Annotated in this window: 97 protein-coding genes, 7 tRNA genes and 3 pseudogenes; 37 read left to right on the top strand and 70 right to left on the bottom strand. The window is 62.8% G+C overall.

The features are described 5' to 3' along the window. Positions 1-2,909: condensation domain-containing protein (locus tag O3301_RS11230; RefSeq protein ID WP_305056380.1), on the bottom strand; the 2,909-nt coding region annotated here is incomplete at its 3' end. A 102-nt stretch (positions 2,910-3,011) separates the two neighbouring features. Here O3301_RS11230 and O3301_RS11225 point away from each other — a divergent pair. Both O3301_RS11225 and O3301_RS11220 read left to right on the top strand, forming a co-directional pair. Continuing rightward, positions 3,012-4,271, top strand: coding sequence for a cytochrome P450 (locus O3301_RS11225; RefSeq protein ID WP_289916195.1), 1,260 nt, complete (start codon positions 3,012-3,014; stop codon positions 4,269-4,271). Positions 4,272-4,285: 14 nt separating this feature from the next. Next, positions 4,286-5,203 (top strand): cupin-like domain-containing protein, encoded by a 918-nt coding sequence (locus O3301_RS11220; RefSeq protein WP_289916197.1) that lies wholly within the window; start codon positions 4,286-4,288, stop codon positions 5,201-5,203. A gap of 104 nt (positions 5,204-5,307) precedes the next feature. Here the strand turns inward: O3301_RS11220 and O3301_RS11215 are convergent. The 5 genes and pseudogenes from O3301_RS11215 to O3301_RS11195 form a co-directional block, all read right to left on the bottom strand. Next, a pseudogene (locus O3301_RS11215) lies at positions 5,308-5,634 on the bottom strand (group II intron maturase-specific domain-containing protein); the annotation flags it as partial. A gap of 71 nt (positions 5,635-5,705) precedes the next feature. Then, positions 5,706-7,613, bottom strand: a complete 1,908-nt coding sequence (locus tag O3301_RS11210) for a serine hydrolase (protein WP_289916200.1) — start codon at positions 7,611-7,613, stop codon at positions 5,706-5,708. Beyond that, entirely contained in the window at positions 7,613-10,075 is a 2,463-nt protein-coding gene (locus tag O3301_RS11205; RefSeq protein ID WP_305056379.1) for an FtsX-like permease family protein, read from the bottom strand. Before O3301_RS11205 ends, O3301_RS11210 begins: the two co-directional genes overlap by 1 nt. 13 nt (positions 10,076-10,088) lie before the next feature. Continuing rightward, entirely contained in the window at positions 10,089-10,775 is a 687-nt protein-coding gene (locus O3301_RS11200; protein WP_289916206.1) for an ABC transporter ATP-binding protein, read from the bottom strand. Positions 10,776-10,834: 59 nt separating this feature from the next. Continuing rightward, on the bottom strand, positions 10,835-12,127 hold the full coding sequence (locus O3301_RS11195; RefSeq protein WP_305056378.1) for an efflux RND transporter periplasmic adaptor subunit: 1,293 nt from the start codon (positions 12,125-12,127) through the stop codon (positions 10,835-10,837). 204 nt (positions 12,128-12,331) lie between these two features. On the opposite strand from O3301_RS11195, the gene O3301_RS11190 reads away from it, so the two are divergent. Both O3301_RS11190 and O3301_RS11185 read left to right on the top strand, forming a co-directional pair. After that, a complete protein-coding gene (locus O3301_RS11190) occupies positions 12,332-13,126 on the top strand; it encodes a thioesterase II family protein (RefSeq protein ID WP_305056377.1) in 795 nt (264 codons plus the stop codon). Positions 13,127-13,498: 372 nt separating this feature from the next. After that, a complete protein-coding gene (locus tag O3301_RS11185) occupies positions 13,499-14,200 on the top strand; it encodes a 4'-phosphopantetheinyl transferase (RefSeq protein WP_305056376.1) in 702 nt (233 codons plus the stop codon). A gap of 522 nt (positions 14,201-14,722) precedes the next feature. Here O3301_RS11185 and O3301_RS11180 read toward each other — a convergent pair. Continuing rightward, the gene (locus O3301_RS11180; RefSeq protein WP_289916213.1) at positions 14,723-15,277 is read right to left on the bottom strand and encodes a hydrolase; all 555 of its coding nucleotides are present in this window, start codon (positions 15,275-15,277) and stop codon (positions 14,723-14,725) included. Between the two features lie 74 nt (positions 15,278-15,351). Beyond that, positions 15,352-15,750: pseudogene (locus O3301_RS11175) on the bottom strand (IS3 family transposase); the annotation flags it as partial. A gap of 513 nt (positions 15,751-16,263) precedes the next feature. Here O3301_RS11175 and O3301_RS11170 point away from each other — a divergent pair. From O3301_RS11170 to O3301_RS11160, 3 genes and pseudogenes are all read left to right on the top strand, one after another. Continuing rightward, positions 16,264-16,455 (top strand): annotated as a pseudogene (locus O3301_RS11170) (IS5/IS1182 family transposase); the annotation flags it as partial. Between the two features lie 781 nt (positions 16,456-17,236). Next, on the top strand, positions 17,237-17,380 hold the full coding sequence (locus tag O3301_RS11165; protein WP_305056375.1) for a hypothetical protein: 144 nt from the start codon (positions 17,237-17,239) through the stop codon (positions 17,378-17,380). Positions 17,381-17,742: 362 nt separating this feature from the next. Further along, positions 17,743-18,342, top strand: a complete 600-nt coding sequence (locus O3301_RS11160; protein WP_251348103.1) for a response regulator — start codon at positions 17,743-17,745, stop codon at positions 18,340-18,342. A gap of 417 nt (positions 18,343-18,759) precedes the next feature. Here O3301_RS11160 and O3301_RS11155 read toward each other — a convergent pair whose 3' ends face one another. Beyond that, positions 18,760-18,981 (bottom strand): hypothetical protein, encoded by a 222-nt coding sequence (locus tag O3301_RS11155; RefSeq protein ID WP_099667305.1) that lies wholly within the window; start codon positions 18,979-18,981, stop codon positions 18,760-18,762. 218 nt (positions 18,982-19,199) lie between these two features. Between O3301_RS11155 and O3301_RS11150 the strand changes: the two genes are divergently transcribed. Together O3301_RS11150 and O3301_RS11145 are read left to right on the top strand one after the other, a co-directional pair. Further along, positions 19,200-19,787 carry a chromate transporter gene (locus O3301_RS11150; protein ID WP_305056374.1) on the top strand — a complete coding sequence of 196 codons (588 nt, stop codon included), beginning with the start codon at positions 19,200-19,202 and terminating at the stop codon, positions 19,785-19,787. After that, positions 19,784-20,368, top strand: a complete 585-nt coding sequence (locus O3301_RS11145) for a chromate transporter (protein ID WP_251348101.1) — start codon at positions 19,784-19,786, stop codon at positions 20,366-20,368. The genes O3301_RS11150 and O3301_RS11145 overlap by 4 nt, the downstream gene beginning before the upstream one ends. Positions 20,369-20,370: 2 nt before the next feature. Here O3301_RS11145 and urtE read toward each other — a convergent pair whose 3' ends face one another. From urtE to urtA, 5 genes are all read right to left on the bottom strand, one after another. Beyond that, positions 20,371-21,069, bottom strand: coding sequence for an urea ABC transporter ATP-binding subunit UrtE (gene urtE, locus O3301_RS11140; protein WP_305056373.1), 699 nt, complete (start codon positions 21,067-21,069; stop codon positions 20,371-20,373). Between the two features lie 18 nt (positions 21,070-21,087). Then, the gene (urtD, locus tag O3301_RS11135; protein WP_251348099.1) at positions 21,088-21,918 is read right to left on the bottom strand and encodes an urea ABC transporter ATP-binding protein UrtD; all 831 of its coding nucleotides are present in this window, start codon (positions 21,916-21,918) and stop codon (positions 21,088-21,090) included. Further along, positions 21,915-23,036 (bottom strand): urea ABC transporter permease subunit UrtC, encoded by a 1,122-nt coding sequence (urtC, locus tag O3301_RS11130; RefSeq protein ID WP_305056372.1) that lies wholly within the window; start codon positions 23,034-23,036, stop codon positions 21,915-21,917. The genes urtD and urtC overlap by 4 nt, the downstream gene beginning before the upstream one ends. Continuing rightward, positions 23,033-24,634, bottom strand: a complete 1,602-nt coding sequence (gene urtB / locus O3301_RS11125) for an urea ABC transporter permease subunit UrtB (protein ID WP_305056371.1) — start codon at positions 24,632-24,634, stop codon at positions 23,033-23,035. Before urtB ends, urtC begins: the two co-directional genes overlap by 4 nt. A gap of 68 nt (positions 24,635-24,702) precedes the next feature. Continuing rightward, positions 24,703-25,956: an urea ABC transporter substrate-binding protein gene (urtA, locus tag O3301_RS11120; protein ID WP_305056370.1), complete on the bottom strand. Its 1,254-nt coding sequence runs from the start codon at positions 25,954-25,956 to the stop codon at positions 24,703-24,705. A gap of 357 nt (positions 25,957-26,313) precedes the next feature. Here urtA and O3301_RS11115 point away from each other — a divergent pair, with 357 nt between their 5' ends. After that, positions 26,314-26,508 (top strand): hypothetical protein, encoded by a 195-nt coding sequence (locus O3301_RS11115; protein ID WP_289916226.1) that lies wholly within the window; start codon positions 26,314-26,316, stop codon positions 26,506-26,508. 77 nt (positions 26,509-26,585) lie between these two features. On the opposite strand, the gene O3301_RS11110 is transcribed toward O3301_RS11115, so the two are convergent. Next, positions 26,586-27,368 carry a DUF4349 domain-containing protein gene (locus O3301_RS11110; protein WP_289916228.1) on the bottom strand — a complete coding sequence of 261 codons (783 nt, stop codon included), beginning with the start codon at positions 27,366-27,368 and terminating at the stop codon, positions 26,586-26,588. A 16-nt stretch (positions 27,369-27,384) separates the two neighbouring features. Then, a complete protein-coding gene (locus tag O3301_RS11105) occupies positions 27,385-27,984 on the bottom strand; it encodes a transglutaminase family protein (RefSeq protein WP_305056369.1) in 600 nt (199 codons plus the stop codon). A gap of 255 nt (positions 27,985-28,239) precedes the next feature. Here O3301_RS11105 and O3301_RS11100 point away from each other — a divergent pair, with 255 nt between their 5' ends. The 3 genes from O3301_RS11100 to O3301_RS11090 are packed head-to-tail and all read left to right on the top strand — an operon-like array spanning position 28,240 to position 33,484. Beyond that, positions 28,240-28,827, top strand: coding sequence for a DUF2760 domain-containing protein (locus O3301_RS11100; RefSeq protein ID WP_305056368.1), 588 nt, complete (start codon positions 28,240-28,242; stop codon positions 28,825-28,827). Beyond that, entirely contained in the window at positions 28,824-30,695 is a 1,872-nt protein-coding gene (locus O3301_RS11095) for an Hsp70 family protein (protein ID WP_305056367.1), read from the top strand. The genes O3301_RS11100 and O3301_RS11095 overlap by 4 nt, the downstream gene beginning before the upstream one ends. A gap of 2 nt (positions 30,696-30,697) precedes the next feature. Continuing rightward, the gene (locus O3301_RS11090; protein WP_305056366.1) at positions 30,698-33,484 is read left to right on the top strand and encodes an Hsp70 family protein; all 2,787 of its coding nucleotides are present in this window, start codon (positions 30,698-30,700) and stop codon (positions 33,482-33,484) included. Between the two features lie 15 nt (positions 33,485-33,499). Here the strand turns inward: O3301_RS11090 and O3301_RS11085 are convergent, their stop codons facing one another. The 3 genes from O3301_RS11085 to O3301_RS11075 all read right to left on the bottom strand — a co-directional run bounded on the left by O3301_RS11085 (position 33,500) and on the right by O3301_RS11075 (position 38,016). Further along, positions 33,500-35,041, bottom strand: a complete 1,542-nt coding sequence (locus tag O3301_RS11085) for a CHASE2 domain-containing protein (RefSeq protein ID WP_305056365.1) — start codon at positions 35,039-35,041, stop codon at positions 33,500-33,502. Between the two features lie 121 nt (positions 35,042-35,162). Further along, positions 35,163-36,491, bottom strand: coding sequence for a serine hydrolase domain-containing protein (locus tag O3301_RS11080; RefSeq protein ID WP_369812188.1), 1,329 nt, complete (start codon positions 36,489-36,491; stop codon positions 35,163-35,165). A gap of 28 nt (positions 36,492-36,519) precedes the next feature. After that, positions 36,520-38,016, bottom strand: coding sequence for an alginate export family protein (locus O3301_RS11075; RefSeq protein WP_305056364.1), 1,497 nt, complete (start codon positions 38,014-38,016; stop codon positions 36,520-36,522). A gap of 210 nt (positions 38,017-38,226) precedes the next feature. On the opposite strand from O3301_RS11075, the gene O3301_RS11070 reads away from it, so the two are divergent. After that, a complete protein-coding gene (locus O3301_RS11070; RefSeq protein ID WP_305056363.1) occupies positions 38,227-39,363 on the top strand; it encodes a sigma-54-dependent Fis family transcriptional regulator in 1,137 nt (378 codons plus the stop codon). Positions 39,364-39,505: 142 nt separating this feature from the next. Beyond that, positions 39,506-41,314, top strand: coding sequence for an NAD(P)/FAD-dependent oxidoreductase (locus tag O3301_RS11065; RefSeq protein ID WP_305056362.1), 1,809 nt, complete (start codon positions 39,506-39,508; stop codon positions 41,312-41,314). Between the two features lie 73 nt (positions 41,315-41,387). On the opposite strand, the gene O3301_RS11060 is transcribed toward O3301_RS11065, so the two are convergent. Further along, a complete protein-coding gene (locus tag O3301_RS11060; RefSeq protein ID WP_099667289.1) occupies positions 41,388-41,954 on the bottom strand; it encodes a YceI family protein in 567 nt (188 codons plus the stop codon). Between the two features lie 26 nt (positions 41,955-41,980). Here O3301_RS11060 and O3301_RS11055 point away from each other — a divergent pair, with 26 nt between their 5' ends. The 9 genes from O3301_RS11055 to O3301_RS11010 all read left to right on the top strand — a co-directional run bounded on the left by O3301_RS11055 (position 41,981) and on the right by O3301_RS11010 (position 51,160). Further along, positions 41,981-42,217 (top strand): hypothetical protein, encoded by a 237-nt coding sequence (locus O3301_RS11055; RefSeq protein WP_251348087.1) that lies wholly within the window; start codon positions 41,981-41,983, stop codon positions 42,215-42,217. Positions 42,218-42,288: 71 nt separating this feature from the next. Continuing rightward, on the top strand, positions 42,289-42,804 hold the full coding sequence (locus O3301_RS11050) for an RNA polymerase sigma factor (RefSeq protein ID WP_305056361.1): 516 nt from the start codon (positions 42,289-42,291) through the stop codon (positions 42,802-42,804). An 8-nt stretch (positions 42,805-42,812) separates the two neighbouring features. Continuing rightward, positions 42,813-43,808, top strand: coding sequence for a FecR domain-containing protein (locus O3301_RS11045; RefSeq protein WP_305056360.1), 996 nt, complete (start codon positions 42,813-42,815; stop codon positions 43,806-43,808). 101 nt (positions 43,809-43,909) lie between these two features. Further along, positions 43,910-46,831 carry a TonB-dependent receptor gene (locus O3301_RS11040; RefSeq protein ID WP_305056359.1) on the top strand — a complete coding sequence of 974 codons (2,922 nt, stop codon included), beginning with the start codon at positions 43,910-43,912 and terminating at the stop codon, positions 46,829-46,831. 35 nt (positions 46,832-46,866) lie between these two features. Further along, complete coding sequence (locus tag O3301_RS11035; protein ID WP_305056358.1) at positions 46,867-47,487, top strand: biliverdin-producing heme oxygenase; 621 nt, start codon at positions 46,867-46,869, stop codon at positions 47,485-47,487. Next, the gene (locus O3301_RS28590) at positions 47,487-48,638 is read left to right on the top strand and encodes a TonB family protein (protein WP_369812187.1); all 1,152 of its coding nucleotides are present in this window, start codon (positions 47,487-47,489) and stop codon (positions 48,636-48,638) included. Before O3301_RS11035 ends, O3301_RS28590 begins: the two co-directional genes overlap by 1 nt. A 185-nt stretch (positions 48,639-48,823) precedes the next feature. Next, on the top strand, positions 48,824-49,633 hold the full coding sequence (locus O3301_RS11020; protein ID WP_289910706.1) for a methionine ABC transporter ATP-binding protein: 810 nt from the start codon (positions 48,824-48,826) through the stop codon (positions 49,631-49,633). Then, on the top strand, positions 49,626-50,300 hold the full coding sequence (locus tag O3301_RS11015) for a methionine ABC transporter permease (RefSeq protein ID WP_046683994.1): 675 nt from the start codon (positions 49,626-49,628) through the stop codon (positions 50,298-50,300). Before O3301_RS11020 ends, O3301_RS11015 begins: the two co-directional genes overlap by 8 nt. Positions 50,301-50,332: 32 nt before the next feature. Beyond that, on the top strand, positions 50,333-51,160 hold the full coding sequence (locus O3301_RS11010; RefSeq protein ID WP_099667284.1) for a MetQ/NlpA family ABC transporter substrate-binding protein: 828 nt from the start codon (positions 50,333-50,335) through the stop codon (positions 51,158-51,160). 92 nt (positions 51,161-51,252) lie between these two features. On the opposite strand, the gene O3301_RS11005 is transcribed toward O3301_RS11010, so the two are convergent. Next, positions 51,253-51,867 carry an OmpW family protein gene (locus tag O3301_RS11005; protein WP_289916259.1) on the bottom strand — a complete coding sequence of 205 codons (615 nt, stop codon included), beginning with the start codon at positions 51,865-51,867 and terminating at the stop codon, positions 51,253-51,255. A 146-nt stretch (positions 51,868-52,013) separates the two neighbouring features. Further along, entirely contained in the window at positions 52,014-52,910 is an 897-nt protein-coding gene (locus O3301_RS11000) for a LysR family transcriptional regulator (protein WP_305056357.1), read from the bottom strand. A 240-nt stretch (positions 52,911-53,150) separates the two neighbouring features. Between O3301_RS11000 and fur the strand changes: the two genes are divergently transcribed. The 7 genes from fur to O3301_RS10965 all read left to right on the top strand — a co-directional run bounded on the left by fur (position 53,151) and on the right by O3301_RS10965 (position 57,858). Then, positions 53,151-53,588 (top strand): ferric iron uptake transcriptional regulator, encoded by a 438-nt coding sequence (gene fur, locus O3301_RS10995; RefSeq protein WP_099667281.1) that lies wholly within the window; start codon positions 53,151-53,153, stop codon positions 53,586-53,588. Positions 53,589-53,657: 69 nt separating this feature from the next. Continuing rightward, the gene (locus O3301_RS10990; RefSeq protein ID WP_099667280.1) at positions 53,658-54,023 is read left to right on the top strand and encodes a MerR family transcriptional regulator; all 366 of its coding nucleotides are present in this window, start codon (positions 53,658-53,660) and stop codon (positions 54,021-54,023) included. Positions 54,024-54,082: 59 nt separating this feature from the next. Then, positions 54,083-54,673 carry an NAD(P)H-dependent oxidoreductase gene (locus O3301_RS10985; protein WP_305056356.1) on the top strand — a complete coding sequence of 197 codons (591 nt, stop codon included), beginning with the start codon at positions 54,083-54,085 and terminating at the stop codon, positions 54,671-54,673. Positions 54,674-54,913: 240 nt separating this feature from the next. Beyond that, a complete protein-coding gene (locus O3301_RS10980) occupies positions 54,914-56,071 on the top strand; it encodes a SpoIIE family protein phosphatase (protein WP_305056397.1) in 1,158 nt (385 codons plus the stop codon). Between the two features lie 64 nt (positions 56,072-56,135). After that, positions 56,136-56,693, top strand: coding sequence for a SiaB family protein kinase (locus O3301_RS10975; RefSeq protein ID WP_071076508.1), 558 nt, complete (start codon positions 56,136-56,138; stop codon positions 56,691-56,693). A 22-nt stretch (positions 56,694-56,715) separates the two neighbouring features. Next, on the top strand, positions 56,716-57,114 hold the full coding sequence (locus O3301_RS10970) for a DUF1987 domain-containing protein (RefSeq protein WP_077406607.1): 399 nt from the start codon (positions 56,716-56,718) through the stop codon (positions 57,112-57,114). A gap of 3 nt (positions 57,115-57,117) precedes the next feature. Then, positions 57,118-57,858, top strand: a complete 741-nt coding sequence (locus tag O3301_RS10965; RefSeq protein ID WP_251348081.1) for a GGDEF domain-containing protein — start codon at positions 57,118-57,120, stop codon at positions 57,856-57,858. Positions 57,859-57,866: 8 nt separating this feature from the next. Here the strand turns inward: O3301_RS10965 and O3301_RS10960 are convergent, their stop codons facing one another. From O3301_RS10960 to O3301_RS10920, 9 genes are all read right to left on the bottom strand, one after another. Then, a complete protein-coding gene (locus O3301_RS10960; protein ID WP_253192659.1) occupies positions 57,867-58,580 on the bottom strand; it encodes an ABC transporter substrate-binding protein in 714 nt (237 codons plus the stop codon). Between the two features lie 153 nt (positions 58,581-58,733). Then, a tRNA-Sec gene (locus tag O3301_RS10955) sits at positions 58,734-58,829 on the bottom strand. A 19-nt stretch (positions 58,830-58,848) separates the two neighbouring features. Then, positions 58,849-60,804: a selenocysteine-specific translation elongation factor gene (gene selB, locus O3301_RS10950; RefSeq protein ID WP_305056355.1), complete on the bottom strand. Its 1,956-nt coding sequence runs from the start codon at positions 60,802-60,804 to the stop codon at positions 58,849-58,851. Then, the gene (gene selA / locus O3301_RS10945; protein WP_305056354.1) at positions 60,801-62,210 is read right to left on the bottom strand and encodes an L-seryl-tRNA(Sec) selenium transferase; all 1,410 of its coding nucleotides are present in this window, start codon (positions 62,208-62,210) and stop codon (positions 60,801-60,803) included. Before selA ends, selB begins: the two co-directional genes overlap by 4 nt. Further along, positions 62,207-63,262 carry a formate dehydrogenase accessory protein FdhE gene (gene fdhE / locus O3301_RS10940; RefSeq protein ID WP_305056353.1) on the bottom strand — a complete coding sequence of 352 codons (1,056 nt, stop codon included), beginning with the start codon at positions 63,260-63,262 and terminating at the stop codon, positions 62,207-62,209. The genes selA and fdhE overlap by 4 nt, the downstream gene beginning before the upstream one ends. Positions 63,263-63,412: 150 nt before the next feature. Next, positions 63,413-64,084 (bottom strand): formate dehydrogenase subunit gamma, encoded by a 672-nt coding sequence (locus tag O3301_RS10935; RefSeq protein ID WP_289904359.1) that lies wholly within the window; start codon positions 64,082-64,084, stop codon positions 63,413-63,415. Continuing rightward, the gene (fdxH, locus tag O3301_RS10930; protein WP_034779207.1) at positions 64,071-64,994 is read right to left on the bottom strand and encodes a formate dehydrogenase subunit beta; all 924 of its coding nucleotides are present in this window, start codon (positions 64,992-64,994) and stop codon (positions 64,071-64,073) included. The genes O3301_RS10935 and fdxH overlap by 14 nt, the downstream gene beginning before the upstream one ends. A gap of 13 nt (positions 64,995-65,007) precedes the next feature. Beyond that, on the bottom strand, positions 65,008-68,079 hold the full coding sequence (gene fdnG / locus O3301_RS10925) for a formate dehydrogenase-N subunit alpha (RefSeq protein WP_143451508.1): 3,072 nt from the start codon (positions 68,077-68,079) through the stop codon (positions 65,008-65,010). Between the two features lie 295 nt (positions 68,080-68,374). Beyond that, positions 68,375-70,534 (bottom strand): TonB-dependent siderophore receptor, encoded by a 2,160-nt coding sequence (locus O3301_RS10920; protein WP_305056352.1) that lies wholly within the window; start codon positions 70,532-70,534, stop codon positions 68,375-68,377. Positions 70,535-70,916: 382 nt separating this feature from the next. On the opposite strand from O3301_RS10920, the gene O3301_RS10915 reads away from it, so the two are divergent. Next, positions 70,917-72,626, top strand: coding sequence for a methyl-accepting chemotaxis protein (locus O3301_RS10915; RefSeq protein ID WP_305056351.1), 1,710 nt, complete (start codon positions 70,917-70,919; stop codon positions 72,624-72,626). 70 nt (positions 72,627-72,696) lie between these two features. Here O3301_RS10915 and O3301_RS10910 read toward each other — a convergent pair whose 3' ends face one another. From O3301_RS10910 to O3301_RS10900, 3 genes are read right to left on the bottom strand one after another with little or no spacing between them, the layout of a single operon-like run. Beyond that, positions 72,697-72,996, bottom strand: coding sequence for a toxin-antitoxin system YwqK family antitoxin (locus O3301_RS10910; protein ID WP_305056350.1), 300 nt, complete (start codon positions 72,994-72,996; stop codon positions 72,697-72,699). Positions 72,997-73,016: 20 nt separating this feature from the next. Further along, complete coding sequence (locus O3301_RS10905) at positions 73,017-73,469, bottom strand: hypothetical protein (RefSeq protein WP_305056349.1); 453 nt, start codon at positions 73,467-73,469, stop codon at positions 73,017-73,019. Between the two features lie 33 nt (positions 73,470-73,502). Next, complete coding sequence (locus O3301_RS10900; protein ID WP_305056348.1) at positions 73,503-74,990, bottom strand: SulP family inorganic anion transporter; 1,488 nt, start codon at positions 74,988-74,990, stop codon at positions 73,503-73,505. Between O3301_RS10900 and O3301_RS10895 the strand changes: the two genes are divergently transcribed. Further along, positions 74,920-75,339 carry a hypothetical protein gene (locus O3301_RS10895; RefSeq protein WP_289917907.1) on the top strand — a complete coding sequence of 140 codons (420 nt, stop codon included), beginning with the start codon at positions 74,920-74,922 and terminating at the stop codon, positions 75,337-75,339. The genes O3301_RS10900 and O3301_RS10895 overlap by 71 nt on opposite strands. A gap of 25 nt (positions 75,340-75,364) precedes the next feature. Here O3301_RS10895 and O3301_RS10890 read toward each other — a convergent pair whose 3' ends face one another. From O3301_RS10890 to O3301_RS10730, 33 genes are all read right to left on the bottom strand, one after another. Beyond that, positions 75,365-76,009 (bottom strand): OmpA family protein, encoded by a 645-nt coding sequence (locus O3301_RS10890; RefSeq protein WP_289916286.1) that lies wholly within the window; start codon positions 76,007-76,009, stop codon positions 75,365-75,367. 9 nt (positions 76,010-76,018) lie between these two features. Continuing rightward, the gene (locus tag O3301_RS10885; protein WP_305056347.1) at positions 76,019-77,818 is read right to left on the bottom strand and encodes a hypothetical protein; all 1,800 of its coding nucleotides are present in this window, start codon (positions 77,816-77,818) and stop codon (positions 76,019-76,021) included. Then, on the bottom strand, positions 77,811-79,049 hold the full coding sequence (locus O3301_RS10880; RefSeq protein ID WP_305056346.1) for a hypothetical protein: 1,239 nt from the start codon (positions 79,047-79,049) through the stop codon (positions 77,811-77,813). The genes O3301_RS10885 and O3301_RS10880 overlap by 8 nt, the downstream gene beginning before the upstream one ends. A 12-nt stretch (positions 79,050-79,061) precedes the next feature. Further along, positions 79,062-79,943 (bottom strand): ATP-binding protein, encoded by an 882-nt coding sequence (locus tag O3301_RS10875; protein ID WP_289916292.1) that lies wholly within the window; start codon positions 79,941-79,943, stop codon positions 79,062-79,064. A 128-nt stretch (positions 79,944-80,071) separates the two neighbouring features. Continuing rightward, complete coding sequence (locus tag O3301_RS10870) at positions 80,072-80,356, bottom strand: hypothetical protein (RefSeq protein WP_305056345.1); 285 nt, start codon at positions 80,354-80,356, stop codon at positions 80,072-80,074. Between the two features lies 1 nt (position 80,357). Further along, positions 80,358-80,431, bottom strand: a tRNA-Cys gene (locus O3301_RS10865). Positions 80,432-80,473: 42 nt separating this feature from the next. Then, a tRNA-Gly gene (locus tag O3301_RS10860) sits at positions 80,474-80,549 on the bottom strand. A gap of 83 nt (positions 80,550-80,632) precedes the next feature. Then, a tRNA-Gly gene (locus tag O3301_RS10855) sits at positions 80,633-80,708 on the bottom strand. A gap of 56 nt (positions 80,709-80,764) precedes the next feature. Next, a tRNA-Gly gene (locus O3301_RS10850) sits at positions 80,765-80,840 on the bottom strand. Positions 80,841-80,911: 71 nt separating this feature from the next. Beyond that, a tRNA-Gly gene (locus O3301_RS10845) sits at positions 80,912-80,987 on the bottom strand. A gap of 92 nt (positions 80,988-81,079) precedes the next feature. Continuing rightward, positions 81,080-81,155: transfer RNA gene (locus O3301_RS10840), tRNA-Gly, on the bottom strand. 105 nt (positions 81,156-81,260) lie between these two features. Next, a complete protein-coding gene (pgsA, locus tag O3301_RS10835) occupies positions 81,261-81,845 on the bottom strand; it encodes a CDP-diacylglycerol--glycerol-3-phosphate 3-phosphatidyltransferase (protein ID WP_034749601.1) in 585 nt (194 codons plus the stop codon). Between the two features lie 127 nt (positions 81,846-81,972). After that, a complete protein-coding gene (gene uvrC, locus O3301_RS10830; protein WP_077406680.1) occupies positions 81,973-83,853 on the bottom strand; it encodes an excinuclease ABC subunit UvrC in 1,881 nt (626 codons plus the stop codon). A gap of 35 nt (positions 83,854-83,888) precedes the next feature. Further along, positions 83,889-84,284, bottom strand: coding sequence for a holo-ACP synthase (gene acpS, locus O3301_RS10825; RefSeq protein WP_305056344.1), 396 nt, complete (start codon positions 84,282-84,284; stop codon positions 83,889-83,891). A gap of 20 nt (positions 84,285-84,304) precedes the next feature. Then, positions 84,305-85,066: a pyridoxine 5'-phosphate synthase gene (gene pdxJ, locus O3301_RS10820; RefSeq protein WP_305056343.1), complete on the bottom strand. Its 762-nt coding sequence runs from the start codon at positions 85,064-85,066 to the stop codon at positions 84,305-84,307. 42 nt (positions 85,067-85,108) lie between these two features. Next, positions 85,109-85,966 (bottom strand): DNA repair protein RecO, encoded by an 858-nt coding sequence (gene recO / locus O3301_RS10815; protein ID WP_289910719.1) that lies wholly within the window; start codon positions 85,964-85,966, stop codon positions 85,109-85,111. 28 nt (positions 85,967-85,994) lie between these two features. Further along, positions 85,995-86,897 (bottom strand): GTPase Era, encoded by a 903-nt coding sequence (era, locus tag O3301_RS10810; protein WP_099667265.1) that lies wholly within the window; start codon positions 86,895-86,897, stop codon positions 85,995-85,997. 1 nt (position 86,898) lies between these two features. Then, the gene (gene rnc / locus O3301_RS10805) at positions 86,899-87,714 is read right to left on the bottom strand and encodes a ribonuclease III (RefSeq protein WP_077406693.1); all 816 of its coding nucleotides are present in this window, start codon (positions 87,712-87,714) and stop codon (positions 86,899-86,901) included. Positions 87,715-87,788: 74 nt separating this feature from the next. Next, a complete protein-coding gene (gene lepB, locus O3301_RS10800; protein ID WP_099667264.1) occupies positions 87,789-88,706 on the bottom strand; it encodes a signal peptidase I in 918 nt (305 codons plus the stop codon). 3 nt (positions 88,707-88,709) lie between these two features. Further along, positions 88,710-90,500: a translation elongation factor 4 gene (gene lepA / locus O3301_RS10795; RefSeq protein WP_034749621.1), complete on the bottom strand. Its 1,791-nt coding sequence runs from the start codon at positions 90,498-90,500 to the stop codon at positions 88,710-88,712. Between the two features lie 317 nt (positions 90,501-90,817). Then, complete coding sequence (locus tag O3301_RS10790) at positions 90,818-91,063, bottom strand: glutaredoxin family protein (protein WP_289904347.1); 246 nt, start codon at positions 91,061-91,063, stop codon at positions 90,818-90,820. A gap of 55 nt (positions 91,064-91,118) precedes the next feature. After that, positions 91,119-92,621, bottom strand: a complete 1,503-nt coding sequence (locus tag O3301_RS10785; protein WP_305056342.1) for a DegQ family serine endoprotease — start codon at positions 92,619-92,621, stop codon at positions 91,119-91,121. A 243-nt stretch (positions 92,622-92,864) separates the two neighbouring features. Next, positions 92,865-93,200, bottom strand: coding sequence for a sigma-E factor negative regulatory protein (locus O3301_RS10780; RefSeq protein WP_289910722.1), 336 nt, complete (start codon positions 93,198-93,200; stop codon positions 92,865-92,867). Positions 93,201-93,272: 72 nt separating this feature from the next. Beyond that, positions 93,273-93,896 carry an RNA polymerase sigma factor RpoE gene (gene rpoE, locus O3301_RS10775; RefSeq protein ID WP_171985072.1) on the bottom strand — a complete coding sequence of 208 codons (624 nt, stop codon included), beginning with the start codon at positions 93,894-93,896 and terminating at the stop codon, positions 93,273-93,275. 66 nt (positions 93,897-93,962) lie between these two features. Beyond that, on the bottom strand, positions 93,963-94,493 hold the full coding sequence (locus O3301_RS10770; protein ID WP_305056341.1) for a hypothetical protein: 531 nt from the start codon (positions 94,491-94,493) through the stop codon (positions 93,963-93,965). A 121-nt stretch (positions 94,494-94,614) separates the two neighbouring features. Further along, on the bottom strand, positions 94,615-95,865 hold the full coding sequence (gene fabF / locus O3301_RS10765; RefSeq protein ID WP_099667260.1) for a beta-ketoacyl-ACP synthase II: 1,251 nt from the start codon (positions 95,863-95,865) through the stop codon (positions 94,615-94,617). 29 nt (positions 95,866-95,894) lie between these two features. Continuing rightward, on the bottom strand, positions 95,895-96,134 hold the full coding sequence (gene acpP / locus O3301_RS10760) for an acyl carrier protein (RefSeq protein ID WP_008449912.1): 240 nt from the start codon (positions 96,132-96,134) through the stop codon (positions 95,895-95,897). A 178-nt stretch (positions 96,135-96,312) separates the two neighbouring features. Further along, complete coding sequence (fabG, locus tag O3301_RS10755) at positions 96,313-97,056, bottom strand: 3-oxoacyl-ACP reductase FabG (RefSeq protein WP_035820245.1); 744 nt, start codon at positions 97,054-97,056, stop codon at positions 96,313-96,315. 49 nt (positions 97,057-97,105) lie between these two features. Next, positions 97,106-98,047, bottom strand: coding sequence for an ACP S-malonyltransferase (gene fabD, locus O3301_RS10750; RefSeq protein ID WP_077406717.1), 942 nt, complete (start codon positions 98,045-98,047; stop codon positions 97,106-97,108). Positions 98,048-98,079: 32 nt separating this feature from the next. Continuing rightward, the gene (locus tag O3301_RS10745) at positions 98,080-99,078 is read right to left on the bottom strand and encodes a beta-ketoacyl-ACP synthase III (RefSeq protein ID WP_099667259.1); all 999 of its coding nucleotides are present in this window, start codon (positions 99,076-99,078) and stop codon (positions 98,080-98,082) included. Positions 99,079-99,093: 15 nt separating this feature from the next. Further along, positions 99,094-100,161 (bottom strand): phosphate acyltransferase PlsX, encoded by a 1,068-nt coding sequence (plsX, locus tag O3301_RS10740; protein ID WP_034779241.1) that lies wholly within the window; start codon positions 100,159-100,161, stop codon positions 99,094-99,096. A gap of 210 nt (positions 100,162-100,371) precedes the next feature. Beyond that, a complete protein-coding gene (rpmF, locus tag O3301_RS10735; RefSeq protein ID WP_034749653.1) occupies positions 100,372-100,554 on the bottom strand; it encodes a 50S ribosomal protein L32 in 183 nt (60 codons plus the stop codon). Between the two features lie 339 nt (positions 100,555-100,893). Continuing rightward, complete coding sequence (locus O3301_RS10730; RefSeq protein WP_099667258.1) at positions 100,894-101,391, bottom strand: DUF177 domain-containing protein; 498 nt, start codon at positions 101,389-101,391, stop codon at positions 100,894-100,896. Positions 101,392-101,614: 223 nt separating this feature from the next. Here O3301_RS10730 and O3301_RS10725 point away from each other — a divergent pair, with 223 nt between their 5' ends. Together O3301_RS10725 and O3301_RS10720 are read left to right on the top strand one after the other, a co-directional pair. Beyond that, entirely contained in the window at positions 101,615-102,223 is a 609-nt protein-coding gene (locus O3301_RS10725; RefSeq protein ID WP_251351581.1) for a Maf-like protein, read from the top strand. 18 nt (positions 102,224-102,241) lie between these two features. Further along, the gene (locus tag O3301_RS10720) at positions 102,242-102,991 is read left to right on the top strand and encodes an SAM-dependent methyltransferase (RefSeq protein ID WP_305056340.1); all 750 of its coding nucleotides are present in this window, start codon (positions 102,242-102,244) and stop codon (positions 102,989-102,991) included. Positions 102,992-103,172: 181 nt separating this feature from the next. On the opposite strand, the gene O3301_RS10715 is transcribed toward O3301_RS10720, so the two are convergent. Next, positions 103,173-104,090 (bottom strand): 23S rRNA (adenine(2030)-N(6))-methyltransferase RlmJ, encoded by a 918-nt coding sequence (locus O3301_RS10715; protein ID WP_070255356.1) that lies wholly within the window; start codon positions 104,088-104,090, stop codon positions 103,173-103,175. Here O3301_RS10715 and O3301_RS10710 point away from each other — a divergent pair. Together O3301_RS10710 and O3301_RS10705 are read left to right on the top strand one after the other, a co-directional pair. After that, positions 104,034-104,315 carry a hypothetical protein gene (locus O3301_RS10710; protein ID WP_171984907.1) on the top strand — a complete coding sequence of 94 codons (282 nt, stop codon included), beginning with the start codon at positions 104,034-104,036 and terminating at the stop codon, positions 104,313-104,315. The two genes, O3301_RS10715 and O3301_RS10710, sit on opposite strands and share 57 nt — an antisense overlap. A 52-nt stretch (positions 104,316-104,367) precedes the next feature. Then, positions 104,368-104,799, top strand: coding sequence for a thioredoxin family protein (locus O3301_RS10705; protein ID WP_305056339.1), 432 nt, complete (start codon positions 104,368-104,370; stop codon positions 104,797-104,799). A 2-nt stretch (positions 104,800-104,801) separates the two neighbouring features. Here O3301_RS10705 and O3301_RS10700 read toward each other — a convergent pair whose 3' ends face one another. After that, complete coding sequence (locus tag O3301_RS10700) at positions 104,802-107,084, bottom strand: xanthine dehydrogenase family protein molybdopterin-binding subunit (RefSeq protein ID WP_305056338.1); 2,283 nt, start codon at positions 107,082-107,084, stop codon at positions 104,802-104,804. 10 nt (positions 107,085-107,094) lie between these two features. Next, entirely contained in the window at positions 107,095-110,232 is a 3,138-nt protein-coding gene (locus O3301_RS10695; protein WP_305056337.1) for an EAL domain-containing protein, read from the bottom strand.

The raw sequence follows: 110,232 nt of genomic DNA, 5'->3' as shown, positions 1-110,232 counted from the left end.
AGCTCCTTCTGCAGCCGGTTGGCCACCGGCGTGCCGATCACGATGTCGCTGCTGTTGCCGTGCCGCGCCAGCAGCACGCTCAGCGCGGCGTGCAGCACCATGAACAGCGTGGCCTGCTGGTCCTGGGCCAGCTGTTTCAGACACTCATGAACGGCCTTGCCCACGGCGAAGCGGTGGCGCGCGCCACGGAAGCTTTGGTGCCCCGGGCGGGCGCGGTCCAGCGGCAGATTGTGCACCGGCGGCAGGCCGGCCAGCTGACTGTCCCAATAACCAAGCTGCTCTTCCAGCACCGGCCCGGCCAACCAGTCGCGCTGCCATTGCGCATAGTCGGCGTAGCCGATCGCCAGCGGAGCATAGGGATTGTCCAAGCCGCTGCGCAGCGCCTGGTACTGGCTCAGGAATTCCTTGACCAGCAGGTCCATCGACCAGCCGTCCGAAGCGATATGGTGCATATTAAATAGCAGCATGCCCTCCTCCTCGCCCAGCAGGATGAAGCTGGCGCGCAGCATCACGTCGCGCGCCAGGTCGAACGGCGCCTGGGCATCGGCCAGCGCCAGCTGCTGCGCGGCCTGTTCCCGCGCGCCGGCGTCGAGCTGCGTCAGGTCGCTCACCCGGATAGCGAATTCCACCTGCTCGCGGATCACCTGCCGCAATTGCTCATCTTCGCCTGCGAACACCGTGCGCAGCGGCTCGTGCCGCGCGATGATGCGCCGGAACGCCTGCTCGGCGGCGGCAACGTCGAAGCGGCCCATCACGCGCAGGGCGGACGGCATGTTGTAGTGCGCGCTGCCGCCGTTGAGCCGGTCCAGCAGCCACAGGCGCTGCTGCGCGAACGACAGGGGCAGCGCTGCGCCACGCGCCTGCGCCGTGACCTGCGGGCGGATGCGCGTGCCCGCACTGCGGTCGATGGCACCGGCCAGCGCCGCCAACGAACCGTTGGCGAACAAGTCCTTGATGCTCAACTCGACACCGAGCGTCTGGCGTACCTGCGCCACCAGACGCACCGCCAGCAGCGACTGGCCGCCCAGCGCGAAGAAGTTCGCCTGCACGCCGATCTGGCCGGCGTCGAGATTCAGCAGATCCGCCCAGATCGCAGCGAGCGCCTGCTCGGTCGCTGTCCCGCGCACCGCGGGCTGGTCCGGCATGGCATGGGCGCCGGCAAGATCGAGCTTGCTGACCTGCAACGGGGTCAACTCGCCACAGGCATGCCGCTGCTTCATGGTCGATCGCATCACCTTGCCGCTGGTCGTCTTCATGATGGCACCTGACGCCAGGAACACGATTTCGCTGAGCAGCACGCCAAAAGATTCAAAGGTACTGGCGCGGATGTCGACCGCGATGTCGTCATACTGCCGGTCCAGGAAACGCGGGCGCACCTCCAGCAGCAGGACGATGTGCTCGGTCCCCTCGGCTTCCATGCCGAAGACGGCCGCATCGCCGACGGCATCGGCCGCCAGCAACGCGCGTGCGCAGGCTTCCAGGTCATGCGGGTAGAGATTTCGGCCCTGGACGATCAGCACATCCTTGCTGCGCCCCAGGACGAACAGCTCGCCGTCGCGCACAAAGCCCAGATCGCCGGTGCGCAGATAGGGGCCGGCGCCGTCTTTCGTGTAGGCCTTGAACACCTGTTCCGACAGCTCCGGTTTGCCCCAGTATCCAGACGAAATGCTTTCGCCCTTAACCCAGATCTCGCCGACGCTGTCTTCTTCGGCCACGGCCGCATCCTGCACGACGATCATGTCGTGCGCCGCCGGCGACGGGCCGCAGCTGACCATTGCCTGCGACTTTTCCGATGCCGTCTCGGGAGGAAACGCCCTGCCCTGCTGCAGCCGGTCCAGGCTGACCTGGACCACCCGCGGCGGCTCCAGCAATGTGCCGGCACACAGGAACACGGTCGCTTCCGCCATGCCATAGGCTGGCGTCATGGTGGCCTCATGGAAGCCCAACGCCGAATAGGTGCGCTGAAAATCGGCAATGGTGTCGGCCCGGACCGGTTCCGCGCCATTTAGGGCCATGCGCCAGCTCGACAGATCGACATCCTTCAGCGCATCGGGCGCGAACTTGCGGGCACAGATATCGTAGGCAAAATTGGGCGCGCCGGAAATAGTGCCCCGGTAATGCGAGATGGCCTGCAACCAGAACAGCGGGCTCTTGGCAAACTTCAACGGCGAGAACAGCACCGACCTGGCGCCGGCATAGACCGGCATCAGGACCATCATCACCATGCCCATGTCGTGGAACAGCGGCAGCCAGCCGACAAAGATGTCAGCGGCGCAAGTGCGGGTGGTCGTTTCCAGCACGACCAGGTTAGCTATCATGCCGCGATGGGAGATCATCACGCCCTTGGGGTTGCCGGTGGAGCCGGAACTGTATTGCAGGAAGGCGATGGCATCGGGCTCCGGTTCAGGCAGTGCAACGGCATGCGGCGGCGCGCCCGTCTGCCCGGCCACGGTATCGGTATCGGTATCGGTATCGGTATCGGTATCGGTATCGGCCACCATATCGGCAAAGCACAGACAGCAAAGCGCCTGCGCGTGAAGGGCTGCGATCTGCTCCGGCGGCAGCGGATCGGACACGATCGCTAGCCGAGGGCCGCAGTCTTCGATGATGTTAAGGACCTTTCCGCTGCGGTCGTTCGGCTTGGGCGGATACAGCGGCACCGCGATCATTCCCGCGTACAAGCAGCCCCAGAAGGCAAGCAGAAACGCGGTGCCCGACGGCATCAGCAGCAGCACCCGGTCCCCGGCAGCGCCGTGCAGCAGCAGCTTGCGGGCAATCGTCTGCGCGGCAGCATCAAGCTCACGGTAGGTCAGGTCGGCCGCCACATGCAGGCTGTCAAGGTAGGTATAGCAAACTTCATCAGGCGACACCGACGCGCGGGACCGCAGTCTATCCAATATCGTTTTCACCTTGCTGGTCGTACTTTCTCATGAGGAAAAAAATAGGTAAATCAGCAACCAAAACAGCGTTACGTAGTATACTCGTATTGTCTTTTATGAATCAATGAAATAATGCAAAATTTCAATTTTTTCAACCTTGATCAGTTTGCCCAGAGCACCCCGCACGAGGCCTTCGCGCGCTTCCGCCGGGAGCAGCCGATCTCATGGCATTCCATCCCGCACGCGCCGGCCGGCGAAGGCTTCTGGCTGGTCGCCCGACACAAAGATATTTGCGAGGTGGCGCGCCAGCCGAGGATCTTCTTTTCCCACGGCAGTTCCGTGCTGAGCGATTCGGTCGACATTCCCCACCCGGCCTGGAAGATGATCCGCGACGGCTTGTGCCACCTCGACGCGCCCCAGCACGGCGAACTGCGCCGGATGGTGATGCCGCAGTTCGGCGCCGAGGCCATGTCGGCGCTGCAAACCGTCATCCGAAAACGAGCGGTCGAAGTCCTCGACCGCGCCCAGGAAAAAGGCGAGATCGACCTGGTGAGCGACATCGCGGCACGATTTCCCGTGCGCGTGGTATACGGCGACGTGCTCGGCTTCGCCGACGAGGATCTGCCGTCCGCCGCCTTCTGGGGAGACCTGTTCAACCGGGTTCACGCCATCCCAACCGGCGACCGTGAGTTCGCCGACGTCATGCACGCTTCGGGCGTGGCGCTAGACAAGCTGTATCGCTACGGCGTTGCCGCGTATCAGTCCCGGCGCGCGTCGCCGCGCAACGATGTGCTGTCGGTCCTGGCCAATATCGGCTACGACGACGGCAGCGTGATTTCACAGGAAGACTTCCTCAGCTACTTCTGGTCGCTGGCGATCGGCGCCTACGACACGACCGCCAGCACTATCGCCAGCGGCTTTGCCACCCTCGCCGCGCATCCAGAGCAGCAGGAGGCGTTGTACGCCGATCCCTCGCTGATCGAATCGGCGGTGGAAGAGATGCTGCGCTGGGAAACGCCGGTGATCTATTTCCGCCGGACCGCCTCGGAAGACTATGTGCTAAACGGCCAGGCGATCCGCAAGGGCCAGCGCGTCGTCATGTGCTTCGCCTCGGGCAACCGCGACGGCGACGTGTTCGAGTCGCCCGAGGTGTTCGACATCCGGCGCCGGCACAATCCCCATCTGTCGTTCGGGCACGGCGCCCACTTCTGCCTGGGCGCCCGCCTGGCCCGCATCGAGCTGCGCATGCTGTTCGAGGAAGTCGTCGCACGGCAGTTGCGCTTCCGGCCGGCCGGCCCGGCGGCGCGCGCGCGCTCCAACTTCATCAATCGGATTGTCAGCATGCCGGGAATGCTGGAATCGGCGGACCTCGTTACCATGTCGTTCAACTAGCAGGGAAAATAACCATGTCTGAAACCGTCACCAAAGTCATTGACCTGGTCCCCGGCGACGTCCATCCATTGGCCACCGTTGAAGCCGCATCGCTGACCGAACAGGCGTTCTGGGAACAGTATGTCGGCCAGCACGTTCCCGTGCTGATCAAGGGCGCCGCCGCGGCATGGCCGGCGCTGCAGCACTGGCACCGCCCCGGCTACCTGGAAAGCCGCTGCGGCGACGCCGAGGTGTTCGTCGCCCGCACCTTCAATCCCAATCCGTCGCTCGAACACGCGGCGGAACGGCGCCAGAGCCTTGCCGAGTGCATCGCCGACATGCGCGGCGCGGCCGATCACGAGACCTTTTCGATCCCGGCCATGGATGTGCCCCAGCAGTGGATGGACGACATCGGCGACTACCACTTCCTGCAGCAGCATGAGCGCAAACCGCTGGGCTATCCTGGCAAACGCATCTTCTTCTACAAGAACGCTTCCACCGAATGGCATTATCACCAGCTCGACGAGACCTTGACCTGCCAGCTGGCAGGTACCAAGCGCATCTCGTTGTTCAGGCTGACGCCGGCCAACTGGTGGAGCTTCGCCCCGCTGATCAAGGCCAATTACCACCACATGTCCTGCGCCGACCGCTTTTTCCCCACCGACAGCGGCCTAACCAAGTACGAAGGCGTCCTTGAAGCGGGCGACGCCGTCTATATCCCGCCGTTCTGGTGGCACGGTATCGACGCGGCCACGAGCGAACCCGGCATCACCCTGGCGCAGTGCTTTCGCTCGCCGGTGAAGCGCTTCGGCGACTGGAAGGAACCGATTACGCGCGAGCTGGTGGGCGACGCGCTCAGGATGAACAAGCTGCGCCTGCTCCCCTTGCTGGCGCTCATTTGGATCAGCTCGATTTCCCGCGCACTGAAGAAGGAAGCCTGGACCAGCGCCTGAGCCCCGGCTCACGGCAATCGGCAGGGGGCGGCCAGTATAACTGGCCGCCCCCTGCCACACCTCCCGGCATGCGGGTCCGCACCGGTCGGTTCGAGTAGTTGAGGTTATGAGAGTCGCGGCACGCCGAGACGGTCAAAGTAGGCAATCGTCAGCACACTGTTCAGTGCCATGCGACTATTCCGCCACCAGCAATGGCTATTCGCCACCACCAGTCGCGCCACTTTCGCCGACACTCCTAAGGCCAGCAGTTCCCGATATATTATCGGGCCACGTTGCCACTGGTTGAGTTGAATCTCCCGCAGTCGATGGCGCAGCCATTCGTTCAACCCACGCCAGACTCTTGGTGTTTGTGCCAAGCCAAAGTAAGCTTTCCAACCCAGCAAGTAGCGCCGCAGCGGGTCGACCAGTTCGGTCATGCTGCGTCCACAGGAGTGCGCCTATGCTGGGCGCACATAAAAAAGCCAACCGCGCGGTTGGCCTTTTTTGGTGCCGTGTGTGGTCCTTACATTTTCCAGACGGGAATGCCGATCGCCTGCCAGTAAAGCAGGTAGAGCGCCACGGTCAGGCAGGCCACCGACACCAGCGCCGAGTGCCAATAGACGAAGCGGCCCGTCGCCGGGCGGCGCTGGCGCACCAGGTTGACGACACCCATCACCGACAGCACCAGGAAGGCGATGCCGACGACCAGTGCGGCGATCGACTCGGCCGTTGGCGCGCCCCAACCGCCCCACAGGCCCTGCAGGTTCATGGCGCCGACCAGGGTAAAGCCGATCATGAAAAATAGCATGCTGGCCACCATCGGCAGCAGGCGGATTGAGGTCGCGACGGCGGCCGGGTCCCGCCAGAACAGTTTTTTCACGGCCCAGACCGCACCGGCGATCAGAGAACTGAGCATCAGGAATATGCTGAGCGCACCGACTGCCAGCGGCGCAAGCGCCCGGAAGGTCGACACCTTGCGTAGCGTGCCCCATTTCGACTGCATGACGATCTCGCCATCCTGGGCGCGAAACATCGCCACCATCGGCTCTGCCTGGCCCTGCTGCCGGAAGGTCCGGCCAGTCTGGGCGATCCATTCCTCGGCATAGCCGGAAAAGACATTGCGTGCAATCATGCCGTTGTCGGTAAACACCACCTGCATGACGTCGGTGAAATCGTGCACAAAGCGCATGCGCTCCGATGTGGGGCTGTCTTCCAAATAGTAGCCCTGATAGTGCTCTCGCAGTTCGGCATCGACGCTGGCCACCGGCGCGGCCGCCGGCCGCGGCACGCCCTGCACCAGATAGGCCTGCAACAGTTCGAGCACGCGGGCGCGGGCTAACTCGTTGAGGCTGTTCATCATCAGCACCACGCCCGAGCGCGTCTCCGGCAAATAGAGCACCTCGCTGAGGCCGCCGTTGACGATGCCGAAATGGCCGCGGAAGTGGACGCCGTTTTCGATGGTATTCAACATGCCCGCCCCCGGGGCCACCTTGATCCCCAGTGCCACCATTGCCAGCGTTTCCGGGCGCTCCAGCCGCTCGACCGAGGCCGGCGACACGATCTGGGTGCCGCCGACACTGCCTCGATTGACCAGCAGCAGCAGGTACTGCGCCATGTCCTCGGCCGACGCATTGAGCGCGCCGGACGGACGGTACAGATGATGCCAGTAAGGCAACGCGGTCACGCCGTCGGCCGCGTACTGTCCGGCAAAGCCGCTGTGCGGCTCGACATAGCTGGCCGACTTCATCCCCATCGGCAGGAAAAAGTTTTGCGTGACGTAGTCCTCGAAGCGCTGGCCACTGACTTTCTCGATCACGTAGGCCACCAGCGCCGGCCCCACGCTGCTGTGGGCCGCGCGCGAGCCCGGACGCCAGCGCGCCTTGCGCCCACCGCCGTTGAGCTGGAGCGCCTGTTTCAGCGACACCGGCGGCTCGGCGCTGTGCGCGTACTCCATCAAACTCATGTCGGACAGGCCGGAGGTATGTTCGAGCAAATGCGCCAGGCGTACCGGATCGCTCGCCTCCCAGGGATTGTCTAGGGCCAGCTCGGGCGCCCATTGTTTGAGCGTATCGGTGAGCTTGAGCTTGCCCTGTTCCTGCAGCTTCAGGGCCGCCAGGCCGACGAATCCCTTCGCGATGTCGCCGACGCGGAACAGCGTCTGCGCGCTGGCTGGCGTCTTGCCGGCCGGGTCGGCCAGGCCTAGGCCGGCCTGCCAGACCAACTGCCCGTTGGCCACCACAGCCAAGCCCATGCCGGGCACCCGTTCCTCGCGCATGATGGTTTCGAGCTGCGCCTTCAGCTCGGCCGGCGTACGGGGCGCCGATCCTCCGGCAGCGGCCGGGCCGGAGACCACCCAAGCCGCTGCCGCCAGCAGCAGTGCGCACAGCGGCCGGGCTTGCTTGCTGAGGATCGCGTCGATGCTCGTCGCCATCACGTGCGCAGCGCAACGGCCGGCTTGAGCCGCATCGCGATCCAGGCGTGCCGCGCGACGGCGACGGCCGCCGTGACCAGGGTCACAGCCAGAGCAAACACCAGGGTCCAATAAGCGAGTGGCGCCTGTACCGCGTAGGTTCTCAGGTAGTTGGCGATCAGCAGCGCGGCGAGCGGCAGAGCCACCACCGCGGACAGCGCGATGATGGTGCCGACCTCCTTCGCCACGAGCTTGCCGATGTCGCTGCGGCGCGCGCCGTACAGCTTGCGCAGCGCGATTTCCTGAGTGCGGCGCTGCACCGCATCGGCGGCCAATACGTAGGCGCCGAAGGCGGCGATGGTCATGGCAATGACCGTCGCCACCGCCAGCAACCTGGCCAGCCTGGCGTCTTCCGCATAATTTTCCGCGTAGATGTCTTTGGCCGAGCGCGCTTCGAGGATGGAGTTGGGGAAGTATTTCGCCCAGGTGGTACGCACCGCGCGCTCGGCGTCGGCGACCGATCCGCTGGCGCGGACCGTGAGCGTGGCATTGGCCGCCCACAATTCATACGCCGTCGCGCCCGGGGCTTCGCGCAGCGAATAGAACAGGATTTCCGGCGCGATGCCGACCACCCGCTTGGCGATCAGCGACGATACGCCGTGGTCCAGCCCCCGCAGCAGCAAGGTCTGTCCGAGCGCCTGCTCCGGCGACGCGAAACCGAGCTTGCGCGCGGCGATCGCATTGATCACGATCGGAACGGCGTCGTCTTCCTGGTCGATTTTGGAGTCGAACAGCCGGCCCGCAGCGGCCTTGACGCCATATTGCTCGAAGAAGTTGGCGCTGACCGACTTGATGTCGATGGTGGCCGCCTCGCCGCCTTCTCGCTTGATTTCGGTGCTCCACTGGTTCTTCGCGCGGCCTACCGGATCGGTGGAAAACGCGATACCCGCCACGCCGGGCTGTTGCGACAGCTCGGCCATCAGGCCGCGCGCCTTGTCGCTTGTGCGCACCATATGCCCCTCGGGCAGATCGAACACCAGCAGGGGCGCAGGGTCGAAGCCCGGCGAGGCGTCGATGGCGAAGCGGGTTTGCCATGCGATGGCCATGGCCACGCTAGCCAGTCCCATCGCGACAGCCAGTTGCAGCACGGACAGGGCCTGGCGCAGGCGCTTGCTGCGCCGCGATTCCGTATCGGGACGGCCGGCCAGGGCCTGCGCCGGCCGCACGCCAAAGGCGATCCAGGCCGGATAGATCACGGTCAGCAGACCGACCACCAGGCCGATGGCCAGCGCTGCGAGCAGGTTCTCCAGCGACAGGACACTGCCTAGGTCGCGGTTGACCAGCTGCGCAAAGACCGGCAGAGCCAGGCAGGCCAGCAGCAGGCCGATGGCCGTCGCCAGCATGGTCACCAGCAGCGATTCGGCAACGAACTGCAGCGCAAGGCGGCCGGCGCTGGCGCCCAGCACCTTGCGCATGCAGATCTCGCGCTGACGGCGGATCACGCGGATGGTCGCCAAGTTGACGTAATTGATGGCGGCCAGGACCAGGATCAGGATGGCGATGACCACCAGGCCGGTGACCACGGTGGCGCTGCCGCGCTCGACCTGCAGCGAGAAGGCGTTGGTGGCCACCTCGCGGTCGAAATACGCCTCGCGCAGCGGCGCCAGCCGGATGTCCATGATCTTGCGTCCGGCCAGGCGCTCCTTGGCCTCGGGCGGTACATTCTGCACGCTCGGCGCGCTGTCGGCGGCCTGCTGCACGGCCGCGGTGACGGCCGCCAGCGGAGCGCCCGCCCGGACCCGCACCAGCAGATTACCCAGCCAGCCCTGCTCGCCGGTGAGCGCCTCGGTACGCATCATCTGCGGTACCAGGCTCAGGTTCAGGCCGTTGAGGGCCTGGAAGGGAATCGTCGTATTGGCCGGCGGATTGCGCAGGATCGCGGCAATGCGCGCGCTGCCACCCTGCTCGTGCACGGTGCTCAGCGTCACCGTCCGCCCCAGCACATCGGTGCTGCCGAACAGCCGGATCGCAGTCTCCTCGGTGATGGCGAAGCTGTCCGGGCGCGACAGCGCCTCGTTCAGGTCGCCCTTCAGCACCTGCAGTCCCATCATCTCGGCAAAGCCGGGCAGCACGGTCAGGCTGCGTAGCTTGCGCAGCTGGCCGTCGACCTGCACGGTGAAGGGGAACCAGTTGACGTAGCCGCTGACGCTGCTCACGCCGGGGGCGGTCCTGGCCGCCTCGCGCAGCAACAGCGGGGCCTGGTCGACCCAGGGTTCCCCCAGGTCGAGGTTGTTGCGCTGCTTGACGATATATACGTTGTCGGCATCCGGCACGTGCGCATTGTACTGCCAGCAATAGCGCGCAAAACCGAGCAGCAGCAGGCAGGCCGCCAACCCTATCCCCAGCCCCAGTATCGCCACCAGCGAATAGGCGGGGTCCTTGACCAGGATGCGCAGTCCGACGCGGAAGTCTTGAAATGTCATCGTCGCTCCGGGATCAGGCAGCGACGGCAGGGACCGGCTCGGCGACCAGCGCACCGTCGAGCAGACGCACGATGCGCGCGGCGCGCGCAGCGTGCGACGGCGAGTGAGTGACCATCACGATGGTGGTACCCTCACCGTTGATCTGTTCGAGGATGCGCATGACCTCTTCGCCGTGGACGGAATCGAGGTTACCGGTCGGTTCGTCGGCCAGCAGCACGGCAGGCTTGGTGACCAGGGCACGCGCAATGGCAACGCGTTGCTGCTGGCCGCCCGACAGCTGCGAAGGGCGGTGCTTGGCGCGGTGCGCCACCCCCAGCTTGTCGAGCAATTGCGCGACGCGCTCGCGGCGCTGCCTGGCCGGCACATTGCTGTACTCAAGCGCCAGTCCGACGTTCTCTTCGACCGTCAGTTCTTCGATCAGGTTGAAGCTCTGGAAGATGAAGCCGATCCGGCCGCGCCGCAATTCGTTCAGTTTCACCTCGCTCCAGCCGGCCACATTCTGGCCGTCGAACCAGTACTCGCCGTCGTCTGGGCTGTCGAGCATGCCGAGGATGGACAGCAGGGTCGATTTGCCGCAGCCGGACGGCCCCGTGATGGCAATGTATTCGCCAGACTTGATCTCCAGGCTGATCCTGCTCAATGCCGTCGTGACGACTTCTCCACCTACAAATTTCTTATTGGTATTTACGAACTTGAGCATGATGCCTCTCTCTATTGATCGGGTTGAGCTTGGGTTGGTGAAAAAAGCGCAGGGAAAGTCTACTTGGCCAGTTGCAGTGTTTCGGCCTTGCCGTACGGGGCGTAGGATGAGACGATGACGCGCTCGCCGGGCGCCAGGCCGGCCGCCACCTCCACCTGGCTGTTGTTGCGACGGCCGATGCGGATCGCGCGCCGTTCGGCACTCCTGCCATCAGCGGCCAGCACGAACACCCAGCTGCCGCCACTGTCGTTCAGGTAGGCATCGTTGGGCAGGATCAGTCCGGGGCTGGTCTGGCCCAGAGTGATCCGCGTTTCGACGCTCTGACCGGGGTTCATCACGTCGGGCACCTCGCCGGTGAACACCAGCTCGACCGAGAACCTGCCATCCTTGATCTGCGGGAAGACGCCGCGGATGCGCACCGCGTAGTCGCGGCCGCTGACTTGGACACGGCCCGGTTTGCCGACCGACACGCTGCCCAGGTAATACTCGTCGATCTGGGCCGTGAGCTTGAACTGGCTGGGATCGTCGATGCGTCCGATGTGCTGGTCGGGCTTGACGATTTCGCCGAGTTGCAGGCGGAAGTCGGTGAGCCGGCCGGTGACCGGCGCGCGCACGGCCAGCGCCTCGATCGACTCGTTCACCACCCGGAGGCCGGCGTCGAGCCGGCCGATGGCCTGCTCCATTTGCTGGACGCCGTCGCGCTTGATGCGCATCTCGATGGCGACGCGCTGCTTTTCGTCGTCGAGGGAATGCTGCTGCAGCGCCAGCTGGTCCCGCGATTCCTCCAGCGTCGAGGCGGAGATGAAGTTTTTTTCGGCAAGCGACTGGTTGCGCGTGTGCAGCCGCTGGGCCTGCGCTAGGGCGAAGTTGATGTCGAGCAGGCGCCGCTGGTGCTCCGTCTGGCTCGCCTCAAGCGCCACGCGCAAATTGGACAGGTTGGAAATTTGCTGGGCGCGGTCCGCCTCGCGCGCGACCAGCTCAAGGCGCCGCTGCGAATTGGACAGGCGGAACAGAAGCTCCCCTTTTTTGACCACGGTGCCGTCGCCGGCCAACACTTCCTCGACGCGGCCCGACTCGGTGGCGTCAAGCATGGTGGTGTGCAGCGGCGCCGCCGTCGCGCGCACTACGATGTCGTTGCGCAACATACCCTGCTGGGCTGTGGCGGTGCGGACGCTGCCTTCGGCCACCTGCAGACCGCTCGGCGCCAGCTGCCAGATGGCGGCGGCCACACCGCTGGCCAGCGCCAGCGCGCCAAGCGACAGGACCAGGTATTTTCCACGCCGCTTGGGCAGCGGCTGGTCCATCGCAGCGCCGGTGACGCGCTCCTCGGGAGGCGCGATCTTAAGCGCCATCGGCAGCGGCCGTCAGGGACCGGCCGGCCGCACAAGCAAGGCGCACGGCGCGATGCCAAAACGGCTGGGATGTGCCGACGGAAAAACGCATTCGTTTCATCAGACTGGACATAAACATTTGCCAATTGTTGTAAAAAGGATAGATTAACTTATAATTCAAGGCGTAGTCAACTTCGTCAACCTCATCCACTTCGTTCAGGCCACATGACCTCAATGACCTTGTCTTCCGCCGGCGCCCAGCGCTGGATACTGCGGCGCGCCGGGCCGCCGGCTGCGCTGCGCCTGTTCTGCTTTTGCTACGCGGGCGGCAACGCTGCCGTCTACCTACCCTGGCAGGGCGCACTGGGGCCGGACATCGAGGTGTGCGCCATCCAGCTGCCCGGCCGGGGCGCGCGGTTTGCCGAGCCGCTACTGCAGCACATTGATGAGGCGGTGCCGGCCATTGCCCAGGCCATCGCCGCATTGCCGGACCTGCCGTTCGCCTTCTTTGGCCACAGCCTGGGCGCCTTGCTCGCCTATGAAGTGAGTCACTACCTGCGGGAGCGCGGCGGTGCGCTTCCGCGCCAGCTGATCGTGTCCGGCGCCCACGGGCCGCGCGCGCGCAATCCCAAGCGCCAGTTGCACCTGCTCGACGACGCCGCGCTGGTGAGCGAGCTCGAACGCTATGACGGCACCCCGCCCCAGGTGCTGGCCAACCCTGGCCTGCTGGAGTTGTTGCTACCGATCGTGCGCGCCGACTTCCGTATGGCCAGCGACTACGCCGACACGCCACGCGCGCCGCTGCCCGTGCCCATTACGGTGTTTGCCGGCCGCGACGACGAGTTCGACGACGTGACCCAGTATGAAGACTGGTTCAGCGACTCCAGCGTCGGCGGCGAACTGGCGTGGTTCGACGGCGGGCACTTTTTCATTAACTCGGCGACCGACCAGTTACTGGCACAGTTGCAGATGATCATCGCACCCAGCTTGCGCAGCGAGCCGCGCTACCGCCATGGCTGAGACCCGCCCGAGCCCTCTTTTTGCCGCAGCACAACCATGAGCATGCTCTTTTCCAACAATCCGATTGTCTACCACCTGATCGCCGACCGTTTCGCACCGCCCTGGAGGTCTGTCGCGTTGTTCAGCCCAGTACGGATTTTCGTACTGAGCATGACGCCGGTTCATACGGGACGGACTTGTCCTGCCAACGTATAAAACTGGTCAGCGAATGACATGGGCGCCGGACCATCGAGCTGATGCACATGAGCCCCCCCCGCCCCAACATCTGGCGTACGGTAAGCTGATGCGCTATTATCTAGTGCCTCACTAGGTAAGCAAAGGACAGGAATGACGGCATGTGAGACTAGTGACATCGCTTGGCAAATGGAAAGCATGGCTCTCCCCCTCCGCACGAACATGCCTTGGTCATCATTTACGGCACGGATGATACGTCTGGACGTCGCGCCTTTCCACACCGACTGGTTTCAGCAGGCTGGTATAGATCGCCCGGACAGCATCGCCCGCAGCGTACCAAAGCGCCAGAGGGAATATTTTTTTGGCAGGCTGTGTGCACAACAGGCCCTCAGGATGGCAGCGTTGCCGGCAACGCCCATATATAACGGGAAAGGGCGGGCGCCGATCTGGCCAAATGGGATTGTCGGGAGTATCACCCACGACGCCAAGTTTGCCGCCGCCATCATCGCTCCGGCCACTGAGTATGTGGGCATCGGTATCGACATTGAAACCGTTCCATCGAGGGATGCGCTTGAGGCACTGGTCAGTACCGTGTTATCCGGCGCCGAGTTGGACTTATTGCAAAATTTGTCTACCCACGTGACACTGCCGTTACTGATCACAGCCGCATTTTCTGCCAAAGAAAGTTTTTTCAAGGCTAGTTATTCTGACGTAGGCCGCTACTTCGATTTCGACGCCGTCAGTGTGCGAACGCTCGACATGGCACGGGGAGTGATCGAGCTGGAACAGCGGCAGGATTTGTGCGAGGGCTTACGCGCAGGCGCCCGCCATCCAATCCATTTGCAGTGGCTCGAACCGGACACCATTTGTACACTGTACGCCCGCCTATCGCCGCGCTGACCCACACGCAATGGTGCCTCAGGTCAACGATTCTCAAGTCATCTAGCTCAATATTGCTTCCAGCGTCGGGGAAACGGTGGACGATAACTTGCGTTTAACACATGCAATCACTGGGCAACGTTCGAGCACCGATGAAAATGTGCTGGACAACGATTTGCCCCAAAAGGCACTTGAACAAACGTTTCTTCCGGAGGCGTCTTCGGTTTCTCACAACTTCAGAGCGCCCTCATTGTGTTGGCGCTGGGGGCGATTTGAATCAACCTGCAGATTTTAACTGATCCATATACAGAGCTTCAGATCCTGCACTGGGTCTACGTTTGCTGATTGTACGGGTAGAGCAACAAATCGGCACCAGCGCAACACTCTGAAACTACTGCGGAAAATCATCGATCTATAACGTGGCATTCGCGCGCAGGCCAACTAACGGAAGATGAAAAAGTCAATGACGGTACTAACGTCACGTTTACGCCGCCTCTTGAAATGAACAAGGATCAACCTTCACCTCCCTGTCTGCCCTGGTAACTAGAATGCCAAATGCTTCAATTCATCAAAACGCTCCAGGAATAAAGTATAAGCACGCTCAGGGCCGACAGGAACTATCTTGGCGCAATGCGGCGCTGGAAGATGTCCCCATTCCATCCAAGCAGGTGGCAACAGATCCCGCAGTTCAGTCGCCATGCATACCAGATCAGCGTGCTTTATCTCAGGGTGATCATCCTGGAAACCAAATCTGCGCCGCAATGCATCCTTTACCGGATGCAAGCGCTCCCTTACATAATCTCGACCTAGCATAACTTTAACAGGCGATGGCCAGTCACCGAGAAACTCCTCGCAGTCGTGCAAAAGGGCCGCATACGCCAAACTCGACGGCACGAGGCGCGAGACCATGACCGAATGCTCGGCGACCGAATACCACGGTCTTGCTGCACCGCCCCAGCGAGGTTGTGATGCTAAACAAAGAGCTATATCATTGATTGGCAGGCCAGTCGCATCCGGAGCGAGTAGATCTAGCACGAATCCGGAAGGAAACAAAATCGATGTACGGCCGTCTGGCTTATTTAAAAGGTCGAATTCCATCGTACAATTATAGTCCTAGGTTTGACTTCTAGAAGTGAATCGCCCCGGAATTTTAGGAGGCCGTTTAGTGTGAGTCAGGTCAAGACGGCCTGCTTGGAAAGGTGTCGGTAGTAGTTTGCCTCTGCTTCGGCCGGTGGCATAAAGCCAAGTGGTTCGAGTAGCCGGTGATGGCTGAACCAGGATACCCATTCTAGCGTTACCAGTTCGACGGCCTCGTGCGTCTTCCAAGGAGCTCGGCGAGGTATCAGCTCCTCTTTGTACAAACTATTGATGGTCTCAGCCAGTGCATTGTCGAAGCTGTCGCCTTTGCTGCCCACTGAGGGCATCGCAGGCTTCGGACAGGCGCTCGCGGTAACGGATAGAAACGTATTGCGAACCCAGGTCGCTGTGATGAATCAGGGCATCGTCACATTAGGCTGGCGAGCGTACAGTGCCGGCTCCATGGCATCAAGAACAAAGTCGATGCGCATCGCTAGAATACGCAGCGAGCCTTAGATTGTTGAGAATACTCAGTAATAGCAGCAAGGAATCGAACTGGCTATTCAATTGGGCAGTTTTCAAGTCTCCCAGTCTGCTAGCGGAACGTCAACTACCAATTGATTTTAGCGACCACGAGAAAGCCCAGGATGCCGGCAGAGCAGAGGTCTAACTACCCCGGACTGGTAACTAAGCAATTCTTTTACAAACCTCAATTGACAAAATATCTTTTACAACTAGAATGCCCGCCCAACAGGTTCAGATGCGCACGACCCTGAATTCTATCATTGGTCACACGCATATTGAAGCTCCCTCGATATTTCACCGTCCATCAAGTATATTTTATGCAGCGTTCTTTTTCTGATGATGTTCACGTTCCCAATTTTCGAGATTCCAGATTAATGACTGATAGCCAAGTTTAGGGAAACACTGATTAATTTATCGCGGACCGTTCTCCACTGCGGTCCGACCTGAGACAATCTCTGTATCGCTACTGTCCGCCATCGATCATGCAAAAGAGCTTCTCCGACCTTGAATACGCCGCCAAGAAGAAGCTGACGCGGCGCGACCGTTTCCTGGCCGAGATCGACAGCGTGACGCCGTGGGGCATGCTGCACAAACTGATCGGGCCGTTCTATCCGAAGGTCGAAGGGGCCGGTCGGCCACCGATTGGGCTGGCGCGCATGCTGCGCATGTACGTGAACGAACACGACCAACATATGTGAGCTTTCGATAAACGTCGTCATCATTGTACAAGTCAAATGTGCTGACAGGCTTGAACCATAACGGTACGCGGTAGGGATGGCCTCTGTGAGTTGGGCCATCGTGGACAGGACACCGCCGGCGGATAGGAAGGGTCCGACTCGCTCTGAAATTCAGGCGGAACAGGGTAAGCCCGTAGTGCTGCCGGCAACGGCAAGTGAACCGCGAGGGACGCTGTTGGTGCTGCGGGTATAGGAATGCGGAAAAATCGAAAGCCACTCTGTAATAGTGTAGATACCGGCTGAAACATCGCTGGACGCAAAAGCGAGCAGACTTCCGTGCGGTCATTTTTGGCGAGAGAATTTGGCAAATCGTTATATGAAGGAAAGCAGATGACGGCATGTGATGCTGGTGCGTCTTAACAACTAAAGTTCCCTAACGATATATCGCTTCAGGCAGCGATGCGCTTCCTTGCTGAACATGCCTTCAACCGTTCGCCGTTCAACATACGCACGGGTTTTTCGCGGCTCGCTTCTCACCCTGACCATGCCGATGGTCATAACGCGTTATTGGACTATCTGCCCCCCAGCTCAAACGATGACGGATCGTTTTACCAGAAGATACGGGCAGCGGGCTCGCACTACACATAGCACTGATAATGCAATTAGCGTACCTTTATGAACCTAAATCATCGCCGCCACCTATGGCCTGGACTTTTCCGATTACGCGCCCATCAAGCGGGCCGACCTGATCGCGCTGGCCACGGAAAAGCGCGACCTGATGCCGCACTCGGCCGAGCGCTGGGCTTACCTTGACGGCATCGCCCCCTTGCCCGGTATAATCGAGGCCATGGGTCCGGCCGAAGCCAAGCAGCGCTTCCTGCAGGCGTTTGCCCGGTTGGGCGGCCTCGGGCTCGCCGCATGAATGCTTGCACCCAGCCGCACGAACGGGCGCTAAGCCCCGGTTTTTGCACGGCTTTTTTAGATATCCACAGCAACTGTGGATAAAGTTGTTGATAAGCCCCTCTTGACAAGCCGCAACACCAGTATTGATGCGGGTTTCAACAATTTGCTGATTTCACAGGCAATTTTTTACCCCAATGAAATCAATGACTTGCAATCAGGAGTTTGCGCTAGAACAAACTTACTCTGCCACCAGGAAAATATATTTTGCGGTGCATTGGCAATCCCTGTCCCAGGCCGTCTTGCTTGAACAGCATTGTTTTGACAAACCCCGCAGACTGGCATAGTGTGGAGTAGCGACGACGATCAACGGTGGATAAACGCATGAATATGGATAGCGATAATTCCGCCAAGGGGGCGGACGAACCCGACTGGCTGGTCGACGAACCGCTGGAACGGGCAGAAGCGGCGGCGGAACCCGCCAACGCGGCGCCTTGGCGCGTGCTGATCGTCGATGACGATGTCGACGTGCATGTGGTGACCAAGTTTGCCCTCAGCCAGGCCAGCTTCCAGGGCCGCCGGCTGAGCTTTTTGCACGCGTATTCGGGCGCCGAGGCGCTGGCCTTGCTGCGCGGCACACAAGATATCGCCGTGGTGCTGCTCGATGTCATCATGGAAACCCAGGATGCCGGCCTGCAAGTGGCGCGCCAGGTGCGCGAAGACTTGCACAACAGCGCCGTGCGCATCATCCTGCGCACGGGCCAGCCCGGCCAGGCGCTGGAACACCGCATCATCATCGACTACGACATCAACGATTTCTGGTGCAAGACCGACCTCACCACGCGCAAGTTGTTTACCACCGTGATCGCCTCGCTGCGCACCTACGCCACCTTGCGCGAAGCGCAGCAACAGGTCGCCGAACTGGCCGCCGCCCTGGCCCAGTGCGGCGACACGCCAGCGGCGCCGGCCGGCGGCACGCCCTGACCCTGCGACGCTACTTTCAGTCATAAAAACAAGAGCACTGGATAGGCATACAGGCTTGCGGCATGCCCCATTCCGGCCCATCTTGCCCGCCGATTGCATGGGCTGAGCGGCGTCAATTTCCTAAGTGGCGGATTGTTAAGCGCTTTTTCAGATATCCACACGGACTGTGGATATCTTTGTGGATAAGCGCCTATTGACAGCCCTCAAAGCCACAGCCCGTGCGGCTTTCAATAAACTGCTCAATCAAACAGCAAAAATAAAAGCCATTAAAATCAAGCACTTAGAAACTCACACATAATCACAAGAAAATTATTTCGCCAATTTCGTTAACTCATCATTTGTGCATAACTGAGCCGTAATGATCAATCCGACAACAGCGGATCGCGGCCGCCGGCAACACAGTTGCCGTGCGGATACTCAATGCACGGTCTGCCGGCGCTGCTCCGGGTGCAGCAGCACGCGCTCGATCAGTTCCGGGGCGACATTGTATGACTTCAGGTATTCCAGTGCGCACAAGGTACTGAAGGCCGCCTGCACGGCGATGCCCAGATTGACGATATCGCACATCTTCTGGTCGACCCGGGCATGCGGCACCACGGTTTTGACGGGCATATGCAGCGTTTCTGTGGATTGAGGCATGATGGACAACTCCTGCGAAGGGTACGGAGGGGGAGACGGCGTAGCGGTGCGAACCGCGACAGCGCGGACAGGGACAGCGATCATGGTGCCGATAAAAGTATTGCCGATAAACTCTCGATGTCAATGGCAGGGAAACATGAGCCACGGTTTTTTTCTTCCAGGCACAACCGCAGCCGAAAGCGATGGACAAGCGCGAGCAGCCACGGCGATAATCAGCCATGCCTGCCCCCGCCACCACCCAGCCCGACCTCCCCCGCCCCCAGCCCGCCTCGCTTGCCGACCTGTTCTTCTCGTTCACCTGGCTGGCCCTGCAAGGCTTCGGCGGCGTGCTGGCCGTGATCCAGCGCGAGATGGTCGAGCGCAAGCGCTGGCTGACGCAGGAGGAATTCTTGGAAGACTGGGCCGTGGCGCAAATCATGCCGGGGCCGAATGTCGTCAACCTGTCCCTGATGGTGGGCGGACGCTATTTCGGCTTGAAAGGCGCGCTGACGGCGCTGGCCGGCATGCTGGCCGTGCCCCTCGTCATCGTGCTCGTGCTGGGCGTGCTGTACACGCGCTTCGGCGACAATCCGCAGATGGCGGGCGCCCTGCGCGGCATGGCGGCCGTCTCGGCCGGCATGATCGCCGCCACGGGCGTGAAACTGGCGACCGCGCTGGTCAGGCATCCGCTGCCCCTGTGGCTGACCTTGTCCATCACCGTGCTGGGCGTGCTGATGGTGGCGATCTTCCGCTGGCCCCTGCTGTACATCCTGCTGGGCCTGGGCGGCATCGGCTGCCTGCTCACGTATCGAAAGCTGTCCGCATGACGCCGCCCCTGCAACTGGTATTGAGCGCGGGCGACTGGCTGAACCTGTTCGGCCATTACCTGATGCTGTCGCTGATGTCGATCGGCGGCGCCATTTCCACCACGTCCGAAATGCACCGTTTCCTCGTCGAGCAGCATGGCTGGCTGACGCAGGCGCAATTCAATGAATCGATCGCCATCGCCCAGGCCGCACCCGGCCCGAACGTGCTGTTCGTCGCCTTGATGGGCTGGAACGTGGGCATGAACGCGGGCAGCTACACGGCCGCCTGGCTTGGCGTGTTCATCACGATGGTGGGCATCATGCTGCCCAGCACCACCCTCACCTACGTGGCAGCCCAGTGGGGCTACCGCAACCGCGACCTGCGCCCCGTGCGCGCCTTCAAGCAAGGCATGGCGCCCATCGTCGTCGCCCTCTTGATTTCCACGGGCATGATTTTGGGCGGCGCCAACCACCAATGGCGCACCGACTGGCCCCTGTGGACCCTGTCCATCGTGGCTGGCCTGATCATCTGGCGCACGAAGATCCATTTACTGTGGCTGCTGGCGGCGGGCGCCGTGCTGGGCTGGTTCCAGCTCATCTGACCTCACACGGCCAGGTGCCGCTTCACCTCCTCGCCATCCATCTGTTCTGCATTGCCGCTGGCCACGACACTGCCGCGCGACAGCACGATGAAGTCGTCGGCCAGTTCTCGGGCGAAATCAAAATACTGTTCGCACAGCACGATGGCCATGTCGCCGCGCTGTTTCAGCAAGGAAATGACCCTGCCGATATCCTTGATGACGGACGGCTGGATGCCCTCCGTAGGCTCGTCGAAGATGATCAGCTGCGGCTCGGCCAGCAGGGCGCGGGCGATGGCCAGTTGCTGCTGTTGCCCGCCAGACAAATCTCCGCCGCGCCGCTGCAGCATCTCTTTCAATACCGGAAACAGTTCATATACGTGGGGATCGATGCGCGCAGCTTGCCTGCCCCGCTTCACCGCCATGCCCATCAGCAAGTTTTCCTCGACCGTCAAGCGCGCAAAGATGTCGCGCCCCTGCGGCACGTAGGCGATGCCCAGCTTGGCCCGCGCATGCGGGGCCAGCTTCGTGATATCGCGCCCTTGGAACAGCACCTGGCCCTGCGCCACGGGCAGCACGCCCATCAGGCATTTCAGCAAGGTCGTCTTGCCCACGCCATTCCTGCCCAGCAAGGCCAGGCACTCGCCCTTGCGCGCCGACAAGTTGATGCCGCGCAAGGTGTGCGAGGAACCGTAGTATTGATTTAACTGTTGCACTTCCAACATAGTCTGCGATCTCCCCTATTACCTTCCCAGATAGACTTCGATGACCCGCTCGTCGGCTTGCACCTCGTCCATGCGGCCCTGCGCCAGCACGGATCCCTCGTGCAGCACGGTGACGATGCCTTGCCGGGCGATTTCCGTCACAAAGCCCATGTCGTGCTCGACCACCATGATCGAATGTTTGCCCCGTAATTCATTGAGCAATTCCGCCGTGCGCGCCGTTTCCGCATCCGACATGCCGGCCACCGGTTCATCCAATAAAATCAACTGCGGCTCCTGCATCAGCAGCATGCCGATTTCCAGCCACTGTTTTTGCCCGTGCGACAGCAAACCGGCCGGCCGCGCTTCGTGGCCATTGAGGCGGATCAAACGCAATACCGCTTCGATCTTGCCGGCCTGCTCCGACGTGAGGCGCGCAAACAGGGTGGGCGCCACGCGCTTGTCCATCTTCATCGCCAGTTCCAGGTTGTCGAACACCGTGTGCTGCTCGAACACGGTGGGACGCTGGAACTTGCGGCCGATGCCCGCGTGGGCGATCTGCGCTTCCGTCATGGTCGCCAGATTCATCGTTTGCCCGAACCAGGCCGTGCCGGACGTGGGCCGCGTCTTGCCGGTAATCACGTCCATCATCGTCGTCTTGCCCGCGCCGTTAGGCCCGATGATGCAGCGCAATTCGCCCACGGAAATATCGAGACTGAGCTTGTTGATGGCCTTGAAGCCGTCGAAGGACACGCTGATATCTTCCAGATACAAAATGGCGCCATGCGTCGTGTCGACGCCCTCGCCCTTCACGCGCGCATACGTGGGGCCCGCTTCGGCGCTGGCCATGCCGGGCAGCATGCGGATGCTCATGCGGCCTCCTCTGCCACGACGGCGGCTTTTTTACGTTTGAGCTTGCTCAACACGCCCAGCATGCCTTGCTGCATGAACAGGGTGACGCCGATGAACAGCAGGCCCAGCGCGAACAGCCACAGTTCGGGCATGGCGGCCGTGAACCAGCTTTTCAAGCCGTTGACGGTGAAAGCGCCCAGAATCGGGCCGATCAAGGTGCCGCGCCCGCCCACGGCCACCCACACGACCATCTCGATGGAGTTGGCCGGCGACATCTCGGACGGGTTGATGATGCCCACTTGTGGCACGTACAGGGCGCCGGCGATGCCGCACAGCACGGCCGACAAGGTCCACACGAACAGCTTGAACCACAGCGGGTTGTAGCCGAGGAACATCAAGCGCGCCTCGCTGTCGCGCACGCCCTGCAGCACCCGTCCCAGCTTCGAGCGGACGATGGCGCGCGCGCCCACCAGGCCCGCCAGCAGGAAGGCCAGGGTCAGCAGGAACAGCACGGCCCGCGTGGCGGGCGCCGTGATGCTGTGGCCCAATATCGTCTTGAAATCCGTGAAACCGTTGTTGCCGCCAAAGCCGGTGTCATTGCGGAAGAACAAGAGCATGAAGGCATACGTCATCGCTTGCGTGATGATGGAAAAATACACGCCCTTGATGCGCGAGCGAAACGCGAAGTGACCGAACACGAAGGCCAGCACGCCCGGCACCAGCACGACGAGGGCCATGCAATACCAGAAATGTTCCGTGAAGGCCCAGTACCAGGGGTAGGTTTTCCAGTCGAGAAAGACCATGAAGTCGGGCAAGCTGCTGTGATACTGGCCCTGGTTGCCGATGGCGCGCATCAGATACATGCCGTGCGCATACGCGCCCAGGGCAAAGAATACGCCGTGGCCCAGGGACAATATGCCCGTGTAGCCCCAGACGAGGTCCAGCGCCAGCGCGGCCAGCGCGTAGCACATGAACTTGCCCACCAGCGCCACCGTGTAAGCGGACACGTGCAAGGCATGCCCTTCGGCAAACGCCAGGTTAAAAATCGGCAACAACGCCGCCAGTAATGTGCAGGCGGCAATCGCCAGCCACACGGGCCGTGTGAACAGGCCAGGCTTGATTTGATGGGAGGTAATCATTCGACGCTGCGTCCCTTCATGGCAAACAGGCCCTGCGGCCGGCGCTGGATGAAAATGATGATGAATATCAAAATGGCGATCTTCGCCAGCACGGCGCCCGCCACCGGTTCGAGGAATTTGTTCACTTCGCCCAGGCCCAGCGCGGCGATCACGGTGCCGGCCAGCTGGCCCACGCCGCCGAGCACCACCACCATGAAGGAATCGACGATGTAGCTTTGGCCCAGGTCCGGCCCCACATTGCCCAGCTGCGACAGGGCCACGCCGCCCAGCCCGGCGATGCCGGAGCCGAGGCCAAAGGTCAGCATGTCGACCTTGCCCGTGGCCACGCCCACGCAATCGGCCATGCGCCGGTTTTGCGTGACGGCCCGTACGAACAGTCCCAGCCGCGTCTTGTTCAAGATCAACCACACGGCCACCACGACGACGATGGCAAAGGCGATGATGGCCAGGCGGTTGTACGGCAGCACGAGTCCGCCCAGTACGGTGACGCCGCCCGACATCCAGGCGGGATTGGCCACTTCCACGTTTTGCGCGCCAAAGATCGTGCGCACCGCCTGCATGAGGATCAGGCTGATGCCCCAGGTGGCCAGCAGGGTTTCCAGCGGCCGGCCATACAGCCAGCGGATCACCGTGCGTTCCAGCACTACGCCCACCAGGCCGGAGACGAAAAAAGCGGCAGGCAAGGCGGTCAGCAAATACCAGTCTTGCGCGCCGGGCAGGAAGTGGCGGAAAAACAGCTGGCACAGATACGTCGTGTAAGCGCCTATCATCAGCAGTTCGCCATGCGCCATGTTGATGATGCCCATCAAGCCGAACGTGATGGCCAGGCCCAGGGCCGCCAGCAGCAGCACGCTGCCCAGCGAAATGCCGTAAAACACATTGCCGGCGAACTCCATGCGCGCCACTCGTCCCTTGATCTGGCGCATGGTCTCGATGGCGGCCAGTTGCACGGCCTCGTCCGGCTCGCCGGCCTTGCCATCTGGCCCTTTCTCCAGCATGGCTTGCAGCACGGGCAGCAGGCGCGCATCGCTGCTGCCGGCCAGCGCCTGCACGGCGGCCTTGCGCGTGGCGGCGTCGGGCGCATGCAGGTTGGCGCTGGCGATCAGCACCTGCAATATCTGTGTAATTTCCGCATCGTTTTCCTGCGCCAGCGCCGCGCGGATCAAGGGAAGCTGCGCGGGATCAACCGCCTTTTGCAACGCTTGCGCGGCCGCCAGCCGTTCGGCCCGTTCCGGCGCCAGCAGTTTCAGCCCCGACAAGGCGCCTGCCACGGCCGAGCGCAAGCGGTTGTTGACCATCACGCCATCGATGCCGTCCGGCAGCGGCACGCTCTTGCCGAGCGCCGGGTCAAGCGCCTGCTCGCCGTCGACGATGTACACCTTGCCGTCGGGCGTGGCGTACAACGCGTCGTCCTGCAAGGCTTGCAGCACACGGGCGGCCTCGGGCGTGGCAAGGGCGGCGATCTGCGCGACAGCGGCGACACGGGCGTCAGGGTCATCGCCGGCCAGCGGCTTGAGCAGGTCGGGAGGGATGGCAGCCTGCGCCATGGACGACAGGCACAGGCAGGCGAAGACCAGCAGCGATGTGAATAGCCTCATTGATATCCCGGGAAAGCGTTGATGGTCGGCGCCACCGGACGCATGGCCCGATGGCGCCGGCGTAGCTTTTACAGCTTTTGCTTGCCCTCATTGCCCTTGATAAACGGGCTCCACGGCTGGGCGCGTATTGCTTCCTTGGTTTTCCACACGACATTGAATTGCCCATCGGCCTTGATTTCGCCGATCATCACGGGCTTGTGCAAGTGGTGATTCGTGGCATCCATGGTCAGGGTAAAGCCCGATGGCGCCTTGACGCTCTGGCCCGCCATGGCGGCGATCACCTTGTCCGTCTCCGTCGATTTCGCCTTTTCCACGGCTTGCGCCCACATGTGGATGCCGACATAGGTCGCTTCCATTGGGTCGTTCGCCACCACCGACCCCGCGTTCGGCAGCTTTTGCGCCACCGCATACGCCTTCCACTGCTTGATGAAGGCTGTATTCACGGGATTCTTGACGGATTCGAAATAATTCCAGGCCGCCAGATGACCGAGCAGCGGCTTGGTATCGATGCCGCGCAACTCTTCCTCGCCCACGGAAAACGCGACGACGGGCACGTCCGTGGCTTTCAAGCCTGCATTGCCCAGTTCCTTGTAGAACGGCACGTTGGAATCGCCATTGATGGTGGAAATGACGGCCGTCTTGCCGCCCGTGGAAAACTTCTTGATGTTGGCGACGATGGTTTGATAGTCGGCATGGCCGAACGGCGTGTAGACCTCGCTGATGTCGCTATCCTTGACACCTTTGCTTTTCAGGAAGGCGCGCAGGATCTTGTTGGTGGTGCGCGGATACACGTAATCCGTGCCCAGCAGCACAAAGCGCTTGGCGCCGCCGCCATCCTTGCTCATCAGGTATTCCACGGCGGGTATCGCCTGCTGGTTCGGCGCGGCGCCCGTATAGAACACATTCTTTTCCAGCTCCTCGCCCTCGTATTGCACCGGGTAAAACAGCAGGCTGTTGAGTTCCTTGAATACGGGCAACACCGACTTGCGCGACACGGACGTCCAGCAACCGAACACGACAGCCACTTTATCCTGCGCTACCAGCTGGCGCGCTTTTTCCGCAAACAAGGGCCAGTTCGACGCGGGATCGACGACGATGGCTTCCAGCTTCTTGCCCAGCACGCCGCCTTTGGCATTGATCTCGGCAATCGTCATCAGCGCCACATCCTTGAGCGACGTTTCGGAAATGGCCATGGTGCCCGACAGGGAGTGCAAAATGCCCACCTTGATCGTGTCGGCGGCCAGGGCTGCCTGCATATAAGTGGACGTGGCCAGGGCCAGTGCGCCGGCGGCGGCGGCTTTCAGGATGATGCGTCGTGACATGGGGACTCCTGTGATGGGTTCGTGGGGGTCGAGCTGGGCCTGCGATGTTGTTAAAGCAGAATGCATGCCAGGCACATTGCCCTGGAGTTGCGGGGACTGGGCGGCAAGGGTGGCGCGCGGCCCACCGTTTTGGTGCGGCAGCGCCACTTCCTGGGGAATCCGGGGGGGGGGGCCCTCTCCAGGAAAAACGGCGAGGAAATGCCAATAATGCAATTACCTAAAAAATAATTGAGCTTTCTTGATAAGCGCACTAAGATGTGACTCTCTTATGTCGCATTGCTTGGCGGCGTAAGTAAACTGAAATCAGCGTGGCACTTGCTTCTTTCCCTTTACTTAACTCACTTAGGTAGTTCACTCATGAAAAATATGATCGCGGGCGTGTGCGCCCTGTTGCTGTTGAGCGCATGTGCCGCACCTACGGCCCCGGCGGGCGGCGTAAGCACGAGCCAGGTCAAGGTCGACGATGAAGGCAGTACGGGCAGCAATATCAAGAAACGTCCGAAAAAAGCGGCCGAAGTCGTGTCTGCCAACCCGGCGAACCGCAGCGCCTGATCAAGCCGCGCGGCAAGCATGTGACGCCGTTCCAGGGCCTGCCGCGCGCAGGCCCTGTTCACGTCTGCGGCGCGCGCCTAGCGCTTGATGCCGCGCAAACGGCGCCAGCCCTTGCGGCCCAGCGGGAACAGCAGCACGAAAGCGATCAGCCACGGCAGGATGTAGGCCATGGCCGTGATGGCGTTGGCCACGCCTTCCGACAGGTTTTCCGTGAAATTGCCCAGCGCGCGCTTGACGGGCCGCCAGAACGATTGCTTGCCTTCGGCGCTGATGGCCACGTTCAACAAGTCCGTATCGATGCGCTGCATCAACAGCGCGTTGGCGGCCGTCGCCTGCTCCAGCTCCACTTGCACGGTGGCCAGCTCCTTGGTCACCTTGATGAGGGCATCGACGTTGGTGCCCGAGCGCTTTTCCAGGTCTTGCAGCTGCGCCTGGTATTGCTTGAGCATTTCCAGGCGTTTCTTGCTGTCGAGCACCGGACGGCCCAGGTCTTCCACCTTGGTGCCCTGGCTGGTGACGTCGCCTTCGGCCGCGACCAGCGCGACCAGCTTCTTGATGCCGGCCGGCTTGGCGCGCATGCTGATGCGCGCATGCACGTAGCGGCCGCTGTCGACGCTGGAATCGAGCAGCAGGCAGCCGTTTTCCGTATCGGCCTTGCAGGCGGCGACCACTTTTTCATACAGGGGACGCACTTGCGCTTCGTGCGTATCGACGCTGACATTATGCTCATAGGCAAGAAACTCGCTGCCCTTTTCCTTGCCATCGAGACGCGCGGCGCTCGATTGCCCGCCGCTCTCGCCCTTGCTGCCGCAGCCGGCCAGCAGCAACAGTCCAAACAGGCATATGGATATTTTTTTCATGATTTCTTTCTTTGGATTATTTTTGCAGCGGCAACAATTCGATATCGGGCAAGTGCGCCGCCACATCCTGCACGGTCGCATGGCAAGTCAAGGACGCCACCACCTGCGGCAACGGTTCCGGCCAGATTTCCGGCAAGTCGCGCTCTTCGGGCGCCAGCACGGGAAAGGCCAGCTGTTCCCGTGGCGGCACAAACGCCGCGTCGACGCCGGGTTTGTTTCCGCGCGCATCGATGCGGTACCAGCCAAACTCTTGCAGATACACGGCATTCAAGCCATGCAGGCAGAACGGCGGCCCCACCTCGCCCACGGCCAGGCGCTGGTAGCACAGGCCGGCAGGAATACCGTTGGCGCGCAGCAGCGCGGCCAGCAGATGGCTCTTCGCATAGCAGTAGCCCGTGCCATGCTGCAAGACGTCGGACGCGCGGCAGGTGACGGGATTGCACCGGTAGTCCCAGCTGTGGGCGACCTCGTCGCGCACGAAGGCAAAGCAGCGGGCCGCGATCGCGGCGTCGCCCACCGCGCCCTCCGCCAGTGCGGTCGCCCTGGCGCGCACGGCCGGATGGTCGCTGTCGATGTAAGTGCTGCTGGCTAAGTACAGGGAAAAGTCGGTAGACATGGCATCGAGGTCATGCAAAAAGATAATGCGCGATTCTAGTCGAAGCGGCACGAAATCGAACGTTTCCTTGCGCAGGAACAAAGAAAATCCACGCTTCGGCCTGCCTGCCTGGGGGGCGGCGACTTTGGCGGCGGCCCGGTAGCTGGTATCATGCGGGCAAACGCAGCCGGCCCTGTTGGCCCCGCACATGGCACTACCTTGCGAAGCGGCCCCCGCCGCCGACGCCTCCCTACAGATCAGAGAAACGAGTTCCCTATGAGCACTTCATCGTCCCACCCATCGTTCTGGCGCCGAGTCCCGCTGGCTTTCGGCGCCTTCTTCAGCACCCTGTCGGACGCCGCCTATGCGGCCCGCGTGGAAAAGCTGTCCTTGCCCGAAGCCTCCCCGGTGGCGCCAGTGGCCCCGGCTCCGGCGCCCGCCCCCGTGCCGACGCCGGCCGCCGCGCCCGTCATTTTGAAGGAAGCCACGCCCGATGCGGCCCTGCAATTGCTGGCCCTGCTGCAACGCGAAGCGCGATTGATCGACTTTACCCAGGAAAACCTGGGCAGCCATGCCGATGCCGACATCGGCGCGGCCGCCCGCGTCGTACATGAAGGCTGCGCCAAGGTCATGCGCGAGTATTTCACCATCGAGGCCGTGCGCCAGGAAGCCGAAGGCAGCCGCATCGTGCTGCAGGAAGGCTTTGATTCCGCGCAAGTACGCCTGACGGGCAACGTGGTCGGTTCCGCGCCGTACACGGGCACCCTCAGCCACCGCGGCTGGCGCGCGTCCAGCGTGCGCCTGCCGAAACTGAGCGAGCAGCACGACGCGGCCATCCTGGCGCCAGCCGAGGTGGAACTGTGAACGTTCAAGCCAACCCAAGCCCGCGCTACGCCATCGGCATCGACCTGGGCACCACCCACAGCGCCCTGTCGTATGTTAACCTGGTCGAGAGCGACGGCGAAAAGTCCAGCCATGGCGTGCTGAAAGTGCCGCAGCTGTCGGCGCCGGGCACCATCGAAGAATTGTCGCTGCTGCCGTCGTTCGTCTACCTGCCGCACGCCGATGAAGTGGCGGCGGGCGACCTGGCCCTGCCCTGGGTTACCGAGGAAGCGGAAGCGCCGTTCGTCGTCGGCGAAATGGCCCGCAGCCGCGGCGCCACCACGCCGATCCGTCTCGTGTCGAGCGCGAAAAGCTGGCTGTGCCACCCGGGCGTGGACCGCCGCGCGGCCATCCTGCCGAACGACGCGCCGGCCGAGGTGGCGCGCATTTCGCCCATCACGGCCGCCACGCGCTATCTGACGCATTTGCGCCAGGCCTGGGACCACGCCCACCCGCAAGCGCCGTTCGCACAGCAGGAAATCACCGTCACGATTCCCGCCTCGTTCGACCCGGCCGCGCGCGAGCTGACGATGGAAGCGGCGCAGGCGGCCGGCTACGCTTCGCTGACCCTGCTGGAAGAACCGCAGGCGGCCCTGTACAGCTGGATACAGACCAGCGAAGGACGCTGGCGCAAGGAAGTCAAGCCGGGCGACATCATCCTGGTCGTCGACGTGGGCGGCGGCACCAGCGACTTTTCGCTGATCGCCGTGCTGGAACGCGACGGCGTGCTGGAACCGCACCGCGTGGCCGTCGGCGAACACATCCTGCTGGGCGGCGACAATATGGACCTGGCCCTGGCCCACCTGGTGGCCCGCAAGCTGGCCGCCAACGGCACCCAGCTGGACGCCTGGCAGATGCGCGCGCTCACTTATGGCTGCCGCAGCGCCAAGGAAAGCCTGCTGGCCGACAGCGGCCTGGAAACGGCGCCCATCGTCGTGCCGAGCCGCGGCTCGAAACTGATCGGCGGCTCCATCCGCACGGAACTGACGCGCGCGGAAGTGTCCACCTTCATCCTCGACGGCTTCTTCCCGCAAGTGGAAGCATCGAGCCGCCCCGCCGTGCGCACGCGCGCCGGCCTGACGCAACTGGGCTTGCCGTATGCGCAGGACGCGGCCATCACGCGCCACCTGGCCGCGTTCCTGGGCCGGCAAGTGGCGGCCACCGCCGAACTGGAAGGCTTTGCGGGCCGCCAGTCGGCCGACGCCAGCTTCTTGCACCCGACGGCCGTGCTGTTCAACGGCGGCGTCTTCAAGTCCGACCTGCTGGTGCAGCGCATCATGGCCACCGTCAACGACTGGCTGTACATGGAAGGCGCGGAACCGGCCCGCATGCTGGCCGGGGCCGATCTGGACCTGGCCGTGGCGCGCGGCGCCGCCTACTACAGCTATGTGCGGCGCGGCCATGGCGTGCGCATCCGCGGCGGCACGGCCAGTTCCTTCTATGTCGCCATCGAATCGGCCATGCCCGCCATCCCCGGCATGGAACCGCCGATCCAGGCCCTGTGCGTGGCGCCGTTCGGCATGGAAGAAGGCAGCGAACTGGAACTGCCGGGCCAGCAATTCGGCCTGGTGGTGGGCGAACCCGTGCACTTCCGCTTCTTCGCCTCGTCCACGCGCCGCAACGACCAGATCGGCGACTTGCTCGATTTCTGGGGTCCCGACGAATTGCAGGAGCTGAGCGAAATCAAGGCTACCTTGTCCGCCGAAGGCCGATCGGCCGGCGACGTGGTGCAAGTGACACTGCACGCGCGCGTCACGGAAGCGGGCACCCTGGAGTTGCTGGCCGTCTCCCCTGATGGCGCCGAGCGCTGGAAGGTGGAATTCGACGTGCGCGGCACGCCACAGCAATAAGCATGGCGAGCGCCGTGGGCAAGCCGGCCTATCTGGTCGGCATCGACTTGGGCACCACCAACACGGTGGTGGCCTATGCCAATGCCGCCGATGCGGCCGATGCGCCGGCGGTCATCGAGCTGTTCGCCATCGAGCAGCTGGTCGCTCCCGGCGAAGTGGGCGCACGCCCCCTGCTGCCTTCCTTGCGCTACCATCCCGCCGCCGGCGAACTGGCGGCGGGCGACTTGACGCTGCCGTGGCCACAGCAGGACGTGGCCGGCGTCGAGCATGCCGTTCTGGGCGCGCTGGCGCGCCAGCTGGGCGCCCAGGTGCCGGGCCGGTTAGTGGCCAGCGCGAAGAGCTGGCTGTCGCACGCGAACGTGGACCGCCAGGCGCCCATCCTGCCCTGGGGCGCGGATGCCGATGTCGCGAAAGTATCGCCCGTGGCGGCCAGCGCCAGCTACCTGGCCTACGTGCGCGCCGCGTGGAACCACCGCTTTCCCGACGCTCCTTTGGCGCAGCAGGAACTGGTGCTGACCATCCCCGCCTCGTTCGACGAGGGTGCGCGCGCACTCACCCTGGAAGCGGCCCGCATGGCGGGCTTGCCTGCGCTACGCCTGGTGGAAGAACCGCAGGCGGCCTTCTATGATTTCCTGCAGCGCCGGCGCGCCACCCTGCGCGCCGACCTGGCCGACACGCGCCGCATTTTAGTCTGCGACGTGGGCGGCGGCACCACCGATTTCAGCCTGATCGACGTGGCCTTCGATGACGACGGCGAACCGCAGCTCACGCGCAGCAGCGTGGGCAACCATTTGATACTCGGCGGCGACAATATGGATCTGGCGCTGGCCCACCTGGTGGAAGCGCGCCTGGCAGCTGGCCAGGAAGGCGGCATGAAGCTGTCCGCCGCGCGCCTGTCGCAGCTGATGGAACGCTGCCGCGCCGCCAAGGAGCTGCTGCTGTCCGCCGACGCGCTGGAGAAAACCACCGTCACCCTGCTGGGCGCGGGCTCGCGCCTGATCGGCGGCAGCCGTTCCGCCGACGTCACGCGCGAGGAAGTGGCGGCCATGGTGGTCGACGGCTTCTTTCCGAAGGTGGAGCTGGGCGAGGTGGCCAGGAAGGGCCGCGCCGGCATCGTCGAATTCGGCCTGCCGTATGCGCAGGACGCGGCCATCACGCGCCACCTGGCCAGCTTTCTGCAACAGCATGCGGGCGCTCTGCCCGATACCCTGCTGCTCAATGGCGGCGTGTTCCGCGCCGACGCATTGGCGCGCCGCCTGGCCGACACCCTGGCGCACTGGCGCGGACAGCCGCTGACCATCCTGCACAACGACAATCCCGACGTGGCCGTGGCGCGTGGCGCCGTCGCCTACGCGCTGGCCCGGCGCGGCCAGGCTCCGCGCATCGGCGGCGGTTCGCCGCGCAGCTATTTCCTCGTGCTGGGCGAGGCGGGCAAGGACCACCGCGCCGTCTGTATCCTGCCCCGCGGCAGCGCCAGCGGCGAGGAAATCCGCCTGACGGAGCGCCTGTTCGCGCTGCGCCTGGGCCGGCCCGTGCGCTTCCACCTGGCCACGTCCCTCTTTGAGGCGGGCGCGCCGCCGCAGCTGGGCGAGATCGTCGACCTGGACGCGGGCGAGTATTTGCGCCTGCCGCCGCTGGCCAGCGTGCTGCACGCCAAAGACGACGGCAATGACAAACGCGACATCACCGTGCAGCTGGCCACCGTGATGACGGAAGTGGGCACGCTGGAAGTGCACTGCGTGGCCGAAGCCGATGCCAGTCAGCGCTGGCTGTTGGAATTCCAGCTGCGTGGCGAAGAGGAAGCGCCCGCCGAAACGTCTACCGTGCCGCCGCGCGTCAAGGAAGCCATCGAGAAGATCGAGCGCATCTTCGGCGGCAAGGCGCAAAAAGTCGACGTCAAGGAAGTGCGCCAGCTACGCCAGCACCTGGAACGGGGGCTGGGCGGACGCGAAAGCTGGGATACGCCGCTGCTGCGCCAGCTGTTCGACGCCCTCCTGCTGCGCGCCCGCGGCCGGCGCCGCTCCGCCGAGCATGAGCGGGCCTGGCTGAACCTGGCCGGCTACTGCCTGCGTCCCGGCTACGGCGATGCACTGGACCCGTGGCGCATCGAGCAGCTATGGGCGATGTTCGACACGGGCGTGCAGCACCACAAGGATAGCCAGGTGTGCGCCGAATGGTGGACCCTGTGGCGCCGGGTGGCCGGCGGCTTGAGCACGGAGCAGCAATTGCGCCTGCTCGACGATTTTGCCTTCAACCTGCAAGCCGATGCGGCGCAGCGGGGCAGCCGCCCCGTCACCCTCGTCAATGGCAGCGACGACGACATGCTGCGCCTGGGCGCCTCTCTGGAGCGCATCCCCGGCGCCTACAAGGCCGAAGTGGGCGCCTGGCTGCTGAAACGCCTGGAGAAAGCCGGCAAGAAGGGCGAAACGGCGGACACGAACACCCTGTGGGCGCTGGCCAGGGTCGGCGCGCGCCAGCCCTTCCACGGCAGCGCGCACGAAGTGGTCGACAGCGCCACCGTGGCCGACTGGTTGCAGGTACTGCTGGCGCTGGACTGGAAAAAAATCGAACCGGCCGCTTTCGCCGCCACCCACCTGGCGCGCATGACGGGCGACCGCTCGCGCGACATCGCCGACGATTTACGGGCCACCATCCTCGCCCGCCTGAAAGCCGTGGGCGCCCCGCCCCTGTGGCAAGCGATGGTCAGCGAAGTGACGCAGCTGGACGAAGCTGCTACCCGCCGCATGCTGGGCGAGGCGCTGCCGCCGGGGTTGAAGCTGATCAATTAATCAACTGCCATCTCGCTACACCAGCGCCACCACCAGCAACACCACCGCCAGCGGCGCCTGCACCAGCACGATGCCGGGATGCGTGCGGCGCAGCTGGGCCCACACGGACAGGCCCGGCACTTCCTCGTACGGATGGTGGGCTTCGTCGCGCAGCGACATCGCGTGCAGGAACATGCCGGCGATCAGGGGGCCGGGATTGACCCACCAGCCCAGCTCCAGCAAGCCGCGCGATAAATAGATGGCCAGCGCGCCGATGGCAAACGGCGAAGCCCACACCAGCGCCAGCATCAGGCGGATGCCATAGAATTCCGCCAGGGTGCCCATGCGGTGCAGGCGGCTGAAATCGTGGTCTTCCATGCGCTTGTCGATGGCCAGTTCGGCGCGGCCATACAGGGTCCACAGGCCGCCGAACAGGCAGCCCAGCAGCACGCCGATGACGATATCGGCTACGAACACCGCATATTTATTGACGTCGGCCGTGCCGATGCCCAGCGACGTATGGGCGGCCGCATGCAGGTGCAGGCCAGCCTGCTCGCCTTCGGCCGTCGTATAGCGGTCGCGCACATCATACGTGCTGCCGATATACACGACATTCTTGCGCAGCGCCCCGGCATCCACGCCGGCCTGGCCTTCGATCAGTTTAACGCGCGTGCGCGTGGGGTTCAGGAATGCCGGCGCCACGGCCGCCGGATGAAACGGCGCGGTGACGGCGTTCTGTTCGGCCGCATCCTTGGCGTCGCCGCGGATGACGGGTTCGAACGCCCAGCGCGCCAATTCCTTTTCGCTGCCCGTGCGCCGCGCCAGCTGGCACACGCGGCCTGCCAGCGCCAGCCCTTGCTTTTGCTCGGACAGGACGGCCGGCATGGGCTGCTTCTGCTCCTGTTCATCGGCGCCATGCGCCAGCTCGAAGGCCACGGCCGCCAGCACGGGACTTTTCAGCTCGATGCGCGTGACGGCGCCCATGCGTTCGCGGATCCGCGGGCTGGCAAAGTGGATGCCGGCCGCGCAGCGCGCGCGTATCCACGGCAGGTTCGCATTCTCTTCCGATTGCTCGGGCAGGATCAGCACCAGTTGCCGGCCATCGGCGGCCAGCCGGTCGAGCAGGCGGTCCAGCGGCCGCTCGCCCGCCTTGTGCTGTTCGTACACGGCCGGCGCCAGGTCCAGGTCGATGGCCAGCACCTGACTGCCGCGCGCGGCGGCGCCGGCGATCAATTGCTCCAGGCGCGTGCGTTCCAGCGGTTCACGCTCGTCGAAGACCTGTTCGAACGCGGGCTGGTCGATTTCGATGATGCCGGGCCGGTAGGCGGCGCCCGGGTCCTTGCCCCGGTCCAGCAGCTGCTCCTGCGCCGCGCTGGCGCGCAGCATGGCCGCATCGAGCCATTCGAGCACGTGAAAACCTTCCAGCGCCAGCATCAGCGCGGCAATCAGGCTGGCGCCGATCACGTGGTGCAGCAAGTGCGTGCCCGTCAGCTTGAAGGCCGAGCCCAGCTGGGCGACCGGCCACAGCAGGCGCCGCCAGAGCGGCAGGTGCGGTTGATCCGGCTGGCTGGTTTCCACGGTGCCTGCTCCTTGCGCGCAACGAATAAATTATCACTCAAGCAACAAGTGGTAACGAAAGGACAGTATATTGCAGTTGTGCCCGTTTCGCCGCACGGCTGGCAAGGGTCAGCCTGGCACCCTACTTCGGCCTGGCCAGCAGCAGCTTGCCCAGCGCTTCGAAGGCCGGCGTGGTGGTCGGGTCATTGGCCGCATTGGCCGCCGTCGGTGTCGAGGCGAAGCGCACGATCACCATTTCCGCCTTCGGGTCGACGTAGATGCGCTGGCCATACACGCCGCGCGCCATGTAGGCGCCATGGTCGTTATGCGTGACCCACCACATGTCGCGGTAGCTCCAGCCCTTGAGCAAATCGTAGCCGCCCTTGGCGAACAGCTGCTTGTCGCCGCCGCGGCGGATATCCGCGACAGCCGCGCGGGGGATGATTTGCTGGCCGTTGTAGCGGCCATCGTTGCGCAGCATTTCGCCGAAGCGGGCCAGGTCGCGCAAGCCCGCGCTCAAGCCGCCGCCGGCAAACGGCGTGCCCGTCGAATCGACGCTCATGTAGGCATCCTGTTCGGCGCCCAGCTTCTGCCAGATATGTTCGGACAGGTAGGCGTTGGCGTTCTGCCCCGTGACGCGGGCGATGATCCAGCCCAGCACGTCGGAGTTCACCGTGCGGTAGCCGAACGCCTCGCCATGCCGGCCCTCGTGCCGCACCGTCTGCAGGTACTCGAAATAGCTGCGCGGCCCCGTGTAATCCTTCGGCTTGGGCAGCGGATTGCCGGCCGCCGCATGCTGCCACACTTCCGCTTTCGGGTCGGCGTAATCTTCGCTGAATTTCAGGCCCGTGGTCATGTCGAGCACCTGGCGCACGGTGGCGTCGCCAAACGCGGACTTGGCCAGTTCCGGCACATACTCGGCCACTTTCTTGTTCGGATCGAGCTTGCCTTCGGCCACCAGTGCCGCGCCGATGGTGCCCATCACGGACTTCGTCACGGACATGGCGCCATGCTGGCCGCTGTCCTTCAGCACGCCGAAATAGCGCTCATACACGATGCGGCCCCGGTGCAGCACGACGATGCCGTCCGTGTAGTTGGCGCCCAGCGACTGCTCCCAGGTCATCGTTTCCGTCGCCCCCAGGGGCGTGAAGCGCAGGCTGTCGATATCCTTGCGCAGCGCGCGCGGCAAGGGTACGGGCGCCTTCAGGCCGCGCGACACCTCCACCGTCGGCATCAGCTGGCGGAAATGCGACACGCTCCAGCGCAACTGCGGGAAATTGAAATAGCTGCCATCGTCGAAGCGGATGATCTTATCGGCCGGCGGCGGCGCGCCCACCATCCATTGCAAGGTGGCCGGGTCGCTGGCGGCGGCCGACAGCGGCGCCGTCGCTTCTGCCGCATCGGCGCCGGCGGCCAGCGCCAGGCAGGCTGCGGCCAGGGCCAGGCGTTTCATGCTGGGGAAATTGTTCATGTGATGCTCTCCTTGATAGACAGAATACTTAATAGACCCATACGACGTTCGCCAGCCAGCCCGTCCACGTCCTGGCCTGGCCATTCACCAGTTGGTTGACGCCCGACTGCGCGAACGAGGCGCTGAAGCCCAGGGTCAGGTAGGTATTCGGGTTCACCACGCGCACGTACTTGACGAAGACATCGTTCGCCAGCATCGGACGCAGCACGCCGGCGATCACCATGGGCGCGTCGCCCGGCACGTCGAGGCGCGTGGCCTGGCCGAACTGCAGCGGGCTGCCCATCTGGTTGGCCCGTACCTGGGCCAGGTAGGCGGTCACGGTATCTTTCGGCGTCGGGTGCAGCTCGATGGTAGCCTGCAGCGCATTCACGTTGGCATTGACGAAGACCCAGGTCGCCTTGCTGCCAGAAGCCCAGGCGCCCGGCGTGCCTTCGAAAAACAGCGGGTCGAAGCGCTCGTTGCGCGCCGTGCGCGGATCGTCGCCTGAAAAACTCTGGTAGCCAAGCGTGAACTTCGGCGTCCAGGCCACGTCGGGCAGCGAAAAGCCCCCTTCCGTGCGCCAGCCCCAGGCCCGCATCGGCTCGCGCGTATTCCATTCGCGCGCGGCGTCGACGCCGAACCAGCCTTTCGGCAGCACGGTGGGCAATACGGGAACGCGCGCATAGCCATACACGAACTGCAAGTCCTTGCGGCCTTCGGGCACGGCCAGCGGCGCGCCGATGCCGCCTGGCGCCGCCTGCGGATACGCGGCATGCGAACGGGGCACCTTGCCATATGCAATGCCGGCCTTGCGGTCGTTCGCTGGCGCGTAGCTGAAATCAACGCCGACGACGCGCGTGCCCGAATCGTTGTCGGGGTTTTCATTCGGGTCGAGATAGAACGTCTGGGCGCTGAACGCATCCTGGCTTATTTTCGCCACCACCGAATTCTGGAAGGCCTTGCGCGGCCCCAGTTTCAGCGCGCCACGGTCAAAGCCGTTCGAGCCGCCATTGGCGATCAGCATGCCGGTGCCCAGCGTGAAATTTTGCGCGCCGGCCGACAAGTCGAGCATGGCGCGCGTGCCGCCGAGCGGCATGCGGATGCCGGCGACGAATTCCTCGATCGAGATGCGGCCCGTATCGCCGGCACCGAATGGATCATGGCGCGCCGTGCCCGAGCCGACGGCGGACACGCGCGCATACAGCTGCTTGCCGTCGCCCAGATTGCGCTTGAAGCCAAGAGCCGGCTTGACATAGAACTCGTACCAATAGGGGTTGAATTCGAAGCCGGGATTACGCGCAGGCGTATTCGACAGCTTCCAGAACAAGTTGTTTTCGCCGGCCACCTGCACGCCCGCTTCCACGGAGCGCGTCACTTGCCAGTCGGCGCCGATGGCCGGTTCGACGGCGGCGCGCCGGGCCACTTCCTTTTCCAGGCTGCTCTGGCCATCGGGATCGAGCTGGCCGGCGGCGCCGCAGGAGGCGCTCGCTCCCAGCAAGGCCAGCACCATCGTTCTGCGTGCCAGGAACATCGTTTGCATTGCCATAGATATCCCTTGCGCTGGCTGACTGTCAATTTGAGCGAATGTTATCAGAGATGCTCTTTTTTATTGTTGTAAAGCATCCTATTGTGCGGCGCGGCTGTGGTGAGACGAACGTCTCACGGCAGTCCCATGCTGCAATGCGGCATGCATATGCCGGCGCTTCGTGCTAAAAACGGGCATACCATAAAAAATACCGAGACACCGGAGAGCGCCATGCCCTACGTCCGCCAGACCAGCCATATCGACCGCGTGCGCGACCTGATCGCCGGCCGCATCGTCAATCCAGGGGCCGATACGGCCAGGCTGGCGTCATCGTACCGGCGCTCGCTGGACGACTACCGGCTCGACCCCGCCTCCACCACGGGGCCGCGCATCCTGACGGGCGCCGAACTGCGCGCCATCCAGCAATCCGAGGAAAATTTTCTGCGCTCCACGGGCCAGTGCCTGCCGCGCCTGCACGCCATGGTGCGCGAAGCGGGCTACTGCGTCATCCTCGCCAATGCGCGCGGCGTGACGATCGACTACGTGGTCGATGCGGACCAGCGCAAGGATTTCAAGAAGGCGGGCCTGTACCCGGGTTCGTGCTGGTCGGAAGAGGAGGAAGGCACGTGCGGCATCGCTTCCGTGCTGCTCGACCACGAAGCCATCACCGTGCACAAGACCGACCATTTTCGCGCCGCGTTCACGGGCCTGACCTGCAGCGCCGCGCCGATCTTTTCGCCGCACTGCGACTTGATCGGCGTGCTCGATGCCTCGGCGCTGACCTCCCCCGATGCGCGCGACAGCCAGCGCCTGGTCAGGCAACTGGTGCGGCAAGGCGCGACCCTGATCGAAGACGGCTTTTTCCTGAAGTCCTACGGCCATTGCTGCATCCTGCTGGCGCACCGCAACCGCCACTTCGTGGAAGTGCAGCCGGAGATGCTGCTCGCCATCGACGAGCATGGCGACATCGTCGCCGCCAACCGCTGCGCGCGCGACGTCATCGGGGGCCTGGACACCCTGCCGCGTCCCGTCGGCGAGGTGCTGGAAGTGCGCGCCGAGCGGCTGTTCGATGCGCGCGCGGGACACAATCTGCTGTCCTTGCGCCTGGCCGGCGGCAGCACCTGGCTGCATGCCCGCGTACGCGCACCGCTGCGCCAGGCCGGCGTGCGCGCCACGCGCGAGGCGCCTGTCGCGCCGGACGCACTGGCATACACCGCGCCGGAACAGGCCGAACGCACGCGTATCGTCCACGCCATGAACGCCGCCAAATGGCGCCCGCTGCAGGCGGCGGCCATGCTGGGCATCTCGCGCGCCACCCTGTACCGGCGTCTCAAGCAGTTGCACATCGTGCCGCCGCACCGCCAGTAGCCATCCGAAAAGCTGAGATTTCCGTCTCAAAATCAGCCATGCTGCGCTGCGCAATGCAGCGCCGGAACGCCAGTGTTACAACATCGTCAGCGGCAACACAGCCGCATCCCATCATAAAGTCAGCAGACTTGGAGGAGACACGATGCAAACCGATAGCAACCCGCACGACCTGGCCGTGGCCGGCATCCTGGAGCAGCTCGAAGGCGCGCTGCGCGCCAGCGACGGCACGGGCGCCGCGCAATTGTTCGAACAGGACGGCTACTGGCGCGACTTGGTGCTGTTTACCTGGAATTTGAAAACCCTGGAAGGCCGCGAGCAGATCGCCGCCATGCTGGCCGCCCAGCTGGGCGCCGTGCAGCCGCTCTCCATCCGCATCGCCGACGGCGAACACGCCAGCGAGGCCGGCGGCGTGCTGCAAAGCTGGATCACGGTGGAAACGAAGGTGGCGCGCGGCGTGGGCTTCATCCGCATCCGCGACGGCAAGATCTGGACCCTGCTCACCACCATGAGCGAATTGAAGGGTTTTGAGGAAGCCAAGGGCGGCCGGCGGCCCATGGGCGCGGAACACGGCGCGCGCACCAACCGCAGCAGCTGGCTGGAGCACCGCGAGCAGGAAGCAAAGGAACTGGGCTACGCGCGCCAGCCCTACTGCGTCATCATCGGCGGCGGCCAGGGCGGCATCGCGCTCGGTGCGCGGCTGCGCCAGCTGAACGTCCCCACCATCATCATCGAGAAAAACGCGCGCCCGGGCGACAGCTGGCGCAAGCGCTACAAGTCCTTGTGCCTGCACGACCCCGTCTGGTACGACCACATGCCGTACATCCCCTTCCCCGACAACTGGCCCGTCTTCACGCCCAAGGACAAGGTGGGCGACTGGCTGGAAATGTACACCAAGGTGATGGAACTGAACTACTGGGGCTCGACTTCCTGCGAATCGGCCAGCTTCGACGAAGCGTCCGGCGAGTGGACGGTGCAAGTGCTGCGCGACGGCCAGCCCGTCACCCTGAAACCGAAGCAGCTGGTGCTGGCCACGGGCATGTCGGGCAAGGCGAACATGCCGAAGTTCAAGGGCATGGACGTGTTCCAGGGCGAGCAGCAGCACTCGTCGCAGCACCCGGGGCCGGACGCGTATGTCGGCAAGAAGGTGGTCGTCATCGGCGCGAACAATTCCGCGCACGATATCTGCGCCGCCCTGTGGGAAGCGGGCGTGGACGTGACCATGGTGCAGCGCTCGTCGACGCACATCGTCAAGTCCGATTCCTTGATGGACCTGGCCCTGGGCGACCTGTATTCGGAACGGGCGCTGGCCGCCGGCATGACGACGGCCAAGGCCGACCTGACGTTCGCCTCGATTCCATACAAGATATTGGCCGACTTCCAGAAGCCCGTCTTCAAGGCCATCCGCGAGCGCGACGCGGACTTTTATGCGCGCCTGGAAGAACGGGGCTTCATGCTCGATTTCGGCGACGACGATTCGGGCCTGTTCATGAAATACCTGCGCCGCGGCTCCGGCTACTACATCGACGTGGGCGCCTCGGAGCTGGTCGCCGAGGGCAAGATCAAGCTGAAAAGCGGCGTCGGCGTGCAGGAATTGACAACCCATTCCATCTTGCTGTCCGATGGCACCGAGCTGCCGGCCGACCTGGTGGTGTACGCCACCGGCTACGGCTCCATGAATGGCTGGGCGGCCGATCTGATCTCGCCGGAAGTGGCCAACAAGGTGGGCAAGGTGTGGGGACTCGGGTCAGACACGACGAAAGACCCGGGCCCGTGGGAGGGCGAGCAGCGCAATATGTGGAAACCCACGCAGCAGCAAGCCCTGTGGTTCCACGGCGGCAACCTGCACCAGTCGCGCCACTACTCGCAATACCTGTCGCTGCAACTGAAGGCGCGCATGGAAGGCTTGACCACCCCCGTGTATGGGCAACAGGAAGTGCATCACCTGGCGTGATGGCAGGGGCAAGCAGATAAAAAAATGGCGGCGGACCGAAGTCCGCCGCCATTTTGCATCATGCAGCCAACAATTACTGCTTAATGGCTTCGATGGCAAACGTCAGCGTGACGTCATCGCTGACGGCTGGCGCATATTTGCCTGCGTTGAATTCCGAGCGCTTGATCTTGGCCGTGGCGTTGGCGCCGCAAGCGTCTTTTTTCAGCATCGGGTGCGGTGCGCAGGTGAACGAGGTGACGGTCAGGGTGACTGGCTTGGTCACGCCTTTCAGGGTCAGGTTGCCGTCGACGGAAGCGAGCTTGTCGCCGTCAAAATTGAACTTGGTCGATTTGTAGGTGGCGACCGGGAACTTGGCCGTGTCGAGGAAATCTTCGCCCTGGATGTGCGAGTTGAACAGGGTCGAACCCGTGTCGACGGATTTGGTGTCGATCAGCACTTCGACGGCGCCCGTCTTGGCGGCGCGGTCCAGGGTGACCTTGCCGGTGGTGTTATTGAAACGGCTTTGCTGCGTCGAGAAGCCCATGTGGGTGTACTCGAAGCGGGGGAAAGTGTGGCTGCCATCGATGACATAGACTTCAGGAGCGGCAACGGCGGACAGCGAGAAGCCGGCGGCGGCGATAAAAGCGAGCAGTTTTTTCATTGTAGGTTCCTAACAGAAAGTGGAGGATGTCAAAACCGCAACCGGCTGCAGGCGACTGGCGCATGCGGCTGATTGTCTGGCTTCAGTTGCAACAGATTATGCATGGCATGAAGATCGATGTAAAACGGAAAATATACCTAGTTAGCATCGATAAAATCGATAATACATGGCAATATTCTCTGCGACAGCGCCTTCTGCTGCCGATTATTGTCTGCATTGCCAAAAATATCCAGCGTTATCCGGCGCCTCAGATTACATCATAAATGAGAATGATTCTTGTTATTATTTGATGGGCTTGCTATCATGGCGCGCTTTGATCACGGGGACATGCGCGGTGCTTGAACGCTATTACCAGGAATTGCTGCGCCTGATTTCGCGCTCCACGGGATGCCGCGACAAGGCACAGGACGTGGTGCAGGAAGCCTACGCCCGCCTCCTGGCGCGCCAGCCGCAAGGCGGCGCCCGCACCCTGCATGGCGATACGCCGCCCGACAGCGGCCAGCGCGCCCTGCTGTACGTCACGGCGAAAAACATCGCCATCGACGAACAGCGCTTGCACCAGAGGCGGCCCCATGACGCGCTCGACGAGCCGCACATGCAGCTGCGCGCGCCGCGCGCCGATGAACCCGAGCAACGGCTGCACGACCGGCAGACCATGGAACGCCTGCTGCTCATCATCGAGGGCTTGCCGCCGCGTTGCCGCCAGGCTTTCGCGCTGTACAAGTTCGATGGCCTGAGCCAGATCGAGATCGCCGCACAGATGGGTATCTCCGTCAACATGGTGGAAAAACACATCATCAACGGCATGCTCGCCTGTAAAAAAGGCTTGCCCGAGCGGGATACGCTATGAAACAGCACATGACATCACAAGACACGACGGCCGACGACATCGACTTCCTGGCGGCGCAATGGCTGCTGCGCCGCGACGCGGGTCTGGCCGCGCACGACCTGGCGGCATTGCAGCAATGGCTGGAAGCGGACCCGCGCCACCAGCAGGCCTGGCAGGCGCTGGCCCGCACCGATGCGCTGCTGGCCAGCCTGCCGGCGCAGCGCGTGGCGGCCTTCAGCCAGCCCGTCCCGGCGGCGGGCGTGCCGTCATCGCTGCTGCGGCGGCTGCGCCAGGCGGCCTCTTTCCCGCCGCGCGGCGCGCTGGCCGGCGGCTGCCTGCTGCTGTGCGGCCTGCTGGCCTGGCCGCTGGCCGGCCATCTGCAGCGCCCCGGCTTCCAGCACGATTACAGCACGGCGCGCGGCCAGTTCGCCACGCAAGTCCTGCCCGACGGCAGCCGCATCGAACTCGATAGCGGCAGCGCCGTCGACGTGGCCCTGTACCGCGACCGGCGCAGCGTGCGCCTGCTGCGCGGCCAGGCCATGTTCCATGTGCAGGCCGACCCTGCGCGTCCGTTCCAGGTCATCGCGGGAGCGGCGACGGCGACGGTACTGGGCACGCATTTTTCAGTGCGCCACGTGGGCGCCACGACCCAGGTGAGCGTGGCGCAAGGTACGGTGCGCGTGGAAAGCGAAGCCGGCGCGCATGCCGAAGTGCTGCGGGCGGGCGACACGGTCACCGTCACGCCGCAGGGCGTGCAAGCGCTGGCCAGGGTCAGCGCGCAAGCGGTGGGCAACTGGCGTGCCGGGCGCCTCGATTTCGAGGACGCCACCCTGGCCGAGGCGCTGGCCGAATTCGAGCGCTATGGCGATTCGGGCCTCGTGCTTGACGACCCGGCCCTGGCCGGCCTGCGCCTGAACGGCAGCTTCGACGCGAAGCTGCCGGCGCAGTTTGCCGCCGCCCTGCCCTTGGCCTTGCCCGTGCGCCTGCAGCGCCAGGACGGCAAGCTGCACATTCTCGCCCGCTGATGTAGTCCACATGCAGCGAAATAAAATGCATCCGCACGTCAGGGTAAATGAGACTCATTCGTTTTAACTATGAAGGATCACCACATCACCATAGGAAAAACATGCATATGACTCCACCGCGCCATCCCTTGCACGCCCGCCTGTCTCCCCTCTTCCTGGCCATCGGCCTGGCCTTCGCCACGCCCGCCGTGCATGCCGCCGCCGCGCCGGTGGCGCAGGTCGAATGGCACATCCCCGCGCAGCCCTTGAACCGCGCGCTGAACGAACTGGCGCGCCAGGCCGGCATGGTGCTGCTGGCCGACGCGCGCCTGACGCAGGGACGGCAAAGCGCGCCGCTGCAAGGCCGCCATTCGCTGCCCGAGGCGCTGCGCCAGCTGCTGGCCGGCAGCGGCCTGCAGGCGCAGCTGCAAGGCGGCACGACCATCATCATCAGCGCGCCCGCCCCCGTCGCCGCAGGCGCCGTGCAGATCGGCACCCTGCGCGTGAATGGCCAGGGCGGCAGCGGCACGTTCGAGACGGACGACACGGACCCGGCCGACCTGCCCTACGTCACGTCCGCCTCGTCCGCCTACATCGGGCGCGAACAGATCGAACGCTTCCGCGGCACCTCGCCGGCCGACATCTTCAAGGGCGTAGCCGGCGTGCAGGTGGGAGACAGCCGCAACAGCGGCGCCGTCGACGTCAACGTGCGCGGCATGCAGGGCCAGGGCCGCGTGCCCGTGCTGATCGACGGCAGCCTGCAATCGTCCACCGTCTACCGCGGTTACGCGGGTATCGCCGACCGCAGCTACATCGACCCTGACCTGATCAGCGCCATCCGCATCGACAAGGGGCCGAACCTGTCGGCGCAAGGCGCGGGCGCCATCGGCGGCATGGTCAGCATGCAGACTTTGCGCCCCGAAGACATCCTGCGACCGGGCCAGCGCACGGGCGTGCGCCTGCGCGGCGGCATCCAGGACAACAGCGTCTCGGCGCCAGACGATTTCGGCAGCGCGCCGCGCACGCACCGCAACAAGCTGGGCAACCCGCGCAGCGGCTTTGGCAGCATCGCCGTGGCCACGCGCCAGGACGACTACGACCTGGTGGCCGCCATCAGCCAGCGCAGCATCGGCAATTATTTTTCCGGCACGCGCGGTTTCGAACGCTATCAGCTGCCCAATGCATGGGGTGGCGACGATGGCGTGACGCAGTTCTTCAAGAAAGGCGACGAAGTGCTGAACACGGCCAACCGCACCACCTCGGCCCTGCTGAAGGCCAACCTGCGCCTGCCGCACGAACAGAAGCTGGAGCTGGGCTACCGCTATTTCGACAGCAGCTATGGCGAAATCATGCCCTCGCAAATCTACCGCAACAGCACCGGCAGCATCCCGCAATGGGACCCCAGCCAGGTGCGCACGAACGCGCTGACGGCGCGCTACGAATGGAAGCCGGAAGGCCAGAACCTGATCGACCTGAAGGCCAACCTGTGGCTGACGGACATGCAGAGCAAGTCGCGCAACGGCGATATCTTCAGCAATCCGCTGGAAGGCAAGACCAATCCGGGCGACCACGAATGCAAGGAATGCGTGGAAGTGCTGTACCTGGCAAAGAACCAGGCGCGCCGCGTCGGCGCGGACCTGACGAATACCTCGCGCTTCGCCACCGGCATGGGTGCGCTCAAGCTCGATTACGGCCTGTCCTTGCAAAATGAAGATATCGGCCCGGCCGACAGCGTGCGCATCCTCGATGATGACTTGAACGCCAATCACACCCTGCGCAACGGCAAGCGCCACGAGCAAAGCGCCTTCGCCTCGCTGCAGTGGCAGGCGCGCGACTGGCTGAGTGTCGAGGCGGGCGGACGCTTCCAGCGCTTCGATACGCGCGACCGCAACCGCCGCGCCGAGCAGCAATACCATCCGCAAGGCTGGCAATGGGTCACCATGTGGGACAAGGACGGCGATCAGATCGGCGCAGCGAAGTGGTACCAGGATGCGCAGGGCCGGTTCACGCCCGCCACCAATCCCGCGCTGGTGGGCGGCATGGTGGAAAACTACGGCACCGAGCCGGCGCCGCTGGACGTCTCGCAGGTGGACCAGTGGAGCGGCAATGGCTATGTCTATCGCGACGCCATTCCCGGCCTGTTCAAGTACAGCACGCCGATCCGCCGCAAGGACCACGGTTTTGCGCCCACGTTTGCGCTGACGGCGCGCCTGTCCGACAGCGTCAGCCTGTTCCTGCGCGATGCGCGCGGCTTGCGCATGCCCAGCCTGTACGAATCGACGATGGGCTTCTCGGCCACGTATTCGTCGCCCTTGAACGCCGAACGCAGCCACAACCGCGAAGTGGGCGTGAGCGTGATCAAGGATGGCGTGTGGAGCGCCGCCGACAAGCTGCGCCTGCGCGTGGCGTATTTCGACAACGTCACGCACGGCTACATCACGCGCCGCCCGATTCCCGACTTGCCGGCCTACGCACAGAATTTCTCGATGGCGAACACGGACAAATACAGCGTCTCGGGCATCGAACTGCAGTCGTCATATGACCGAGGTAGCGTGTTTGCCGACTTTTCCGGCACCTGGAACCGCAAGACCCTGATCTGCGACGCGGCCACGGCGGCCTATTTGCGCAAGGCCAGCAAGTGGGAATCGGATATCTGGAACACGCCCGACTGCTCGCCCATCGGCTTTTCCAGTTCCTACGTGAGCAACCATATCCAGCCCAAGCTGAGCGCCAACCTGACCCTGGGCACGCGCTGGCTGCAGGAAAAACTCACCGTCGGCACGCGCCTGACGCACGTCGGCCATCCGCTGGCGCGCCAGGACGACAAGGCCGTGTGGCAGTCGTGGACGGGCACCTCGCCGCAGGTGCTGACGCAGGCCTACACCCTGGCCGACCTGTTCGCCAGCTACAAGATCACGCCCAACGCCACCGTCGACGTGGCGGTGGACAACCTGACGGACCGTTACTACCTCGATCCGCTGACCCTGAGCCTGATGCCGGGGCCGGGCCGCACGGCGCGCGTCACGCTTGGCGTTCGTTTCTGATTTGATTCATCCTTATAATAGAGAGCAGATACTCCATGCATGCAGCAAGCGACACCAGCAGCACCTTGAACACCGTTCCGATTAACGCGGCCCCTAGCCGCAGCCAGCGCCTGAAAGCCGACACCATGGCCACCCACGACTTGCTGGACCAGCGCATCATGGCCAGCGCGCCGTTTTCCAGCCGCGACAATTACGCGCGCTTCCTGCAGGCGCAATACGCGTTCCTGCGCGATGTCGACGCGCTGTACGACAACGCGCAGCTGGCCGCCCTGCTGCCGGACCTGGAACAGCGCCGCCGCTACGCCAGCATCGCGGCCGACCTGCGCGACCTGGGCACCGTCCTGCCGGCCGATGCGGCCACGCCGCCGTTCGACGCGCAGCTGGACCTGGCCACGGCGCTGGGCTGGCTGTACGTGAGCGAAGGCTCGAAGCTGGGCGCGGCCATCCTGTATAAGCTGGCCGGCAAGATCGGCCTGGACGAGCATCACGGCGCGCGCCACCTGGCCGGCCATCCGGACGGACGCGCACGCCACTGGCGCGATTTTACGTCCGTGCTCGATACGGCCGTCCTTGACGCCGCCGGTGAAGCGCGCGTGATCGACGGCGCGCGCGCCGCCTTCCTGCGCATGCATGGCCACGTGGAGGCTTGCGCCTGATGGAAGAGCCAGTAATCCAGGCCGGCGCGGAAGCGCATACGGCACGGCTGCGCCGCTGGGCCTGGACGGCCGCCGGCATGCTGATGGTGGCGCTGGGCGTGATCGGCGCCCTGCTGCCCGTCATGCCGACGACGATCTTCCTGATCCTGGCGCTGGCCTGCTTCAGCCGCGCCTCGCCACGCCTGGAACACTGGCTGCTGCACCACCCGCGCTTCGGCGCGCCGCTGCGCCAGTGGCGCGAACACCGCGCCGTGTCGCGGCGCGGCAAGGTCCTCGCTTGCCTGGGCATGGCCATCGGCTTTGTCGCCATGTGCCTCGGCCATCCGCCCTGGTGGGTCATCGCCCTCGTGGCAACGATGGAAATCGCCGTCATCATCTATCTGCTGCGCCGCCCGGAAGGGCCGGCGCCGGTGCCAGCACCAGAAAAGACGCCGCCGGCGGACTGGCACAAGCCGCTGACCATCGCCACGGTCTTCGCCATGCACGGCGCCCTGCTGGGATGGGCCGTGTACCACCGCGCGCCTGCAGCGCCCGTGCTGGCCATCGCGCCCGACTCCGCGCAACCGGCCATGCTGCTGTTCCTGCCGGCCGCCGCCCCGCCCCGCCCGCTGGAGCAGAATCTTGCTGAACAGGCCAGCGCCGCGGCCGCGCCGTCGCGCGCCATTGCCAAAAAAGCAGCGCCAGCCCTGCCGCAATTCGTGCCGCCGCAGCCGGATGCCGCGCCCATGCCGCCGCAAGCCGAGGCCGTCGCGGCCGTCGCCGAGGTGCGCCCTGCCCCCGTTACGCCGGCACCGGTGGCCACGGCGTCTGTCGCGGCGGCGCCTCCCTCGCCCGCCCTGCCGCCCGCGCCACAGGAGCTGCGCAGCGGCGTATCGAGCTGGGAAGGCAAGGTTTTGGCGCGCATGGAGCGCTTCCGCCGCTATCCGACGGCGTCGCGCGCGAAGCAGGAACAGGGCGTGGTGTACCTGCGCTGCCGCATCGACCGCGACGGGCAGGTGCTGGCGGCCGCCATTGAGCGCAGTTCCGGTTCCGCAGCGCTGGATCAGGCCGCGCTCGACACTTTGCAACGGGCGGCGCCACTGCCGCGTATCCCCAAGGAACGGCCGGAGCCGCTGGAATTATCGATTCCCGTCGAATTTTCCATCGGCTGATCGCTTAAAAACCGCTTTTACTCTCGCCAAACACCCATATAGACATTATTTGCATATTCAAAGCAAGATTCTGTCGTAGGAGTAATAACACGATCGGAGGTATACTACGCAACCGACGTAACAGGCTGGGCGATTTGGCCCCTGCAAGCGCGCCTGTCACGGTCCAATAAAAAAGGAAACACTGCATGACCACACCACACCGTACGCCGGTGATTCGCATCGATGGCGCAAACAAGACCTTCGCGCTGCCCAAGGGCGAACAATTCCACGCGGTCAAATCGGTCACGCTGGAAGTCTATCCCGGTGATATTTTCGGCCTGATCGGCAAGAGCGGCGCCGGCAAATCGACCTTGCTGCGCCTGATTAACCTGCTCGAGCGTCCCGACAGCGGCAGCATCACGGTCGCCGGGCGCGAATTGACCAGCTTGAGCAAGGGCGACTTGCGCGACGCGCGCCAGAATATCGGCATGATTTTCCAGCAATTCAATCTGCTGCAAAACGCCAGCGTGTTCGACAACGTCGCCTTTCCCCTGAAAATCCATGGCACCACCAAGGGCGAGCACATCGCCGCCCGCGTCGAGGAATGCCTGGCGCTGGTGGGCTTGTCCGACAAGCTGCACAGCTATCCGGCGCAATTGTCGGGCGGGCAGAAACAGCGCGTGGCGATTGCCCGCGCCCTGGCCAGCCACCCCGACGTGCTGCTGTGCGACGAACCGACGTCCGCGCTGGACGCGGAAACGACGCGCGCCCTGCTCGATACCTTGCGCGATATCAATGCGCGTCTGGGCGTGACCATCGTCATCGTCAGCCATGAGCTGTCGGTGCTGGGCGCCATCTGCAACCGGGTCGCCGTCGTGGAAAGCGGCGCCATCGCCGAACAATTCGATTTGAGCGACACGGCTACCCCGCGCAAGACGGCGCTGGGACGCGAGCTGGCTTATTACGGCACCGAGGCGTTTGAAGCCACCGCATGGAAGGATGCAACACATGTTTGAAGAATCGATCAATAACGTCATCAACCTGCTGCCGGAAATCTGGGTGGCGCTGGGCCAGACCATGACCATGCTAGGCATCGGCTTGACGGCCGCCATCCTGATCGGCGGCCCGCTGGGCATCCTGCTGTTCCTCGTCTCGGAAGGCCAGTCGCTGGAAAACCGTCCGCTGTCGACGATCCTCGGCTGGCTGGTAAATACCGTGCGCAGCTTCCCCTTCATCATCCTGCTGGTCGCCCTGACGCCGTTTACGCGCATCATCGCGGGCACTTCGATCGGCCCGCTGGCGGCCAGCGTGCCGCTGTCGTTCGCCGCCATTCCCTACCTGGCGCGCCTGGTGGAACAGAACCTGCGCGAAGTGCCGCGCGGCGTGATCGAAGCGGCGCACGCCATGGGCGCGTCGGAAATGCAGATCATCTTCCGCGTGCTGCTGGTGGAAGCGCGTTCCGGCCTGGTGCTGGCCCTGACCGTGCTGTCGATCAGCTTCCTGTCGTATTCGGCCGTGGCCGGCGTGGTGGGCGGCGGCGGTATCGGCGACCTGGCCATCCGCTACGGCTACTACCGCTTCGAGACGGACATCATGGTCGCCACCGTGGCCATCCTGATCGTGCTGGTGCAAACCATCCAGTTCGCCGGCACGCGCATCGCCAAGCGCCTCGACAAACGTTAATTCATATTCAGTATTTCAGTACAAGGAAAAGCATGAACCACATTCGCCGCAACCTGCTCCTGGCCGCTGCCAGCCTGGCCTTCGCCACCGCCGCCCACGCCAAGGACCCGAAAGAACTCGTCATCGGCACCAGCTCCGGCCCGTATTCGGACCAGCTGAAGCTGGGCATCAAGCCTATCCTGGAAAAACAGGGCTACAAGGTCAAGATCGTGGAATTCAACGACTACGTGCAGCCGAACTACGCACTGGCCGAAGGCTCGCTGGATGCCAACGTGTTCCAGCACATCGTCTACCTGACCAAGTTCGCCACCGATAACAAGCTGCCACTGAGCTCATTGATCACCGTGCCGACCATGCCGATCGGCCTGTACGGCGGCAAGCAAAAAACGCTGGCGGAAGTCAAGAACGGTGCCACCATCACCATGCCGAACGACCCGACCAACCAGGCGCGCGCGCTGGTGATGCTGGCCAAGATGGGCTGGATCAAGCTGAAACCGAACGTCGACCCGCTGCGCGCGTCCGAGCGCGACGTGCTGGAAAACCCGAAGAAGCTGAAACTGGTACCGCTGGAAGCGGCGCAGCTGCCACGTTCGCTGGCCGACGCCGACTACGCTTTCGTCAACGGCAACTTCGCCCTGGCCGCCGGCATGAAGCTGACGTCGGCCCTGAGCGTGGAAAAGATTTCGGACAGCTACATCAACCTGGTGGCCATCCGCACGGCCGACAAGGCCAAGCCATGGGTCAAGGACCTGGAAGCGGCCTACCGCTCGCGCGCCTTCCTCGACGCGACGAACAAATACCTGGCCGGCTACGAAAAGACGGATTACCAGCTGGCGCTGGAAAAGACGCTGAAAAAATAAGGCGAAAGCAAAGCGCTGCACACAAAAAGACGGCCAGGTTCACACCTGGCCGTCTTTTTTTATTCTGCGCGCCACCCGGGCGCCATCACTGCTTAGAAGCGGTAGCCGACGCCTACGCCGATCAGGATAGGATCGATCTTGACTTCGCTGACCTTGCCGCCAGCAGCGGTCAGTACGTCGCTGCGGATCTGCACTTTCTTGATGTCGAAGTTCAAGGACCAGTTCTTGTCCAGTTTGTAGTCGACACCGGCTTGCAGCGCGAAGCCCCAGCTGTCGTGTTCCAGGCGCAGGCCGGGCAGTTTGACACCCGAGATATTCGTGTAGTTCACGCCGGCACCCACGTAAGGGCTGAACTGTTTTTCAGGCATGAAGTGGTATTGCAGCGACAGGGTCGGCGGCAGGTGCTTGAAGGTGCCGACTTGGCCGCCATCGAGCTTGACATCATGCTTTTGCGGGTAGGTCAGGATCAGCTCGGCAGCGATATTCGGGGTGAAAAAATACGAAATATCGATTTCAGGAATCGTCTTGCTGCTGACCGTCAAGCGGTCCGATGCGCCGAAGCCACCAACAGGAGTAGATTTATCGGCCGGATCGATATGCACGGCGCGCGCACGGACCAGCCATGGGCTTTCCTGTGCCATGGCGTTGCCGGCGAATGCGCCGATGGCGGCCAGGACGATTGCTGCTGCAGTTGCGGACGTTTTCATTATGTTTTCCTCTGTCGTTAAGTAACGCTGCGAAGTCTAAGAGTGCAGTGCAACAAAAACTTTGATCCACATCAAATAGTGCTATATGGCATCACCAGAGGGATTTTTTCCTTTGCCCAAGTCAAAAATTGCCGTATTGCAGCGCATCAATGCACGTCGGCAAACAGGCTGGCGACCCAGTCGGCAAAGACGCGCACGCGCGGCGACAATTGCCGGTGGTGGGGATACAGCACGGACACGGGCAGCGGATCGGGCCGCCAGTCCCGCAGCACTTCCACCAGTTCGCCAGCCGCCAGCGCCCGCTCCAGGTGATAACGGGGCGCCTGGATCAAGCCCATGCCCGCGCGGCAGCAGGCGTGATATGCGTCCGCATTGTTGACGGACACGGTGCCCGGCAAGGCCACGCTGCGGCGCTGGCCCTCCACCTTGAAATCGAAGGGCCAGACCTTGCCCGTCTGGGCGGAAAAGAAATTGACGGCGCGGTGGCCATCCAACTGCGCCAGATGCTCCGGCGTGCCATGCACGGCCAGATAGGCGGGGCTGGCGCACGTCACCTGTTCCAGCAGCGCCACGCGGCGCGCCACCATCGACGAGTCGCCCAGTTCGCCCACGCGCAGCACGCAATCGACGCCTTCGCGCACCAGGTCGACGAGGCGGTCGCCCATGCCGATTTCCAGTTCGATCAGCGGATAGCGGGCGCAGAACCGGTCCAGCACGGGCATGACGAAGTGCATGGCCAGGGTCGCGTGCAAGTCGATGCGCAGCTTGCCGGCCGGTTGCTGCGCCGCCGAACTGAACACGGCTTCCGTTTCTTCCAGGTCCGCCAGCAGGCGCACGCAGCGCTGGTAATACGCGTCGCCATCGGGCGTGGGCGTCACTTGCCGCGTGGTCCGCTGCAGCAGGCGCACGCGCAGACGCGCTTCCAGCTGCTTGATCGCATGCGTGACGGTGGCCTTCGGATAGCCGAGGTCATGCGCCGCCTGCGTAAAACTGCGCAGTTCGACGATGCGCGTAAAGATGCGCATCGCATCAAATCGGTCCATGCTCCCTCCATTGTTATTCCTTGCTGCACAGTATAGCGATTCGACCGCCACTTTTCATCGGCAACCAATACTGCTGGCATCAGTTGCCCGCCACGCAAGCGCCACTTGCGCCGATGTCACTGGATTGCCGCCCGCCCGCGCGGCATACTATTTACAGTACACACATGAGAATGGTAATGATTATCATTTGCGATATAATGCAATACCTCGCTAGGGCGACTACAAAAAGGAATGGGAGACATGGATATATTGAGGGAACTGCGTGAATCGGGCTTGAAAGTGACCATCCCCCGCTTGCGGATTCTGCAGCTGTTTCAAGAAGGCACGATCAAGCACCTGAGTGCGGACGATGTCTACAAACTCTTGCTGGCTGAAAAGATCGACGTGGGCCTGGCCACCATCTACCGCGTGCTGATGCAGTTTGCCGAAGCGGGCATCCTGTTTCGCCGGCATTTCGAATCGGGCCACGCCGTCTTCGAACTGAACGAAGGCCAGCACCACGACCACCTGGTCTGCACGGGTTGCGGCAAGGTCGATGAATTCGTCGACGAAGGCATCGAACTGCGCCAGAACGAGATCGCCGCCGAGCGGGGCTTCGTGCTGCACGAGCACGCGCTGTCGCTGTACGGCACCTGCGCCGAGTGCACGGCGAAGAAAGTGCCGCCGCGCCGGGCCTGAGGATGCCTGGGCCGTTTGGGCGCCGCTGCCTTGCGGTAAGATTCGCTCAAGCTTGAGAAAGGATCACCCATGTACATCGGAGAAATCGCCCGCCTGGCGGGCACCTCGCCCAAGGCCTTGCGCCACTATGAAGCGCTGGGCTTGCTGGGCGACGTGCGCCGCGCCGGCGCCTACCGCGTCTACACGCAGCAAGACCTGGCGCAAGTCAAACTCATACGCCAGGCGCAGGCGCTGGGCTTCCGCCTGGCCGAACTGCTGCCCATCCTGGCCGGCGACGATACGGACTGGGCCGCCCTGTCGCAGCACATCGCCGCCAAGCGCACGCAGATACAGCAGGATATCGCCCGCCTGCGCCAGCTCGACGCCCAACTGGCCGACATCGACACGGAAATCCACGACTGCCTGGCACACCAATACCTTCAAGCGGCCGCTTGACTCTGCCCCCAGGGGCAGGCTTTAGCATGCAAGCTCTTCTTTAACGGACAGCCTGCACCATGACCAAGACGACACCCAAGCGCATTTTGATACTCCTCGGCCACCCGTCGGGCGACAGCTTTTGCGCCGCCCTGGCCGAGGCCTATGCCGCCACGGCCCGCAGCGCGGGCCACACCGTGCGCGAACTGCGCCTGGGCCAGCTGGACTTCGATCCCATCCTGCACGAAGGCTACCGCCAGGTGCAGCCGCTGGAAGCGGACTTGCTGGCCGCGCAGGAAGCCATCAGCTGGGCCGAACACCTGGTGTTCGCCTACCCGATCTGGTGGGGCGGCGCGCCAGCCCTGCTGAAAGGCTTCGTCGACCGCGTCTTCCTGCCCGGCTACGCTTTCAAGTACCGCCCCGGCAAGGCTTTCCCGGCGCAATTGCTGAAGGGCCGCACGGCCCAGCTGCTGGTGACGATGGACACGCCGCCCTGGTATTTCCGCTGGGTCTACCGCATGCCCGGCATCCACCAGTTGCGCAAGACGACGCTGGAATTTTGCGGCATCAAACCCGTCAGGGTGGCCAGCTTCGGCCCCATCCTCGACTCCACCGAGCCGCAACGCGCGCGCTGGCTGGCCCAGGCCAAGACGCTGGCGCGCCATCTGTAAGCCCGGCAACGGCTTGCCATGCAGCCATCTTGCATACGGTTTTGACAAGCTGGTAATCAAGCCGTCATATTCCAAGGCTACCATGATGATATTGCCTGTTTGTCAGTCGCCTTGCCGTCGCGACAACAAGGGTCCGATCGTCATGTAAAGGTAGCCGCTGTGGAGTTCAACGCTTCTCGATTGCATCTTCCCCGTTATCGCACGTCCGTGGCGGCTGATCTGTGCATTCCCACGGAATCCGTGCAGGCCGACGCCAGCAATTTCGCCGTGCTGGAATTGTTCACGGAACGGCGCGACATGATGAGCCTGCCCGTCACGGAGCAGCAGAAGCCCATCGGCTTGATCAGCCGCAACATCTTCATGTCGCAGATGTCCAAGCCCTTTTATCACGAAGTGTACGGCAAGAAAAGCTGCATCGCCTTCATGGACAAGGAGCCGCTGATCGTCGACGGCGCCATGAGCATCGAAGACCTCACCTTCCGCGCCGTGGAAGCGGGCGAGAAGGCGCTGGCCGACGGCTTCATCATCACCGAGGATGGCGCGCTGGCCGGCGTGGGCTTCGGCTTGCAGCTGATGAACGTGGTCGCCACCATGCAGGCGGAAAAGAACCGGCAAATCATGCACAGCATCGATTACGCCAGCGTAATCCAGCGCGCGCTGCTGCGCACCTCCGATGCGGAATTGCGCGCCACCCTGCCCGACGCGCACCTGGAATGGCAGCCGCGCGACGTGGTCGGCGGCGATTTTTACTTCTTCGAGCGCCACGCGGGCGGCTGGTTTGCCGCCATCGCCGACTGCACCGGCCACGGCGTGCCGGGCGCCTTCATGACCCTGATCGCCTCGTCGGCCCTGAGCCAGGCCTTGCGCGAGCTGGGGCCGCACGATCCGGCCGCCCTGATCGGCGCCGTCAGCCGCGCCATCAAGACCCTGCTGGGCCAGGACGGCGCCAGCAGCGGCGAAGCCACCGGCCACGCCGGCTCGAACGACGGCATGGATTGCGCCTTCCTGTGCTACGACACGGCCAGCGCCAGCCTGCGTTTCGCGGGGGCGAAACTGGCGCTGCACGTGGTCGCGCCGGGCGAAGAGGCCGTGCGCGCCATCGATGGCGCGCGCATGGGCGTGGGCTATGTCGACACGCCGGCCGGCTACTGCTGGCACAACGAGACGCTGGACATTCCCGCCGGCAGCCTGCTGTTCCTCACCACCGACGGCCTGCTCGACCAGATCGGCGGCGCGCGCGACATCGCCTACGGCAAGCGGCGCATGCGCGAACAGCTGCTGGCGCAGCGCGACGCGCCCGCCGGCGACGTGGCGGCGGCGCTGCTGCAGGACAGCGCGGCATGGCAAGGCAAGCAGCCGCGCCGCGACGACCTGACCTTTTTCTGTTTTCGCCTGTAGTCAGGCGCCATCGAGCCACCTTATCAACAAGAAACCGGGTCACCGGCTAGCCAGGAGCACGGACGTGCTGTACGAAGAATTCAACGAGTTTTGGGATGTGGCGCGCAAGCGCAACATCATCTTTTTTTACGTGGGCTATTTCTCGCAGCACGTGGTCAGCGCCATTTCCGAAACCATCAAGGCACGCCTCGACACGGCCGGCGCGGCCGGGCCCACGCGGCGGCGCATCTTTTCCTCGTTCATCGAGATGTCGCAAAACATCATGCACTATTCGGCGGACAGCCTGACGCCCGATGCGCAGCTGGACCAGCAGATGCGGCGCGGCTCGTTCTGCATCGGCACGCGCGGCGACAGCTTTTTTCTCCTGTGCGCCAACCCCGTCTCGACGGACAACGTGGCGCAGATCCGCGCCCGGCTGGAGCCGCTGCACACGATGACGATGGAAGAAATCCGCCTGGCGTACAAGAAGGCCCTGCGCGAGGAAGCGCCGGCCGACAGCAAGGGCGCGGGCCTGGGTTTTCTGACCATGGCGCGCGACGCCAGCGAGCCGCTGGAATTCGAATTCGTCCAGGATCCCCAGGAGCCGGGCCACACCATCTTCTGCATCAAAGCCATCATTTGAAAGAGCCGACTCAGGAAAGCATATGCAATTACCGTCACCACTGTTCATCGCCGCGACCCCGAGTTCGCCCGAAATCGACTTCCGTTTCGAGCAGCACACCCTGTCGATCAAGGGCGAGTCGTATCCGGAAAACGCAGCCGCCTTCTATGGCCCGCTGATCGCCGCCGTGCGCGCCTACCTGGAAGGCTGCCGCGAAAGCGCCATCACCGTCAACGTCTCGCTGGCCTACTTCAACAGCTCCAGCACGAAGATGCTGTTTACCCTGTTCGACACCCTGAACCAGGCGGCCGTCGATGGCAACCAGGTGCGCCTGAACTGGTATCACGACGAGGACGACGACACCATCCTGGAATTCGGCCAGGAGCTGCAGCAGGACTTTACGGCGCTGGACTTCCACGACCATCCCGTGCAGGGCAGCTAGGGCATGCGCGCCGCCATCTCCGAGTCCGACCTGGAGCCCGACCTGTTCACCGTGGAAGCGGCGGCGCTGGCTGCCGCGCGCCGCATGCACGCCGATACTCACGCCAGCGGCGAGGCGCAGCGGCGCGTGCTCGGTGAACTGATCAATCACTACGAACGGCTGATGCGCGAGACGCGGCGCCTGATCGGCCGCAGCGACCGCGCCGAGCGCGACATGCATTTGCTGAACCGCCAATTGCAAACCCTGGCCGGCCAGCTCGAATACCGCGCCACGCACGACCCGCTGACGGGCGCCCTGAACCGCGGCGCCGTGATCGACCACGCCTCGCGCTGCCTGGCGCAGGGCGACATGGCGCTGATCGTGCTCGACATCGACTTGTTCAAGCAGGTCAACGACGACTTCGGCCACCCGGCCGGCGACGGCGTGATCCAGGCAGTGGTGGACTGCCTGAAGGCACTGCTGGGACAGGAAACGGCCATCGGCCGGGTCGGCGGCGAAGAGTTTTCCGTGGTCTGGCCCACTTCCTCGCGCGACGACGCGGCGCAGGTGGCGCAGCGCATCTGCGAGAGCGTCGGCCGCCAGCGCCATGCGGCGCCCATCACGCGCGCCATCACCGTCAGCGTGGGCCTGAGCTGGAACCGCGCCGGCACGGCCTTCGAGACGGCCTACAGCCACGCGGACCAGGCCCTGTACCAGGCCAAGCGCGAGGGGCGCAACTGCGTGCGCCAGTGGCTGGAAAGCTGAAGCGGACCTTAGCGGATATGTTCGCGCGCCATGCTGCCGTCGCGGCGCATGGCCGCCGCCGCCCGCTGCATGGCCAAGGCCTGCGCCTCGGGCAACTGCCTGTTGCAGGCGAGGTAAGTCTGCACGCGGTTGAAGGTCAGCAGCGGCACCACCTTGCCCTCCCACTCCTTGCCGGCAAACGGCTTGCTGCCCACCGCCATGCCGACGGCCCACAGGTCGATGCGTCCGAGCAGCAGCTTTTGCGGATTGAGCCACTCCTGCGTCACGGGCGCCACGTTCAGGCCGCGCTGGCGCAGGTAATCGTCGCGCGCGTCGCCCAGCACCGTGCCGATCACCAGGCCGCGCGCATCATCGAGCGTGCGCAGCGCCAAATGCCGTTCGGCCAGGCCGTAGAGTATCCATTCCGCTTCATTCAGGGGCCCGATCCAGCGAAATTGCGCTTCGCGCTCTTGCGTGCGGCTGGTGGAAAAGATGCAGGTGTCGGCTTCGCGCAGCGCCTGCGCGTACGCGCGCTTCCACGGCAGCAGCTCGATGCTGTAGGAAAGACCGGCGCGCGCCATGATGTCGCGCACCTTGAGCGTTTCACGTCCGACGACGACATTGCCTTCCATCATGCTCGACGGCGGCAAATGCTCGCCGACGATGCGCACGTCCACCGCCGCGGCCAGCGCCGGCATCAGCAGCGCCACTGCCAGCAGCCACGCCATGCTTGCTTGTTTCATGCTTGCTTTCATCTGCCACAGGGGATACAAGCCGATGTTACCATCGGCTCACGCTGGCATCGTTGCATATTATCAATAACACCATTTATTTACCGCAACGTGACAACAGGCCAACGCCGGGACGATCAGCGTGCAGGGGGAAGGAAGAATAACTGGCGGAAAACAGTAGGAGTCGAACCTACGGGAGAACGTCTGACGCCCTCCACCGGGTTTGAAGCCCGGCCACATCACCGGATGAGTGTGCTTTCCGCGGTGCCTGAGCTAGTACTTAGCTGTTGGGCAAGGCCGCGGTGTAGGACCACAGCGCTTGCGGGCGCAATAGATGCCCATTGCCAACACGGCGAGTATAACCGACGCGGTCAAAGAATTCCAAGACCTGGATCGCCCGCTTGCGGCCCAGGCCGCTCGCGTCGCGGAACGTGGCCGCGCCCACGGCGCCATTGCCCGCTGGCAAGCCTGCATCCTCTTCCGCCTTGTGCGCCAGTTGCCGCACCAGTTGCGCCAGTTCGGCCAGCGCCGCCTGGTGATAAAACAGGTCGTGCACGACCTGGCTGATCTGCCCGGCCTTGGCCAGTTTGCGCAACAGCCGGCGCGTCTCGTCCTCGGCGAGGCCGAAGCCGCGTGCCAGGTCGCGCGTCCACGGCGGATCGGCACGCCCCTGCTCCAGGGCGGCCAGCAAGGGTTCGGCCATGGCCTGCTCCTGCGGCGTCAGTTCCACGCTGTGCGTCGGCAAGTGCAGGCTGGCGCCGCGCGCCAGGATCTCGCCGCGCGCCAGCAAGCCTTCGACCAGGTGGCTCCACAAGGCGTCTTCCATCTCGGCGTCGACGATGCGCTTCAGGCGCCACAGTTCCGGTCCGGCCTCGTCGGGTGCGCGCGCATGGAAGACGTCCAGGGCTGCCAGCACGCGCGCTTCCAGCGCCAGCAACGCCGCCGGCGCCAGCAGCAGGGCGTCGCCGGCGCGCAGGGCGATGCGCCGCGTGTCGGGCGGCAGCGCGAGGGCGCCCGCCGGCAGCAGGGACAGGCGCACCAGCAGCGATACACGCAGCCCCAGCGGACTTTGCGCCAACAGGGCCGCATAGTCGCCGTGCGCGACAAACGCGGCCAGCGCATCGAGCCACGCCAGCCGGGCCGGGCTGCGCCGCTTGCGCGCGGGGCCGAACGGATCGAGCACCATGCCGCCGCCCACCGTCTGCGTCGCTTGCGCATTGCGCACGACGAAGCGGTCGCCCGGCACGCCGTGCATGGGCGCATCGAACACCAGCTGTACTCTGCCCGTCTGCCCCGGCGACAGGGTCTCGCCATCGAGCATGACGGCGCGCGCCAGCTGATGCGCGGCGCCCAGGTGCACGTGCAGCGGCGACCAGGCTTTCAGTTGCACGCCCGCGTCGGGCAGCAGGGTCAGTTCCACGTCGAGGCGTTCGGAACACTGCGCCAGCTCGGGCGCGACGATCCAGTTGCCCCGCTCGATGCGCTCGCGGTCGATGCCGGCCAGGTTCAGCGCCAGACGCTGGCCCGCCATGCCCGTCTCCGCGGCGCGGTTCTGCGCATGGATGCTGCGCACCCGCGCTGGCGCGCCGCCGGGCGCCAGCTGCAGCATGTCGCCCACGCGCGCGCATCCCGCCAGCGCCGTGCCGGTGACGATGGTGCCCTGCCCCGACAAGGTGAACACGCGGTCCACGCCGAGGCGGAACAAGCGCCGCTCGTCGCGTTGCGGCAAGCTGCGCGCCACCTGCGTCAGGTGCGCCAGCAGGGCGGCCACGCCGGCATCGCCGTCGCGATTGGCGGCGGTGGGGAAAATCGGGCTGCCCGCCAGCGGCGTGCCGGCCAGCAGCACCTCGATGTCCGCTTCCACCTGCGCCACGCGGGCGCTGTCGGCGCGGTCGACCTTCGTCAGCGCCACGGCGCCGCGCGTCACGCCCAGCAGCTGCAAGATGGCCAGGTGCTCATGCGTCTGCGGCATGACGCCATCGTCGGCGGCCACCACGAGCAAGGCGAAATCGATGCCCGTCACGCCGGAAGCCATGGTGCGGATGAATTTTTCGTGGCCCGGCACATCGATCACGCCCAGCACCGTGCCGTCAAGCAGCGGCAGATAGGCGTAGCCGAGTTCAATCGAGATGCCGCGCGCCTGCTCTTCCTTCAGGCGGTCCGTGTGCACGCCCGTCAGCGCGCGCGTGAGCGTCGTCTTGCCATGGTCGATGTGGCCCGCGGTGCCGACGATCATGCGGACAACTCGGCGAGCTGCGCGACGAAGGCCGTCTCGTGCGCCGCTTCCAGGCAGCGTAAATCGAGCCACAGGGTGTCTTGCCCGATGCGTCCGATCACGGGGCACGGCAAGGCGCGCAGCCGCTGCTCCAGCGCGCCCAGCGGATTGCTCAGGCGCGAGCCTGGGGCGCTGCGGATGGCCAGGCCAAAGCTGGGCAGCTGATCGACGGGCAAGGCGCCGCTGCCGATCTGGCTGGTCATCGCTTCGGCCGTGACTGCGTACGCGGCGCCCAGCGCCCCTTGCAGCAGCGGCAGCAGGATCTCCGCCTGCGCGCGCATGGCGGCGGCGGGACGCGTCAGCAAGCGCAAAGTAGTCAGCCGTTCGGCCAGCAAGTCCGGCGCGCGGTACAGCCGCAGCACGGGTTCCAGGGCGGCCAGGGTCAGCTTGCCGACCCGCAGCGCGCGTTTCAGGGGGTTGCGCTTGATCTTCGCGATCAGGTCGGCGCGCCCGACGATGACGCCGCATTGCGGGCCGCCCAGCAGTTTGTCGCCGCTGAAGGTGACCAGGTCGGCGCCCGCCTCGATGGTTTCGCGCACCGTCGTTTCATGCGGCAGACCGTATTGCGCCAGGTCAACCAGGGTGCCGCTGCCCAGGTCCACGGCCGTCGGCACGCCGTGTTGTGCCGCCAGCGGCACCAGTTCGTCGAGCTCCACGCTTTTCGTAAAGCCGGTAATGGCGTAATTGCTGCAATGGACCTTCATCAAGAGGGCCGTATCTGCATTCACGCCGTTCGCGTAATCGGCCAGGTGGGTGCGGTTGGTGCTGCCCACTTCGCGCAGCACGGCGCCCGCGCGCGTCATCACGTCGGGGATGCGGAAGGCGCCGCCGATTTCCACCAGCTCGCCGCGCGAGACGACGACCTCTTTATTCTGCGCCAGGGTATTGAGCATCAGCAGCACGGCGGCCGCATTGTTGTTGACGATGGTGGCCGCTTCGGCGCCCGTCAATTCGCGCAGCAATTCCTCGACCAGGTCGTCGCGGTCGCCCCGCTTGCCCGTCTCCAGGTCGAATTCCAGGTTCATCGGCCACTGCAGCGCTTCCACCACGGCTTGCACGGCGGCGTCGGGCAGCAGCGCGCGGCCCAGGTTCGTGTGCAGCACGGTGCCCGTCAGGTTGAAGACGGCGCGCAGCTGCGAACGCGATTGCGCCTGCAGCCGTTCGGCCATCTGCGCGGCGATGGCGGCGATCGATGCGCCCTCTTCGCAGACTGCCCCGGTCAGCATGGCCGTGCGCAGTTCGGCCAGCACGGCGCGCGCGCAGGCCAGGGTCTGCGCGCGACCGTAATGCGCAATCAGGGCCAGGCAAGCCGCGTCGCCCAGGATACGGTCTACCGATGGCAGGCGCACGGTTTGCCCCGTCGTCATGCTGTCTGGCCCTCGCTGCTGTCGCTCTTCCCCAGCCACAGCAGCGGATTGCCGCTGGCGCGCTGGTAGCCCGCTTCGCCCACCAGCAGGTCGAGCATCAGGCTGGCCAGGTCGTCGGCCAGGGGCTCGACGTTGTAATCGTGTTCCTGGTTGAAGACCTTGCGGTAGGTATGGCAATCGTCGCAGGTTTCCGCGCGCGCCACTTTCTTCGGATCATTCGCCTTGTTCGGCAATTTGTCGTCCTTTGCCGTCACGGGGTCGAACGGCGCCGCATCGGCAGCGTCCAAGCCCTGGTAAGCGATTTTGCCATTCTGTTCGCAGGTCGAACACTTCACGCGCACCATATGCCATTCGCTTTCGCAAATGCCGCAGTGCAGGTAGCGGTAGCCCTGCGACCCGCCGCCGATGCGGATCACGCTGGCGACGGGGTGCGAACCGCAGACAGGGCACAGGGTGCCCGTTTCCAGGTCCGGCACGCGCGCGGCGCGCAGTTCGCTGGCCGACACCGACCATAAAATTTGCAGCGCGGCCGCGACGAACGGCGCATGCATGGGGTTCAGGTTGTCGCCGTTTTCATCGAGTACGGCGTCGGCGCAGGCGTCCAGCGCCGGCGCATCGAGCGCGCGCAGCTGGGCCAGCACCTGCGTCAGGCCGCCGGACAGGGCCGGCTGGCTGGCCGCCGTGGCGGCCAGTTCATCGAGCAGGCTGGCGAAGATGTCGCGCCAGACGGGCGGCCGGGCGCCGTTGACGGGCAGCACCGGCATGCGGTGCTGCATCGCGCGGCGCAGCGCGTCCGGGTCGGCGGCAGGCACGGCGCCGGGCGCCAGTTTTCCCACCACGGCGGCTTGCGCGTCGGCCAGCGCGGCCATCAGCACCAGGTAACCCTGCATGCCCGCGTCGACGGGGATGCCCTTGATATTGCCTTGCGCCAATTCGCGCAGGCGCGAGGCGCGCGCCTTGAACAGGCTGTCAGGCTGCGGCAGCAGCAGGCGCGGAATCGCGTTGTGGTCCAGGCCTTCGATTTCGCCTGGCTGAAGAATGCGTTGTACCAATGGAGTTTTCCCATCAAAAAAGGCCGAGCGTAGCTGGCCAGCCCATCCGGCGGATGCGGCTGTGTTTCGAAAGTATTTTAATCGATAAAAAGAAAGGGGTCAGTCTTGGGACTGACCCCGGGTAATGCCGGTGGCATCAATCGCAAGAACTTAGTCTTTTGTACTGCGCATCACCGCCTCGAACCACTTCGGATGGTGCTTGCGCGCCCAGCCGTAGGTGACGGTGCCGCGCACCATGGCGCCGATCGAGCCCTTGACCCACAGGGCCGCATAGATGTGCACGATGATGGCGCAGATGATGCCGAACGCGCACACGGCGTGCAGCAAGGCGGCCGCGCGGATGACGGGAATCGGGAAGTAGAACGCGAAATACGCGCGCCAGATCACGATGCCCGATAGCAACAATCCCGCCATGCAGGCCAGCAGCACGAAGAACAGGATCTTCTGGCCGGCATTGTATTTGCCGATCTTCGGAAGCTTTTCTTCGCGATTGTTGAGCACGTCGTCCATCTGTTTCAGCCACTGCTTGTCGCCGTCCTCGAACTTGTTGTGGTGCCAGAAGCGCACCACCAGGATCGCGAACGAGACGAACATCACCAGACCGGCAAACGGATGCAGGATGCGCGTCCATTGCCCGCCGCCGAACAGGTTGGCCAGCCACGCCATCGAGGGATGGAACATGGCCAGGCCGGACAGGGCCAGCATGACGAAGGTGATGGCGGTCACCCAGTGATTCGTGCGCTCGTTCGGGTCGTAGCGCTGGATCAGCGGGTTGCCGTCCTTGTCGCGCAGCTTGCCATCATGCAGATCACTGTGGCTCATGGTCTTCCTCCCGGATGCGTTTGGCCTCTTCCAGCGCCTCGTGCTCTTCGTCCTTGCTCACTTCGTTCGGACCGACACGCGTGTAATGGAAGAAGCCTGCCAGGGCCGTGGCGGCCATGCCGGCCACCGCGAGCGGCTTGGACCAGCCCTTCCAGAAACCCACCATCGGGCTGATGCGCGGGCGTTCCGGCAAGTTCGAATACAGCTTCGGCTTGTCGGCATGGTGCAGCACGTACATCACGTGCGTGCCGCCCACGCCCAACGGGTCGTACAGGCCCGCGTTTTCGAAACCGCGCGACTTCAGGTCGACGATGCGCTCTTCCGCATGCACCTTCATGTCTTCCTTGGTGCCGAAGACGATGGCGCCCGTCGGGCACGTTTTCACGCAAGCCGGTTCCTGGCCCACGGCGACGCGGTCCGAGCAGAGCGTGCACTTGTAGGCGCGGTCGTCCTTTTTCGAAATGCGGGGCACGTCGAAAGGACAGCCGGCCACGCAATAGCCGCAGCCGATGCAGTTTTCCTGATGGAAATCCACGATGCCGTTCGTGTATTGCACGATGGCGCCCGGCGCCGGACAGGCTTTCAAACAGCCCGGATCCTCGCAGTGCATGCAGCCATCCTTGCGGATCAGCCACTCGAGGTTGCCGTCGTTGTTTTCGTGTTCGGCAAAACGCATCACCGTCCACGATTGCGGCGTCAGGTCCGTCGGATTGTCATAGGTGCCATGGTTTTCGCCGACTTCATCGCGCAAGTCGTTCCATTCCATGCACGCCGTCTGGCAAGCCTTGCAGCCGATGCATTTCGACACATCGATCAGCTTGGCCACGGTGCCCGTCACCGGGCTGCGTGCTTGCGGTGGCGTTACCGTGGTAGCCGACAGGCGCCGGATATCTAAGGATTGCAGTGCCATTATTGAGCTCCCATCATGCTTTTTCCACCTTCACGAGGAAGGACTTGAATTCCGGCGTTTGCGAATTCGCATCCCCCACGCCCGGCGTCAGGGTATTGATCAGATACCCCGGCTTGGCCACGCCCGTAAAGCCCCAGTGCAGCGGCAGGCCCACGGTATGCACCGGCTTGCCCTCGATCATCAAAGCCTTGATGCGCTTGGTGACGACGGCCTTGGCGATGATGTGACCCCGCTTGGAACTGACGCGCACTTCCCCACCGGCAACGACGCCGATGCTCTTGGCCAGTTCTTCGCCGATTTCGACGAATTGCTGCGGCTGGATGATGGCATTCAGGCGCGCATGCTTGGTCCAGTAATGGAAATGCTCGGTCAGACGGTAGCTGGTGGCCACATGCGGGTATTCCTCATGCGTGCCGAACATCTTCCGGTCATCGGCGAACACGCGCGCGGCCGGATTGCTGGTCGCTTGCGGGTTTTTCGGATGCATGGGGTTGTAGCCCAGCGGATTTTCGAACGGCTCGTAATGCTCGGGGAACGGCCCTTCGGCCATGGCGCCGCGCGCAAAGAAGCGCGCCACGCCCTCGCCCAGCATGATGAACGGACCCATGCCGTTTTCCGGCGGTTCGTCGACCTTGAAGTCGGGAATATCGGCCCCGCTCCAGTTCGTGCCATTCCACTCGATCAACTTGCGCGTCGGATCGAAAGCCTTGCCCTTCAAGTCGCACGAAGCGCGGTTGTACAGCACGCGGCGGTTCGCCGGCCACGCCCAGGCCCAGCCCAGGGTCTGGCCGATGCCGGTCGGGTCGCTATTGTCGCGCCGTCCCATCTGGTTGCCCGCCTGCGTCCAGCTGCCGGCGAAGATCCAGCAACCGCTGGTGGTCGTGCCGTCGTCGCGCAATTGCGCGAACGAGGCCAGCTGTTCGCCCTTCTTCACCAGCAGCTTGGTCGGATCTTTCGGATCGTACAAGTCGGCCAGCGCCTTGCCGTTGAATTCGCGGGCGATTTCTTCCGGCTGCGGGTTATGCGGCTGCGCATAATTCCACGTCAGGTTGACGATAGGATCGGGGAACTTGCCGCCCTCTTTCTTGTACATGTTGCGCATGCGCAAGAACAGGCCCGACATGATCTCCAGGTCGCTGCGCGCCTGGCCCGGCGGTTCGGCCGCCTGCCAGTGCCACTGCAGCACGCGCGAGGAGCTCACCAGCGAACCGCGCTCTTCGGCGAAGCAACTGGTCGGCAAGCGGAACACTTCCGTCATGATCTTGGTGGGATCGACTTCGTGGTATTGCCCGTGCGCCTTCCAGAATTCGCCCGTTTCCACGGCCAGCGGGTCCATGATGACGAGGAACTTCAGCTTCGACAGCGCTTCCGTGACCTTCTGCTTGTTCGGCGCGGACGCCAGCACATTGAAGCCCTGGCAGATATAGCCCGTCATCTTGCCTTGGTGCATGTTCTCGATGGCTTGCATCAAGTCATACGGCTTGTCGAGTTTCGGCAGGTAGTCGAAGGCGTAGTTATTTTCCGCCGTGGCAAAATCGCCCCACCACGTCTTCATGAAGCTGACGTGGAATTTGCGGTAATTGCTCCAGTAGCTGAGCTGGTTCGGCCGCAGCGGCTTGGTGGCGCGCGCGGCGATATAGCCGTCGAAATCCTGCTCGGACTCGTTCGGCAAGGTCATGTAGCCTGGCAGCAGGTTCGACATCAAGCCCAGATCGGTCAGACCCTGGATGTTCGAGTGGCCGCGCAAGGCGTTCATGCCGCCGCCCGCGATACCCATATTACCCAGCAGCAACTGCACCATGGCGCCCGTGCGGATGGTTTGCGCGCCCGTCGAGTGGTGCGTCCAGCCCAGCGCGTACAGGATGGTGCCGGCGCGTCCCGGCACGGCGGTCGAAGCCAGGGCTTCTGCCACCTTGTGGAACTTGTCGGCCGACACGCCGCACGTACGTTCGACCATCTCGGTCGTATAGCGCGCGTAGTGCTTCTTCATCATCTGGTAGACGCAGCGCGGGTGTTCCAGGGTCGGGTCGACCTTGGCATAGCCATCTTCGCCGATCTCGTAATCCCAGGTGGCCTTGTTGGTGTACTTGCCTTTTTCTTTGTCGAAACCCGAAAACAGGCCGTCCTCGAACGCATAGTCTTCGCGCACGATGAAGGGCATGTCCGTGTAGTTGCGCACGTACTCATGCTGGATCTTGTCGTTCGTCAGCAGATAATTGATGATCGCGCCGAGGAAGACGATGTCCGTGCCGGTACGCGTGGCGCAGTAGTAATCTGCCACGGATGCGGTACGGGTAAAACGCGGATCGACAACGATCAGCTTGGCCTTGTTATGCGCCTTCGCTTCCGTTACCCATTTGAATCCGCAAGGATGTGCTTCTGCTGCATTGCCGCCCATGACCAGGATCACATCGGCATTCTTGATATCGACCCAATGATTCGTCATCGCGCCACGGCCAAACGTCGGGGCAAGACCTGCCACCGTCGGTCCGTGTCATACACGCGCCTGATTATCAAAGGTCAGCATCCCCATGCTGCGCACTGTCTTGTGGGTCAGATACCCGACCTCGTTGCTGCCGGCGGACGCGGCAAGCATGCCGGTGGAGAGCCAGCGGTTGACGGTCTTGCCGTCGGCATTCTTTTCGATCAGGTTGGCGTCGCGGTCATCCTTCATCAGGCGCGCGATCTTGTCGAGCGCCACATCCCAGGAGATCGGTTGCCATTCCGTGCCGCCCGGTGCGCGGTACTCGGGCACTTTCAGGCGGTTCGGGCTGTGGATGAAGTCGACCAGGCTGGCGCCTTTCGGGCACAAGGTGCCGCGGTTCACCGGGTGATCGGCATCGCCTTCCACGTGGATGATGCTGGAGACGGCGTTTTTCGCGCCGTCGCCCAGTCCATACAGCAGGACGCCACATCCTACCGAACAGTAGGGACAGGTATTGCGTGTCTCGGTGGTGCGAGACAGCTTGTATTGCCGCACTTCCGCCATCGCCTGGCCCGGTGCGAAACCGAGCAGGGCGAGGCTGGAACCAGCAATGGTCGCGCCAGTTACCCGAAGGAACTGGCGCCTGGACATCTGAACCATATTCAGGCCTCTATGATGTGAGTAAATAAAAAGTCATACGGCGTCGTGGTAGTGTCATATCACTAAGATATAAGCACCATGCCTGTGCCGTATGACAGTATTTTACCCCTCAAACTCCGACAAGGCTTAGTCCGCTGGAAAAAATTGCCTTTAGTCAATATTAATTTGACGATACCGAACGTTCCCTCTAAACAATGCCAGCCTGCCCGGCACGCTTGCACATCGCTACCCACCCACGAAAAAAAACCCGCTCGCGAGCGGGTTTTTGGGGATGCGGCCGAACTGGCCGGCCAAATTACAGGCTGTAGCGCAAGGTCAGCGCCACATTGCGCGGCGCGCCCGGCAAGCTCAGGTTCGGGCTGGAACCGTGGCCCGACACGATGTAACGCGTGTCGCCGATATTGTTGACGTTCAGCTGCACTTCATAGCGGCCCGTGCGGTACGCGGCCATGGCGTCGGCCGTCACATAGCCTGGCAGCACCACCGTGTTGCCCGGATTGGCGAAGCGGCTGCCGACGGCGTTCGCGCCGCCGCCCACCGTGAAGCCGTGGCCCAGGTCTTTCGTCAGCCACAGGTTGGCCGTATTGCGCGATGTCAAGGTCGCGCGCTTGCCCTTGACCGGCACTTCTCTGGCGACGGTGCCGCCCGGCACATTGACGCTCTTGTCCTTGGCGATGGAATCGGTGATGGTGGCGTCCAGGTAAGCGTAGCCGGCCATCATTTTCCAGCCATCGTGCAAGTCCGCGTTGAAGGTCAGTTCCAGGCCATCCGTGCGCTGTGTGCCGACGGGCACGATGCGGTTCGTGATCGGGTCGCTGGTCTTGATATTGTCGCGCTCCAGGCGGAACAGCGACACGGTGGCGTTGGCGCGGCCGCCCCACAGGTCATACTTGGCGCCCACTTCCGTGTTGCGCGTGGTTTCCGGCGCCAGGTCGGCATTGTTGGCGGCCAGGGCGAAGTTCTCGCCGCTCGGCTGGAACGAACGGCTCCACGACGCGTAGTACGATTGCGTCGCGCCCGGTTGCCAGACGAGGCCGGCGCGGGGGCTGTAGGCCGAATCCGTGCGCGACAGATCCGCCGTCGTCACGCCAAGCGCATTGGCCAGGCGCGACTGCTGCTTGTAACGGTCGTAGCGCAAGCCGGCCAGCGCCTTCCACTCGTCGCTGAAGCTGATGGCGTCCTGCACGTAAGCGGCGGCCGTGTCGTAGGTACCGAAGGTATCACTGCGCGCGCCCAGCTTGCTGCGATCGACGACGGGCAGAACAGGATTGAAAATCGACACGGGCTTCGCAGATGTCGTTACAGCGATGGCGGCCCAACTGTTGGCATCCTTGTTTTGCTTGCCGAATTCGGCGCCGTACAGCACTTCGTGGCGCATGGTGCCCGTGACCAGCTTTTGCGTCAGTTCCGTCTGGTTGAACCAGCCGCTCTCGTCGCGGTTGAGCTTGGCGTGGCCCAGGCTCATCGTGCCCTTGACTTCGTTGACGTTGCCGGAAATATTCGTGTTGTTGCGGTCCAGGTGATAGTCGTAGTAGCGGAAGGCATTGCGCAGCGACAAGCTATCGCTGAACTTGTGCGTCAGGGTGGCGGCCGTGGAGACCACGCGCGACTGGCTGAAGTCGGCATCGCGGGCGTTGGCGGCGCCGTAATACGTGCCCGCATCGACGGCCACGGGACGGCCTTGGTAGGAAGGGATGCCGAAGTCCGTCAGGCGGCGGTCTTCCAGGTAATCGCCCTGCAGCAGCAATTTGGTGGCGCTGGAGAGGCGGATGGCCACCGACGGCGCCAGCGCCGTGCGGTTGATGAATTGCTGGTCGCGGTAGCTGTCCGACAATTCGCGCGCGCCCGTGACACGCCAGTCCACCGTCTCGCCGACACGGCCCACGTCGACTTCGCCGCGGCGCCCTGCTGTGTTCGTCAAGCTCAGGGCCACATCCGCGATATCCACGCCCGGCTTCTTCGTGATGCGGTTCACCAGGCCGCCCGAGGAACCGCGGCCGTACAGCACGGCGGCCGGTCCCTTGATCACTTCCAGGCGCTCCACGTTCGACAGGTCGCGGAAATACAGCGCGTCATCGCGGAAACCGTCGACGAACTGGTCGCCGATGGCCGTGAAGCCGCGGATAAACACCTGGTCTCGCTGGCCGTCGCCCGTCGACAAGCCCACGCCGGGGATGTTCTTCATGATGTCCTGGATCGACATGGCGTTCTGGTCGCGGATGACGGCGGCCGGCACCACGTTGATCGTTTGCGGCACGTCGCGCAAGGCCATTTCCGTCTTGGTGCCGCTGGCGGAGGTGGTGGCCACGTAGCCATCCTTGTCCTTCGACGCCGTCACGGTGACGGCGGGCAAGCTTTCCTGTGCCCAGGCCGCCAGTGGCGTGGCGCCCAAGGTCAAGGCGCCCAGTACGGCGATGGTGATCGGTTTACATCCTGGCTTGCGCTGTTGCTGCATACAATTCCCTGGTCGAAGTTTTAATACGAATGATTATCATTAGTATTTTATCAGCCGGCGATGGGAAAAGTAAGGATGAATGTAAGTGATAGTACTTATTAACTAGGTACTTGACGTAAAAAAGCAACAGGAAATCAATATCAAAAAATAATTAAAATTGCCGCCAGAAACTATTTCCCTGCGTCAATGCTATACTTGCGGCTTGCTGGGCAGCGGTCAGCCTGACCGATATGCCCCTTGCTTTACCTCCATCGCCACGCTCAGCGTGGCGCGCCGCACAGCCATCACGCGGCACCCGAAGACCCCGATCCCCTGCGCCTTGCGGCGCCTGTCCGCCCCTGCTGGCGGCGGCGATCATGACTATTAAACTGTTAGGAATTACATGAAAAACCTGAACATCGGTAGCCGCCTTGGCGTCGGCTTTGCTGTCGTATTGCTGTTGCTTGCCGCCTTGACCATCACCGCCCTCGTGCGCATGCAAACGGCCAGCGACCTGACTTACCGCCTCATCAATACCAGCATCAAGAACCAGCGCATGGTGGCCGAATGGTCGAAGATCATTGAACTGAACAGCGTGCGCGGCGTCGCCTCGTTCGAGATCACCGATCCGGTCGTGCGCGCCAAGATCGAGGAAGACTTGAAAGTCGATGCGGAGCGTTCCAGCAAGCTGCAGGACGACATCATCGCATCCTTGCTCAATCCGGCCGTGATCGAGCAGTTCAAGGTGGTGCGCAAGGTGCGCACCGACTACGTGACGACGCGCGCACGCGCCTTCAAGATGAAGGCCGACGGCGACGTGGCGGGCGCCAAGATCGTGTTCGACAAGGAAGTCGCGCCCATCACCGTGGCTTACCTGGCCGAAGTGAAGCGCTTTGCCGGCATGCAGATCAAGGCGGCCGATGGCGTCGGCGCCAGCATCATCGAAGCTTACAGCGGCACCCGCATTTTCCTGATCACCATGGGCGTGCTGGCCGTGCTGATGGGCATCGGCTTTGCCTGGTGGATCACGCGTTCGATCACCGGCCCCATCCGCGCCGCCGTGAAAGTGGCGGAAACCGTGGCAGCGGGCGACTTGAGCAGCGTCATCACGGCGCAAGGCCGCGATGAAACGGGCCAGCTGATGCATGCCCTGAAAACCATGAACGATAGCCTCGTCGGCATCGTCGGCCAGGTGCGCAGCGGCACCGACACCATCGCCACGGCCTCCGCGGAAATCGCCGCCGGCAACCAGGACCTGTCGTCGCGCACGGAACAGCAAGCCAGTTCGCTGGAAGAAACGGCCTCGTCGATGGAAGAACTGACCTCGACCGTCAAGCAAAACGCGGACAATGCGCGCCAGGCGAATAAACTGGCTGGCGACGCGGCCGGCATCGCCAGCCGCGGCGGCGCCGTGGTGGCCGAAGTGGTCGCTACCATGAGCGAGATCAATACCTCGTCGAAGAAAATCGTCGATATTATCTCGGTCATCGATGGCATCGCCTTCCAGACCAACATCCTGGCCTTGAACGCGGCCGTGGAAGCGGCACGCGCCGGCGAACAGGGTCGCGGCTTTGCCGTGGTCGCCACGGAAGTGCGCAACCTGGCGCAGCGCTCGGCAGCGGCGGCAAAGGAAATCAAGGGCTTGATCGACGACTCCGTACAAAAAGTCGACGTGGGCACGGACCTGGTCGACAAGGCCGGCAAGACGATGGAAGAAATCGTGCAAAGCATCGGCTTCGTCACGTCCATCATGAGCGAGATCAGCAACGCCAGCGAAGAACAGAGCGCGGGCATCGAGCAAGTCAACCAGGCCATTTCCGAAATGGACCAGGTAACGCAGCAAAATGCAGCCCTGGTGGAAGAAGCCTCGGCAGCGGCCGAAGCGATGCAGGAACAGGCGAGCGAACTGGCGCAGGTGGTCAGCGTCTTCCGCCTGGACGCCAACGCGGCGGCCACCGACCGTTTCAGCGTGAAAACCGCACAGCGCAGCACCCCGGCCGCACCAGCAGCCGCGCCGGCCCGCAAGGCTACGGCCCCTGCCCTGCGCCTGCCCGTGACGCGCGCCAGCAGCAAGGCGAGCGCACCGGCCGAAGGCGAGTGGGAAGAGTTTTAAAGCGTGACGGTCAGGCATGGCAGTGGCTGCCACGCCTGACCGGATGAGCGGCAATCAGCGCAAGCGCCGCTCAGGCGCGCGCCACCTGCTTGCCCGCAGCATCCCAATAGCGCCAGTCGTCCGTTTCGACGCCATCGCGATAGTGCCCTTCGGCGGCTGGCGCGCCCGTTTCATAAAAGTCGCGCCACAAGCCGTTCTCGCGGCCATGCTCGTAATGTCCCTCTGAAATGACCGTACCGTTGCGATGGTATTCGCAGAACAGGCCATGGCGTATCCAGCGCGTGCCGTCATCCGACAGCATGCGCGTGTAACGGAAACGCAATTCGCCCGTGTCGTACAGGATTTCCGCCAGGTGCAGCTCCGCTTCCATTTTCCATCCTTGTGCTTGCATCAAGCCAGCGCGGCTTGTGCATCGCCAATTAATTTAACCAGCTCGCGCGGCACGGATTGTCCCAGAAATTCCAGCGCCAGCGCATCCGGATCGATGGCGGCATCCGCCGGCAAACCATGCTCGAAGCCGCCCACCATAATGCCGCAAAAATGCGGCGACTCCGCCCGCGTTTCCACATACCAGCAACCCGCATGGCCTTGCACGAAATATTCGCCGATGAAGTAGCCGAGCATGGTTTTCACCCACTGCCAGCTCTCGTCGCGAATGACGATGGTGCGCATGGCCGCATCGATGTACGGCAGGTATTCGGCCGCGTTCGTCAACACTTCGTGCGCCGGCTGGATGCCCAGGCGCTCGACGAAATTCACCAGCGAGGCGCCCAGCGCGTCATAGTAGGCATCAAAAGCCGTTTGGCTTTGTTGCAATAATTGTTCTTGTTCGTTCGACAGCATTCACACTCCACAGACATTCAGCAATCCAATATTTTACGCCACGCCCACATCCACCCCGGCCCGCTGCAGCAAGGCCTCGTTGCGGGCGGACAGATGCGTCACCTGCAGATGCTTGCCTGCCCTGTCATAGCGCTCATACAGCGATTCGATGGCAGCGATGGCCGAGTGGTCGGCCATGTGCAGGTGCCGGCAGTCGAGGATGACGCGGGCCGGGTCCGACGCTGCCTGGAACAGTTCCTGGAAATGCGTGGTGGAAGCAAAAAACAGGGTGCCATGCGGCAAGTAGACGCGCATGCCTTGCGTGCTGTCATCGATGTCGGCACGCATGTCGCGCGCATGTTGCCAGGCAAAATTCAAGGCGGCGATGACGATGCCGCACAGCACGGCCATCGCCAGGTCCGTGAATACCGTGATCACCGTCACGGCGACGATCACCAGCGCATCCTGCAACGGCACCTTGCCCAGCACGCGCAAGGAGCCCCAGGCAAACGTCTGCTGCGCCACGACGAACATCACGCCCACGAGGGCCGCCAGCGGGATGCGCTCGATCAGCGGCGACAGGAACAGGATGAACAGCAAGATCATCACGCCGGCCGTTACGCCCGACAGGCGCGAGCGGCCGCCGGAACTCAGGTTGATCATCGTCTGCCCGATCATGGCGCAGCCGCCCATGCCGCCAAACAGGCCCGAGACGATGTTCGATGCGCCGAGGGCGATGCATTCGCGGTTCGGCTGCCCCCGCGTTTCCGTTATCTCATCCGTGAGATTAAAAGTGAGCAAGGTTTCCAGCAAGCCCACCATGGCCATCAGCGCCGCATACGGGAAAATGATGTGCAAGGTGGCCATATCCAGCGGCACGGCAGGCCAATACAGGGCCGGCAAGCCGCCCGCGATATGCGCGAGGTCGCCCAGGGTGCGCGTCGGCAAGCTCAAAACATGGCTGAGTACGCCCACGCCCAGGATGGCCACCAGCGCCGGCGGCACGGCTTTTGTCAGGCGCGGCAGCACGTAGACGATGGCCATGGTGAGCAGCACCAGGCCACCCATCACGAGCAAGGGCGTGCCTTGCAGCCAGGCTTCGCCCTGCGGCGTGGCCTGGCGGAAGTGTTCCAGCTGGGACATGGCGATGACGATGGCCAGGCCATTCACAAAACCCAGCATCACGGGATGGGGCACCATGCGAATCAGCTTGCCCAGGCGCAAGATGCCGAATAGCGCCATCAATACCCCGCCGAGCACCACGGTGGCCAGCAGGTACTGCACGCCGTGTTGCGCCACCAGCGCCACGATGACGACGGCCATGGAACCGGCGGCGCCCGAAATCATGCCTGGACGTCCGCCAAAGATGGCCGTCATGGCACAGATGATGAAGGCGCCATACAGGCCCATCAGGGGATTGAGCTGCGCCACCAGGGCAAAGGCGATGCATTCTGGCACCAGGGCAAATGACGTGGTCAAGCCCGCCAAGACGTTTTTTTGCAGGTTCGAGTACCACTCATCCCGAAAAGTTGTGTTGATCATTGATGCGTATCCAAAGTCGGAACAGGAAAATGCCGGCCGGATGGAGAATAATCAGGCGCAGCCATGCCAGCGGGCGTCACAGAAACGCGGCGCCGAGGTCGAACGGAACAGGAAAGTCGTCAGTGACTACATCGGTATGGCGGAAAGGGGGAGATTCATCAAGGCGCCAGGCGGCGCGGCTGAGCTTGCCGGCATTATACAAGAACGTCCAATAGCGGCGCAGCCAGGCATGGCCAGCATTTTCTGCCGGTTATCTGCTGTTTTTGTACGGCAGCCGGTGCCACGCAATTCAGCGCGTAATGATGTAATGATCGGCTACCCGTCAAGGCGCAGCAAGCGTGCGTCTTGACGGAAGCCTTGTCTTCACGACATGCTTAGTGGGCAGGTTCGCTTCCAAACCGCAGCTCCACGCGGCGATTGCGCTGATCACTCGGTGCCAGTCCTGGCAGTGGATGCGAATCGCCAAAACCGGCGACGACCACGCGCCTTGCCGCATCAACGCCACTCTGCCCAATGATCAGGCGGCGTGCCTCCCTGGCGCGTGCAGCCGACAAGGTAAAATTGTCGTCGTACACCGTGCAAAACTCACGAATATCGGTCACAGGCGCTTTGACCGGTTTGTTATCCGTATGCCCCTCGACATAAATCTGCCCGCCCTCCACTCGCATCAGATAGGCCGCAATACTGTCTTCGACCTGGGCGAAGACCGCACGGGCTTTGGGCTCGATACAGGCGCTACCACTCTTGAATACGCTCTCGCTTAGCGTCACTTTGCCGGCCGCCGCATCGATGGCAACAAAATTGGCAGCGCCCTCGCGCGCAAAAGCAATTTTCATCTGTTCGAGCACGACTGCCACCTGGCGTCGCTTTGCCTCGCTGCCCTCGTTCATCTCAGCATGATGACGTTGCTCCGCGGCTTGCTTCTGCACCACAGATACCACCAGCATCAACATGACGACGGCAACCACGCCCGACATCAGATCGGCGATCACGATCCACTCACTCGCTTTATCCTTCATGATGCATCCTTATGCCGCTTTCGTTGCGGAATGGGAGGTGCCGTGCTCCAGTGGCGGCATCATGGCCACCAAATCCATTTCCGCATTGGGGAGGTGGAAGGTCGTGCTACCCAGTGCATCCGCCGCAGGCGATGCGACAAGCAGCTTGGCTACGGCATCGGCAACAGCATGAAACTCGACGCACATTTGTTCCATTGCCTGCGCTTGCTGCTGCTGGGAGGCAGCGGCGGTATCCTGAACCTTCACTTGTCGCTCAACAAGTGCCAGCAACTGGCGCAGTTCGTCACCAAGTGTTGCGTTCCGGTCCAAGCTGGCACTACTATCTTTCACTGCGACAACAAGTTCACCGACCTTGTCCACCAGATTTGCCGCCCGTTCATCACTGGCTTCAAAACGCTTGGCATATTGCATCATGCGGGTATTCGAGGTCGATATCGCATTCAAGCCCTTCTCAATGCTTTCTTGCATTGCAGAAACGAATTCAGTCATGGCATGGACTTTCCCGTTCAAGGCATCGCCCGATGCGGCAAATGTGGCCTGCGCCGACTCCTGACGTTTGCGCGTGTCCTCGCCCATGGTGTGCAAGGTATTGAGAGTCGTCGTCACGCCATTCGACAATTCGCCGATGACCCGTTCAATCTGCGTGGTAGCCGTTGACAGGTCCGCAGCCATTGTTGTCATATTCGTGGTAAAGGTTGCCCCCATGTCATCGATCGTTGCCTTCAACTCGGTTCTCAGGCTGGCCAGCACTGACGACATGGTATTGCGGAACTCTTCAATTACGCTGCCCAATTCGGTGCTGGCGTTGCCAGCCAATTGGGCGGCCACGGACATGCTCTTGGCGGCCACTGCCATTTCACTGATATTCTCAGAGACACTGCGCACGAAACCTTCCATGGCGGCGCGGCTTGCCTGCGTGTGCTCCGCCAGTTCACCGAGCCGCGTATTTTGCAGCAGCGCCTGTTCGCTCTGCACCTTGGCATGGCCTGCGATGACCTCGATAGGGCTCAGCAATGCCTGCTGGCCCTGCTGTGACGCATCCAGCCTTTCGACGATCCGTTCCAGCGCTTGCAGTTGCAGCGCACTGCCTGCCTGCGCGGCTTGCAGTCCGCGCTCATTGCTGAGAAGCAACTCTTGCAGCACAGCCAATGACTGCGCGTGCTGCTGTTCCGCCCTCTGCGCCGCAGTGCGCTGCTCGGCGGCCACGGTGCTGCCGGACTGGGCGATAGCGTCAATCATCTGCGTACGCTCTTTGTCGCGTTCCAGGCGCTGCAGTTCGGCAAGACGGCCGGTAATTTGCTTCAGTTCGCTTGCTGCCCAGGCGTGACGCACCTCTTCGTATGGCTTCAGCATGAACCATACTTTCAGGACGAGAAAAGCAAGAATGCCCCAGGTCGACGTTTTAAACTTGGATCCCAGAGAATTCATGATCGGAGTCAAGCTATTGAGTGCATCCTGGCCTGGCGCCAGCGCACCTGCAGCCTCTACCAAAGCGAGGCCAAGGCCGATGAATGTGCCCAACAAACCAAATACCAGCAGCAAGCCCGGCAACATATCCGCCCAGCGTTCCGCCGGCGTGGCAACTGCGGTGCTCAGCTCGTCGGCCGAGCCATAGGCAAGCGGCGCGCCATCCTCGGCATCGAGCCGCGTCAGGTTGCGCTGCCAGCGCCCCGCACGCGCACTGCGCGCCACGGCCATCGGCACGCACACCACCGCCAGCATGAAGACGGTCGCGAAAATGAGTTGTAATCCCGAATGGATCGTGTAATCCAGCGTCGGCAGGAGAAAGGTCAGCAATTGATTATCCATTGCATTCGACTTCCAGCTCTTCGCCACGCTTGATACTATCGGCGCGGAACACATTGGCAAAATCGGCAATCAGCGCCTGCTGCTCGGCGGACATGTCGGCCCAGCGCAAATCGCGATGCGCGCAATCGGTCAGCAGCAAGCCCACTTCTTCGCCCAGTTCCAACAGGAAATCCTGATCATCGGCCTGTATTTGCTCCGGTGTTTTTTCAAGCAGCTGCAAGAAACCTTCTGTCGCATAGACATAATATTCCCGTTCCACATTGCGTTTCATCAATGCCTTGTTCGCTGCAAGCTCCACCGGCAACACCGCTTCCAGGCTTTCAAGCTCGCCCTGGTCTTGCGCCGACAGCGGCGACAGCAGCGCTTCCAGCTTCAAGCGACTCAACTTGGCTTGGGCAACCGCCAACGTTTCCGCCGTACGCTTCCACAGACGCTTGTCATCCGTCAACGCCAGTTGCCACATCTTGCTCATCTCTTCGAACACAAACGGCGTGAGCTTCTTTCCATAGCGGGAAAACACGATGGCATCAAGACGCGCGGCCTCGGCATCGCTCATTTCAGGCGCATCGGACAACAACATTGCGCCGATCTGCACAAGGAAAATGTCGTCGGCTGAAATCTCCTCCATCGTCGTGGCACGGGCCAGCACCTCTTCCACTGTGCGGATCAGCTTTTGTGTCGCACGCAAACGCAGATAATGTTCAAAACCAATGAAATCACCGTCATCGATCAGGTTGGCGATGCCCGTTTTCACCAGCGCCAGTTCATTGATCATGGCGGCAAGATCGAAGGCCTTGACATGCTCGGCGGAATATTCGTGCGCCTTGGCGGCACGGAATACGGCCTCATGCTCGCGCGCCAGCGCTTCGTCCATCGCCGAAAGCCGTTCATCGAGGCGCTTCGCGAGTTCGACCACCCAGCGCATCGCCTTTTCCAGCTGATGCAGGATGGGACTATTTTCCAGGGCCAACAAGGCGCTGATCGCCTTATCGATCGCCAGGATCGCCTTGCCAAGCCAGGGATGTATTGCTTCCGCAGCTGCCGCAATGGATTTCAGGTAAGGACTCAGCTTCTGCAGATACGGCTTGACCTTTGCATATGTCTCTTTTACCGCCCCGATGAATGCCTCCCCCTTTTCCGCGATCACCCTGATCGCATCGCGCACCACCTTGACCACCTTGGTGGCAACATTACGAACAGTCGAAACAACATCATCGAACCACCCCATCATTCACTCCCTTTTTTAATTCACGCCCAACAGGCGGCGTGCTGTCATCGTATCGTTATGCGTTTTACTGTTGCCTGGCGCCACAGCAACTTCGTTGATTGCCCGAGTCAACTCGGCAATCGCTTCATCCAGATGGACACGCTGTAGCGCAGGTGCCTCATCCGCCGCTTCCGCCGCCAGCAGCGCCTTCGGCAATGCCAGGCGCATGCAGGTACGAATATCGCGGCCGGAAAAACCTTCGCTCAGTTCGGCGCAATGCGTCAGCAATTGCGCGCGATCGGCGCCAAGCGGAATGCCATCGACCATCAAACGATCCCACAAGCGGCGGCGTGCCGCAAAATCGGGATTATCAAAACGAATGTGATAGCCAATCCGGCTGCGGAAAGCCGTGTCGTAGTTGCGCTCGAAATTGCTGGCAAAAATGACGATGCCATCGAAGCGCTCCAGCTCGATCAGCAAGGTGGAACGCATGGCATTAACTTCGTTATCCACGCCCTGGGTGACAGAGGACAGCCGCTTTCCCAGCAACGTATCGGCTTCGTCGAAAAACAGGACTGCCGGGTCTTCGCGCGCGCTTTCAAAGGCCTTCTGGATATTTTTGGCCGTGTCGCCCAGGAACTTGCTCTCCAGTTCCGCGATACCGAGAGGCAAAAAACGCAGACCCAGCTCTCCGGCCACCGCTTCGGCCGAGAGCGTTTTACCAGTGCCAGGAGGACCGTAAAAATTAATTACCGTACACAAGCCCATCGGGTCGACGGACGCAAAATTCCAGTCGACATAGATCGTCCGGCGAAAACGCAATTTCGCCAGACACTCTTTTAACTGCAATGCGGTAGCCTCAGACAAGATCACGTCGTTACCAAGCTTGTAACGCGGACTATAAGTTGGGAATGACAAAGTTTTTCCTTAAGTTGTGATTCACCGCATGATCCACTGCATTGCGACAAATCACGTCGTTTGCCCGGCGAAATTACAATAAATATTTATTAACTATTATATCAATAAGATTTTCATTATGGAAATATTTATTGCATAACACCATGAAAATCAAACTGGACTAGCGCTGAAAATGACCACGGCGCAAACAGGCGGGCGAAGCAGTGAGAATCCCGGGCAAGGATGCGCGGCAGAAAATGCGCAGCAGAGTAATGCGAAACGGTGGCGGCATCAGGAAATGCCGATCGAGAGAAATCAGAGAAGCCGAAGTGTGGGAAGCGGAAGCGGAAGCGGACTAGTGCAACGCCCGCAGTGCACAGAAATACCGTGCAGACAAAAAAATAGCCCACTCGAAGGTGGGCTATTTTTTTCATCTGGAGGCGAGGACGGGAATCGAACCCGTCTAAACGGCTTTGCAGGCCGCTGCATAACCTCTTTGCTACCTCGCCAGAGGAACTACTTGGATGCGCCTTGCGGCCCACCTTGAAAACTGGAGCGGGAGAAGAGTCTCGAACTCTCGACCTCAACCTTGGCAAGGTTGCGCTCTACCAACTGAGCTACTCCCGCATTGGAGCTTGATTACCGCATAATCGCGCCGCGCATGGCGGCGGATAAAAAAAGGAAGCCAGCTTAGCTTCCCTTTAGAATTCTGGAGCGGGAGAAGAGTCTCGAACTCTCGACCTCAACCTTGGCAAGGTTGCGCTCTACCAACTGAGCTACTCCCGCATTGGAGCTTCTATTTTCTGCTACTGCCATTCTTTCTGTACTGCTTCAGCTTTCGCTGGAGCGGGAGAAGAGTCTCGAACTCTCGACCTCAACCTTGGCAAGGTTGCGCTCTACCAACTGAGCTACTCCCGCATACGAACCGCTATTTTACTGCCTTTTGCTACCGTTTACCAGTGCTGCTTTACTGCTGATCCAGTATTCACTGGAGCGGGAGAAGAGTCTCGAACTCTCGACCTCAACCTTGGCAAGGTTGCGCTCTACCAACTGAGCTACTCCCGCAGTGGACAACATTGTATCAGAAGCTCTACTACATCGCCAGTACTACTTTTTACTGCATTCGCTGTTTTTACCTATGACACGATCCAGAAAACTGGAGCGGGAGAAGAGTCTCGAACTCTCGACCTCAACCTTGGCAAGGTTGCGCTCTACCAACTGAGCTACTCCCGCGTCATCAACAACAGGCCAGCATTATAGAGGGATTACAGGGGCTGTCAACGGGCAATATCTGGTCTTTTGCAAAATATTCCGCACAAAGCAGCCGCCTGCCTGTTCTTAGTGCAGATTTCCAGCCTTTTCCTTGATGAGAGGCCACGCCAGGCGCAAGTAATAGAACATCGACCACACCGTCAGCACGCAGGCGATCCACAGCAGCTTCTCGCCCCACACATGGGTATCGATCGCGCCGAAGATCACTTCGTGGTACAGCAGCAAGGGAATGGCCGTCATTTGCGCGGCCGTCTTGATCTTGCCGATCGAGCTGACGGCCACCGACTTCGAGGCGCCGATCTGCGCCATCCATTCGCGCAGCGCGGAAATCGTGATTTCGCGGCCGATGATGATGAAGGCCAGCACGGCATTGACACGGTCCAGCTGCACCAGCACCAGCAAGGCGCCCGCCACCATCAGCTTGTCGGCCACCGGGTCGAGGAAGGCGCCGAAGGCCGAGGTCTGGTTCCAGCGTCGCGCGAGGAAGCCGTCGAACCAGTCGGTGACGGCCGCGACAATGAAGACCAGGGTGGCAACCAGGTTCTGGTCGCCATGCAGCAGCATCGACGGCGGCAAGTAAAACACGCCGACGACGAGCGGTATCAGGGCCACGCGCAGCCAGGTCAAAAGGATGGGAATATTAAAAGGCATAAGAGAGCAATCGGCCGACGGGTAAATTGAACATGAGGAAAGCGTGAAGAAAGCGCCACTAGTCTACATGGCCACAGGGTATTAGCCTAGTCCGGTTGCCGCGGCACCGGACCAGGCGGCTCTATCATCAGTGCAGCTGCTTGTAGATTTCTTCTGCCAGCTGCGTGGAAATCCCCTCCACCGACATCAGGTCCTCGACGCTGGCGTCGACCACGCCGCGCAAGCCGCCAAAGCGCGACAGCAGCTTCTGGCGGCGCTTGGCGCCGATGCCCTCGATCTCTTCCAGGCGCGACGTCTGGCGCGTCTTGGCCCGCTTGGCGCGCATGCCCGTGATGGCGAAGCGGTGCGCCTCGTCGCGGATTTGCGCGATCAGCATCAGGGCCGCCGATTCCTTGCCCAGTTCCTGGGCCGCGCGGCCATCGACGAACAGCAGGGTTTCCAGGCCCACCTTGCGCCCTTCCCCCTTGGCCACGCCGACAATCAAGCTGATATCGAGTCCCAGCTCGGCGAACACCTGGCGCGCCATTTCGATCTGCCCCTTGCCGCCGTCGATCAAGACCACGTCGGGCATCACGCCATCGCCATTCGCCACTTTCTCGTAGCGGCGCATCAGGACCTGGCGCATGGCCGCGTAATCGTCGCCGGGGGTGATGTCGTTGATGTTGTAGCGCCGGTATTCGCCGTTCTGCATGGCGTGGTGGTGGAATACGACGCACGACGCCTGCGTCGCCTCGCCCTGCGTGTGGCTGATGTCGAAGCACTCCACGCGCAGGCTGTCGAGGTCTTCCGTTTCCAGGCGCAGCGCCTCGGCCAGCGCGCGCGTGCGCGACTGCTGCGAGCCCTGCTCCGACAACAATCGCGCCAGCGAAATCTCGGCGCCCTTTTGCGCCATCTCAAGCCATTGGCGGCGCTGCCCCTGCGGCTGGAAGATCAGGTTGATGCGGTGGCCGCACTGCTCCATCAGCGCCACCATCAGGGCTGGCTGGTCGAATTCGATATTCAGGATCAGGGTGCCGGGAATGAATTTTTCCGTGTAGTGCTGCGCCAGGAAGGCGGCCAGCACTTCCACCTCGATCGGTTCCTCGGCAATGGCCGCCGCATCGCTGAGCTGGCTGGGGAAGTAGGCGCGGTCGCCCAGGTGGCGTCCGCCGCGCACCATGGCCAGGTTGACGCAGGCGCGCCCACCCTGCACCAGCACGGCGAGGATGTCGACATCGGCGTCGCCCGTCGTTTCCATGCTTTGCTGGTGCAGCACGCGCGACAGCGAGGCGATCTGGTTGCGCACCACCACGGCTTGCTCGAATTTCAGCTCGGCGGCAAACGCGTGCATCTTCTTTTCCAGGTCGGCCATCACCTCGCTCTGGCGTCCGCGCAGGAAGCGCGCCGCATTTTCCACGTCGTTCTTATAGTCTTCCTTGCTGATCAGGTCCACGCACGGCGCGCTGCAGCGGCCGATCTGGTGCAGCAGGCAGGGCCGCGTGCGGTTGGCGTACACGCTGTCCTCGCAGGTGCGGATCAAAAACACCTTTTGCAGGATCTGCATCGATTCCTTGACGGCCCAGGAACTGGGGAACGGCCCGAAATACTGGTTTTTCTTGTCCACCGCACCCCGGTAATACACCATGCGCGGCGCATCGCCATTGGTGATCTTCAGGTACGGGTACGATTTGTCGTCGCGGAACAGGATGTTGTAGCGCGGTTGCAGCGCCTTGATCAGGTTGTTTTCCAGGATCAAGGCTTCCGCTTCGCTGTGCGTGACGGTCGTTTCCAGGCGCGCAATGCGCTCGACCATCATGGCGATGCGGGGACTGGCCAGGTTCTTCTGGAAATAGCTGGAGACGCGCTTTTTCAGGTCGCGCGCCTTGCCGACGTACAGCACCTTGTCGGCGGCGTCGAAATAGCGGTACACGCCGGGCAAATTCGGCAGCTTGGCGACGGTGGCCAGCACCTGCGCGCGCGGGTCGGGCGGCGTTTCCGCCAAGGAAGATTCTGGGCTTGCTTCGGTCATTGCTGGCTCATTGCGCACTTATGGCGCACTTATAGTTACCCTGCTTGTTCCACGATCACGAACGCGACCGCATATTCTTCTTCATCGCTGATGGTCACTTGCGCGCTCAGGCGGTGCTTTTCCATGAACTCGGCCAGCACGCCGCTGCAGACGATCATCGGCTTGCCGCTGGGATGGTTCAGCATCTGCGCGGCGGGCCAGGTCATCGGCATGCGCAAGCCCAGGCCGATGGCCTTGGAAAACGCCTCTTTCGCCGCGAAGCGCGTGGCGAGGAAACGCACGCCGCGCACGGCATTCTTGGCGCTGCGGACACGGAACTTTTCCAGCTCCTGCGGTCCCAGTATCTTTTTCGCGAAACGCTCGCCGTGGCGCGCCAGGGCCGCCTCGATGCGGGGAATCTTGCAGATATCGGTACCGATGCCGTAGATCATGCTGCCTCCTTTGAGCGCGCTTATGCCTTGCCGGCGATGCGCGTGGCCACCATGATAGCCTTCATTTCGCGTACGGCATTTTCCCAGCCGACAAACACGGCGTGCGCGACGATGGCGTGGCCGATGTTCAGCTCGGCAATATCGGGAATGGCGGCGATCGCTTGCACGTTGGTGTAATGCAAGCCGTGGCCCGCGTTGACCTTCAAGCCGCGGCCCACGCCGAACAGCACGCCCGCCTTGATGCGTTCCAGCTCGGCCAGCTGCTCGGCGCCTTGCGTATCGGCATAGCGGCCCGTGTGCAGCTCGATCACGGGCGCACCCAGCTCGGCGGCAGCGGCGATCTGTTGCTCATCGGCATCGATGAACAGGCTTACGCGGATGCCCTCGCCTTGCAGCTGCTTCACGGCCGCCTGCACTTCCTTGAAGTAGCGCACCACGTCCAGGCCCCCCTCAGTCGTCACTTCCGTGCGCTTTTCCGGCACCAGGCACACGTCCGCCGGCTTGATGCGGCAGGCGAAGTCGATCATCTCGGCCGTGACGGCCGCTTCCAGGTTCATGCGCGTGAGCAATTGCGGGGCGATGGCGATCACGTCCGCATCCTTGATGTGACGGCGGTCTTCGCGCAGATGCAGGGTGATGGCGTCGGCGCCCGCCTGCTCGGCCAGCAGGGCCGCGCGGATCGGGTCCGGGTACGCGGTGCCGCGCGCATTGCGCAAGGTGGCCACGTGGTCGATATTGACGCCCAGGTCGATGACGGGGCCGGAAGGCTGCAAAAAGCTCATAGTGATGGTATCCGTAAAGTGCTGTCCTGCTGCAAACCGCAGCTACAGCTGCATTAAATCGATCAGTATCTGGCGCGTATTCAAGGTGGCGCCGCCCAGTTGATGGGCCAGCAGGAAGCGCATCAGCAGCTTGCTTTGCGCCTGCGTGGCCGCGTCAAGATAATCTTCGCGCTCCATGTCGAGCAGGGTCTTGCCCGTGATCCTGGGCCAGGCATCGCTGGCGCGCGCCGGGCGCGGCCCCCGTTCCGGGTCGACCACGTACACCTGCCCCGCATCGACGGCCTGGCGCGTGCCGGTGCAGCGCGTCAGGTCGGCCGCCACGCCCGTTTCCTTGAGCAGGGCGCGCTCGAACTTGCGCAGCACGATGGGCGGCGGCTCATTGTGCGCCAGTTGATTCAAGGTGGCAACGTAGTGGTCGAACAGGACGGGATGCGGATCGTCGCGCGCGAGCAATTTAACCAGCAATTCGTTCAAATAGAAGCCGCACAGCAAGGCGGTCTTTTCCAGCGGCAACATACCGCCCACCCATTCGGCGCCCGTCAAGATGCGCAGCTCGGACTTGCCCGTCCAGCCCGCCTGCAGGGGCTGGAACGTCTGCAGCACGCCGCGCAACTGCGAATGGGGCCGCTTGGCGCCCTTGGCGACAAGCGCGATGCGGCCGTATTCGCGTGTAAACACGTCGACGATGAGGCTGGTTTCTTTATGCGGATAGCTGTGCAGCACGAAGGCTGGCTGGCCCGTGATGCGTCCGTCGCGCGCGGGCGGACGGCTGCGCCGCGGCGCGGCAGGAGTGACAGGAGCTGCGGCCGGCGGCGCGATGGCCGCCGGCGCGGGGACAGGTGCGGATGCAGCAGATGAAGCTGGCGCAAGATCGTGCAGCGCTGGCGTGGTGGTGCTCATGCGTGTGGCGTCGCCCCCGGGTTGCGGATTACTCGTAGCCGTAGGCGCGCAAGCCCGCCTCGTTGTCGGCCCAGCCCGATTTGACCTTGACCCAGATTTCCAGGTACACGGGGCCGCCGAACAGCTTTTCCATGTCCAGGCGGGCCTGGGTGGAGACTTCCTTCAGGCGCGCGCCCTTGTTGCCGATAATCATGGACTTGTGCGTATCGCGCTCGACCAGGATGGCGGCAAACACGCGGCGCAGATCGCCTTCCTGCTCGAATTTCTCGATCAGCACGGTGCTCGTGTACGGCAGTTCGTCGCCGACGAAGCGGAACAGTTTTTCGCGCACGATTTCCGAGGCGAGGAATTTCTCGCTGCGGTCCGTGATGTCGTCCGGTCCAAAGATCGGCTGGTTTTCCGGCAGGAAACGCTTGATCTCGTCCTGCAAGCCTTCCAGCTGGAAGTGCAGCTTGGCGGACACAGGCACGATGGCGGCGAAGTCGCGCATGGCGGCGATCTTTTGCGCGAACGGCAGCAGCACGGCCTTGTCCTTCACGCGGTCCGATTTATTGATGACGAGGATGCACGGCACTTCCTTCGGCAGCAGATCCATCACTTGCTGGTCGGCCGGGCCGAAGGTGCCCGCCTCGATCACATACAAGATCACGTCCGAGGAAATCAGGGTGTTGGTGACGGTCTTGTTGAGCGTCTTGTTCAGCGCGTTCGAGTGGCGCGTCTGGAAGCCCGGCGTGTCGACGTAGATGAATTGCGCGTCCGGCACCGTCTGGATGCCCGTGATGCGGTGGCGCGTCGTTTGCGCCTTGCGCGAAGTGATGCTGACCTTCGCGCCGATCAGCACGTTCATCAGGGTCGATTTGCCCACGTTCGGGCGGCCCACGATGGCGATATAGCCACAGCGGAAGTTGTCGGGCATTTTGGTGGCTGTCATGCTAGTGTCGATTCTGTTTAGTGTGAGCGGCGATCGCCGGGGCAGCTGGGGCTGCCGCGTCGTCGCTCTGGATGGTGGCAATGCCGGCCAGCTTGAGCTGGGCGGCGCGCGGTTTCGGCTTGCGGCTGGCGGCTGGCGACTTCAACAGCGCCTGCTCGGCCACGTCGAGCGCCAGTTTGGCGGCGGCTTGCTCACCGGCGCGGCGGCTTCCGCCACGGCCGTAGACCTGGATGTTCAATTTCGGCACCAGGCATTCGATCTCGAATTCCTGGCTGTGGGCGGCGCCGTGGGTAGCCACCACGTTGTATTGTGGCAGCGAAATTTTCTTGCTTTGCAAAAACTCCTGCAGCAGGGTCTTGGCATCCTTGCCCAGGGTTTGCGGATCGACCGAGTCGAGGATGGGGATGTAGAACGCGCGGATCACCGTGCTGGCGGCGTCGAAGCCCGTGTCGAGGAAAATCGCGCCCAGCAAGGCTTCCAGGGTGTCGGCGAGGATGGAGGGACGGCGGAAACCACCCGATTTCAGCTCGCCTTCGCCCAGGCGCAGGAATTGCGACAGTTCCAGCTTTTGCGCGATTTCATACAGCGACTGCTGCTTCACCAGATTCGCGCGCAGGCGCGACAGGTCGCCCTCGTCGATGGACTTGAAGCGCTCGTATAGGATGGAAGCGACCACGCAGTTGAGGATGGAGTCGCCGAGGAATTCCAGCCGCTCGTTATGCAAACTGCTGTGGCTACGATGCGTCAAGGCTTGCTGCAACAGGCCAGCATCCTGGAACGTATAGCCTAAACGGGTTTGCAATAACTGAAGATTCATTGTTGTTTCTGTGTCATCTGAGTAATTCGGCTGGCCGCCGCGCGGGGAATCGGCGCGGCAGCCATAGGGACGGCTTAGTGTATGCCGCCCACGCGTTTCGGATTGCTGAAGTTCATCCACACCAGGAAAGCCTTGCCGACGATGTTCTCGTTCGGCACGAAGCCCCAGTAGCGGCTGTCCGCGCTATTGTCGCGGTTGTCGCCCATCATGAAGTAGTTGCCTGCTGGTACCACACAAGTGAAACCGTCTTCGTTGTAGTCGCACGACTCCTTGTGCGGGAAATCCTTCACTTCGCGCAAGTTCAACGTAGGAGCGGGCTCGTCGTTGAGGATGCGGTGGCTCACGCCCGTCAGGTTTTCTTCCAGCTGCTTGTGGTAAACGGTGCTTTCATCGTCCAAGTAGTCGTCCAGCGGCGTGTATTGCACTTCCTTGCCGTTGACCGTCAAACGCTTGTTTTCATAGGTGATTTTATCACCGGGCACACCGATCACGCGCTTGATATAGTCTTGCGACATATCTTTCGGGTACTTGAACACCATGACGTCGCCGCGCTGCGGATCGTTGACTTCAATGATGCGCTTGTTGACGATCGGCAAACGAATGCCATAAGTAAACTTGTTGACCAGGATCAAATCGCCCACCAGCAAGGTCGGCACCATCGAGCTCGACGGGATCTTGAATGGCTCGTACAGGAACGAGCGCAGGCAGAACACGAGGGCGATGACGGGGAAGAAGCTGCCCGAATATTCGACCCAGGTCGGCTGGCGCAACAGGGCCGCCTCGATGGTGGCGCGGCTGCCGCCCGCATCGGACTTGATGCCCTCGGCGGCCAGCTTGGACTGGCGCGCATCGAACTCGGCCAGGGCAAGGTCGGCCGCCTTGCGGCGCTGCTTGGACAGATAAAACACATCCAGGCACCAGACCAGGCCCGTCAACACCATCAGCACGAACAGGATTAAAGCGAAATTTCCTAAAATCACTTGCAGGTTCATGTATTAACCATCCACTTGTAAAATTGCCAGGAATGCTTCTTGCGGGATCTCCACGGAGCCCACTTGCTTCATGCGTTTCTTACCCGCTTTTTGTTTTTCCAGCAATTTTTTCTTGCGGCTGATGTCGCCGCCATAGCACTTGGCCAGCACGTTCTTGCGCAAGGCTTTCACGTTCTCGCGCGAAATGATGTTGGCGCCGATGGTCGCCTGGATGGCCACGTCGAACATCTGGCGCGGGATCAGTTCACGCATCTTGGCAGCCACCTGGCGGCCGCGGTACTGGCTGTTCGAACGGTGGACGATGATGGCCAGCGCATCGACTTTTTCGCTGTTGATCAGCATGTCGACCTTGACCACGTCGGCCGCGCGGTATTCCTTGAACTCGTAATCCATCGAGGCATAGCCGCGCGACGTCGATTTCAGGCGGTCGAAGAAGTCCAGCACGATCTCGGCCATCGGCATTTCATACACGAGCTTGACCTGGCGGCCGTGGTAGCTCATGTCCATCTGGATGCCGCGCTTGCCGATACACAGGGTGATCACGGAGCCCACGTATTCCTGCGGCATGTACAGATTGACCGTGACGATAGGCTCGCGCACTTCCTCGATGCGCGACGGATCGGGCATCTTCGACGGATTGTCGACGTTGATCATGGTGCCGTCGCGCTGGATCACTTCGTACACCACGGTAGGCGCCGTGGTGATCAGGTCCATGTCGAATTCGCGTTCGAGGCGTTCCTGCACGATTTCCATGTGCAGCAAGCCCAGGAAGCCGCAGCGGAAGCCGAAGCCCAGCGCCTGAGACACTTCCGGCTCGTACATCAGGGCCGCGTCGTTCAATTTCAGTTTTTCCAGCGAGTCGCGCAGCGCGTCGTACTGGTTCGCTTCCACGGGGAACAGGCCGGCGAACACTTGCGGCTGCACTTCCTTGAAGCCGGGCAATGGCGCGGCGGCAGGACGGTTGGCCAGGGTGACGGTATCGCCCACTTTCGCCGCTTTCAATTCCTTGATGCCGGCGATGATGAAGCCCACCTGGCCTGCCGACAATTGCGGCAAGGATTGCGAACGGGGCGAAAACACGCCGATGTCTTCCACCAGCTGCACCGAATCGGTGGCCATCAGGCGGATCTTGTCTTTCGGTTTCAGGGTGCCGTTGATGACGCGCACCAGCATGACCACGCCCACATAGGCGTCATACCAGGAATCGACGATCAGCGCCTGCAGCGGCGCATCGGGGTCGCCCTTCGGTGGCGGCACCTTGACGATCAATTGTTCGAGCACGTCCAGCACGCCGAAGCCCGTCTTGGCAGAGCAATGCACGGCGTCGCCCGCGTCGATGCCGATCACGTCTTCGATCTCGGCAATGGCGCTCGGAGGATCCGCGTTGGGCAAGTCGATCTTGTTCAGCACGGGCACCACTTCCACGCCCAGGTCCAGCGCCGTGTAGCAGTTGGCCACGGTTTGCGCTTCCACGCCTTGCGATGCGTCAACAACCAGCAGCGCGCCTTCGCACGCCGACAGCGAGCGCGACACTTCATAGCTGAAGTCGACGTGGCCTGGCGTATCGATCAGGTTCAGATTGTAGATCTGGCCATCGCGCGCCTTGTAGTGCAGGGCCGCCGTTTGCGCCTTGATGGTAATGCCGCGCTCGCGCTCCAGATCCATCGAATCGAGCACCTGCGCCTCCATCTCGCGGTCGGACAAGCCGCCGCACAATTGAATGATGCGGTCAGCCAGGGTCGATTTACCGTGGTCAATATGGGCGATGATGGAGAAATTGCGTATGTTGTTCATTAACTAATATAAGTGCGAAGTTGACGACACTGCTTTAACAGGAATCAGGGGAATCATGTCCGGGCCAAACAGGGCCAGAACCAGGCGCCCCACTCATGATGAAAAAAGCGCTCCGAGCAGGACATCTGCATGCCCAGGCGAGCGCTTTTGAAGCGACAGAAGCTGCTGCCTCGGACAGTAGCTTTTTCGACCTCCCCATTTTACCGGATTTCAGAGTAGAAAGCCCGTCTTATGAGGCCGGCACCGGGCCAAGCCGACATTTTCGGCTGTTTTCAGCACCAGAATGGTGCAATGCAGTGTCAATATTGGTATTTAAGCTACGTCAGGCAGCGCCGTACCGCTGCCTCATCGAGGAAATAATGGCATAGCTCGGGCTGCGCCAGGTCGCCAAACAGCACCGGCACCAGCTCGTCGAAACGGGCCAGCAGCGAGGCGTCAGGCGACGCATCGATATCGATCACGTCCACGGTGAATGGCTTTCCGGGCGCTTGCAGCAGGAGCAAGGCGTCCAGCATGTCCTGGCATAAATGGCAATAACTGCGGGAATAGAGGGTGAAGTGCATGAAGAAAAGGGAAAGGCATCCCGGCCGGGGCCGGGATGCGGATGGAATCAGAAACTTACCTGGCAGACGGACGCAGCGAAACGAATTGCGCCACGTCGCCACGGCGCACCAGCACGGCCGACGACTTTTTCGGATCGAGCTTGGCCACCAAGGCATTGAACTGCTTGGCATCTTTCACGGCAACGTTGTTCAATTGCAAGATCACGTCGCCAGGCTGCAGGCCGGCCAGGGCCGCCACGCCGTCGGCATCGTCGACCAGCACCCCCGCCTCGATCTTCAGCTCCTGCTTCTTCGCGGGCGGCACGTCGCTGACTTTCAATCCCAGCGCATTGACGGCTTGCGCTTCCGGCTCCTTGGCGCCCTTCTTCGCCGTTTTCTCGCTTTCCAGCTCGACGACGGTGACGGGAATATCCTGCTGCGCGCCCTTGCGCCAGACGGTGACCGTGGATTTGCCGTTGACGGCGGCGCCGCCTACCAGGCGCGGCAGGTCAGATGAACGCTCGATCTGCGCGCCGTTGAATTTCAGGATGATGTCGCCCGGCTTGATGCCCGCCTTGTCGGCCGGACCGCCCGGCTCCACCATCGACACTTGCGCACCCTTGGCGTTCGGCAAACCCAGCGATTCCGCCACGTCCTTGCTCACTTCGCCGATCTGCACGCCGATGCGTCCGCGCACGACTTTCCCCGTTTTTTTCAGCTGCTCGCCCACGCGCATGGCTTCATCGATGGGCACGGCAAACGAAATACCATTGTAGGCGCCGGACAAGGTGGCAATCTGCGAATTGATGCCGATCACCTCGCCGCGCATATTGATCAGCGGACCACCGGAGTTGCCGGGGTTGACGGCCACGTCACTCTGGATCAGGGGCAGGTAATCGCCCGTATCGCGTGACTTGGCGGAAATAATGCCGGCCGTCACCGTGTTTTCCAGGTTGAATGGCGAGCCGATGGCGATCACCCACTCGCCCACGCGGATCTTGTTCGAGTCGCCGATGGTCAGGCGCGGCAAGTTGGCGCCCTCGATTTTCAGCAGGGCCACGTCGGTGCGCGCATCGGCACCGATCACCTTGGCCTTGAATTCGCGCTTGTCCGTCAGGGTCACATACACTTCGTCGGCGCCGTCGACCACGTGGGCGTTGCTCAGCACGTAGCCATCGGCCGAAATGATGAAGCCGGAACCGACGCCGCGCTGCACTTCCTGCTCCTGCGGCACGGCGCGGCGGCCGCCGCGGGGCGCCTGCTGGCGCGGCGCGGGCATGGCGCCGCCAAAGAAGCGGCGCAGGAATTCCTGCATTTCCTGCTCATCCTGACCGCCCGCGCCAGCCCCGGCGCCGCCCATTTTCAGGCGTTCGGTGGTACGAATATTCACCACGGCCGGGCCGACGGCGTCGACCAGGTCCGAGAAATCAGGCAGTTTCACGGCCGGCACGGCGGCCTGCGCCTGTGGCGCCAGGCCCAGCATGGTGGGAGCAAGGAAGACGCCAGCCGTACCGAACAATAAGGCGGAAAGCGTCTTCACTGAAAACGACTTGCTGGCGGCACACATGTTTTTTTTCATGGAAAGGATCTTTTCGAGTATATAAACGGTTCAAAACGCGGATCAGGCGATTGCCTGCGCGCATGATTGGCCGTCATGACGGAAATCCAGGGGCAAACCCACCTGACAGCGCGCATGGCAAACAATGCAACAATATATCGCAAAAGCAAGATATTGCCTGCGCACAGTGTCAATCGTACGGAAGGCCAGTGTCAAGGGGGCGACGGGAAGGTTAAGCCAGGCATAAGATGGACGAGGCGCCCGCTAGCGCTGCGCCAGCGGCCCCGCCTCCAGCGGTTCGGCCACGCCAGGCGGCACGATGCCGGCGGCCAGCGGCGGCAGCGGTTCCGCCTGGGCAGCGGACTCTTCTGGTGCCGGCTCCGCGGCCAGACGGCTGGCCAGGCGCGCATCGAACTGGGCGCTCAGCGCATGGCCGTACTGCTCCGAGCGCAGCACCTCACCGATATGGCGATAGGCATCCCAGGCTTGCCGTCCCGATGGCGTATCGAGGGCGGCAAACGCCAGTTCGAGTTCGCTCGCCGCCAGCTCGCCATCGGCCAGCGCGGAAATAGTCTCGTGCAATCGTGTATGCGTATCCATGATGGGTCCTGCCATTTCAAGAGGATCGGTGCGGAAACCGGGCGCAGCCATGCCAACCTCATACTCTCCAGATTACCAGCGCTTGTCAATCGGCATGTCCAACAACGGTTTCAATTTCTCCGCAATCACTTCGCGCGCGCGAAAAATCCGGCTGCGCACGGTGCCGATGGGGCACGCCATGATCTCCGATATTTCTTCATAGCTCAGGCCCTCGATCTCGCGCAGCACGATGGCCGTGCGCAATTCGATGGGCAGCACATCCATGGCAGCATTGACGGTGGCGGCAATCTGCTTGCTGGCCAGCACCGATTCGGGCGTATTGTTGTCGCGCAATTTATTGCCGTCATCGAAAGACTCCGCCTGCTCGGCGTCGGCATCGCTGGATGTGGCGGCGCGCCGCCCCTGCGTGACGAGATAATTCTTGGCCGTATTGATGCCGATGCGGTACAGCCAGGTATAAAAGGCGGCCTCGCCGCGAAAATGGCGCAGCGCCCGGTATGCCTTGATAAAGGTTTCCTGCACCACATCTTCGGCCTCCGCCGGGTCATGCACGAGGCGCGACACCAGGCGCATCAAGCGGCGCTGATATTTCGATACCAGCACATCGAATGCCCGTTTGTCGCCAGCCTGCACCCGCTCGACCAGTAACTGATCATACTCGCGCTCTGTCCTCACGCCCGATGTCCCTGTAGTCATGCAACGTGGGCGCCTGTATGGATATAGAGTTGGCCCGCTGCAAGAAGTTCAGTGTTCGTCCCACTTTTATTCTTCCCTGTTCCGCGCCGCGATCGCCCGGCAAGCCACGGCCAGCGGGCGGAAGGCGGTGCAACTGCCGCCGCGCTGCACCAGCACCGCCGTGCGCCGTCCGGCGGCATCCGCCAGGCACAGCACCAGCAGCGACGGCCACAGGGTCGAGCCCGGCAACAGGCGCAGCCCCGGTGCCGCCACAGCCCCCGGCCCGTCCGGCTGCGCCAGCCCGGCAGCACCGGCGTCCGGCGCCGCGCCATGCTCCAGATATACCGCCAGCCGCAACTGCCCGACCGGCGAAATATCAAGCGCCAGCGGCTTTCTGCGCCGGCGCAGCAAAGCCAGCAAAAACACGCCGCCAGCCGCACTCAGCAAGGCACAGCTCCAGCCCAGCGCATAGCCGCCCACCAGCTGGCCGGACGCGGGCAGACTGCGCCAGAGACCGCTCAAGGGCCAGGCGGCCAGCACGGCGCACAGTCCCAGCACCGCTTGCAACAGGCGCAAACAGACAGGCGTGCGAATGACAGCCGCTACCGCGATCGACATAGTTCATGGGAGAAAAAAGGCGCGCCGGCACCATGCCGGGCAAATTCAGCCACCAACGAACGTTGGCGGCGAATCAGCGCTCACTACGATTTGACCGTAGCGAGCGCTTGAAAGTTCCTGCTTATTTCGCTTTACCGAAAATCAGCGTGCCATTCGTGCCGCCGAAGCCGAACGAATTTTTCACTGCATAATCGATCTTCATATCACGCGCCGTGTTGGCACAGAAATCGAGATCGCACGCCGGATCCTGGTTGAAGATGTTGATGGTCGGAGGCGACACCTGATGGTGCAATGCCAGGACCGTAAACACCGCTTCCAGACCGCCCGCGCCGCCCAGCAAATGGCCCGTCATCGACTTGGTCGAGTTGACGACCAGTTTCTTGGCGTGATCACCGAAGGTACGCTTGATGCCCATCACTTCCGCCACGTCGCCTTGCGGGGTCGACGTGCCGTGCGCGTTCAGGTACTGAATCTGATCCGCGTTCAAGCCTGCGTTGTCGAGGGCCGCGATCACCGATTTGCTGCCGCCGCTACCATCTTCCAGCGGCGAGGTCATGTGATAAGCATCTGCGCTCATCCCGAAACCATGCACTTCGGCATAGATCTTGGCACCGCGGGCCACCGCGTGCTCGTACTCTTCCAGCACCATGACGCCAGCGCCCTCGCCCAGCACGAAGCCGTCGCGGTCGGCATCCCACGGACGCGATGCCGTTGCCGGATCGTCGTTGCGGGTCGACAAGGCACGTGCCGAAGCGAAACCGCCCAGGCCCAGCGGCGACACGGTCGATTCGGCACCGCCGGCGATCATGACGTCGGCATCGCCGTACTCGATCATGCGCGCTGCGGCACCGATGCTGTGCAAACCGGTGGTGCACGCTGTAACGATCGCCAGGTTCGGGCCCTTCAGACCATATTTGATCGAAAGGTTGCCAGAGATCATGTTAATGATCGAGGCAGGCACGAAAAATGGCGAGATACGGCGCGGACCGCGCTTTTCGTACTCGGACTTGGTTTCCTCGATCAGCGGCAAGCCGCCGATACCGGAACCGATGATCACGCCGATACGCTCGGCGTTTTCTTCGGTCACTTCCAGGCCGGAGTCCTGCATCGCCTGGATGCCTGCAGCCATGCCGTAATGGATAAAGGTATCCATATGGCGGGCTTCCTTACCGGAGATGTACTCTTCGATATTGAAACCTTTGACTTCACCGGCAAAATGCGTGGTGAATGGCTGTGCATCAAACTTGGTAATCGTGGCAATGCCGGATTTACCTTCAATGATTGCGCCCCACGCCTCGGCAATAGTATTGCCGACTGGTGAAACGCAACCCAGGCCGGTGACAACAACACGACGGTTTTTAGAACGGCTCAAGCGATTCTCCTGAAGTCGGTCAGACAGGCTTAGGCCTTGACGTGTGCGGTGGCGTAGTCGATCGCCTGTTGCACGGTGGTGATTTTTTCAGCTTGTTCGTCAGGGATTTCCATTTCGAATTCGTCTTCCAGGGCCATCACCAGTTCCACGGTGTCCAGGGAATCGGCGCCCAGGTCGTCGACGAAGGAGGATTCGATTTTGATGTCTGCTTCTGCAACGCCCAGTTGCTCAGCGACGATTTTCTTAACGCGTTGTTCGATATCCGACATGTTATGGCTCCAAAGTGTGTGTTACGGAAAGTGCGCGCATTTTATCAGGTTTGCGCGTCCGAATACTAATTTCGGTGTCTGCTGCTAATTCAACCGAAGCTGCTGCTAAAAGATGCGATTATAGACAAAAACGACCGTTGAATCATGCCACAAATGCCCGCCCTGTCTACCTTTCACATCAATTCATGTACATTCCGCCGTTCACGTGCAGGGTCGTGCCCGTGATATACGCCGCTTGCGGCGAGGCCAAAAAGGCCACGGCCGCTGCCACGTCTTCCGGTTTGCCCAGGCGGGACAGGGGAATTTGCGTCAACAGGGCCGCATGCTGCTCTTCGCTCAGAGCCTTGGTCATGTCGGTATCGATGAAGCCCGGCGCGATGCAGTTCACGGTAATGTTGCGGCTGCCGATTTCGCGCGCCAGGGCGCGGCTCATGCCTTCCACGCCCGCCTTGGCCGCCGCGTAATTCATTTGCCCCGGATTACCCGACGAAGCCACGACCGACGTGATGTTGATGATACGCCCAGTTTTGGCTTTCATCATGCCACGCAGCACGGCGCGCGACAGGCGGCCCACGGCCGACAGGTTCGTCGAGATGACGCTGTCCCACTCTTCATCCTTCATGCGCATGGCCAGCTGGTCTTGCGTGATGCCCGCGTTGTTGACGAGGATCGACAGGCTGCCGTAGGTTTTCTGCACTTCATCGACGACGGCCGCGCAGCGCGCCGCATCGGTCACGTTCAGGACCAGGCCCTTGCCTGCCACGCCTTCGGCGGCCAGGTAATCGGTGATCGCTTGCGCGCCGCTTTCCGAGGTGGCGGTGCCGACCACGGTGGCGCCCTGCTTGCCCAGTTCGGTGGCGATGGCGCGGCCGATGCCGCGCGAGGCGCCCGTGACCAGCACGACTTGATTTGCTAAATTCATGAGTATCCTTAAGAGCAACCGCGGCAGGCAGGCTGCCGCGATCTGATGTTTATTTGAGCTGCGTCAAAATGCGTTCCAGCGAAGCCTGGTCGACGATGGCGTCGCCCACCAGCACCGGGTCGATGCGCTTGGCCAGGCCCATCAGAACCTTGCCCGGACCGCATTCGATCACTTGCGTGATGCCATCCGCGGCAACCTTTTGCATGGTTTCCACCCAGCGCACGGGGCTGGCCGCCTGGCGCACCAGCGCATCCTTGATGCCGGCCACGTCGTTGACGATAGCCACGTCGACGTTGTTGATCAGGGCGATCTGCGGCGCGGCGAACGTCAGGCCGGCCATGTATTCGCGCAAACGGTCCGACGCGGGCTTCAGCAGCGACGAGTGGAATGGCGCGGAGACGGGCAGTTTCATGGCGCGCTTGGCGCCCTTGGCCTTGGCCAGTTCGCAGGCGCGCTCGACCGCAGCCGTGTGGCCGGCGATGACGACTTGTGCTGGCGCATTGAAATTGACGGGCTCGACCACCAGGGCCGGGTTTTCCGCCGCCGCTTCCGCACAGGCGGCGCGCACGTCGTCATCCGACAGGCCCAGCACGACAGCCATCGTGCCCTGACCGACGGGCACGGCTTCCTGCATGGCTTGCGCGCGGAAACGCACGAGCGGCACGGCATCCTTGAAGGAAATGACGCCGGCGGCGACCAGCGCCGAGTATTCACCGAGACTGTGACCGGCCACGACCGTCGGCACGGGGCCGCCGGCCGCCAGCCAGGCGCGGTAGAAGGCCACGGCCGCCGTCAGCATCACCGGTTGCGTGTTGGTGGTGAGATCCAGTTCTTCCTTCGGACCTTCGGCGATCAGCTTGCCCAGGTCGAATTGCAGGGCGTCCGACGCTTCGGCGACGGTCTGCGCAACCACGGGGTTGCCGGCGAAACCGTCGAGCATCGCAATCGCTTGCGAGCCTTGGCCTGGGAAAACAAATGCAAATTGTGTCATGTCGACTCCGTTTTTTTAATAATGTTGCGGGATTACATGCGCGCCAGCACGGCGCCCCAGGTAAAGCCGCCACCCACGCCTTCCATCATGACGTTGTCGCCCTTCTTGACGCGGCCGTCGCGCACAGCGATGTCGAGCGCCAGCGGAATCGAGGCGGCCGAGGTGTTGCCATGCTGGTCGACGGTGACGACCATCTTGTCCAGCGGCAAGCCGAGTTTCTTGGCCGTGCTGTTCATGATGCGGATGTTCGCCTGGTGCGGGATCAGCCAGTCGATCTGGTCCGAGGTCATGTTGGCATGTTCCAGGGCTTCATGCGCGACTTTTTCCAGTACGGACACGGCCAGCTTGAACACGGCCGGGCCATCCATATAGAGGAAGGCGCTGCCGTCCAGCGCGCCGCCAGCCAGGCTGCCCGGCACGCTGAGGATGTTCGAGTGGCGGCCGTCCGCGTGCAGCTTGGTAGCCAGGATGCCCGGCTCTTTCGATGCCGTCATGACGATGGCGCCGGCGCCGTCGCCGAACAGCACGCAAGTGCCGCGGTCGTCGAAATTGAGGATGCGCGAAAACACTTCGGCGCCGATCACCAGCACGTTCTTGTGCATGCCCGACTGGATGAAGCTGTCGGCCGTGGCCACCGCATACACGAAACCGCTGCAGACGGCTTGCACGTCGACGGCGGCGCAGTTATTCGTGATGCCCAGCTTGTTTTGCACGATGCAGGCCGTGCTGGGGAAGCTGCCGAAGAAATCGGGGGTCGAGCTGGCGACGATGATCAGGTCCAGGTCGTTGCCGTTCAGGCCAGCCATTTCCAGGGCCTTTTTGGCCGCTTCCACGCCCAGGTCCGAGGAGTTTTGCGACGGCGCTGCATAATGGCGCGCCGAAATGCCGCTGCGCGACACGATCCATTCATCCGACGTCTCGATGCCCTTGGCAGCGAGCTGTTCGGTCAAATCCTGGTTGGTGACGCGCTTCTCCGGCAAGTAGCTGCCGGTACCGATAATTTTGCTGTAAGTTTTGCTAAAAACAGTCATGCAAATACCCGTCCACTAAATGGTAGAGCTTGTTGATGTAGGTTCGTCCGGTACTGGCGTGCGCGGCATCAGCTCGGCGATCAGGCTGGCCAGGTGCGCTTGCACGTCATTTTTTGCCGCATCAAAGGCGCGGCGCAAGGCCCATTCGAAGGAATAGGCATCGGCGCTGCCATGGCTCTTGAAGACGAGACCACGCAAGCCCAGCAGGCTGGCGCCGTTGTAACGCGATGGATTCAAGCGGTTGCCGATGGCTTTCAGGGCCCCGCGGGCGATCAGCGCACCCAGCATGGTAATCGGATTGCGCTTGAATTCGGAAGTGAGCACGTCTTTCATGAAGCGCGCCAGGCCCTCGATGGCTTTCAGGGTGACATTGCCGACAAAACCGTCGCAGACGACGATATCGGTCGTGCCCTTGAAGATATCGTTGCCTTCCACGTTGCCGTAGAAGTTCAGCGCGCCACGCTCATGGTCGGCCTGCAGCAGCTTCGAGGTGAGTTTCACCACTTCATTGCCCTTGATATCTTCCGTACCCACGTTCAGCAAGCCGATCGTGGGGCGTGCGATGCCTTCCATGGCGGACACGAGCACGGAACCCATGATGGCGAACTGGTGCAAGTGATGCGGTTCGCAATCGACGTTGGCGCCCAGGTCCAGCATGTAGGTGGGGCCGTTCTTTTGATTCGGCAAGATGCTGCAGATGGCCGGGCGGTCGACGCCGGACATGGTTTTCAATACATAGCGCGACACGGCCATCAGGGCTGCCGTATTACCGGCGGAAACGGAGGCTTGCGCCACGCCGTTCTTGACCTGTTCGATGGCCACGCGCATGGAGGAATCCTTCTTGCGGCGCAGGGCCACTTCCAGGGGATCGTCCATGGTAACTTGTTCGGAGGCATGCAATACCGACAGGCGCGGATGCGTGTCGGCTTTATGTTTTTTCAGTTCGGCACGGATCACGTCTTCCAATCCAACAAGGATCAGTTCGGCTTCAGGCTCATGTTTTACGAAGGAAATTGCTGCGGGGATAGTGACTGAGGGACCGTGATCTCCGCCCATGCAGTCGATAGAAATTTTGATTGTCATTTGTGTTGATTCAATACCGCTGCGGGCGTGCGGCAAGATGTGAATCGGACTGGAGCATATGCAGGGCGCAGCATGTCATGCACCGCCTGAGCAAGCTTGATTCAAAATGACGGGTGCGCAAGATGAATTGCAGCCGATAAAAAAGAAGAAGCGGCGCCACGCCGAATAACCACGCAACACCGCTTTCATCTTACCCAACAAAAACGTCGATTACTCGTCGTTTTTGGTCTTCAACACTTTACGGCCACGATAGAAGCCGTTAGGGCTGATATGGTGACGCATGTGTGTTTCGCCGGTAACTGGCTCGACGCTCAATTGCGGCGCGACCAGGAAGTCGTGCGAACGGTGCATGCCGCGCTTGGAAGGGGTTTTCTTGTTCTGTTGAACTGCCATGATGACTCCTAATACATAAGTTCTAAAATTTTAGCACAATCGATTAGCAAATACATGCGAATCGAGTATCCCAGCGGCAAAGACTACCCGAAAATAGCCCGGACCGACATCGTTTATTACAATTACATTTCACTACACTTGCCATACTCGATTACTACACGCGTTTGACACGTTCTCTAAGCGGACCCTCACAAACCTACTGCGCGTCCCACTATCGCCTCGGCGTTGCTCAGCGTACTTCCGTACGCTTGCGCTACTCAAGACGATATTGGACCGCTCGCTACGGTTTCTGAGGCCCCCTATAAACTACCACTACTACTTATTCTCTATTCTCTTAACTTATTCTGGCTTCAAGTCCTTCAGTGCCGCGAACGGCGACTTCTTTTCAGTCTTGAGGGCATCGAGCTGCGCCGTATCGGGGCAGACGTCGTGTTTGGGTACCTGCGGCAGGGCCAGCAAGGCTTCATCTTCGATCAGGGCCGCGGCATCCATGCTGCGGCTGCCGACGATCACGTCGATCGTTTCATCGTTGATGATTTCTTCGATCTCGTCCGCGTGCTCGTCATCCTTGCCCAGCATCAGAACAGTCGAAGAATCTATCGCGTAAGCATACGGAGTCAGGCAGCGCTGGCAAACCAGCTGAACGGTGCCGTTGACCGACAAGGTCAGTTGCGGGTAGCCCAGCTTGCTGGTGCCGCCGACGATCTTCCAGGCGATTTCGCCGGAATTATCTGCACAATCCTTGGTCAACCGGGTCATTTCAGCGACAGGAGTTACACCCTCGCGGCTCCCGCTGATACGACAAAAATCAAAGGCGTCGATCACAAAAGCATTCATTGGTAGAAAATTTCCCCGGAAAACCTGCGATAATAACAGGGTTTTTAGCACGGAGTCAAAGGCTAAGCATCTTTTTTGACGCAATCATTGCCATAAACATGACAACTTCATTAACACCGTCATGCCGCATGGAGCCTCAGTCAGGGGCTCTGCGCCCTGGAATTTGCGTGAAATTCCACTGACATCGACCAGCGCGGCCATGCCGGCCGCCATCCACTACCGAATGATACCAACTTCCGCCCCATTGCGCTTGATTCTTGCATCGAGTTCGACCTACCGCAAGGAATTGCTGGAACGCCTGCGCCTGCCTTTCGAAGTCGCCGTGCCCGATCTCGACGAAAGCCCCCTGCCAGGCGAAAGCCCCAGCGCCACGGCCCTGCGCCTGGCCCAGGCCAAGGCACAGGCCGTGCTCGACCGCCATCCTGGCAGCCTCGTCATCGGCTCCGACCAGGTCGCCACCCTCGATGGCGCGCAGATCGGCAAGCCCGGCAACCATGCGAATGCCCTGCTGCAACTGCAAACCATGCGCGGACGCCAGACCGTGTTCCACACGGCACTATGCCTGCTGGACGGGCGCCAGGCGGTGCCTGTGGCGCAGGTGGAAGATGTCCAGACCCTCGTCACCGTGCGCGACTTGCCCGATGCGGAACTGGACGCCTACCTGCGCATCGAGCAGCCCTATGATTGCGCCGGCAGCGCCAAGAACGAGGGCCTGGGCATCGCCCTGCTCGAACGCATCGCCACCACCGACCCGACCGCCCTTACCGGCTTGCCGCTGATCGCCCTCACCGGCATGCTGCGCAAGGCGGGCGTGGCATTTTTCACCCTTTAATTTACCGACAATAAGAATATGACCGGCACCCTGTACCTGATTCCCAACCACCTCGGCCTGTCCGACAGCCCGGCCGACCCGCTGGCCCACATCATTCCAGAGCAAGTACGGCACATCACGTCCCAGCTCGATTATTTCGTTGCGGAAAATGCCAAGACGGCGCGCGCCTTCCTGAAATTGATCGGCAACCAGCATCCGCTGGCCAAGCCACTGCAGGAAATCACGATTTCCGAACTGAATGTGAATACCCCGGCGCAAGCGCTGGCCGGCTTGCTGGCTCCCCTGCTGGCGGGACGCGATGCGGGCCTCGTGTCGGAAGCGGGCGTGCCCGCCGTGGCCGACCCTGGCGCCGACCTGGTGCGCCTGGCGCATCAGCACGGCATTAAAGTGCGCCCGCTGGTGGGTCCGTCGTCGATCCTGCTGGCCGTGATGGCCAGCGGCTTGAACGGCCAGAGCTTCGCCTTCAACGGCTACCTGCCCACGGACGCGGCCCTGCGCGCCAAGCGCCTGAAAGAACTGGAAGTGCGTTCGCGCAATGAAAAGCAGACCCAGCTGTTCATCGAAACGCCGTACCGCAACGCCGCCATGCTCGACGCCCTCGTGGCGCAATGCGCGCCATCGACCCTGATCTGCGTCGCCACCGACCTGAGCCTGGACACGGAAAGCGTGCAAACGTGGAATGGCGGACAGTGGAAGAAACAATTGGCTGCAGGCAAGGCGCCGGACTTCCACAAGAAACCGACTGTGTTCCTGTTATTGGGACAGTAAACGACAAACGCCACGGACATATTTGCCGTGGCGTTTACTTTGTTCAACTACGATAGTTACGACACCTGACAAAACCGTAGCGAGCGGAAGGGAGAGGTGGCTAAGAAGCGCAACCGTACTCTAGTACGGTGAGCATCGCAGGCCGCCTATACCGACGCGCAGTAGGTTTGGTCAGGTGTCCTCAGACTCTTCTGGTACCGGTGTTCTTCTGTCCGCCCTTGCCCGTTTCCAGCACGAACTTGGCGCCGTCGTCGCGGCCCAATACTTTCACCAGGTACGGCATGACTTCGCGCAACATCGGCTCCAGAGTGTACGGCGGATTCAGGATGAACATGCCGCTGCTGTGCAAGCCAAAGCCGTCCGGCGACGGGGTGTTCACCGTCAGGGTCACGTGCAGCCAGTCCGAGCTGGGCAATTGCTTCAGCTTGTCGGCGAACTGGCGCGACTCCATGCGCTGCAGTACCGGGTACCAGACGGCATACATGCCCGACGGGAAGCGCACGAGGGCGTCGGCCAGGGTGTCCTTGACCTTGCGGTAATCCATCTTGTCTTCGTACGGCGGGTCGATCAGCACCAGCGCGCGGCGCGATGGCGGCGGCAGCAGGGCTTTCAGGCTCTGGAAGCCATCCGCCTTGGTGATGATGACGCGCTTGCCGCGCACGGTCGGACGCTCGCCCTGGGCCAGCGCATGCGCCTCGACCTTGCGGAAGTTGTCGGCCAGAATCTTGGCATCGGCGGGATGCAGCTCGAACAGGCGCAGACGGTCTTGCTCGCGGCTGACCTTGTCGGCGCAGTACGGCGAACCCGGGTAGTAGCGCATCTTGCCGCTCGGATTCATTTCCTTGATCAGCTTCATGTACTCGGCCAGCGAGGCCGGCAAGTCCGTGCGGTCCCACAGGGGCGCGATGCCCGTTTCGTACTCGGCATTTTTCGACGCATAGCCGCCGTCGAGCGCATACACGCCCGCGCCGGAATGGGTATCGATATAACTATAGGCGGTATCTTTTTGATTCAGATATTGCAACAACTGAATCTGCACATAATGTTTCAACACATCGGCGTGATTACCCGCGTGAAAGGCGTGGCGGTAACTCAACATAAGCTGGCTAATTCCATAATAAAAATAAATAAAGGCGGGAGCGCTGACACCGGGCAGGGCATGAAAACAGACTGGAGGGGTCAGGCTGCGGGGCCAGGAAACAGCATGGACCAGCGTAATCAGCGCGCAATTACCAGCATTATCCACCAGAAAGGTGCGTTGCATCAAAAAACACGGATAAACAAGCTCATGCATTCCCGCGACTGGCGTCGCCGGGCGCGGTAGAATACGCGCATCGGGCGCCCGGCGCCCATCGCCCTACTGAATAGATACGACCATGCACAGCCTGACCCTCACGACCGATAACCGCGCCGACGTCGCGGCAGCCCTGGCCGGCCCGCGCTGGACGGTGGCCTGCCTGTGCGCGCTGTGGTGCGGCACCTGCGGCAGCTACCGCGCCACGTTCGAGGAACTGGCCGCGCGCCACCCGGACACCGTCTTCGTCTGGGTCGATATCGAAGACCAGGCCGACGTGGTGGGCGACCTCGACATCGACAACTTCCCCACCCTGCTGATCCAGCACGACGACAACGTGGCCTTCTTCGGCACCGTGCTGCCCGACGGCGGCCTGGCGCACCGCATGGTGCAGGCGCAGCAGGCGCTCGGCGCCGAGGAACTGGCGCGGCTGTCGACCAGCACGCAGGAGCGGCGCGACTGGCAGCGCGACTGCAATCTGCGCAACCTGCTGGCCGCGACACTCGATCAGTAAGATCAGCCCAGGCGCAGCGGCAGGCTGCGCAGCCGTTTCCCCGTCAAACTGAACACGGCATTGGCCACGGCCGGCGCGATCGGCGGCGTGCCCGGCTCGCCCACGCCTTCGGGGTGTTCCGCGCTGGCGATGATGATGGTTTCCACCTCGGGCGTTTGCCCCATGCGCAGCACGGGATAGTCGTGGAAGTTGCTTTGCTCGACTTTGCCTTCCTGGAACGTGATTTCGCCGCCCAGCGCCGCCGACAAGCCGAACAGCACGGCCGACTCCATCTGCTGGGCGATGATGTTCGGATTGACGGCAATGCCGCAATCGATGGCGCACACCACGCGCTGCACGCGGATCTCGCCATTTTCCACGGACACCTGCGCCACTTGCGCGACGATGCTGCCGAACGACTGGTGCAAGGCCACGCCATGCGCATGGCCGGGCGGAGGACTGCCCGCCCTGCCAACGGCCGCATCGAGCACGGCCAGGTGGCGCGGATGCTTCACCAGCATGGCGCGGCGGAAGGCGACGCCGTCCTGACCCGCCGCGTGCGCCAGTTCGTCGATAAAGCTTTCCTTGAAGAATGCATTGTGCGAATGCCCCACGGAGCGCCAATAGCCTACCGGCACGGCACTGTCGGCGATCACGTGGGCGATGCGCTGGTTGGCGATTTCATACGGCATGTCGAATTCGCCTTCGGCCGTCGTCTTGTCCGGCCCCGCACCGGGCAAGCCGAAATTGCGCTGCAAGAACTGATGCGTGATGGAAGCGCTGACGGATTTGTTGTCCCAGGAAGCGACGCGGCCGTGCTCGTCGAGGCGGGCCGCGAAGCGGGCCAGCGCGGCGGGACGGTACATATCGTGCCTGGTGTCCTGTTCGCGCGTCCACACCAGTTGCACGGGCGCGCCGCCGCACTGCAGCGCGATGGCGACGGCCTGGGCCACCATATCCACTTCCAGGCGGCGGCCGAAACCGCCGCCGAGCAGCAGCACCTCGATCGTCACATCCTTCGCATCGACGCCGGCCACTTTCGCCGCCACGTCGACGGCGATGCCGGGCGCCTGCGTCGACACCCACAGCATCACCTTGCCATCCTTGACTTGCGCGGTGCAATTGACGGGTTCCATGGCGGCATGCGCGAGGAACGGCGCGCGGTACTCGGCCTTGACGCTGCGCAAACCCTGCACGGCCTTGCTTTCCACCTCGCCGCTGGCGTGGTACGCATGGCCCGCCTCACTGTCGAGCAGGCGGGCAAACTCCGCATACACGCCGGCGCTGGACAGGTTCGCTTGCGGACCGGCCTTCCACTGCGTGGGCAAGGCGGCGGCCGCCTGCTTGGCCCGCCACCAGGTGTCGGCCACCACGGCGGCGCACGAGGTGACCGATGTGCCGCGCTGGGGCAGCTGCGGCGTCAGGTCCAGCACCTTTTTCACGCCCGGCATGGCGAGCACGGGCGCCGCGTCGAACGCGGCCAGGGTGTCGCCCAGGCGCGGCGGCAGATGCAGGGCCGCATACAGCATGCCGGGCGGACGCGCATCGATGCCGAAACGCGCGCTGCCATTGACTTTCGACGGCGTGTCGCGGCGCGGCGCCGGCTGGCCGATCAGCTTGAAATCCTTGGGGGATTTGAGCACGGGCGAGCCCGGGGCTATGCCGGCGGCGCGCTGCGCCAGGCTGGCGTAGCTGGCGCGCCGTCCGTCCGGGTGGAGCACTGCGCCATCTTCCGTGCGGCATTGCGCGGGCGGCACTTGCCACAGCGCGGCGGCGGCGCCTACCAGCATGGCGCGCGCCGACGCACCCGCTTCGCGCATGGGACCCCAGCCATCCTTCACGCTCGACGAGCCGCCCGTGACGACCACGCCCAGTTCGCGCGCCGCCTTGGCCACCGTCCACTGCGCCAGCGCCTTCAGGCGGCCCTGGTCGTCCGGGTGGAACGGCAGGCTATCCTTGAGCATGGCGACATTACCGAAGATTTTATCCATGGGCGCCTGGATCAGCTTGACGCTGCTCAACGGCACGTCGAGTTCCTCGGCCACCAGCATCGGCAAGGCCGTGTGCACGCCCTGCCCCATCTCGCTGCGCGGCATGGCCAGGGTCACCGTGCCGTCCGTGCCTATGGCCAGCCAGCCGTTCAGGGCCACGGCGCCATCCTGCAGCGGCAGCGGCGCGCTGCCATGCAGGCGCTGGCGCGGCGGCAACACGCCCCAGCCCAGCACCAGGGCGCCCACGCCGGCCACGCCGAGACCCAGGCCGCCGAGCAGGAAACGGCGGCGCGACGTGTTTTTTTCTCCGGCCATGGGATACCCTTTAATTGATTAGTGGTTGATCCAGCGGATCGGTCCAGCGCTCCAGCATATCCTGTGCCAGCACCGGACGGCTATAAAAATAACCTTGCGCCAGCTTGCAGCCATGGCGCAGCAGGAAGGCGGCCTGCTCTTCCGTCTCCACGCCTTCGGCAATCACCGACAATTGCATGCTCTTGCCCAGCTGGATGATGGCGATCGCGATCGCCTCGTCGTTGACGTCCGTCGAGATATCCTTGATGAAGGAGCGGTCGATCTTCAGCGTCTGCACGGGCAGCTGTTTCAGATACGCGAGCGAGGAATAGCCGGTGCCGAAATCGTCGATGGCCAGGCCCACGCCGATGGCGTGCAAATCGTTGATGAAGCCCAGCGCGTCGCCCGTGTTCATGATCACCGATTCCGTCACTTCCAGCTGCAGGCGCTGCGGCTCCAGGCCCGTTTCCGTCAGGATGTCGGCCACCATGCCGGCGATGCTGCCCCGCTCGAACTGTTTTACCGACAGATTCACGGCCATCTTCGGCACGTGCAAGCCCTGCGCCTGCCAGCGCATCATCTGGCGGCACGCCTCGTCGAGCACCCATTTGCCCAACTGATTGATAAAACCGCTGTCCTCGGCCAGCGGAATGAAGCGGGCCGGCGGCACCAGGCCCAGTTCCGGATGGTTCCAGCGCACCAGCGCCTCGACGCCGACCAGGCGGCCCGTGTCGATTTCCACCTGCGGCTGGTAATTCAGGAACATCTCGTTTTTCTCGATCGAGCGGCGCAAAAAGGTTTCCAGGCGCAGGCGCTCGACGCCTTCGCCCGTCATCGACGGCGCATAGAAGCGGTAGCCGTTGCGCCCGCGCGCCTTGGCCTGGTACATGGCCACGTCGGCATTGCGGATCAACATGTTCAAGTCCAGCGCATCGTCCGGATACAGGCTGATACCCACGCTGCAGGTGACGAACAGTTCATGGTCGGCCACCGTGAAGGGCTGGTCGAACATGGTCATCAGCTTTTCCGCCACCTGCGTCGCACCGTACTCGCCATCGACGCGTTCGAGCAGGACGATGAATTCATCGCCGCCCAGACGCGCCAGGGTGTCGCCTTCGCGCAGGCGGGCCGCCAGCTGGCCGGCCACCTTTTGCAGCAATTCGTCGCCCACATGGTGGCCCAGGGTGTCATTGACGTTCTTGAAGCGGTCCAGGTCGATGAACAGCACGGCCAGCTGCTCCTGGTCGCGCGCGGCGCGCAGCAAGGCGTGCTGCAGGCGGTCGTGGAACAGCAGGCGGTTCGGCAGCGCCGTCAGCGGGTCGTGGTGGGCCATGTGGTCGAGCTTTTCCTGCGACTCCTTGATCAGGGTGATGTCGCTGAACACGCCCACGTAATGCGTGGTGGTGGCGTGCGTGTCGCGCACGGCGCTGATGGTCAGCCACTCCAGGTACAGTTCGCCGTTCTTGCGCTGGTGCCAGATTTCGCCGCGCCAGAAACCGCTGGCCTTCAATTCGTCCCACATGGCCTGGTAAAACGCCGCGTCGTGGCGCGCCGAGCGGGTCAGCGACGAGTGCTGGCCCACCGCTTCGGCCTCGGCATAGCCGGTGATCTGCGTGAAGGCGGGATTGACGGTGACGATGATGCCGCTGGCATCGACCACCATCACGCCGTCGGCAATATGTTCAAGCACAGTGGCCGACAGGCGCAGCTTTTCCTCGGCTTCCTTGCGCGCCGTAATGTCGGCATACACCCAGATGCTGCCTTCATTGGGGCGCAGCGGATCGAGCGCGCAGCCGCTGACCAGCGCCCAGAACAGGCTGCCGTCGCGCCGCTTGTACTGGCGCTCCTCGCTGAAATCGCCGCCCTGGGCCAGCGCCGGATACTGGCGCTCGCCCGCATCCTCGAAGTCATACGCGCTCGCAAACACGATGGACGTCGAACGGCCCGTCATCTCGGCATGGTCGTAGCCGAACAGCTCTTCGCAGCGGCGATTGACGGAAATGATGCGGCGGTGGCGCACGAACATCACGCCGAACATCACGTTGTCGAGAATCGCGCTCTGCTCCGTCAGCAGCGCTTCGATGCGCATCTCGTGGTGCTTGCGCTGACTGATGTCGGCAATGATGCCGTCGACCCAGATAACGCCCTGCTCGCCCGCCTGCGGCTGGCCATTCTCGGCCACCCAGCGTTCGATGCCGAAAGCGTCGATGATGCGGTATTCCAGCGCATACGGCCGCACCTCGGCCACCGCCTGGCGCACGGCGCGGCGGTGCTCGCGGCGGTCTTCCGGGCAGATCAGGTCGGCCCAGGCATGCGTGGTGCCGCGCATGAACTGGCGCGCCGAATAGCCGGAAATTTCCTCGATGGCGTCGCTGACGAAATCGATGGGGCCGTCGGGCCGGTAGCGGAAGACGGCGCCCGGCACCTGCGTGACGATGGTGCGGAAGCGCTCTTCGCGCTGGCCCACGTCCTCGAACAGCTGGCCGATGGCCGCGCGCATTTGCTCGAGCTGGGCCGTCAGGCGACCCAGCTCGTCATTGCTGTGCGAAGCCAGGGGCGTGTCGAAATCGCCGTGCGACAGGCGGTCGGAAAAGCGCGTCAGGCGGCGCAGGGGTTTCAACAGGCGGCGGTTCAGGAACAGCACGATCAGCGCCATCGACACGGCCAGTTGCGCGCCCAGCACGAAAATATAGGATATCTGCTTTTCGCGCAGCTCCTGCTGGCTGCGCGCATCGTCCATTTCGACGACGACGTGGCCGATGCGTTCGCCGCGCACGAGGATGTCGCGCTCGGCGCGGTACAGATTGCCCACGGGCCGTTGCGGCGCCCGCAGGCGGATGAATTCCGTGTCGCCCTGCCCCAGCACCTTCACCAGCAGCACGGAGCGGTCGCGCATCACCGACTCGACCAGCGAGTGGGCCGATTCCGCATTCATGTTCCACAGCGACTCCTGCATGCCCAGCGCCAGGATGTCGGCATTGCGCTGCAAGGCCTCGTTCAGGCTGGTGCGCGCCGACTGGCGCTCATGCACGCCGACCAGCACGTAGCTGCCGAAGATGGCGGGCACGACCAATCCGCCAAAGACCACCAGCAGCAAGGCGCCATAGATCGACGAGCCATACAGCACGCGCAGGCTGGCGCGCAGGCGCTGAGAAGGTGAATTAAACAT

This window comes from Janthinobacterium sp. SUN211 (genome assembly GCF_030587315.1).
In the GTDB taxonomy this organism is placed as follows: Bacteria; Pseudomonadota; Gammaproteobacteria; order Burkholderiales; family Burkholderiaceae_D; genus Janthinobacterium; species Janthinobacterium kumbetense.
Note: the sequence above shows the minus strand (reverse complement) of the source record. Positions and strands in the feature narration are given on the sequence as shown.

What these genes read in the sequence shown, in the direction of transcription:
- O3301_RS11225 (WP_289916195.1), top strand. Translation starts at nt 3,012, where the DNA reads ATGCAAAATTTCAATTTTTTCAACCTTGATCAGTTTGCCCAGAGCACC.
- O3301_RS11220 (WP_289916197.1), top strand. Translation starts at nt 4,286, where the DNA reads ATGTCTGAAACCGTCACCAAAGTCATTGACCTGGTCCCCGGCGACGTC.
- O3301_RS11210 (WP_289916200.1), bottom strand. Translation starts at nt 7,613, where the DNA reads ATGGCGACGAGCATCGACGCGATCCTCAGCAAGCAAGCCCGGCCGCTG.
- O3301_RS11205 (WP_305056379.1), bottom strand. Translation starts at nt 10,075, where the DNA reads ATGACATTTCAAGACTTCCGCGTCGGACTGCGCATCCTGGTCAAGGAC.
- O3301_RS11200 (WP_289916206.1), bottom strand. Translation starts at nt 10,775, where the DNA reads ATGCTCAAGTTCGTAAATACCAATAAGAAATTTGTAGGTGGAGAAGTC.
- O3301_RS11195 (WP_305056378.1), bottom strand. Translation starts at nt 12,127, where the DNA reads ATGGCGCTTAAGATCGCGCCTCCCGAGGAGCGCGTCACCGGCGCTGCG.
- O3301_RS11190 (WP_305056377.1), top strand. Translation starts at nt 12,332, where the DNA reads ATGACCTCAATGACCTTGTCTTCCGCCGGCGCCCAGCGCTGGATACTG.
- O3301_RS11185 (WP_305056376.1), top strand. Translation starts at nt 13,499, where the DNA reads ATGGCTCTCCCCCTCCGCACGAACATGCCTTGGTCATCATTTACGGCA.
- O3301_RS11180 (WP_289916213.1), bottom strand. Translation starts at nt 15,277, where the DNA reads ATGGAATTCGACCTTTTAAATAAGCCAGACGGCCGTACATCGATTTTG.
- O3301_RS11165 (WP_305056375.1), top strand. Translation starts at nt 17,237, where the DNA reads ATGCCGCACTCGGCCGAGCGCTGGGCTTACCTTGACGGCATCGCCCCC.
- O3301_RS11160 (WP_251348103.1), top strand. Translation starts at nt 17,743, where the DNA reads ATGAATATGGATAGCGATAATTCCGCCAAGGGGGCGGACGAACCCGAC.
- O3301_RS11155 (WP_099667305.1), bottom strand. Translation starts at nt 18,981, where the DNA reads ATGCCTCAATCCACAGAAACGCTGCATATGCCCGTCAAAACCGTGGTG.
- O3301_RS11150 (WP_305056374.1), top strand. Translation starts at nt 19,200, where the DNA reads ATGCCTGCCCCCGCCACCACCCAGCCCGACCTCCCCCGCCCCCAGCCC.
- O3301_RS11145 (WP_251348101.1), top strand. Translation starts at nt 19,784, where the DNA reads ATGACGCCGCCCCTGCAACTGGTATTGAGCGCGGGCGACTGGCTGAAC.
- urtE (WP_305056373.1), bottom strand. Translation starts at nt 21,069, where the DNA reads ATGTTGGAAGTGCAACAGTTAAATCAATACTACGGTTCCTCGCACACC.
- urtD (WP_251348099.1), bottom strand. Translation starts at nt 21,918, where the DNA reads ATGAGCATCCGCATGCTGCCCGGCATGGCCAGCGCCGAAGCGGGCCCC.
- urtC (WP_305056372.1), bottom strand. Translation starts at nt 23,036, where the DNA reads ATGATTACCTCCCATCAAATCAAGCCTGGCCTGTTCACACGGCCCGTG.
- urtB (WP_305056371.1), bottom strand. Translation starts at nt 24,634, where the DNA reads ATGAGGCTATTCACATCGCTGCTGGTCTTCGCCTGCCTGTGCCTGTCG.
- urtA (WP_305056370.1), bottom strand. Translation starts at nt 25,956, where the DNA reads ATGTCACGACGCATCATCCTGAAAGCCGCCGCCGCCGGCGCACTGGCC.
- O3301_RS11115 (WP_289916226.1), top strand. Translation starts at nt 26,314, where the DNA reads ATGAAAAATATGATCGCGGGCGTGTGCGCCCTGTTGCTGTTGAGCGCA.
- O3301_RS11110 (WP_289916228.1), bottom strand. Translation starts at nt 27,368, where the DNA reads ATGAAAAAAATATCCATATGCCTGTTTGGACTGTTGCTGCTGGCCGGC.
- O3301_RS11105 (WP_305056369.1), bottom strand. Translation starts at nt 27,984, where the DNA reads ATGTCTACCGACTTTTCCCTGTACTTAGCCAGCAGCACTTACATCGAC.
- O3301_RS11100 (WP_305056368.1), top strand. Translation starts at nt 28,240, where the DNA reads ATGAGCACTTCATCGTCCCACCCATCGTTCTGGCGCCGAGTCCCGCTG.
- O3301_RS11090 (WP_305056366.1), top strand. Translation starts at nt 30,698, where the DNA reads ATGGCGAGCGCCGTGGGCAAGCCGGCCTATCTGGTCGGCATCGACTTG.
- O3301_RS11080 (WP_369812188.1), bottom strand. Translation starts at nt 36,491, where the DNA reads ATGAACAATTTCCCCAGCATGAAACGCCTGGCCCTGGCCGCAGCCTGC.
- O3301_RS11075 (WP_305056364.1), bottom strand. Translation starts at nt 38,016, where the DNA reads ATGGCAATGCAAACGATGTTCCTGGCACGCAGAACGATGGTGCTGGCC.
- O3301_RS11070 (WP_305056363.1), top strand. Translation starts at nt 38,227, where the DNA reads ATGCCCTACGTCCGCCAGACCAGCCATATCGACCGCGTGCGCGACCTG.
- O3301_RS11065 (WP_305056362.1), top strand. Translation starts at nt 39,506, where the DNA reads ATGCAAACCGATAGCAACCCGCACGACCTGGCCGTGGCCGGCATCCTG.
- O3301_RS11060 (WP_099667289.1), bottom strand. Translation starts at nt 41,954, where the DNA reads ATGAAAAAACTGCTCGCTTTTATCGCCGCCGCCGGCTTCTCGCTGTCC.
- O3301_RS11055 (WP_251348087.1), top strand. Translation starts at nt 41,981, where the DNA reads ATGTCAAAACCGCAACCGGCTGCAGGCGACTGGCGCATGCGGCTGATT.
- O3301_RS11045 (WP_305056360.1), top strand. Translation starts at nt 42,813, where the DNA reads ATGACATCACAAGACACGACGGCCGACGACATCGACTTCCTGGCGGCG.
- O3301_RS11040 (WP_305056359.1), top strand. Translation starts at nt 43,910, where the DNA reads ATGCATATGACTCCACCGCGCCATCCCTTGCACGCCCGCCTGTCTCCC.
- O3301_RS11035 (WP_305056358.1), top strand. Translation starts at nt 46,867, where the DNA reads ATGCATGCAGCAAGCGACACCAGCAGCACCTTGAACACCGTTCCGATT.
- O3301_RS28590 (WP_369812187.1), top strand. Translation starts at nt 47,487, where the DNA reads ATGGAAGAGCCAGTAATCCAGGCCGGCGCGGAAGCGCATACGGCACGG.
- O3301_RS11020 (WP_289910706.1), top strand. Translation starts at nt 48,824, where the DNA reads ATGACCACACCACACCGTACGCCGGTGATTCGCATCGATGGCGCAAAC.
- O3301_RS11015 (WP_046683994.1), top strand. Translation starts at nt 49,626, where the DNA reads ATGTTTGAAGAATCGATCAATAACGTCATCAACCTGCTGCCGGAAATC.
- O3301_RS11010 (WP_099667284.1), top strand. Translation starts at nt 50,333, where the DNA reads ATGAACCACATTCGCCGCAACCTGCTCCTGGCCGCTGCCAGCCTGGCC.
- O3301_RS11005 (WP_289916259.1), bottom strand. Translation starts at nt 51,867, where the DNA reads ATGAAAACGTCCGCAACTGCAGCAGCAATCGTCCTGGCCGCCATCGGC.
- O3301_RS11000 (WP_305056357.1), bottom strand. Translation starts at nt 52,910, where the DNA reads ATGGACCGATTTGATGCGATGCGCATCTTTACGCGCATCGTCGAACTG.
- fur (WP_099667281.1), top strand. Translation starts at nt 53,151, where the DNA reads ATGGATATATTGAGGGAACTGCGTGAATCGGGCTTGAAAGTGACCATC.
- O3301_RS10990 (WP_099667280.1), top strand. Translation starts at nt 53,658, where the DNA reads ATGTACATCGGAGAAATCGCCCGCCTGGCGGGCACCTCGCCCAAGGCC.
- O3301_RS10985 (WP_305056356.1), top strand. Translation starts at nt 54,083, where the DNA reads ATGACCAAGACGACACCCAAGCGCATTTTGATACTCCTCGGCCACCCG.
- O3301_RS10970 (WP_077406607.1), top strand. Translation starts at nt 56,716, where the DNA reads ATGCAATTACCGTCACCACTGTTCATCGCCGCGACCCCGAGTTCGCCC.
- O3301_RS10965 (WP_251348081.1), top strand. Translation starts at nt 57,118, where the DNA reads ATGCGCGCCGCCATCTCCGAGTCCGACCTGGAGCCCGACCTGTTCACC.
- O3301_RS10960 (WP_253192659.1), bottom strand. Translation starts at nt 58,580, where the DNA reads ATGAAACAAGCAAGCATGGCGTGGCTGCTGGCAGTGGCGCTGCTGATG.
- selB (WP_305056355.1), bottom strand. Translation starts at nt 60,804, where the DNA reads ATGATCGTCGGCACCGCGGGCCACATCGACCATGGCAAGACGACGCTC.
- selA (WP_305056354.1), bottom strand. Translation starts at nt 62,210, where the DNA reads ATGACGACGGGGCAAACCGTGCGCCTGCCATCGGTAGACCGTATCCTG.
- O3301_RS10935 (WP_289904359.1), bottom strand. Translation starts at nt 64,084, where the DNA reads ATGAGCCACAGTGATCTGCATGATGGCAAGCTGCGCGACAAGGACGGC.
- fdxH (WP_034779207.1), bottom strand. Translation starts at nt 64,994, where the DNA reads ATGGCACTGCAATCCTTAGATATCCGGCGCCTGTCGGCTACCACGGTA.
- O3301_RS10920 (WP_305056352.1), bottom strand. Translation starts at nt 70,534, where the DNA reads ATGCAGCAACAGCGCAAGCCAGGATGTAAACCGATCACCATCGCCGTA.
- O3301_RS10915 (WP_305056351.1), top strand. Translation starts at nt 70,917, where the DNA reads ATGAAAAACCTGAACATCGGTAGCCGCCTTGGCGTCGGCTTTGCTGTC.
- O3301_RS10910 (WP_305056350.1), bottom strand. Translation starts at nt 72,996, where the DNA reads ATGGAAGCGGAGCTGCACCTGGCGGAAATCCTGTACGACACGGGCGAA.
- O3301_RS10905 (WP_305056349.1), bottom strand. Translation starts at nt 73,469, where the DNA reads ATGCTGTCGAACGAACAAGAACAATTATTGCAACAAAGCCAAACGGCT.
- O3301_RS10900 (WP_305056348.1), bottom strand. Translation starts at nt 74,990, where the DNA reads ATGATCAACACAACTTTTCGGGATGAGTGGTACTCGAACCTGCAAAAA.
- O3301_RS10890 (WP_289916286.1), bottom strand. Translation starts at nt 76,009, where the DNA reads ATGAAGGATAAAGCGAGTGAGTGGATCGTGATCGCCGATCTGATGTCG.
- O3301_RS10885 (WP_305056347.1), bottom strand. Translation starts at nt 77,818, where the DNA reads ATGGATAATCAATTGCTGACCTTTCTCCTGCCGACGCTGGATTACACG.
- O3301_RS10880 (WP_305056346.1), bottom strand. Translation starts at nt 79,049, where the DNA reads ATGATGGGGTGGTTCGATGATGTTGTTTCGACTGTTCGTAATGTTGCC.
- O3301_RS10870 (WP_305056345.1), bottom strand. Translation starts at nt 80,356, where the DNA reads ATGAAAAAAATAGCCCACCTTCGAGTGGGCTATTTTTTTGTCTGCACG.
- pgsA (WP_034749601.1), bottom strand. Translation starts at nt 81,845, where the DNA reads ATGCCTTTTAATATTCCCATCCTTTTGACCTGGCTGCGCGTGGCCCTG.
- uvrC (WP_077406680.1), bottom strand. Translation starts at nt 83,853, where the DNA reads ATGACCGAAGCAAGCCCAGAATCTTCCTTGGCGGAAACGCCGCCCGAC.
- acpS (WP_305056344.1), bottom strand. Translation starts at nt 84,284, where the DNA reads ATGATCTACGGCATCGGTACCGATATCTGCAAGATTCCCCGCATCGAG.
- pdxJ (WP_305056343.1), bottom strand. Translation starts at nt 85,066, where the DNA reads ATGAGCTTTTTGCAGCCTTCCGGCCCCGTCATCGACCTGGGCGTCAAT.
- recO (WP_289910719.1), bottom strand. Translation starts at nt 85,966, where the DNA reads ATGAGCACCACCACGCCAGCGCTGCACGATCTTGCGCCAGCTTCATCT.
- era (WP_099667265.1), bottom strand. Translation starts at nt 86,897, where the DNA reads ATGACAGCCACCAAAATGCCCGACAACTTCCGCTGTGGCTATATCGCC.
- rnc (WP_077406693.1), bottom strand. Translation starts at nt 87,714, where the DNA reads ATGAATCTTCAGTTATTGCAAACCCGTTTAGGCTATACGTTCCAGGAT.
- lepB (WP_099667264.1), bottom strand. Translation starts at nt 88,706, where the DNA reads ATGAACCTGCAAGTGATTTTAGGAAATTTCGCTTTAATCCTGTTCGTG.
- lepA (WP_034749621.1), bottom strand. Translation starts at nt 90,500, where the DNA reads ATGAACAACATACGCAATTTCTCCATCATCGCCCATATTGACCACGGT.
- O3301_RS10790 (WP_289904347.1), bottom strand. Translation starts at nt 91,063, where the DNA reads ATGCACTTCACCCTCTATTCCCGCAGTTATTGCCATTTATGCCAGGAC.
- O3301_RS10785 (WP_305056342.1), bottom strand. Translation starts at nt 92,621, where the DNA reads ATGAAAAAAAACATGTGTGCCGCCAGCAAGTCGTTTTCAGTGAAGACG.
- O3301_RS10780 (WP_289910722.1), bottom strand. Translation starts at nt 93,200, where the DNA reads ATGGATACGCATACACGATTGCACGAGACTATTTCCGCGCTGGCCGAT.
- rpoE (WP_171985072.1), bottom strand. Translation starts at nt 93,896, where the DNA reads ATGACTACAGGGACATCGGGCGTGAGGACAGAGCGCGAGTATGATCAG.
- O3301_RS10770 (WP_305056341.1), bottom strand. Translation starts at nt 94,493, where the DNA reads ATGTCGATCGCGGTAGCGGCTGTCATTCGCACGCCTGTCTGTTTGCGC.
- acpP (WP_008449912.1), bottom strand. Translation starts at nt 96,134, where the DNA reads ATGTCGGATATCGAACAACGCGTTAAGAAAATCGTCGCTGAGCAACTG.
- fabG (WP_035820245.1), bottom strand. Translation starts at nt 97,056, where the DNA reads ATGAATTTAGCAAATCAAGTCGTGCTGGTCACGGGCGCCTCGCGCGGC.
- fabD (WP_077406717.1), bottom strand. Translation starts at nt 98,047, where the DNA reads ATGACACAATTTGCATTTGTTTTCCCAGGCCAAGGCTCGCAAGCGATT.
- O3301_RS10745 (WP_099667259.1), bottom strand. Translation starts at nt 99,078, where the DNA reads ATGACTGTTTTTAGCAAAACTTACAGCAAAATTATCGGTACCGGCAGC.
- plsX (WP_034779241.1), bottom strand. Translation starts at nt 100,161, where the DNA reads ATGACAATCAAAATTTCTATCGACTGCATGGGCGGAGATCACGGTCCC.
- rpmF (WP_034749653.1), bottom strand. Translation starts at nt 100,554, where the DNA reads ATGGCAGTTCAACAGAACAAGAAAACCCCTTCCAAGCGCGGCATGCAC.
- O3301_RS10730 (WP_099667258.1), bottom strand. Translation starts at nt 101,391, where the DNA reads ATGAATGCTTTTGTGATCGACGCCTTTGATTTTTGTCGTATCAGCGGG.
- O3301_RS10725 (WP_251351581.1), top strand. Translation starts at nt 101,615, where the DNA reads ATGATACCAACTTCCGCCCCATTGCGCTTGATTCTTGCATCGAGTTCG.
- O3301_RS10720 (WP_305056340.1), top strand. Translation starts at nt 102,242, where the DNA reads ATGACCGGCACCCTGTACCTGATTCCCAACCACCTCGGCCTGTCCGAC.
- O3301_RS10710 (WP_171984907.1), top strand. Translation starts at nt 104,034, where the DNA reads ATGTTTCAACACATCGGCGTGATTACCCGCGTGAAAGGCGTGGCGGTA.
- O3301_RS10715 (WP_070255356.1), bottom strand. Translation starts at nt 104,090, where the DNA reads ATGTTGAGTTACCGCCACGCCTTTCACGCGGGTAATCACGCCGATGTG.
- O3301_RS10705 (WP_305056339.1), top strand. Translation starts at nt 104,368, where the DNA reads ATGCACAGCCTGACCCTCACGACCGATAACCGCGCCGACGTCGCGGCA.
- O3301_RS10700 (WP_305056338.1), bottom strand. Translation starts at nt 107,084, where the DNA reads ATGGCCGGAGAAAAAAACACGTCGCGCCGCCGTTTCCTGCTCGGCGGC.
- O3301_RS10695 (WP_305056337.1), bottom strand. Translation starts at nt 110,232, where the DNA reads ATGTTTAATTCACCTTCTCAGCGCCTGCGCGCCAGCCTGCGCGTGCTG.